The organism is Pseudomonas sp. JV241A (genome assembly GCF_900275665.1).
In the GTDB taxonomy this organism is placed as follows: Bacteria; Pseudomonadota; Gammaproteobacteria; order Pseudomonadales; family Pseudomonadaceae; genus Aquipseudomonas; species Aquipseudomonas wadenswilerensis.
In genome coordinates this window covers 1-113330 of the sequence record NZ_OPYO01000035.1, presented here as the reverse complement: position 1 = coordinate 113330, position 113330 = coordinate 1, and the positions used below count along the sequence as shown (strand labels likewise).

The 113330-nt window shown below is 61.0% G+C and carries 103 protein-coding genes, 2 tRNA genes and 1 pseudogene (1 of these 106 running past the window's edge); 41 read left to right on the top strand and 65 right to left on the bottom strand.

Annotation, left to right across the window (positions count from 1 at the left end; genetic code table 11):
* Window positions 1–285, bottom strand: partial view of an ATP-dependent zinc protease gene (locus tag JV241A_RS24245; RefSeq protein ID WP_038998194.1) — the 5' portion only. It extends 198 nt beyond the left edge of the window; 285 of the gene's 483 nt are visible here — the first part of the coding sequence; its start codon is at window positions 283–285; the stop codon falls past the left edge of the window.
* Window positions 286–428: 143 nt separating this feature from the next.
* On the opposite strand from JV241A_RS24245, the gene JV241A_RS24240 reads away from it, so the two are divergent.
* Window positions 429–830 carry a S4 domain-containing protein gene (locus JV241A_RS24240; RefSeq protein WP_115084842.1) on the top strand — a complete coding sequence of 134 codons (402 nt, stop codon included), beginning with the start codon at window positions 429–431 and terminating at the stop codon, window positions 828–830.
* Here JV241A_RS24240 and JV241A_RS24235 read toward each other — a convergent pair.
* Window positions 827–1630 (bottom strand): phosphatase PAP2 family protein, encoded by an 804-nt coding sequence (locus JV241A_RS24235; RefSeq protein WP_134064862.1) that lies wholly within the window; start codon window positions 1628–1630, stop codon window positions 827–829. The two genes, JV241A_RS24240 and JV241A_RS24235, sit on opposite strands and share 4 nt — an antisense overlap.
* Before the next feature lie 105 nt (window positions 1631–1735).
* Here JV241A_RS24235 and hslO point away from each other — a divergent pair, with 105 nt between their 5' ends.
* From hslO to JV241A_RS24215, 3 genes are all read left to right on the top strand, one after another.
* Complete coding sequence (gene hslO / locus JV241A_RS24230) at window positions 1736–2638, top strand: Hsp33 family molecular chaperone HslO (RefSeq protein WP_115084844.1); 903 nt, start codon at window positions 1736–1738, stop codon at window positions 2636–2638.
* 179 nt (window positions 2639–2817) lie between these two features.
* Entirely contained in the window at window positions 2818–4359 is a 1542-nt protein-coding gene (locus tag JV241A_RS24220; protein WP_115084845.1) for a phosphoenolpyruvate carboxykinase, read from the top strand.
* A 166-nt stretch (window positions 4360–4525) separates the two neighbouring features.
* On the top strand, window positions 4526–4954 hold the full coding sequence (locus tag JV241A_RS24215) for a thioesterase family protein (RefSeq protein WP_115084846.1): 429 nt from the start codon (window positions 4526–4528) through the stop codon (window positions 4952–4954).
* 6 nt (window positions 4955–4960) lie between these two features.
* On the opposite strand, the gene JV241A_RS24210 is transcribed toward JV241A_RS24215, so the two are convergent.
* The 6 genes from JV241A_RS24210 to JV241A_RS24185 form a co-directional block, all read right to left on the bottom strand.
* The gene (locus JV241A_RS24210) at window positions 4961–5617 is read right to left on the bottom strand and encodes a response regulator transcription factor (RefSeq protein WP_026001197.1); all 657 of its coding nucleotides are present in this window, start codon (window positions 5615–5617) and stop codon (window positions 4961–4963) included.
* Window positions 5618–5737: 120 nt separating this feature from the next.
* Window positions 5738–6550 (bottom strand): protein-glutamate O-methyltransferase CheR, encoded by an 813-nt coding sequence (locus tag JV241A_RS24205; RefSeq protein WP_115084847.1) that lies wholly within the window; start codon window positions 6548–6550, stop codon window positions 5738–5740.
* A 287-nt stretch (window positions 6551–6837) separates the two neighbouring features.
* The gene (locus tag JV241A_RS24200) at window positions 6838–7317 is read right to left on the bottom strand and encodes a YMGG-like glycine zipper-containing protein (protein WP_176470452.1); all 480 of its coding nucleotides are present in this window, start codon (window positions 7315–7317) and stop codon (window positions 6838–6840) included.
* Between the two features lie 210 nt (window positions 7318–7527).
* A complete protein-coding gene (locus JV241A_RS24195) occupies window positions 7528–9864 on the bottom strand; it encodes an FdhF/YdeP family oxidoreductase (protein WP_134064860.1) in 2337 nt (778 codons plus the stop codon).
* Window positions 9861–10700, bottom strand: coding sequence for a formate dehydrogenase accessory sulfurtransferase FdhD (gene fdhD, locus JV241A_RS24190; RefSeq protein WP_115084849.1), 840 nt, complete (start codon window positions 10698–10700; stop codon window positions 9861–9863). Before fdhD ends, JV241A_RS24195 begins: the two co-directional genes overlap by 4 nt.
* 95 nt (window positions 10701–10795) lie before the next feature.
* Window positions 10796–11683, bottom strand: coding sequence for a LysR family transcriptional regulator (locus tag JV241A_RS24185; RefSeq protein ID WP_134064858.1), 888 nt, complete (start codon window positions 11681–11683; stop codon window positions 10796–10798).
* A gap of 84 nt (window positions 11684–11767) precedes the next feature.
* Here JV241A_RS24185 and lysM point away from each other — a divergent pair, with 84 nt between their 5' ends.
* A complete protein-coding gene (gene lysM, locus JV241A_RS24180) occupies window positions 11768–12208 on the top strand; it encodes a peptidoglycan-binding protein LysM (RefSeq protein WP_115084851.1) in 441 nt (146 codons plus the stop codon).
* Here the strand turns inward: lysM and yrfG are convergent, their stop codons facing one another.
* Window positions 12209–12871 (bottom strand): GMP/IMP nucleotidase, encoded by a 663-nt coding sequence (gene yrfG / locus JV241A_RS24175; protein ID WP_115084852.1) that lies wholly within the window; start codon window positions 12869–12871, stop codon window positions 12209–12211.
* A 79-nt stretch (window positions 12872–12950) separates the two neighbouring features.
* Between yrfG and nudE the strand changes: the two genes are divergently transcribed.
* Window positions 12951–13517 (top strand): ADP compounds hydrolase NudE, encoded by a 567-nt coding sequence (gene nudE / locus JV241A_RS24170; RefSeq protein ID WP_115084853.1) that lies wholly within the window; start codon window positions 12951–12953, stop codon window positions 13515–13517.
* Entirely contained in the window at window positions 13514–14341 is an 828-nt protein-coding gene (gene cysQ / locus JV241A_RS24165) for a 3'(2'),5'-bisphosphate nucleotidase CysQ (RefSeq protein ID WP_134064856.1), read from the top strand. Before nudE ends, cysQ begins: the two co-directional genes overlap by 4 nt.
* On the opposite strand, the gene JV241A_RS24160 is transcribed toward cysQ, so the two are convergent.
* The 15 genes from JV241A_RS24160 to JV241A_RS24090 form a co-directional block, all read right to left on the bottom strand.
* The gene (locus tag JV241A_RS24160; RefSeq protein WP_115084855.1) at window positions 14330–14785 is read right to left on the bottom strand and encodes a YiiD C-terminal domain-containing protein; all 456 of its coding nucleotides are present in this window, start codon (window positions 14783–14785) and stop codon (window positions 14330–14332) included. The genes cysQ and JV241A_RS24160 overlap by 12 nt on opposite strands.
* A complete protein-coding gene (locus JV241A_RS24155) occupies window positions 14782–16194 on the bottom strand; it encodes a sigma-54 dependent transcriptional regulator (RefSeq protein WP_134064854.1) in 1413 nt (470 codons plus the stop codon). The genes JV241A_RS24160 and JV241A_RS24155 overlap by 4 nt, the downstream gene beginning before the upstream one ends.
* Window positions 16191–18005: an ATP-binding protein gene (locus JV241A_RS24150; protein ID WP_115084857.1), complete on the bottom strand. Its 1815-nt coding sequence runs from the start codon at window positions 18003–18005 to the stop codon at window positions 16191–16193. The genes JV241A_RS24155 and JV241A_RS24150 overlap by 4 nt, the downstream gene beginning before the upstream one ends.
* 35 nt (window positions 18006–18040) lie before the next feature.
* On the bottom strand, window positions 18041–18916 hold the full coding sequence (rfbD, locus tag JV241A_RS24145) for a dTDP-4-dehydrorhamnose reductase (RefSeq protein WP_134064852.1): 876 nt from the start codon (window positions 18914–18916) through the stop codon (window positions 18041–18043).
* Entirely contained in the window at window positions 18913–19458 is a 546-nt protein-coding gene (gene rfbC, locus JV241A_RS24140) for a dTDP-4-dehydrorhamnose 3,5-epimerase (RefSeq protein ID WP_134064850.1), read from the bottom strand. The genes rfbD and rfbC overlap by 4 nt, the downstream gene beginning before the upstream one ends.
* Entirely contained in the window at window positions 19455–20330 is an 876-nt protein-coding gene (gene rfbA, locus JV241A_RS24135) for a glucose-1-phosphate thymidylyltransferase RfbA (protein ID WP_134064848.1), read from the bottom strand. The genes rfbC and rfbA overlap by 4 nt, the downstream gene beginning before the upstream one ends.
* Window positions 20327–21409 carry a dTDP-glucose 4,6-dehydratase gene (gene rfbB, locus JV241A_RS24130; RefSeq protein WP_134064846.1) on the bottom strand — a complete coding sequence of 361 codons (1083 nt, stop codon included), beginning with the start codon at window positions 21407–21409 and terminating at the stop codon, window positions 20327–20329. The genes rfbA and rfbB overlap by 4 nt, the downstream gene beginning before the upstream one ends.
* A 70-nt stretch (window positions 21410–21479) precedes the next feature.
* The gene (rffA, locus tag JV241A_RS24125; protein ID WP_134064844.1) at window positions 21480–22625 is read right to left on the bottom strand and encodes a dTDP-4-amino-4,6-dideoxygalactose transaminase; all 1146 of its coding nucleotides are present in this window, start codon (window positions 22623–22625) and stop codon (window positions 21480–21482) included.
* A 124-nt stretch (window positions 22626–22749) separates the two neighbouring features.
* Complete coding sequence (locus tag JV241A_RS24120; protein WP_134064841.1) at window positions 22750–23181, bottom strand: GtrA family protein; 432 nt, start codon at window positions 23179–23181, stop codon at window positions 22750–22752.
* On the bottom strand, window positions 23174–24097 hold the full coding sequence (locus JV241A_RS24115) for a hypothetical protein (protein ID WP_134064839.1): 924 nt from the start codon (window positions 24095–24097) through the stop codon (window positions 23174–23176). Before JV241A_RS24115 ends, JV241A_RS24120 begins: the two co-directional genes overlap by 8 nt.
* Complete coding sequence (locus tag JV241A_RS24110; RefSeq protein ID WP_134064837.1) at window positions 24094–24759, bottom strand: acetyltransferase; 666 nt, start codon at window positions 24757–24759, stop codon at window positions 24094–24096. The genes JV241A_RS24115 and JV241A_RS24110 overlap by 4 nt, the downstream gene beginning before the upstream one ends.
* A 1-nt stretch (window position 24760) precedes the next feature.
* On the bottom strand, window positions 24761–25390 hold the full coding sequence (locus tag JV241A_RS24105) for a class I SAM-dependent methyltransferase (protein ID WP_134064835.1): 630 nt from the start codon (window positions 25388–25390) through the stop codon (window positions 24761–24763).
* Complete coding sequence (locus JV241A_RS24100) at window positions 25371–26300, bottom strand: glycosyltransferase family 2 protein (RefSeq protein ID WP_134064833.1); 930 nt, start codon at window positions 26298–26300, stop codon at window positions 25371–25373. The genes JV241A_RS24105 and JV241A_RS24100 overlap by 20 nt, the downstream gene beginning before the upstream one ends.
* Window positions 26297–26992 carry a WbqC family protein gene (locus tag JV241A_RS24095; RefSeq protein WP_134064831.1) on the bottom strand — a complete coding sequence of 232 codons (696 nt, stop codon included), beginning with the start codon at window positions 26990–26992 and terminating at the stop codon, window positions 26297–26299. Before JV241A_RS24095 ends, JV241A_RS24100 begins: the two co-directional genes overlap by 4 nt.
* Window positions 26989–28821 carry a hypothetical protein gene (locus tag JV241A_RS24090; protein WP_134064829.1) on the bottom strand — a complete coding sequence of 611 codons (1833 nt, stop codon included), beginning with the start codon at window positions 28819–28821 and terminating at the stop codon, window positions 26989–26991. The genes JV241A_RS24095 and JV241A_RS24090 overlap by 4 nt, the downstream gene beginning before the upstream one ends.
* Window positions 28822–29128: 307 nt before the next feature.
* Here JV241A_RS24090 and JV241A_RS24085 point away from each other — a divergent pair, with 307 nt between their 5' ends.
* From JV241A_RS24085 to JV241A_RS27760, 4 genes are all read left to right on the top strand, one after another.
* The gene (locus JV241A_RS24085; protein WP_134064827.1) at window positions 29129–32038 is read left to right on the top strand and encodes an aminotransferase; all 2910 of its coding nucleotides are present in this window, start codon (window positions 29129–29131) and stop codon (window positions 32036–32038) included.
* Between the two features lie 170 nt (window positions 32039–32208).
* Window positions 32209–33087 (top strand): N-carbamoylputrescine amidase, encoded by an 879-nt coding sequence (gene aguB / locus JV241A_RS24080; RefSeq protein ID WP_115084862.1) that lies wholly within the window; start codon window positions 32209–32211, stop codon window positions 33085–33087.
* Window positions 33088–33107: 20 nt separating this feature from the next.
* Window positions 33108–34214, top strand: coding sequence for an agmatine deiminase (aguA, locus tag JV241A_RS24075; RefSeq protein WP_115084863.1), 1107 nt, complete (start codon window positions 33108–33110; stop codon window positions 34212–34214).
* A 183-nt stretch (window positions 34215–34397) separates the two neighbouring features.
* The gene (locus JV241A_RS27760; RefSeq protein ID WP_115084864.1) at window positions 34398–34598 is read left to right on the top strand and encodes a hypothetical protein; all 201 of its coding nucleotides are present in this window, start codon (window positions 34398–34400) and stop codon (window positions 34596–34598) included.
* Window positions 34599–34668: 70 nt separating this feature from the next.
* On the opposite strand, the gene JV241A_RS24065 is transcribed toward JV241A_RS27760, so the two are convergent.
* Window positions 34669–36771 (bottom strand): TonB-dependent siderophore receptor, encoded by a 2103-nt coding sequence (locus JV241A_RS24065; RefSeq protein WP_115084865.1) that lies wholly within the window; start codon window positions 36769–36771, stop codon window positions 34669–34671.
* 252 nt (window positions 36772–37023) lie between these two features.
* Here JV241A_RS24065 and JV241A_RS24060 point away from each other — a divergent pair, with 252 nt between their 5' ends.
* Together JV241A_RS24060 and JV241A_RS24055 are read left to right on the top strand one after the other, a co-directional pair.
* On the top strand, window positions 37024–37713 hold the full coding sequence (locus JV241A_RS24060; protein ID WP_134064825.1) for a DsbA family protein: 690 nt from the start codon (window positions 37024–37026) through the stop codon (window positions 37711–37713).
* A gap of 228 nt (window positions 37714–37941) precedes the next feature.
* Complete coding sequence (locus JV241A_RS24055; RefSeq protein ID WP_010221262.1) at window positions 37942–39243, top strand: OprD family porin; 1302 nt, start codon at window positions 37942–37944, stop codon at window positions 39241–39243.
* Between the two features lie 30 nt (window positions 39244–39273).
* Here JV241A_RS24055 and JV241A_RS24050 read toward each other — a convergent pair whose 3' ends face one another.
* Window positions 39274–40938 carry an FMN-binding glutamate synthase family protein gene (locus JV241A_RS24050; protein ID WP_134064823.1) on the bottom strand — a complete coding sequence of 555 codons (1665 nt, stop codon included), beginning with the start codon at window positions 40936–40938 and terminating at the stop codon, window positions 39274–39276.
* Between the two features lie 114 nt (window positions 40939–41052).
* Window positions 41053–41955, bottom strand: a complete 903-nt coding sequence (locus tag JV241A_RS24045) for a LysR family transcriptional regulator (RefSeq protein ID WP_134064821.1) — start codon at window positions 41953–41955, stop codon at window positions 41053–41055.
* Window positions 41956–42052: 97 nt separating this feature from the next.
* Between JV241A_RS24045 and JV241A_RS24040 the strand changes: the two genes are divergently transcribed.
* Window positions 42053–43243 carry an MFS transporter gene (locus JV241A_RS24040; RefSeq protein WP_134064819.1) on the top strand — a complete coding sequence of 397 codons (1191 nt, stop codon included), beginning with the start codon at window positions 42053–42055 and terminating at the stop codon, window positions 43241–43243.
* Between the two features lie 19 nt (window positions 43244–43262).
* Window positions 43263–44087, top strand: a complete 825-nt coding sequence (locus tag JV241A_RS24035) for a hypothetical protein (protein WP_115084870.1) — start codon at window positions 43263–43265, stop codon at window positions 44085–44087.
* Between the two features lie 111 nt (window positions 44088–44198).
* Here JV241A_RS24035 and JV241A_RS24030 read toward each other — a convergent pair whose 3' ends face one another.
* The 13 genes from JV241A_RS24030 to tssA all read right to left on the bottom strand — a co-directional run bounded on the left by JV241A_RS24030 (window position 44199) and on the right by tssA (window position 62804).
* On the bottom strand, window positions 44199–45353 hold the full coding sequence (locus tag JV241A_RS24030) for a hypothetical protein (protein WP_115084871.1): 1155 nt from the start codon (window positions 45351–45353) through the stop codon (window positions 44199–44201).
* Window positions 45354–45443: 90 nt separating this feature from the next.
* Entirely contained in the window at window positions 45444–46106 is a 663-nt protein-coding gene (locus JV241A_RS24025; RefSeq protein ID WP_134064817.1) for a hypothetical protein, read from the bottom strand.
* 2 nt (window positions 46107–46108) lie between these two features.
* Window positions 46109–50479 carry an RHS repeat-associated core domain-containing protein gene (locus tag JV241A_RS24020; RefSeq protein WP_240047903.1) on the bottom strand — a complete coding sequence of 1457 codons (4371 nt, stop codon included), beginning with the start codon at window positions 50477–50479 and terminating at the stop codon, window positions 46109–46111.
* A 12-nt stretch (window positions 50480–50491) separates the two neighbouring features.
* Window positions 50492–50926, bottom strand: a complete 435-nt coding sequence (locus JV241A_RS24015; RefSeq protein ID WP_115084873.1) for a DcrB-related protein — start codon at window positions 50924–50926, stop codon at window positions 50492–50494.
* A gap of 15 nt (window positions 50927–50941) precedes the next feature.
* A complete protein-coding gene (locus tag JV241A_RS24010) occupies window positions 50942–52885 on the bottom strand; it encodes a type VI secretion system tip protein VgrG (RefSeq protein WP_115084874.1) in 1944 nt (647 codons plus the stop codon).
* A gap of 23 nt (window positions 52886–52908) precedes the next feature.
* Entirely contained in the window at window positions 52909–55587 is a 2679-nt protein-coding gene (gene tssH, locus JV241A_RS24005) for a type VI secretion system ATPase TssH (RefSeq protein WP_134064815.1), read from the bottom strand.
* The gene (gene tssG, locus JV241A_RS24000) at window positions 55580–56632 is read right to left on the bottom strand and encodes a type VI secretion system baseplate subunit TssG (protein ID WP_134064813.1); all 1053 of its coding nucleotides are present in this window, start codon (window positions 56630–56632) and stop codon (window positions 55580–55582) included. The genes tssH and tssG overlap by 8 nt, the downstream gene beginning before the upstream one ends.
* Window positions 56596–58455: a type VI secretion system baseplate subunit TssF gene (gene tssF / locus JV241A_RS23995; RefSeq protein WP_134064811.1), complete on the bottom strand. Its 1860-nt coding sequence runs from the start codon at window positions 58453–58455 to the stop codon at window positions 56596–56598. The genes tssG and tssF overlap by 37 nt, the downstream gene beginning before the upstream one ends.
* Window positions 58452–58967: a type VI secretion system baseplate subunit TssE gene (gene tssE, locus JV241A_RS23990; RefSeq protein WP_115084878.1), complete on the bottom strand. Its 516-nt coding sequence runs from the start codon at window positions 58965–58967 to the stop codon at window positions 58452–58454. The genes tssF and tssE overlap by 4 nt, the downstream gene beginning before the upstream one ends.
* Before the next feature lie 106 nt (window positions 58968–59073).
* On the bottom strand, window positions 59074–59562 hold the full coding sequence (locus JV241A_RS23985; RefSeq protein ID WP_115084879.1) for a type VI secretion system tube protein Hcp: 489 nt from the start codon (window positions 59560–59562) through the stop codon (window positions 59074–59076).
* 81 nt (window positions 59563–59643) lie between these two features.
* Entirely contained in the window at window positions 59644–61137 is a 1494-nt protein-coding gene (tssC, locus tag JV241A_RS23980) for a type VI secretion system contractile sheath large subunit (protein ID WP_115084880.1), read from the bottom strand.
* A gap of 15 nt (window positions 61138–61152) precedes the next feature.
* Complete coding sequence (gene tssB, locus JV241A_RS23975) at window positions 61153–61668, bottom strand: type VI secretion system contractile sheath small subunit (protein WP_115084881.1); 516 nt, start codon at window positions 61666–61668, stop codon at window positions 61153–61155.
* A gap of 95 nt (window positions 61669–61763) precedes the next feature.
* The gene (gene tssA, locus JV241A_RS23970) at window positions 61764–62804 is read right to left on the bottom strand and encodes a type VI secretion system protein TssA (RefSeq protein WP_134064809.1); all 1041 of its coding nucleotides are present in this window, start codon (window positions 62802–62804) and stop codon (window positions 61764–61766) included.
* 391 nt (window positions 62805–63195) lie between these two features.
* Here tssA and tagH point away from each other — a divergent pair, with 391 nt between their 5' ends.
* From tagH to rfaD, 16 genes are all read left to right on the top strand, one after another.
* Window positions 63196–64557 carry a type VI secretion system-associated FHA domain protein TagH gene (gene tagH / locus JV241A_RS23965; protein WP_134064807.1) on the top strand — a complete coding sequence of 454 codons (1362 nt, stop codon included), beginning with the start codon at window positions 63196–63198 and terminating at the stop codon, window positions 64555–64557.
* 36 nt (window positions 64558–64593) lie between these two features.
* Window positions 64594–65091, top strand: a complete 498-nt coding sequence (gene tssJ, locus JV241A_RS23960; protein ID WP_134064805.1) for a type VI secretion system lipoprotein TssJ — start codon at window positions 64594–64596, stop codon at window positions 65089–65091.
* Window positions 65092–65106: 15 nt separating this feature from the next.
* Window positions 65107–66441, top strand: a complete 1335-nt coding sequence (tssK, locus tag JV241A_RS23955; RefSeq protein WP_134064803.1) for a type VI secretion system baseplate subunit TssK — start codon at window positions 65107–65109, stop codon at window positions 66439–66441.
* Between the two features lie 6 nt (window positions 66442–66447).
* On the top strand, window positions 66448–67758 hold the full coding sequence (locus tag JV241A_RS23950; protein WP_115084886.1) for a DotU family type VI secretion system protein: 1311 nt from the start codon (window positions 66448–66450) through the stop codon (window positions 67756–67758).
* On the top strand, window positions 67755–71258 hold the full coding sequence (gene tssM, locus JV241A_RS23945) for a type VI secretion system membrane subunit TssM (RefSeq protein WP_134064801.1): 3504 nt from the start codon (window positions 67755–67757) through the stop codon (window positions 71256–71258). The genes JV241A_RS23950 and tssM overlap by 4 nt, the downstream gene beginning before the upstream one ends.
* Entirely contained in the window at window positions 71258–71908 is a 651-nt protein-coding gene (gene tagF / locus JV241A_RS23940) for a type VI secretion system-associated protein TagF (protein ID WP_134064797.1), read from the top strand. Before tssM ends, tagF begins: the two co-directional genes overlap by 1 nt.
* A complete protein-coding gene (locus tag JV241A_RS23935; RefSeq protein ID WP_115084889.1) occupies window positions 71909–72628 on the top strand; it encodes a protein phosphatase 2C domain-containing protein in 720 nt (239 codons plus the stop codon). It abuts the gene before it with no gap.
* An 11-nt stretch (window positions 72629–72639) separates the two neighbouring features.
* On the top strand, window positions 72640–75588 hold the full coding sequence (locus JV241A_RS23930) for a serine/threonine-protein kinase (protein WP_134064795.1): 2949 nt from the start codon (window positions 72640–72642) through the stop codon (window positions 75586–75588).
* On the top strand, window positions 75588–76304 hold the full coding sequence (locus JV241A_RS23925; protein WP_115084891.1) for an ABC transporter ATP-binding protein: 717 nt from the start codon (window positions 75588–75590) through the stop codon (window positions 76302–76304). The genes JV241A_RS23930 and JV241A_RS23925 overlap by 1 nt, the downstream gene beginning before the upstream one ends.
* Entirely contained in the window at window positions 76304–77506 is a 1203-nt protein-coding gene (locus JV241A_RS23920; protein WP_115084892.1) for an FtsX-like permease family protein, read from the top strand. Before JV241A_RS23925 ends, JV241A_RS23920 begins: the two co-directional genes overlap by 1 nt.
* The gene (locus tag JV241A_RS23915; RefSeq protein ID WP_134064793.1) at window positions 77499–79238 is read left to right on the top strand and encodes an SUMF1/EgtB/PvdO family nonheme iron enzyme; all 1740 of its coding nucleotides are present in this window, start codon (window positions 77499–77501) and stop codon (window positions 79236–79238) included. Before JV241A_RS23920 ends, JV241A_RS23915 begins: the two co-directional genes overlap by 8 nt.
* A gap of 81 nt (window positions 79239–79319) precedes the next feature.
* On the top strand, window positions 79320–80273 hold the full coding sequence (gene tagQ, locus JV241A_RS23910; RefSeq protein ID WP_115084894.1) for a type VI secretion system-associated lipoprotein TagQ: 954 nt from the start codon (window positions 79320–79322) through the stop codon (window positions 80271–80273).
* 76 nt (window positions 80274–80349) lie between these two features.
* Window positions 80350–81255 carry an NAD synthetase gene (locus tag JV241A_RS23905; protein ID WP_134064791.1) on the top strand — a complete coding sequence of 302 codons (906 nt, stop codon included), beginning with the start codon at window positions 80350–80352 and terminating at the stop codon, window positions 81253–81255.
* Complete coding sequence (locus JV241A_RS23900) at window positions 81252–81707, top strand: hypothetical protein (protein WP_115084896.1); 456 nt, start codon at window positions 81252–81254, stop codon at window positions 81705–81707. Before JV241A_RS23905 ends, JV241A_RS23900 begins: the two co-directional genes overlap by 4 nt.
* A gap of 16 nt (window positions 81708–81723) precedes the next feature.
* Window positions 81724–82089: a hypothetical protein gene (locus JV241A_RS23895; RefSeq protein WP_134064787.1), complete on the top strand. Its 366-nt coding sequence runs from the start codon at window positions 81724–81726 to the stop codon at window positions 82087–82089.
* Between the two features lie 116 nt (window positions 82090–82205).
* On the top strand, window positions 82206–83198 hold the full coding sequence (gene rfaD, locus JV241A_RS23890) for an ADP-glyceromanno-heptose 6-epimerase (protein WP_134064785.1): 993 nt from the start codon (window positions 82206–82208) through the stop codon (window positions 83196–83198).
* Here the strand turns inward: rfaD and JV241A_RS23885 are convergent, their stop codons facing one another.
* Complete coding sequence (locus JV241A_RS23885; RefSeq protein ID WP_134064783.1) at window positions 83199–84578, bottom strand: NAD(P)/FAD-dependent oxidoreductase; 1380 nt, start codon at window positions 84576–84578, stop codon at window positions 83199–83201.
* 463 nt (window positions 84579–85041) lie between these two features.
* Between JV241A_RS23885 and JV241A_RS23880 the strand changes: the two genes are divergently transcribed.
* From JV241A_RS23880 to JV241A_RS23870, 3 genes are all read left to right on the top strand, one after another.
* Window positions 85042–85281, top strand: coding sequence for a type II toxin-antitoxin system RelB/DinJ family antitoxin (locus tag JV241A_RS23880; protein ID WP_038998262.1), 240 nt, complete (start codon window positions 85042–85044; stop codon window positions 85279–85281).
* Window positions 85271–85561 (top strand): type II toxin-antitoxin system RelE/ParE family toxin, encoded by a 291-nt coding sequence (locus tag JV241A_RS23875; RefSeq protein ID WP_134064781.1) that lies wholly within the window; start codon window positions 85271–85273, stop codon window positions 85559–85561. The genes JV241A_RS23880 and JV241A_RS23875 overlap by 11 nt, the downstream gene beginning before the upstream one ends.
* A gap of 435 nt (window positions 85562–85996) precedes the next feature.
* Entirely contained in the window at window positions 85997–86329 is a 333-nt protein-coding gene (locus JV241A_RS23870; RefSeq protein ID WP_134064779.1) for a DUF3077 domain-containing protein, read from the top strand.
* Between the two features lie 76 nt (window positions 86330–86405).
* Here the strand turns inward: JV241A_RS23870 and JV241A_RS23865 are convergent, their stop codons facing one another.
* Entirely contained in the window at window positions 86406–86744 is a 339-nt protein-coding gene (locus tag JV241A_RS23865; protein ID WP_134064777.1) for a hypothetical protein, read from the bottom strand.
* A 455-nt stretch (window positions 86745–87199) separates the two neighbouring features.
* Here JV241A_RS23865 and JV241A_RS23860 point away from each other — a divergent pair, with 455 nt between their 5' ends.
* Together JV241A_RS23860 and JV241A_RS23855 are read left to right on the top strand one after the other, a co-directional pair.
* Complete coding sequence (locus tag JV241A_RS23860; RefSeq protein ID WP_134064775.1) at window positions 87200–88789, top strand: DUF6119 family protein; 1590 nt, start codon at window positions 87200–87202, stop codon at window positions 88787–88789.
* A 155-nt stretch (window positions 88790–88944) separates the two neighbouring features.
* Window positions 88945–90462 (top strand): HEPN domain-containing protein, encoded by a 1518-nt coding sequence (locus JV241A_RS23855; protein WP_134064773.1) that lies wholly within the window; start codon window positions 88945–88947, stop codon window positions 90460–90462.
* Here JV241A_RS23855 and JV241A_RS27755 read toward each other — a convergent pair.
* From JV241A_RS27755 to JV241A_RS23805, 9 genes and pseudogenes are all read right to left on the bottom strand, one after another.
* Window positions 90436–90717 (bottom strand): hypothetical protein, encoded by a 282-nt coding sequence (locus JV241A_RS27755; RefSeq protein WP_134064771.1) that lies wholly within the window; start codon window positions 90715–90717, stop codon window positions 90436–90438. The genes JV241A_RS23855 and JV241A_RS27755 overlap by 27 nt on opposite strands.
* Window positions 90714–91693: pseudogene (locus JV241A_RS23845) on the bottom strand (integrase domain-containing protein). The gene JV241A_RS27755 and the pseudogene JV241A_RS23845 overlap by 4 nt, the downstream one beginning before the upstream one ends.
* A gap of 929 nt (window positions 91694–92622) precedes the next feature.
* Entirely contained in the window at window positions 92623–93942 is a 1320-nt protein-coding gene (locus JV241A_RS23835; protein ID WP_134064769.1) for an integrase arm-type DNA-binding domain-containing protein, read from the bottom strand.
* A gap of 162 nt (window positions 93943–94104) precedes the next feature.
* A tRNA-Thr gene (locus tag JV241A_RS23830) sits at window positions 94105–94180 on the bottom strand.
* A 97-nt stretch (window positions 94181–94277) separates the two neighbouring features.
* Window positions 94278–94544: a hypothetical protein gene (locus JV241A_RS23825; RefSeq protein WP_115084901.1), complete on the bottom strand. Its 267-nt coding sequence runs from the start codon at window positions 94542–94544 to the stop codon at window positions 94278–94280.
* 24 nt (window positions 94545–94568) lie between these two features.
* Window positions 94569–94775 carry a hypothetical protein gene (locus tag JV241A_RS23820; protein WP_134064767.1) on the bottom strand — a complete coding sequence of 69 codons (207 nt, stop codon included), beginning with the start codon at window positions 94773–94775 and terminating at the stop codon, window positions 94569–94571.
* A gap of 24 nt (window positions 94776–94799) precedes the next feature.
* On the bottom strand, window positions 94800–95180 hold the full coding sequence (locus tag JV241A_RS23815) for a hypothetical protein (RefSeq protein WP_115084903.1): 381 nt from the start codon (window positions 95178–95180) through the stop codon (window positions 94800–94802).
* An 18-nt stretch (window positions 95181–95198) separates the two neighbouring features.
* Window positions 95199–95405 carry a helix-turn-helix transcriptional regulator gene (locus JV241A_RS23810; protein ID WP_010221299.1) on the bottom strand — a complete coding sequence of 69 codons (207 nt, stop codon included), beginning with the start codon at window positions 95403–95405 and terminating at the stop codon, window positions 95199–95201.
* A 9-nt stretch (window positions 95406–95414) separates the two neighbouring features.
* The gene (locus JV241A_RS23805) at window positions 95415–95993 is read right to left on the bottom strand and encodes a hypothetical protein (protein ID WP_010221300.1); all 579 of its coding nucleotides are present in this window, start codon (window positions 95991–95993) and stop codon (window positions 95415–95417) included.
* Window positions 95994–96534: 541 nt separating this feature from the next.
* Between JV241A_RS23805 and JV241A_RS23800 the strand changes: the two genes are divergently transcribed.
* Window positions 96535–96894, top strand: coding sequence for a multidrug/spermidine efflux SMR transporter subunit MdtJ (locus JV241A_RS23800; protein WP_038998273.1), 360 nt, complete (start codon window positions 96535–96537; stop codon window positions 96892–96894).
* Complete coding sequence (gene mdtI / locus JV241A_RS23795; RefSeq protein WP_038998274.1) at window positions 96888–97217, top strand: multidrug/spermidine efflux SMR transporter subunit MdtI; 330 nt, start codon at window positions 96888–96890, stop codon at window positions 97215–97217. The genes JV241A_RS23800 and mdtI overlap by 7 nt, the downstream gene beginning before the upstream one ends.
* A 230-nt stretch (window positions 97218–97447) precedes the next feature.
* Here the strand turns inward: mdtI and JV241A_RS23790 are convergent, their stop codons facing one another.
* Genes JV241A_RS23790 through JV241A_RS23770 form a run of 5 tightly spaced genes read right to left on the bottom strand, consistent with a single transcriptional unit; the run spans window position 97448 to window position 101701 of the window.
* Entirely contained in the window at window positions 97448–98668 is a 1221-nt protein-coding gene (locus JV241A_RS23790) for a methyltransferase (protein ID WP_134064765.1), read from the bottom strand.
* Between the two features lie 45 nt (window positions 98669–98713).
* Window positions 98714–99403: an ABC transporter permease gene (locus JV241A_RS23785; RefSeq protein WP_115084905.1), complete on the bottom strand. Its 690-nt coding sequence runs from the start codon at window positions 99401–99403 to the stop codon at window positions 98714–98716.
* Entirely contained in the window at window positions 99400–100095 is a 696-nt protein-coding gene (locus JV241A_RS23780) for an ABC transporter permease (protein WP_038998279.1), read from the bottom strand. The genes JV241A_RS23785 and JV241A_RS23780 overlap by 4 nt, the downstream gene beginning before the upstream one ends.
* 57 nt (window positions 100096–100152) lie before the next feature.
* Window positions 100153–100914, bottom strand: a complete 762-nt coding sequence (locus JV241A_RS23775; protein ID WP_038998280.1) for an ABC transporter substrate-binding protein — start codon at window positions 100912–100914, stop codon at window positions 100153–100155.
* Window positions 100915–100927: 13 nt separating this feature from the next.
* Window positions 100928–101701, bottom strand: coding sequence for an ABC transporter ATP-binding protein (locus JV241A_RS23770; protein ID WP_038998282.1), 774 nt, complete (start codon window positions 101699–101701; stop codon window positions 100928–100930).
* Between the two features lie 609 nt (window positions 101702–102310).
* On the opposite strand from JV241A_RS23770, the gene gabP reads away from it, so the two are divergent.
* On the top strand, window positions 102311–103705 hold the full coding sequence (gene gabP, locus JV241A_RS23765) for a GABA permease (protein WP_134064763.1): 1395 nt from the start codon (window positions 102311–102313) through the stop codon (window positions 103703–103705).
* A 211-nt stretch (window positions 103706–103916) separates the two neighbouring features.
* Here gabP and JV241A_RS23760 read toward each other — a convergent pair whose 3' ends face one another.
* The 3 genes from JV241A_RS23760 to JV241A_RS23750 form a co-directional block, all read right to left on the bottom strand.
* Complete coding sequence (locus JV241A_RS23760) at window positions 103917–104354, bottom strand: hypothetical protein (protein ID WP_038998284.1); 438 nt, start codon at window positions 104352–104354, stop codon at window positions 103917–103919.
* A gap of 91 nt (window positions 104355–104445) precedes the next feature.
* Complete coding sequence (ppk2, locus tag JV241A_RS23755) at window positions 104446–105489, bottom strand: polyphosphate kinase 2 (RefSeq protein ID WP_134064761.1); 1044 nt, start codon at window positions 105487–105489, stop codon at window positions 104446–104448.
* A 98-nt stretch (window positions 105490–105587) separates the two neighbouring features.
* The gene (locus JV241A_RS23750) at window positions 105588–106076 is read right to left on the bottom strand and encodes an HPP family protein (RefSeq protein WP_038998287.1); all 489 of its coding nucleotides are present in this window, start codon (window positions 106074–106076) and stop codon (window positions 105588–105590) included.
* A 108-nt stretch (window positions 106077–106184) separates the two neighbouring features.
* Between JV241A_RS23750 and JV241A_RS23745 the strand changes: the two genes are divergently transcribed.
* Window positions 106185–106721 carry a TetR/AcrR family transcriptional regulator gene (locus JV241A_RS23745; RefSeq protein ID WP_134064759.1) on the top strand — a complete coding sequence of 179 codons (537 nt, stop codon included), beginning with the start codon at window positions 106185–106187 and terminating at the stop codon, window positions 106719–106721.
* On the opposite strand, the gene JV241A_RS23740 is transcribed toward JV241A_RS23745, so the two are convergent.
* The 5 genes from JV241A_RS23740 to JV241A_RS23720 form a co-directional block, all read right to left on the bottom strand.
* Window positions 106718–107122 (bottom strand): hypothetical protein, encoded by a 405-nt coding sequence (locus tag JV241A_RS23740; RefSeq protein ID WP_134064757.1) that lies wholly within the window; start codon window positions 107120–107122, stop codon window positions 106718–106720. The two genes, JV241A_RS23745 and JV241A_RS23740, sit on opposite strands and share 4 nt — an antisense overlap.
* A 118-nt stretch (window positions 107123–107240) precedes the next feature.
* A tRNA-Phe gene (locus tag JV241A_RS23735) sits at window positions 107241–107316 on the bottom strand.
* Window positions 107317–107407: 91 nt separating this feature from the next.
* Window positions 107408–107680 carry an oxidative damage protection protein gene (locus JV241A_RS23730; protein ID WP_115084908.1) on the bottom strand — a complete coding sequence of 91 codons (273 nt, stop codon included), beginning with the start codon at window positions 107678–107680 and terminating at the stop codon, window positions 107408–107410.
* Window positions 107677–108744, bottom strand: a complete 1068-nt coding sequence (mutY, locus tag JV241A_RS23725; RefSeq protein ID WP_115084909.1) for an A/G-specific adenine glycosylase — start codon at window positions 108742–108744, stop codon at window positions 107677–107679. The genes JV241A_RS23730 and mutY overlap by 4 nt, the downstream gene beginning before the upstream one ends.
* Window positions 108741–110987 carry an AsmA family protein gene (locus JV241A_RS23720; protein WP_134064755.1) on the bottom strand — a complete coding sequence of 749 codons (2247 nt, stop codon included), beginning with the start codon at window positions 110985–110987 and terminating at the stop codon, window positions 108741–108743. The genes mutY and JV241A_RS23720 overlap by 4 nt, the downstream gene beginning before the upstream one ends.
* 338 nt (window positions 110988–111325) lie before the next feature.
* Here JV241A_RS23720 and JV241A_RS23715 point away from each other — a divergent pair, with 338 nt between their 5' ends.
* Complete coding sequence (locus tag JV241A_RS23715; RefSeq protein WP_115084911.1) at window positions 111326–112987, top strand: OFA family MFS transporter; 1662 nt, start codon at window positions 111326–111328, stop codon at window positions 112985–112987.
* A 98-nt stretch (window positions 112988–113085) separates the two neighbouring features.
* Here the strand turns inward: JV241A_RS23715 and JV241A_RS23710 are convergent.
* The coding region (locus tag JV241A_RS23710) for a transposase (protein WP_166675746.1) at window positions 113086–113330 on the bottom strand (245 nt) is incomplete at its 5' end.

Below are 113330 nucleotides of genomic sequence, written 5' to 3'. Positions count from 1 at the left end.
GATCACGTAGCGGGTCTGGGCCTGGCCGTTGGAGCTCTTGATGGTCTTCATCGTCACCAGCGGCGCTTCGCAGCGCCGGTGGCGCAGTTGTACCACCGAGCCCAGGTGGGCGTTGAAACGCACCCACTGCTCGCCATCGCGCTCGAAGGGTTCGACTTCGGTGGCGTGCAGGCTCGAGGTGCTGGCGCCGGTGTCGATCTTGGCCCGCAGGCCGGCCAGGCCGAGGTCCGGCAGGGCCACCCACTCGCGCAGGCCGATCACGGTCAAATGGTCAAATGTCTTCAAAATGCTCAACCAGCGTAATAAGTCGTCAGGCACCAAAACGGATGTGAGCGACAGGTCGGTGAACTGTAAGCACGCCGCGTGTTTTTTGCATCCGCCAGATACGGTAGTACAGTTCCCTTTACGAAAATAAGTGGGGAAATGTCATGGCACAAAAGCAGGAAGAGGATGACAAGGTCCGCCTGGACAAATGGCTATGGGCAGCGCGTTTCTACAAGACCCGGGCGCTGGCCAAGGCGGCCATTGAAAGCGGCAAGGTGCATTGCCGGGGCGAACGGTGCAAGCCGGGCAAAGAGCCGCGGATGGGCGATGAGTTCGTGCTGCGCACCGGCTTTGACGAGCGTACGGTAGTGGTCAAGGCGTTGTCGGTGGTGCGTCGTGGCGCGCCGGAAGCTCAGGCGCTGTATGAAGAGACCGAGCAGAGCATTGCTCGCCGCGAACAAGCCGCTGCCCTGCGCAAGGCCGGCGCTCTGGGTGTCAGCACTGATGGCCGGCCCACCAAGAAACAGCGGCGCCAGCTGCATCAGTTGCATGACAGCGCAGGTTAAGCGCGCGGGTTGATCACGTGCAGGCGCCCGAGCAGCGGCAGCCGCACCAGCCACTCGAACAATGGCGCGCTCAGGCGCATCAGGGTGGCGCTGGCTTTGGCGGCAAATGGGGTATAGCAGCTCCAGCCCAGGGCCAGCACTGCCATCAGCACGCCGCCGATGTAGTCGTCCTGGCCCCAGTGCGCGCCGGCTACCAGGCGTGGCAACATGAACAGCAGCGCCAGGGCCCAGACCAGTATTTGCTGCAGCAGCTTGCGGCTGAACAGGCTCATGAACATCGCCCAGATCAGCAGCACCGAGGCATGGTCACCGGGGAAGCTCTGGCTGGAGCGGTCCTTGAGCTCCCATCTGGCTTCCAGATGCGGGTAGAAGTCGCTCAGGTGGATGGCGTCGCTGAACACCATCGACGGGCTGTTGTGCTGCCAGCCCATGGCGTTCATCCATTTCGAGAACAACGCGCGGATCACCAGCAGCAAGACCAGGGTGGCGAAGAAACCAAAGAAGGCCTGGCGCACCTGGCCCGCCTTGAACACCCAGTCGCCGCGGACCAGCAGGCTGAGCAGGATCAGGCCGACGACGATATCGAACGGACGCAGGCTGCCAACGGTCCAGATGTAACGCCAGGTGCTATTGTCGGCAAGTGGCCGATTGAGCAGGTGAAACAGCCATTCGTCGAAAGTCAGGCAGAGGATCTGGCCAAAGGGCCATAACCAGAAACACAGTAGGGCAACGGGCAAAACCGTGCAGAGAATCAAAGGACCCCAAGCCCACCTTGCTTGGAACAGTGAAGAATTGTCCATAAACTACCTCTTTGCTGCGAACCACGAGTGCACCATTCTGGTGCTCTAGGTCGGGCTTTATAGGCCCTTGAAATTATTTTGTCATCATTCAGAAAGCCAGAACCCATGTCCGATTTGCCAGATACCGACTACACACAACGCTTCATCTTCGACGACCGCGATGTGCGCGGTGAAATGGTCGGGCTGGAGCGCAGCTACGCCGAAGTGCTGGCCAAGCATCCTTACCCGCAGCCTGTCGCCCAACTGCTCGGCGAGCTGATGGCGGCTGCCGCGCTGCTGGTGGGTACGCTGAAGTTCGATGGTCTGCTGATCCTTCAGGCACAGTCGAGCGGGCCGGTGCCCCTGCTGGCCATCGAGTGCACCAGCGAGCACGAAATTCGCGGCCTGGCACGCTATGCGGCCGAGCAGATCGAGGATGATGCAACCCTTGCCGACCTGATGCCTGGCGGGCATCTGGTCCTGACCATCATTCCGGTCAACGGTCAGCGCTACCAGGGCACGGTGGAGCTGGACGGCAAAGACCTGTCGGAGTGTTTCACCAACTATTTCGTCATGTCCCAGCAGATCAACACCTGCATCTCGCTGGCCGCCGACGGCATTCGAGCCCGTGGCCTGCTGGTGCAGCAGCTGCCTGCTGACCGCCAGAAGGACATCGAGGAGCGTGAGGAAAGCTGGAACCATGTGAAAGCGCTGGCCAATACGGTGAAAGCCGAGGAACTGCTGGGTCTGGACAACGAAACCGTGCTGCATCGCCTGTATCACGAGGATGCCGTGCGCCTGTTCGATGTCCAGCCGCTGCATTTCCGCTGCAGCTGCTCGCGTGAGCGCTCCGGTAATGCATTGGTCAGCCTTGGCAAACATGACGCGCTGGAGCTGATTAACGAACATGGCGGCAAGATCGAAGTCGATTGCCAGTTCTGCAATCAGCGCTATCAATTCGATGCCGCCGATATCGAGCAATTGTTCGCCGGTGGCGGTGTAGACACGCCGTCAGATACTCGTCACTAAAACGTTTCATCACAGGTAAATCTCCTGTCTAACGCCGGAAACACGCCGTTCTGACAGGAGGGCCCTACTTTTTTTGGGCGTTTCTGGCATAATCCGGCCACTTTTTTCGCTGTAGTAGTTTGGAAAGATCTACTACAAAACGTTTGGAGCACTCGGCCGCAGGCCGGATGGGGAATCTCATGACGCAAGCCAACAACACCGTCTACACCGACCTGAGCGTCGATGAGCTGGTCAAAGAAGCGCTGAACCGCGGTGAAGGCGAGCTGGCCGACACTGGCGCGCTGGTCGTGAAAACCGGTCACCGCACCGGTCGTTCGCCAGTGGATCGTTTCATCGTCGAAGAGCCGTCCACTCAGGACGCCATCGCCTGGGGCCCGATCAACCGCAAGTTCCCGGCCGACAAGTTCGATGCCCTGTGGGACCGCGTCGAGGCGTTCAACAACGCCCAGGAACACTTCGTTTCCTACGTTCACGTAGGTGCAGCCGCCGATCACTACCTGCCGGTCAAGATGACCACCCAGACCGCCTGGCAGAACCTGTTCGGCCGTTGCCTGTTCATCAACCCGCAGCAGTACAACCCTGCTGGCCGTGATGAGTGGCAAGTGCTCAATGTTGCCAACTTCGAGTGCGTGCCTGAGCGTGACGGCACCAACTCCGATGGTTGCGTGATCCTCAACTTCGCCCAGAAGAAAGTGCTGATCGCCGGTATGCGTTACGCCGGTGAAATGAAGAAAGCCATGTTCTCGGTGCAGAACTTCCTGCTGCCGGCTGCCGACGTGCTGCCAATGCACTGCGCCGCCAACATCGGCGAAGAGGGCGACGTGACCCTGTTCTTCGGTCTGTCGGGTACCGGCAAGACCACCCTGTCGGCTGACGAAAGCCGTTACCTGATCGGCGACGACGAGCACGGTTGGGGCGAAGGCGTTGTCTTCAACATCGAAGGCGGCTGCTACGCCAAGTGCATCGACCTGTCCGAGAAGAACGAGCCGGTCATCTGGAAAGCCATCAAGCACGGCGCGGTACTGGAGAACGTCGTCATCGACGACGCCAAGCACGCCGACTACGCCGATGTCAGCCTGACTCAGAACAGCCGCGCCGCCTACCCGCTGGAGCACGTTGCCAAGCGTTCCGAGAAAAACCTCGGTGGCGAGCCTAACGCGGTCATCTTCCTGACCTGCGACCTGACCGGCGTGCTGCCGCCAGTGTCGATCCTCAACGAAGAACAAGCGGCCTATCACTTCCTGTCCGGCTACACCGCACTGGTGGGCTCGACCGAAATGGGTTCGGGCAGCGGCATCAAGTCGACCTTCTCCACCTGCTTCGGCGCACCGTTCTTCCCGCGTCCGGCTGGCGAGTACGCTGAACTGCTGATCAAGCGTATCCGCGGCTTCGGCTCCAAGGTCTACCTGGTCAACACCGGCTGGACCGGCGGTGGCTACGGCGTTGGCAAGCGCTTCAACATTCCGACCACCCGCGCGGTGATCGCAGCGATCCAGAGCGGCGCCCTGATCGGCACCGAAACCGAACACCTGGACATCATCAACGTCGACGTGCCGCTGGCCGTGCCGGGCGTTGAAACCAACCTGCTCAACCCACGCAACACCTGGGCTGACAAGGCTGCTTACGATGAAGCTGCAAAAGCCCTGGCTGGCCTGTTCATCGAAAACTTCAAGAAGTTCGAAGTTTCCGACGCCATCAAGGCTGCTGGCCCACAGCTGTAAGCTGAAGCCCGCGTAAACAAAAAACCGCCCTCATGGGCGGTTTTTTGCTTTCCGGTCCAACGAATCTCTTGTGGGAGGGGGCTTGCCCGAATGATGATCAATGGGTGCTTGATCGCGGGGCAAGCCCGCTCCTACAGTTATGAGCCATCCAATACTCAGGCCCACCATGTCCGAACTCCCTCAGCGCCAAGCCTATCCCCACCTGCACCCGATCCTCAGCCGCTGGCAGGACAGCGACCTCAATGGCCATATAGCCGGTGCCACGGTTTACGCCTACTTCGACACGGCGATCCAGGCGTACCTGCTGCAACAGGCCGGGCTGGACCTGCAGGAAGGCGAGGTCGCCGGCTTCGTGGTCAGCTCGGCGGCGGACTTCTTCGCCTTGCCGGCCTTCCCCGACACCCTTGAGGTCGGCCTGCGGGTGGCGCGCCTGGCAGGCAGTTCGGTGGAGTACCAGTTGGCGTTGTTTCGGGTCGAGGACGGGCAACCCTGCGCGGCCGGCAAAGTGGTACAGGTGTTCGTCGAGCGCAGCTCAGGCCGGCCGGCGCAGTTACCGGCCACGCTGCTGGCGGCGCTGGAGCGCTTGCAAGGCTGAGGCCACTCAATCGTTGAGGCGGATGATCCCTTCGCGTACGGCGAACAGCACCAGGCCCGGTACGTCGTGAATCTGCAGGCGGTGCATGATTTGCGAGCGATGCGCCTCGATGGTCTTCACGCTCAGGCCGAGGCCGTCGGCAATCGAGCGGGTCGATTCACCGCGGGCGATCAGCCGCAGGATTTCCAGCTGGCGTGCGGTGAGCTGCATCGTGGTGCTGCCGCTGGGGCGCTTGCGGCTGTGTTTCACCGCCTGGCCAATGACCATCGGCAGCACCGCTGAGGACAGGTACTGGCCGCCGTTCTTCAGGGCCTGCAAGGCCTGCTCCAGCTCCAGTACGGTGGCGCTCTTGAGCAGGAAACCATGGGCACCCAATTGCAGGCAGCGCATGACGAAGTCCAGCTCCGAGCGCGACGAAAGCATCAGCACGTGGCTGGACGGCACGCGCAGGAACAGCTCGCGCAGAATCTGCTCGCTGTCGAGGGTGTCGGCGGTCATGTCCAGCAGGATGATGTCGGGCTTGAGTTTCTCGGCCAGGGCGACAGCGGTCATGCCATCGCCTGCGTCACCGACTACGGCGTATTGTTTTTTTTGTTCGAGCAGCGCTCGCAGGCCCGCTCGAAAGAGCGGCGAGTCATCGGCAAGTAGTATTCGGCAAAGCATGGGTTCGAGCCTGTTTCGCAAAAGAAGAGGGGCGGCAGGTTTGCTCGGTCCGGATGAGCGCTGCCGCGTGGTGGCGCGATCAGTATCGGGGCCTGCCGCAGGTCCCGGCAGCGCAGGCCATCATAGGCGTTCGAACACCGAGGGCAGGATCGGCCGCAAGGGCAGGTCAAGCCCATGGATGCTCTCGCTATGCCCGATCAGCAGCAGGCCGCCCGGGCGCAGGCAGGCCAGCAGGCGATGAACCACGCGCTGCTTCTCATCCTGACTGAAATAGGCCAGCAGATTGCGCAGAAAAATCACATCGAACAGCCCCAGGTCGCCAGCCAGAGGCTGGATCAGGTTGATCTGGCGAAACGTCAAGCGCTCCCGCAAGGACGCAGCCATGCGCATGCGCCCGGCCATCTCGCCGACGCCACACAGGCAGTAACGTTGCAACCAGCCTTCAGGAAAATAACGGGCCTGGGTAACCTCGTAGATGCCTTCGGCTGCCTGCTGTAGCAGGTTGGGGCTGACGTCGCTGGCCAGAACGCTCCAGTCATCGTTTGCGGCGTGTTCGCTGGCCACCATGGCCAAGCTGTAGGCTTCTTCGCCAGAGGCGCAGGCCGCGCTCCAGAGCCTTAGCGGCCGCGGTATGTCGCGCAGCCACTGGGCGAGGAATTCGAAATGGCGATGTTCGCGGAAGAAGTAGCTGTCGCGGGCGATCAACAGGTCTAGCACCCGCTGCTGTTCCTGCTGCTGATCAGGCTGTTCGATCAACTGCAGGTACTGCTCGAAGGCGCTCAGTTGCAGATGCCGCAGGCGCTTTCCCAGGCGCGCAGCCACGGCGGCCCGGCGGTCGGCGGCGAGGAACACGCCAGTGCGCTGGCTGACCAGGGTGCGAAAGCGCAGGAACTGGGCTTCGCTCAGCAACGGAGGGCGGCTGCTGGCAGGCATCTCACTCCCCTCGTGCAATGGGCAATCGGGCCGTCTTTGCGTGATAGATGCGCATTCCCTGCGTCCATTGGCTGATTGGGAACGGCCGATGATAGCTACTGGCTATATTCGCCAGAATCGGGGTTGCCCCTAGGTCGCGGGTGAGTAGCAAGGAGGAGGGAATGTAGAACCTGCCTGGAGTGGCCGGAGGATTGGCCTGCAGGGCTTGATCGGTAACGCGCGGGGTATTGTAGCGATCCCTGCCCGTGAGGGCAGGGTCTAGGAGTTTGGCTTAAGCCCGAAAGGGCTTAGCGGTGACGCCAGTGCTTTTTGTGCTTGCGGTGGCCGTAGTGGTGGCCACGGTCGTAATAACGACGGTCATCGTAGCCGCGGCGGTAGCGGCGGTCATCGCGGTCGTCTTCATCGGCCTTGTTGCCCATGTAGTTACCCAGTGCGCCACCGGCGCCACCACCTGCGGCCGCACCGATGTAGCTGCCAGTGGTACCGCCCATGCTGCGGCCGACCACGTTACCGCCGGCTGCGCCCAGGGCACCACCGATTGCGGCTTCACCACGCTGGCGCTTGTCGGCACCAACCGCACTGCCGGCCGCGCCGCCCAGGCCGGCACCGATTGCACCGCCAGTGCTGCCGCCGATGGATTGACCGACCACTGAGCCGAGTACCCCACCCAATGCGCCGCCAATACCGGCTTCGGTGGTGCCACCTGCCGAGGCAACGCCGCTGAGCAGGCCGAGAGACAACAACAGAATCGAGGAGTACTTCATCAAGAAAGCCTCATAGGGATGACGAGGCGATCCTGAGGCTGGAGAGGGGGGCTGGCAAACGAAATCCGACGAGTAACACGAGTTGTACACAATTTTCTAAGTTACTGTTTTCACTGTGAAACTTTATCGTTTTTCGCTTGTCTGAGTTTACTTGGAACGAGGCCCCGACAGTGATGTCAGGGCCTTTTTTGTGCCTGTCTGCCGCCGATTCTGTCAGAGGATCCGGGCGTTGTCGCTAGCAGGCTGCAGCTGGATCGCAACGAACTTCGAGGTTGGCGTGTGGCTGCCGTCGCCAACGCTTTCCAGTGGCACCAGCGGGTTCACTTCCGGGTAGTAGGCGGCCGCCTGGCCGGCCGGGATATCAAAGGCCAGCAGGGTGAAGCCCTTGACCCGCCGTTCGCGGCCATCACTCCACAACGAGACGATATCGGCCTTGTCACCGGGGTGGAAACCCAGGCGGAGGATGTCGGCTTCATTGGCGAACAGCACGTTGCGCTGGCCCTTGACCCCACGGTAGCGATCATCCAGGCCGTAGATGGTGGTGTTGTACTGATCGTGGGAGCGCATCGACTGCATGATCAGGTCCGGCACCTGGCCGCTGGCGCGCACGCGCTCGTGCAGCAGGTCGTCCGGCAGGGCATTGGCCTTGAAGTTGGCCCGGCCGCTGGCGGTTTTCCATTGACGTTGGCCGGCGCTATTGCCCAGGTAGAAGCCGCCTGGATGCTCCAGACGCTGGTTGAATTTGTCAAAGCCGGGGATGGTCTGGTCGATCAGGTCGCGGATCCGCGCGTAGTCGGCGATCAGCCAGTTCCAGTCCACCGGCTTGGCGCCGAGGGTGGCATTGGCAATCCCGGCGATTACCGCAGGCTCCGAGCGCATTTGCCGTGACAGCGGTTGCAGCTGGCCATTGGAGGCGTGGACCATGCTGAACGAATCTTCCACCGTCACTGCTTGCGGGCCTTCGCCCTGCAGGTCGATATCGGTGCGCCCCAGGCACGGCAGAATCAGCGCCTGCTTGCCATGCAGCAGGTGGCTGCGGTTGAGCTTGGTACTGATCTGCACGGTCAGCTCGCAGTTGCGCAGGGCCTGGGCGGTGCGTTCGGTGTCCGGCGTGGCCTGGGCGAAATTACCACCCAGGGCGATGAACACCTTGGCCTGGCCGTCGGCCATGGCACGGATCGCCTCGACCGTGTTGTGGCCATTGTGCCGTGGCACCTTGAAGCCGAAGCGGCGCTCCAGGGCGTCGAGCAGGGCCACCGGTGGCCGCTCGTTGATGCCCATGGTGCGGTCGCCCTGCACGTTGCTGTGGCCACGCACCGGGCACAGGCCGGCGCCGGGGACGCCGAGGTTGCCGCGCAGCAGCATCAGGTTGGCGATTTCCTGGATGGTCGCGACCGAATGGCGATGCTGGGTGATACCCATGGCCCAGCACATGATGACCTTTTTCGCCTTGCAGTACATGCGTGCGGCGTGCTCGATCTCGGCCAGGGTCAGGCCTGATTGCGCGGTGACCTGCTCCCATGAGGTGGCATCGACGGCTGCCAGGTAAGCCAGTACGTCCTGGGTATGCTGGTTGAGGAAGTCATGATCGAAGATCGCCGGGGCATTGCTGGCCTGGGCTTCACGCTCCCACTGCAAGAGGAACTTGGCCATGCCGCGCAGTACCGCCATGTCGCCACCCAGGGCCGGGCGAAAGTAGGCGGTGTTGGTCGGGCGGTCGCCGTTGGTGAGCATCTCCAGCGGGTGCTGCGGGTGCTGGAAACGTTCCAGGCCGCGCTCCTTGAGCGGGTTGACGCATACCACCTGGGCGCCGCGCTTGACCGCTTCACGCAGCGGCTCGAGCATGCGCGGATGGTTGGTGCCGGGGTTCTGGCCCCAGACGAAGATCGCGTCGGCATGCTCGAAGTCGTCGAAAGTTACCGTGCCCTTGCCAACCCCGACACTCTGCCCAAGGGCCACGCCACTGGCCTCGTGGCACATGTTCGAGCAGTCCGGAAAGTTGTTGGTGCCATAGGCACGCACGAACAGCTGGTACAGGTACGCCGCTTCATTGCTGGCCCGGCCGGAGGTGTAGAACTCGGCCTGGTCCGGGCTTTCGAGCTGGTGCAGGTGCTCGGCGATGAGGGCGAAGGCACCGTCCCAGTCGATCGGTTTGTAGCGGTCGGTATTGGCGTCGTAGACCATCGGCTCGGTCAGCCGGCCCTGGTATTCGAGCCAGTAGTCGCTCTGGGCCAGCAGCGATGTGACGCTGTGGCGGGCGAAGAACGCGGCATCCACCCGGCGCTTGGTCGCCTCCCAGTTCACCGCCTTGGCGCCGTTCTCGCAGAACTTGACCATGCCGCTTTCCGGCGAGTCGCCCCAGGCGCAGCCCGGACAGTCGAAACCGCCGTTCTGGTTGGTCTTGAGCAGTGCGCGGATGTTCTTCAGGGCGTTGTCGCTGCCGATCCAGGCCTGGGCCACGCTGCGCAGCGCGCCCCAGCCGCCAGCGGCACCGCTGTAGGGTTTGTAGCGAGGCACGGGCTTCTGATCGGCTTGGTGATGCAGGCTCACGTTCTGTTCTCCCGCACGGGGCTGAACACCCGTGGCGCGCTGTGTTTGGGCAGGTGAATAAGATTGAGGTTGTGCCGCCGCGCCCACTGCAGGGCCAGGCCGGTGGGTGAGGACAGGCTGACCAGGGTCTGGATGCCGGCGCGCAAAACCTTCTGGATCAGTTCCAGGCTGCAGCGGCTGGTAACGATAGCCAAGCCACCGTCGAGGCTGATGTGCTGGCGCACCAGGGCACCGATCAACTTGTCGAGGGCGTTGTGCCGGCCGATATCTTCACGGCCCAGCAGGATCTCGCCCTGATTGTTCATGAACAGCGCCGCATGCACCGCGCCGCAATGCTGGCCCAGGGGCTGGAAAGCATCCATGCGCTGGCGCAGGCCTTCAAGCCAGCGCGCTGGCGGCAGCGGCGCGCCGGGCAGCACGGCTAGGTCGGGCAGTGCCTGCTCCACCGCTTCTACACCGCACAGGCCACAGCCGCTGGTACCGGCCAGTTGCCGGCGCTGGGTCTTGAGGTTCCAGAAGGCGCGGTTGGCGATCTCGACGTCGGCATGCACGGCCGAACCCTTGCTGGTGAACTTGACGTCGTAGATCTCGTTGGCCGAGGCAATGATGCCGCTGCCGATGCTGAAGCCGACGATAAAGTCTTCCAGGTCAGTGGGGCTGACCAGCATCACCGCCTGGCTGATGCCGTTATAGGCGATCGCCAGGGCGACTTCTTCGGCCAGTGCGGTGTGCGCCTGGCTGTCGTCGGTAAGGTGGCAGTAGTCGTAGGTGTTGCTGGCCGCGGGCGCAGTCACAAGCGGGGTGGACGCCGCACAGGCCGGGGGTTTAGTGCTCATCAGCAGAGGTACCGGCGGCTGTTCAGCTTTAAGCCTAGGCTTGCGCTCGGGTATCGTCTAATCGCTAATGCTGATGCTTTGATAGACGGCGTCGATCAAGCCTCGCCTTGCAGCGCTTGATATTCCGCCAGGCACACCTCGGCCAGGGCCGAGCGTGGCGCCGTGCGGCGCATGATCAGGCCCAGTGGCGCCAGGGTGCAGGCCTGTTCGATCGGTTGCAGGCGCAGCCGTTCGGTGAGCACTTCCAGGCCTGCCGCCAACGGCATGATGGCGCAGCATAGCCCGCCGCTGACGGCCTGGGCCAACTGATGGACGGCATCGGTCTGCAGCAACAACTGTGGTGTCAGGCCGCGGCTGTGGAAATTGTGGTCGATCGACTGGCGAAAATGCATGCCGGCGGTGAGCAGCCCCAGCGGCAGTTCGGTCAGCTGTTGCCAGCTTAGGGGCTGGGCCTCGAAGCGAAAATGATCTGGATCATATAAAAGCCCCATGCGCGTCTCGCCCAACGGCAGCGACTGGAAGCGTTCATGGTCGAGACGATCGAGGTACGACACGCCCAGGTCCAGCTGGTTGCTGGTCAGCTGTTCGAGGATCTGCTCGGAGCTCAGGGCGCTGAGTTCGAAGCGCAGTTCCGGGTGCTGCTGGTGCATGCGCCGCAGCAGCGGCAGCGGATCGAAGCTCGACAGTGGCACCACGCCCAGGCGCAAGGTGCCGACCAGATGACCACGGCAGGCGGCCGCTTCGGCATTCAGGCCGTCGTAGGCGGCGATCACTGAGCGGGCCCAGGCCAGTACCCGTTCGCCCTGGGCGGTAAAACCCTCGAAGCGCTGGCCACGGTTGACCAAGGCCAGGTCCAGCTCCTGCTCCAGGTTGCGCAGGCGCATCGACAGGGTCGGCTGGGTGACGTGGCAGCGGGCGGCGGCCTGGCCGAAGTGGCGGGTTTCATCCAGGGCGATGAGGAATTTGAGTTGTTTGATGTCCATCGTCGCTCCACGGCGCAAAGCAGGCGAAGCATTCTAACCTGTCCTAGACTCCAGGCTCCGAGATTCATCACCAAGGAGAGCGGTATGAGCATTTTCAGTTTCGTCAAAGAAGCAGGCGAGAAACTTATCGACCTGTTGACCCCGGGTAATGCCAATGCCAGCGAGCAGTTGAAGGAGCATGTGGCGAAGGTCGGCCTGGGTAATCCGAACGTTCAGGCCACAGTCGAAGGCGACAAGGTGATCCTGACTGGCGAAGTCAGCAGCCAGGAAGAGAAAGAGAAGATCCTCCTGGCGGTCGGCAACATTGCCGGTGTTGCGTCGGTGGATGATCAGATCACTGTCACCGGCCCGGTTGTTGCTGCGGCCCGTTTTGTCGTGGTGAAGAAGGGCGACACCCTCAGCGCCATTTCGCTGGCCGTGTACGGCAATGCCAACCAGTACAACAAGATTTTCGAAGCCAACAAGCCGCTGCTCAGCCACCCGGACAAGATCTACCCGGGCCAGACCCTGCGCATCCCCGAGTAATCACAACCCTTCGAGCAACGCCCGGTAGTCCTCTACCGCGGCGAATTCTTCGGTATCCCGTGGCCCTTTGCGGCTGTCCGGCTGGCGCACCGCAAGCAGGTGCGTCACGCCGAAGTCGCGGGCGCTGCGCAGGATCGACAGGGTGTCGTCGATAAACAGGCTGCGTTGCGGGCTGAAGCCGATATCGGCCTGCAGGGCGCTCCAGAACTGCGGGTTCTCCTTGGGGTAGCCGTAGTCGTGGGAGCTGATCAGGCGCTCGAAATACGGCGCCAGCTCCACCCGTTCCAGCTTCAACGACAGCGAGTCGCGATGGGCGTTGGTGATCAGGATCACCCGCTTGCCGGCCTGTTTGATCGCTTGCAGGAAAGTGTCGGCATCCGGGCGCAAGGCAATCAGGTGGGCGGTTTCCAGCTTCAGCTCGCGCACCGAAAGGTTCAGCTCGCGGCTCCAGAAGTCCAGGCAGTACCAGTTCAGCGAACCTGCGTGCTGCTCGAACAGCGGCTGCAACTCGAGCTCGGCCATGGCCCGGCTGATGCCGTGCAGATCGGCGTAGCGCTGTGGCAGTTGCTCGAGCCAGAAATGGTTGTCGAAGTGCAGGTCGAGCAGGGTGCCGTCCATGTCCAGCAGGACGGTATCGATGGTGGACCAGGCTAAAACGGGCATATGAAATTCTCGAGCAGTCAGGAGGCAGCGGCCGGGCAAGCCACGGTATAGTAACCCGTTCACGCCAAGGAGCCGCCCCATGCGCCAGAAACCCACCGTCCTCTCTCGCGAGATCGTCGCCAGCAGCCGCCTGTTCCGCGTCGAAGCCGTGCAATTGCGCTTTGCCAACGGCGCCGAGCGCACCTACGAACGCCTGGTCGGGCGCGGCAACGGTTATGGCGCGGTGATGATCGTGGCGATGCTCGATGCCGAGCATGCGGTGCTGGTTGAAGAATACTGCGGCGGCACCGACGAGTATGAACTGTCGCTGCCCAAGGGCCTTATCGAGCCGGGTGAAGACGTGCTGGCGGCGGCTGACCGGGAACTCAAGGAAGAAGCAGGTTTCGGCGCCCGTCAGCTGGAGCACCTGACCGAGCTGTCGCTGTCGCCAGGCTACATGAGCCAGAAGATCCAGGTGGTACTGGCCAGCGACCTCTACGAGGAGCGCCTGGAAGGCGACGAACCGGAGCCGATGCGCGTGGACAAGATCAACCTGCGCGAGCTTTCGGCCCTGGCCCAGCATCCACAGTTCTCCGAAGGCCGGGCCTTGGCGGCGTTGTACCTGGTGCGAGACCTGCTGAGCCAGCGTGGGGTGTTCCCGCTATGAACAACATTGCCCTGATGCAGCAGGTGGTGGAACTGGCTCGCCAGGCGGGCAAGGCCATCCTGCCGTTCTGGCGCGCCGATGTGGCGGTGACGGCCAAGGCCGATGAGTCGCCGGTCACCGCCGCCGACCTGGCGGCCCATGAGGTGATTGCCGAAGGCTTGCGCGCGCTGGCCCCGGAGATCCCGGTGCTATCGGAAGAAGACTGCGATATCCCCCTGAGCGAACGGCAAGGCTGGCAGCGCTGGTGGTTGGTCGATCCACTGGATGGCACCAAGGAATTTATCGCCGGCACTGAAGAATTTACCGTCAACATCGCCCTGGTCGAGCAGGGTCAGGTGGTGTTTGGCGTGGTGGCGATTCCCACCAATGGCCGCTGCTATTTCGGCGGCAAAGGCCTTGGTGCATGGCTCGCCGAAGCGGGTGGGGTGGCCAAGGCCATCAGCGTGCGCACTGCGCCTCCTGCAGGTGAGCGCTTTACCGTGGTCGCCAGCCGCCGACATTCCAGCCCGCAACAGGAAGCCTTGCTGGCCGGGCTGAGCCAGGCAGTGGGTGAGCTGGAACTGGCCAACATCGGCAGCTCGCTGAAGTTCTGCCTGCTGGCCGAGGGCGCGGCGGATTGTTACCCGCGCCTGGCACCCACTTCGCAGTGGGATACCGCTGCAGCCCAGGGCGTGCTGGAAGGCGCCGGCGGTGAAGTGCTCGGCCTTGATGGCCAGGCCTTCGTCTACCCGCCGCGCGAATCCTTGCTCAACCCGTTCTTCCTGGCCTTGCCGGCTGCCGCGCCATGGCGCGACAAGCTGTTGCAGCAAGCCTTAGCGGTGTAGCACGTACTGGCCGCTGAACTGCACGGCAGCCTCGCTGCTGCCGGCATTACTGACCTGGGTGTGCAGGTTCAGACGCGCTCGGCCACGGCGTTGATAGGTGGCAATGAAACGCTCCCAGACTTTCTCTTCCGGTGCCGCGCAGGTGGCGATGGCCGCGCCGGTGACCGGTAACGGATAGCTGATCTGGCCTTCCTGGATGACGATATGCCCGTCATCAATCCCCGCTTCACGCAACCTCAGGTGCAACCAGCCCCAACCGACCAGCACTGCAGCGCAGTACAGGCTGCCGCCGAACATGGTGCTCTTGTGGTTGACGTTGGCCTCCAGCGGTAATTGCAGGCGCAGGCAATGCTGCTGCCAGTCGAGTACCTGCAGGCCCATCTGCCGGGTCAGCGGGATGTCGCTGTGCAGTAACGATTCGAGGTAGTGGCTATCCGTGCTCATGAACGGTTGTCCTCCAGGTCATCGCTGTTGTGGTTGCTGTCGGCGAAGCTCAGGCCGTGTTTGCGCAGCTTGTCGTGCAGGGTTTTGCGCGGGATGCCGAGGGCTTCGGCCAGGCTGCGCAACGAGCTGTGCGAGCGCGCCAGTTCGGCGGCGATCAGCGAGCGTTCGAACTGCTCGACCTGTTCGCTGAGGTTACCGCTACCGATGCTTGCCACGGCCTCGTCGGTCGTGGGCGGTACATCACCGTCCAGGGCCAGTTCCAGGCCGAGGGCGAAGCGTTCGGCGGCGTTCTGCAGCTCGCGTACGTTGCCCGGCCATTCATGGCGTAGCAGCAGTGCCCGTTGCGCCGGTTGCAGCGGATGCATCGGCAGGCCATGGCGTTCGCTGGCGGCATCGGCGAAGTGCTGGAACAGTACGAGGATGTCTTCGCCGCGCTCGCGCAGCGGCGGGATGCGCAACGGCGCGACGTTCAGGCGGTAATACAGGTCGGCGCGAAAGCGCCCCTGGTCAGCGGCCTGGCGCAGGTCCTCCTTGGTCGCGGCGATGATGCGGATATCCAGCGGGATCAGCTGGTTGCCGCCCAGGCGCTCGACCACCCGCTCCTGCAGCAGGCGCAGCAGCTTGACCTGTACATCCAGGCTCATGCTTTCGATTTCATCGAGGAACAGTGTGCCGCCATTGGCGAATTCGAACTTGCCGATGCGGCGCTTCTGCGCACCGGTGAATGCGCCGGGTTCGTGGCCAAACAGCTCGCTTTCGACCACCGACTCGGCCAGGGCGCCGGCGTTGATCGCCACGAACGGGCCGTCACGACGGCTCGACAGGTCGTGCAGGGCGCGAGCCACCACCTCTTTGCCGGCACCGGTTTCGCCGAGGATCAGCACGTCAGCGCGGGTGCCGGCCAATGCGCCGATCTGCTCGCGCAGTCGCAGCATCGGTGCCGAGTGGCCGACCAGGCGCGTGCTCAGCTCCTGGCGATCGCTCAGGGCCAGGCGCAGGCTGCGGTTGTCCAGCACCAGGCGGCGCAGGGCCAGGGCACGGCGCACACTGTCGAGCAGGGCATCGCTGGCGAAGGGTTTTTCCAGAAAATCATAGGCCCCGGCGCGCATCGCCTGCACCGCCAGGGGCACGTCACCATGGCCGGTGATCAGCAGCACCGGCAGTTCCGGGTCCTGGGCGTGCAACTGCTGCAGCAGCTCAAGACCGTCGATCCCGGGCATGCGGATATCGCTGACCACCACCCCGGGCCAGTCTCGCTCGATGCGCCCGGCCAGGCCCTGGGCATCGCTCAGGGGCAGGATTTTCAGGCCGGCGAGGTCGAGGGTCTGGCTCAGCGCCTGGCGCAGGTGCGGGTCGTCGTCGACCAGGATTACCTGCGTGCGGCTGTCGATGAGCGGCTCGGTCGTCATGCCGATGGGTCCTCTGAAGTGGGTAATGTGGCGCCGGGCTTGGCGATGCGCAGCTGCAGGGTGAGCAGGGCGCCGCCTTCAGGGTGGTTGCCCAGCAGCAGCTCGCCGCCCAGTGCACGCATCAAGGTATCGCAGATCGCCAGGCCCAGGCCAAGGCCCTGGGTGCGCGTCTTGGTGGTGAAGAACGGCTCGCGGGCGCGGGCCAGGGCCTGGCTGGTAAAGCCCGGCCCGTTGTCGCGTATGTACAGGTAGACGTTGCCATCACGCTGTTCGGCACTGAGCCAGAGTTTGCGTGGGTTGGCTTTTTCGGTCAGCGCGTCGAGGGCGTTGGCCAGCAGGTTGCCGAGCACCTGGCGCAGGCGGGTTTCACCGGCCTGGACCCACAAAGTGGCTTCCGGCAGGTCGCGCACCAGCTCCACGGCCATCGCCCGCCGGCGCTTGGCCAGTAGCGCCAGGGCATCGTCCAGTGCCGGCTGCAGGGCAACGCTCTCCGGGGCATGGCGGTCGCGGCGGGCGAAGGCGCGCAGGTGGGCGATGATCGACGCCATGCGCCCGGTCAGCTCGCTGATCAGCTTGAGGTTGCTGCGGGCATCGTCGGTGCGTTGGTGATCGAGCAGGATCTCGGCGTTCTCGGCATAGCTGCGGATCGCCGCCAGCGGCTGGTTGAGCTCGTGGCTGATGCTTGCCGACATGGTGCCTAACACCGACAGCTTGCCAGCCTGCACCAGTTCGTCCTGGGCGCGCACCAGTTCCTGCTGGGCCTGTTCGCGTTCCAGTACTTCGTTCTTCAGGCGGCTGTTGAGGCCTTCAAGGTCGGCGGTGCGCTCGATCACGCGTTTTTCCAGCTCCTGGCGGCCGTGGGCTTCAAAGTCGATGCGGTCCATGTAGTGGCGGCGCCGCTGCATGATCAAGCCGAGCAGCAGCATCACTACCAGCAAGGTAGCGCCACCGATCGCCACCACAGTACGCACCGAGCGGTCGATCAGGGTACGCGGGGCCAGAATGCTGACCTGCCAGCCGGTCTCCTCGATGGTCTGGGTCTGGGTCAGCCAGGCTTTGGGCTCAAGGTTCAACGGCTTGGGCGACTGGGTCGGGTAGGGCTGGATGGCGACGATGGCTTCGCGTTCGGCGTCGCTCAGGGGCCGGGTGGCGCGGAAACGCCAGTCGGGGCGCGAAGTGAGGATCACTACGCCGTTGTGGTCAGTCAGCAACAGTTGCTCGGGGGTCTTGCCCCAGAGGGTTTCGGTATGGTCGAGGTCGACCTTGACCACCAGCGCGCCAATAACCCGGTCGCGGTCACGCACGGCCGCGGCAAAGAAGTAGCCGCGCTTGGCCGAGGTGGTGCCCTGGCCGAAGAAGCGCCCCAGGCGCCCGGCGATGGCTTCACTGAAGTACGGACGGAAGGCGAAGTTGCGGCCGACGAAACTGTCGTGTTTATCCCAGTTGGAGGCGGCCAGGGTGTTGCCGTTGGCGTCCATCAGGTACATGACTTCGGCGCCGGTCTGGGTGGCGATGTCCTTGAGCAAGCGGTTGGCGTTGGTCAGGGTTTCCAGGCGCAGCGGGTCGGCCAGTACCGCGCGCAAGGCTGGCAGGTCGCCGAGGATCTGCGGCAGGGTTTCATAGCGGTGCAGGGTGCCGAGCAGGTTGGCCACATAGAGATCGAGGGTCTGGCGGTTCTGCCCGGCCAGCTCGTCCTGGTAGTAGCGCTCGGCGAGGTGTTGCAGTGGCCACAGCAATGGCGCCAGGCACACTGCAAGTATGGCCAGGCTGCGCCAGCGAGGGCGGCGGGGTACGGGTGGAGTTATGTTCATCGCAACTGCGCCAGAATGATCTGGCGCATTATGCGCTACTTCAGGCAGTCGATCAGCGCCTGCTGCCAATGCGGCTGGCTGACCTGCCACTGGCGTTGCAGGCGACTGCAATCGAGGCGCGAGTTCAACGGGCGGCGGGCCGGGGTCGGGTAGTCGCTGGAGGAGATTGGCAACAGCTCGGCACAAGGCAGGCCCCGGGCCTTGAGTTGCTCACCAATGGCCTGGGCAAAGCCGAACCAGGAGGTTTCACCCTGGGCGGTCAGGTGATAGGTGCCCCAGGCACCGGCCTGGCCAGCCTGCCAGCGTTCGATCAGGGCACGGGTGCTCTGGGCGATGGTACCGGCCCAGGTCGGCGCGCCGATCTGGTCGGCAACGATGCGCAACTCTGGCTTTTCCTGCAGCAGGCGCTGCATGGTCAGCAGAAAGTTGCGCCCGTGGCGCGAATACACCCAGCTGGTACGCAGGATCAGATGCTGGCCACCCACTGCAGTAATCGCCTGCTCGCCGGCCAGCTTGCTGCGCCCGTAGACGCCGAGCGGATTGGGCTCGTCGTCTTCGGTGTAGGGGCTGGACTTGCTGCCGTCGAACACGTAGTCGGTGGAGTAGTGGATCAGCGGGATCCCCAGCTTCGCGGCTTCCTCGGCAAAGACGCCGGGGGCCCGGGCGTTGATCGCGAAGGCCAGCTCCGGCTCGCTTTCGGCCTGATCGACGGCAGTGTGGGCCGCGGCGTTGATGATCAGATCGGGCTTGAGCGACTGTACCCGCTCACGAATGCCTTCCGGGTTGGCGAGGTCGAGCTGGTCACGACCCAGCACATGCAGCTGGGCCAGATCGCCCAGGCGCTGTTGCAGCTCCAGGGAAACCTGGCCGTGCTGGCCGCTGATGAGGATGTTCGGCGCACGTAAGGTCATGGCAACAGGTCTGCATCCTTCAGGCGGCTACCGTTCTGATCCTTGGCCGATAACTGCGGCGCCTCGTTCAGTTGCCAATCAATCGCCAGGTCCGGGTCATCCCAGCGGATGCAACGTTCCGCCGCTGGATTGTAGTAATCGGTGGTCTTGTAGAGGAACTCGGCGGTGTCGCTGAGCACGACAAAACCGTGAGCGAAGCCTTCGGGGACCCAGAGTTGGCGGTGATTGTCGGCGGACAGTCGGGTAGATATCCATTGGCCGAAGGTAGGCGAACTTCGGCGGATATCGACCGCAACATCCAGCACTTCACCGCGGGTCACTCTGACCAACTTCCCCTGGACGTTCTCCAGTTGATAGTGCAGGCCGCGTAACACGCCCTTCTGCGAGCAGGAATGATTGTCTTGTACGAACTGGCTGGTAGTCCCGGTCAGTTCCTGGAAGCTTCGGGCATTGAAGCTCTCGTAGAAAAAACCACGGCTATCGCCAAAAACCTTGGGTTCAATGATCAGTACGCCCGGCAAGCGGGTAGGAATCACGTTCATGGCTGTTCTTCGGCCAAAGAGTAGAGGTACCGACCATAGCCGGTCTTGCCAAGCGCCTGGGCACGCTCGAGCAGGCGGTCGCGATTGATCCATTGCTTCTGATAGGCGATCTCCTCCAGGCAAGCCACTTTCAGGCCCTGCCGGTGCTCGATGGTCTGCACATACTGCGACGCTTCCAGCAGGCTATCGTGGGTGCCGGTATCGAGCCAGGCGAAGCCGCGGCCAAAACGCTCCACGCGCAGGTCGCCACGCTTGAGGTAGGCGTTGGTGACATCAGTGATTTCCAGCTCGCCGCGGGCAGACGGTTTGACACCCTTGGCAATTTCGATCACGTCGTTGTCATAGAAGTACAAGCCGGTGACCGCGTAGTTGGACCTGGGGTTGCTCGGCTTTTCTTCAATCGACAAGGCGCGGCCCTGGTCATCGAAATCGACCACCCCGAAACGTTCCGGATCCTTGACCCAGTAGCCGAAGACTGTGGCCCCCGAGGCGCGGTCGATTGCCCGCAGCAACTGTTCGCTGAAACCCTGGCCGTGAAAGATGTTGTCGCCCAGGATCAGGCACACCGAATCATCGCCGATGAACTCCTCGCCAATCAGGAAGGCTTGTGCCAGGCCATCGGGCGAGGGCTGCTCGGCATAGGAAAGTCGGATGCCGAACTGGCTGCCGTCGCCGAACAGCTGGCGATACTGGGGCAGGTCCTGAGGTGTGGAGATCAACAGGATGTCGCGAATTCCGGCGAGCATCAGCACTGAGATCGGGTAATAGATCATCGGTTTGTCGTAGATGGGCAGCAGCTGTTTGGATACCCCGAGGGTAATGGGGTGCAGGCGAGTGCCGGAGCCGCCTGCCAGGACAATACCTTTGGTCATGCAATAAGATCCTTGAAATCACTGGCGCCCAGGCGTTGGCCTTGATAGCTGCCATCTTGAACGTGCTGGCACCACTCCAGATTCTCCAGGTACCACTGCACCGTCTTGCGCAGCCCGGTCTCGAAGGTCTCTTCGGGAACCCAGCCCAGCTCACGCTCGATCTTGCTGGCGTCGATCGCATAACGCTGATCATGGCCAGGACGATCCTGCACGAACGTGATCAGGTCGGCGTAGCGGGCAACGCCAGCCGGATGTTGTGGCGCCAGTTCTTCGAGCAGCGCGCAGATACCCTGGACCACGTCGATGTTCTTCTGCTCGTTGTGACCGCCGATGTTATAAGTGTCGCCGACCTTGCCTTCAGTCGCGACTTTGACAAGTGCGCGGGCATGGTCCTCGACGAACAGCCAGTCACGTACCTGTAAGCCGTTGCCATACACAGGCAGTGGCTTGCCGGCGAGGGCGTTGAGAATCACCAGCGGTATCAGTTTTTCCGGGAAGTGGAAGGGACCGTAATTGTTGGAGCAGTTGGTGAGCAGTACCGGCAGGCCGTAGGTGCGATGCCAGGCACGGACCAGATGGTCAGAGGCAGCCTTGCTCGCGGAGTAGGGCGAGCTGGGTGCGTACGGGGTGGCTTCGCTGAACAGGTCATCGACGCCGTGCAGGTCGCCATATACCTCATCGGTGGAAATGTGATGGAAGCGAAAGGCCGCCCGTTCAATGGCTGGCAAGCCGGACCAGTAGGCGCGGGTCGCCTCCAGCAAGGCATAAGTGCCGACAATATTGGTGTGAATGAACTGTGCCGGGCCATCGATCGAACGGTCGACATGGGACTCGGCAGCCAGGTGCATGATCACCTGGGGCTCGAAGCGTTGCAGCACAGCGCCGACGGTAGCCTGGTCGGCGATGTCGGCCTGGACGAACTCGTAACGCGTATCCGTGGCAATGCTGACCAGCGATTCCAGATTGCCGGCGTATGTCAACTTGTCCAGGTTGAGCACTTCGTGCTCGGTGGACTCGATCAGATGCCGGATAAGTGCTGATCCGATGAAACCGGCGCCGCCGGTGATGAGAATGCGCATATTGCAAGGCCTCTGGGGCAAGCAGATGTCAGTGTGGAAAAAGCGGCCAGCAAGGCCGCAGTCTATCTCGTCAGCCAATGGCTCGGGTCAGGGCGTCGATAACGTGATCCTGTTGGGAAGCAGTCATGCCGACCCATAATGGCAGTCGAAGCAGCCGCTCCGATTGATGGTCGGTTACTGCCATACTGCCGCTCACTCGGCCGTAACGTTGCCCTGCAGGAGAGGAATGTAAAGGGACATAATGAAACACGGAGCTGATGTTTTCGCCCTTCAATGCTGCCAGGACCGCTTGGCGATCAATACCCGGAGCAAGTAATACGTAATACATGTGCGCATTGTGCTGGCATTCCTCGGGAATGATCGGTCGGCGAATCAGCCCTTTGGCCTCAAGCGGTTGTAACGCCGCATGATAACGACCCCACGTGTCCAGTCGTTGACGGGTAATGGGCTCCGCTTCTTCCAGTTGGGCCCAGAGAAAGGCGGCGATCAATTCACCCGGAAGAAAAGATGAACCCACTTCCTGCCAAGTATATTTATCAACCTCTCCTCGGAAAAAGCGGCTGCGATCAGTGCCTTTTTCCCTGATGATCTCGGCCCGTAGGGCCAGCACCGAATCATTGACCAGCAGCGCGCCACCTTCGCCGGAGATGACGTTTTTCGTCTCGTGGAAACTGAATGCTCCCAAGTCGCCAATACTCCCCAGCGCGCGACCTTTATAAAAGGCCATAACACCTTGTGCAGCATCTTCTACCACCGGCAGACCGTGTTTTCGGGCAATCGCCATGATGCTGTCCATCTCACAGGCGACACCGGCATAGTGTACCGGTACGATTGCTTTGGTTCGTGCTGTGATGGCGGCCTCAACCAGTCGTTCGTCAATATTGAGTGTGTCTTCACGAATGTCGACGAACACTGGCACGCCACCTCGAAGTACGAAGGCATTGGCCGTCGAGACGAAGGTGTAGGAAGGCATGATGATCTCATCACCTGGCTCAATGTTCAGCAGCAGGGCAGCCATTTCCAGAGCAGCAGTGCAAGAGTGGGTGAGTAATGCTTTGTTACAGGTGGTTCTCTCTTCAATCCAGTGATGGCAACGCTTGGTGAAAGGTCCATCACCTGCGAGCGAACCGTTGAAGTGCGCTTCGGCAATGTAATACAGCTCTTTGCCTGTCATGTGCGGCCAGTTGAATGGGATTCTTTCGTTATCATTATTCATGAATAAACACTCGACCGTCCGGGCTGTGGGCCTGCAGGCTGTGGCATTGCAGGTTTAGGGTTAAAAATGTGCGTTTGCTCGGAGAGCGGCAAGCGGGTGAGCTTTTTCTTCATGATGCGGCGGTTCACGAGTTACCCGAGCCGACATTGTTGCTGGCGGTAAATACGAAATATTTAAGCATCACGAAAACAAAAGCTGCAACAACGAACAAGGCGATGGCTTGGGCCAATTGGTGAGGGTAGCCCAACACATCAACCACGCAGACCTGGATAAGCAGGGTGATCAGGTATCCTACCCCGTAAGTGATGAGATAGCGTCCCCCGGTCGACAGCACATTGCCTGTATGGCTGAAGGTGTAAGTTCTGTTTGCAGTGAAGCTGATTGTCACACCGACGGCATAAAGCACCGTCATCGCCAGTTTCGGCGCAACACCTGCAGCAGTGACCAACAGATACACCAAGTAACCAGCGAGATTACTGGCGATACCGACCGCTGCAAAACGCAAAAGCTGTGTCATCGAGTATTGCTTGCGGATACGAGCGGCGAACTTATACATGGGACATTACCGCAAGCCCGAATCCTGTTTTGCCGTAGCCGTTGCCGTTGTACAACATGTAGCGATTGCCGCCGTGGTCGAAAACGAAGGGATATTCGATCATCTCCGAATCCCACCCCTGAGCTGAAACATCGATACCCGTGCTTTCAAGCGCCAATTCCCAATCTCTACCGTTGCTACTGGTCGCAGAGCCAATACGGTACTTTTCTCCCGCACCGCTGCGAAAAGAGAACCACATCCTCAAGCTGCCGTCCCGTTCTCGGGCGACCGTAGGGCGGGAAAAAGCCTGTGCCAGGCCGAGGCTGCAAGGAACGGCCTGGCCTTCGCGTGTCCATACGTGGCCGTCGAGGGAACTGGCCCGATTGATTACATGCAGCATCTCACCATTGCCAGCGTCCCATGATCGGGTGGAGCCATACCACATGACATAACCGGTGGTCGCCTCTGCGACGACCCAAGGATAGGATAGGCTGATTGGATCATGTTGGTCCGAAGCCATGAATGGCTCGTTCGAATCCAGTGTCAGAGTCATGTCATCATGCACTTGTAATCGGCCTATGTCGCCGCGCCAGTGCCCATCGGCTGGCGACTGCCAACCCATGAACAACATGTAGGTTTTCCCTTCCGCCACGTAGCAATTACCGATACTGACGCCATCTGAGTAAAAGCTGCCCTGCGGGCCGTGAGTGAAGAACGGTTGTGGATGTTCTTGCACGATCTGCCGACGCTCGATATCGATGTCGACCGCTCCTACGGATGAGCGATTCTTGTAGTCACGGCCACTGTAAAAAATGCGGTAGACATCACCGTACAAATGCAGCGGCAACGGATTGGCGGAATGCGTCAGGAGTTTTTCGTGACGATTGTGATTGGCAGGGCAATACAGTAGCCCAAGCTTGTGCCAGTGACCTGTCATAAGCTGCGCAACCTTGAGCTGGGAACCCGTGAGCGCTCGGTAGCAGTACCGATGTAGACCCCGTCAGCTTCGGCATCCGCGAGCACCAGAGCGCCGGCTCCAATCACACAGCGATCACCGATCTTGATGTGATCGCGTAATGTCGCATTGACACCGATAAAACACTGTTCGCCGACTTCTACGCCACCAGAAACCACGATATGCGATGCGATGAAACTGTGGTCCTTGATAACCGAGTGATGGCCAATGTGGTTGCCGCTCCACAAGGTTACGTTGTTTCCGATCTCGACAAAGGGTTGAATAGTGTTGTCTTCAAGAATGAAGCAGTTCTCACCAATGTGTCCAGCGTTGAGAACGGTCGCCTTTGAGCTGACATAGCGTGCCAACTGATACCCCAAGGCTTTGGCACCCAGGTATTTGTCTTTTCGGACCGCGTTGAGGCGGGAATAACTCAAGGCAATGAACAGTTGATATTGCTCGGGAGGATAGTGATGGGCCAACTGTTCGAAAGGGACCACCGGCAGATCGCAGAATGTCGCCTCCTTTATGTATTCGGCATCCACTGTGAATGCCGAAACCTGGTACTCAGAGTCGCTGCTGAAGTAAAAATGGGCAAGTTGCGCAATATCCCCAGTGCCGAAAATGACCAGTTTCTTGTTCATTTTATTTCCTGACGAGTAGGGTGAATTCATAAAGCCCATAGTCATGCAGCAGGGCAACCTGACGGGAATACCTGCGTTTGCAGAGATCGAACAACTGGCAGGGGTCGGCGTAATACAGGTAGTCGCGCTTCTTGTCTACGTCTGAATACGACGTGAGGCAATTGAAGGCAAAGCCGCTACGGCTGCTCCGGTTGAGAATGTCGAGGGTACTCTGCAGGTACTCAAACCACTCGGCATCGGTACGCCCGAGCCTGACATTGAAGATGCCGCTGGCCACGCCGAAATCGGCGACGCGGTCTGGTTCGGCTGCGTGCAGAAATCTTGCTTTGGGCTGCTCGCTGTAGCGCTGGCGAGCGCTGGCGATCATATCGTTGGACACATCGATTCCAAGGTAGGAATCGAGATGCTGCGATCCTTTCAGAGCATCAAACAACGCGCCGTACCCACAACCCAGGTCATTGATTGAGTAGTTCCGGTTGTCGACGATGATTCGGCTCAGCTGCTCGAACCGCAGGACCTGGCTTTGCTCGCCATTCCAGTCAACGCCGCGTGGGGTTTCGCCATGCTCGGCCAATTTCTCCGAGTAATAGAGGGCTACTTCATTAAGCAGCTCATTTTGGCCGTTTTGCATAGATTTGCCTCACAATCGTATAGGGACGTTGCTTGGTCTCGGCAAAGATTTTCGAGAGATAGATACCGACAATACCAATGAATGAAATGATCATCCCACCCAGCAACCAGATCGAGGCCATTACGGATGTCCAGCCGCTCAAGGGTTTGGCGAGGAACATCCAGTTAATGACCAGATAGGAAATATAAAGTGTGGACAGTAAGGAAATCGCTAAGCCAATGTAGAAAATGCTGACCAGCGGTGTGTTGCTGAAAGAGGTTACCGAATTGACCAGCAACGACATTTTGCGGCGGAAGGTGTAGGTAGTCTGGCTGGTGCTCAGCTTGTTGAGGATCTGTCCTCGCTGATCAAACCCGGTAATGTGCCAAAGCCCAGCCATGAAAACTTCCCGCTCCTGATGGCGCAACAGCGCGTCCACATAGCGACGGGTCATCAACCTGGCCGTGACAACGTTTCGGGGCAGGGCGAATCCGGTCAGTAGTTTGAACAGGCCGTAAAACCACTGACCGCTTATCCGTTCGAAGCGGCCACCTTTGCGGCTCTCCTGCTGACCATAGATGACATCGCAACCTTCCCTCGTCATCTGTTCTGCAAAATGGCCCAGACATTCGGGCTCTTCCTCAAGATCACTGTCGATCAGGAATACGTGCTCACCCTGTGAGTGGTCGAGGCCTGTCATCATTGCCTTGTGATGGCCAAAATTTCTCGACAGGTCGACTACCACCACATGGTCGTCCTGTTCACTCAAGCGAACGGCCAGTTCCAGGCTGTTGTCCGGCGAGCCATCGTTAACCAAGATGATTTCGTAACTGTCACCTACCAATCCCCGCGCTGCCTGGGTAACACGCTGGTAAAATTCATCAATGTGACTGGCAGACTGGTACAGGGTTGCAACGACAGACAGCTTCATGGGCGTACGTACCTCATGTAGTTTGCAGCTTCGTGGCCGCAATTGAACAGAAGATCCAGCACTGTCACGCCGTGACTGAACTCACCCCAGAGTTGGGGGTATTCCTGGTAGCCCGCATAGTCGAACCACGTCAGCTTAATACCCATGCTGCAGAACACAGTCTTGTCTATGTAATCCTTGGCTGCCGGACCAGAGATGTACTCAGTAGCGCCGGCCTGGGCGCACAGATCGGCAAGCCGCTCTGTCTTGCCATCAAGCAAGGTATAATCCCAAGAGTTGGTGATTCGGGTCTGAATGCCAAGATATTTGCAAACCGCTTCGATCAGGTGGCGATTTAATACTGAAATATGGCTGTACTGCTGTTCAAGGTAAAGTGGCTGCAACCATTCCTGGATTTCCTTGAAATAGGGCGCGCGTTTGTAATTTTGCTCCAAGGCTCGCCAATGGCTGCTGGCCCAATCCGTTCCATCAATTTCCGTCTCACGAATCTTCTGATGGTACTTGCCTTTTACCAGCACAGGTACGGTCAGCCACTGGCTGCCTTGCGGTGTTTTGATCTGATTGCGGTTACGCCAGTCACGCCGTGTATATTGCATATCATCAAAGATAATAAACTCATCGACGGCCGCAATCATGTCGAAGTATCCCTTCCAAGGGATGTAGTTGGATTGGAGGATTGCAACTTTTTTCACGTGCGTTTCCCACTGCGAAGGCTGTGACAGTTGGCGAGTACACCCTGCTGACGAATCGGCTTGTAAAGTGTTTGTTCGCGCCGGGTAGGGTAGCCGGCAGCGCCTGCCGCGGTCACCCACGAGGTGCCTGCTTCGTAATCGTTACCAAGCGTTGCGCCGAAAGAGTTCAGCAGCGTATCCGGTATGCTGCGCGGCCCCTGTTTTTCGGCCAGTACCCATGCAGTAGCAATTTTCTCACAGGAAACTCTAGCCAAGGCGGCAGCCGCCAGTTTTTCGCTGCCAGAATAAGCCCCAATCATCCATGGCTGACCAATGTTTTGCGCCTGCAATGCATACAGCAGCCCAGGTGACAGACCGGTCAAGTCTATGATGGGGGTAGCAGGCTGGAGTCCAGAAGCGTGGGCATTGGATACGGCTGAGCTGACATAGTTTGCATACCCAGGCGCCAGTACCAGTGTCGACCCTGCGCGACCGACTTCGACCTGAGTATGGTTCAGTCGCAACGGTTCGGGCTGCCGGTAAGGATGCTCTTGGGCGAAGTGGACAAAGGTTGCGCCGATAGCTTGAGTTGCCAAGACCAGAGGGATGGCAAAGGTCCAGCTCCGCAGGTGGCGCGCTACCGGGACCAGCAGGACAAATGCCACATAGCCCCAGAAAACTGTCGCCCCTGTACCCGCCTGCCAGTAGTTGTTGTTGGTACCGAAGGCATAGGCTTGAGGCAACAACAGAAATAGAAGGGCAAGAGGCCAGTCGGTGGGAAATTTGCTTGATGGCTGCTTTATACGTGCTAGCCGCGTTAACACGGAAGCGAGAACAAGCGTTAGTAATATGAGTCCGGACTGATAGGTCAGATCAAACGCTTGCCGGGCGTCAAGGGGAGAAACATCCAGGGCAACCAGGAAAAAAACGATCGAAACCGCAAGGGCAATGATTCCTGCCGGACCGCGTCCCGTGCCAGCGAGCACTGCAGTTGTCGTTGCTGCAATAAGCGCCAGAGCAGTCACTTGTTCGGTATCAGTAATGTCCACCCTGTCGACGCGCAGCAGGCCAGAAGCGTTGTGCCCGCTGCCAAGGGTATTGGCAAATTCCAGTCCGATTTGTATCCGGTCAATAAATTTCGTGAGTGAGCCATCAATCAGTAAGGCAATGGATAGCACGCTGAGCAGCGCGGAAGTTGCGATGGTAAATAAGGCAATGACTGTCCATCGGCGGCTGGCCAAGAGATACAGCCCGCAGGCGGCAGCGAGAATGACCGCAGTCGATGGTTTCGCCATGAATGTCATGGCCCCGCCCACGCCGATGAGGCACCAGCCGGCAAGTGTTTGAAACGACAGGTCTTGAGCTTTACCGAGCACTATGCCAATAGAAAATAAAAGCAAGGACTGCAGTGTGAGGCTGTTGTAGTTAGGTGTTGGCAGCCAGTAATAAAATAGCAACAGTGAAGCGCTGGAAAGACCGGTGGCCATCGTCAAGCGAACAAGAAGTTGATACTTTCCTGGGAGGTTCCCAAGGATAAGGTAGGCCAGAATAAAAGACAGGAAAAATCCGGCGAGGATATTGGTTTGTCTTAAGTAAGCAATGTTGCCGTCCAGCAGTAGATAAAGAGGGTGGTAAATAAAGCCAAACTGAGTGATGGACCAGTCATAGGCGAAAGGGTTGGATAGCCAGGCAAGATAAAACCCTTCGTCGCTAAACTCAAATCCGTGGTCCGAGTATTTGAGTGTCAGTGTAACTATCCAGACTGTCAGGATCGCGGATAATGTAATTTGTAATGCAGTGTAGATTGAATTGCCGGCATGGGTTTTATAGTTGTCGTGAGGGAGTGCCATGCGGCGTCCATTATCTTGTCGGAAATCTGACGATTTTATATACAAATTGTATGAATGTCCAGTGGGGTGAGGCTTTACAAAGGCACGGCGTTGTCACGCATTGATAAGTGTATGCATTATTGAATGCTGTTTCATTGTTCATCCACTGAATGATTAAATGTACCAGGCGTGTGTAGGTTTTCTTCGACGTTGTGGATTGTCAGGCAGGTCACCCGGAAGATTTGTCATTGCGTTTTCGGTTTTTTCTGCGAGCTCTTGCACATTGGCGATGGTGGTGGCGAGATAAGCAAAAAAAGAGGCCTGTCTCATGTCGCTTACCACCCTGATCCACCGTTCCAGTCAGCCATGCCCTGACGTTAGCCCGCAGCAAGCAGCGACCCTGTTGCAGGATCACTATGGGCTAAGCGGCTCACTGCAAGCGCTGGGTAGCCAGCAAGACCTGAATTTTCGCCTGGACGCCCCCAGCGGGCGCTATGTGCTGAAGGTCTGCCATGGCGACTATGCCATTGCGGAGCTCCAGGCCCAGCATGCTGCCCTGGGCTATTTGCATGACCAGGGAGTGCCGGTACCTGCGGTGTTGGCAGCACGTACCGGCGAGCAGTTGCTGGCGGTGAACGTGAACGGTCAGGGCTTGCGCGTGCGCTTGCTCGACTATATAGAAGGTCAGTCGCTGACCCGTATCAAGCACATGGAGCCGCGCCTGGTGGCTGAGCTGGGCCGTCTTTGTGCACGAGTCGACCTGGCCCTGGCCGACTTCACCCACCCGGGGCTCGAACGAACCTTGCAATGGGACCCACGGCACGCCCAGGCATTGATCGCTCACCTGTTGCCGGTGTTGGCCAAAAGCCCGCAGCAAGCGCGGGTAAGTGCCGCCGCAGAGCAGGCCAGGGAATGTCTGCAACCGTTGGTCGACAAGTTGCCGATGCAGGCGGTACATCTGGACATCACCGATGATAACGCCGTCTGGGCGCGCGATGAGCAGCGCCAGTGGCAGTTGCAAGGCGTCATCGATTTCGGCGACCTGATGTACACCTGGCGCGTCGCCGACCTGTCGGTGACCTGCGCGGCATTGCTGCATCACGCCGAAGGCGACCCGTTGCGGATACTGCCGGCAATCGAGGCCTACCATGCGCTCAACCCGCTGACCGAAGCCGAACTCAAAGCCTTGTGGCCATTGGTGGTGGCCCGCGCCGCGGTGCTGGTACTGAGCAGTGAGCAGCAGTTGAGCGTCGACCCGGGTAACAGCTATAGCCGCGACAATCTGGCCCATGAGTGGGAGATCTTCGACGTCGCCACCAGCGTGCCTTTCGAACTGATGGAGGCGGCGATCCTGCAGGTGGCCGGGCATGAGATGCCCGCGTTGGTGCTGGAAGGTTGCGTGCCGTTGTTGCCGCCAACGCTCGCACATCAGGTTGTAACGGTGGACCTGGGCGTCCTCAGCGAGCACTACCAGGCAGGGAACTGGGAGCAACCCGGCATTGACCAGCAGTTGCTGGCCGAGCAGGCGACAGCGTCGGGCGCGGCCTGCTCCTTGTACGGGCAATACCGCCTGTCGCAGACGCATATCGACAACCCTGCAGAGCCTGCGACCTTTGCCTTGCAGGTTGAATTGCTGCTACCGCTCGGCACGACGTTGCAGGCGCCCTGGGCCGGTACCTGGCATCAGCATGGCGAAGACAGCGGCTGCCTTGAGGGCAAGGAATGCAGCCTGTGGCTGCACGGGTTGGGCGCCGCGCCAGAGGATGGTCAGAAGGTCACTCCAGGGCAGGCATTGGGTGCCAGTGCCGGACTTTTCAGTGCTCAACTATGCCGGATTGCCGGGCTCTACCCGCCAGCCTTTGTCGAGCCGTCACGGGCACAGGCCTGGCAGGCACTCTGCCCCTCGCCGCAGGCCATCCTCGGCATTGCCTGCGACGCCGAACCGCTGGTCGATGCCCAGGCCTTGCTGGCTCGGCGCGATGCCAGTTTCGCCCGCTCGCAGAAGCACTACTACCAGCAACCGCCGCATATCGAGCGCGGCTGGCGTAACTACCTGTTCGACATGCAGGGGCGGGCTTACCTGGACATGCTCAACAACGTTGCGGTACTCGGTCACGGGCATCCGCGCATGGTTGCCGAGTCGGCGCGGCAATGGTCATTGCTCAATACCAACTCGCGCTTCCACTATGCAGCCATCGCCGAATTCTCCGAGCGCTTGCTGGCCCTGGCTCCGAGCGGCATGGACCGGGTGTTTCTGGTCAACAGCGGCACCGAGGCCAACGACCTGGCGATCCGTCTGGCCTGGGCCTACAGCGGTGGGCGCGACCTGCTGAGTGTGCTCGAGGCCTATCACGGCTGGTCGGTAGCTACCGATGCGATTTCCACCTCCATCGCCGACAACCCCCAGGCCTTGAGCACAAGGCCGGACTGGGTACACCCGGTGATTGCACCGAACACCTATCGCGGCGCCTATCGTGGCGCCGAGAGCACCGCCGATTACCTGCGTGACGTCGATGCCAGGCTCGACGCACTGGCCGCCGAGCAACGGCAACTGGCCGGCTTCATCTGTGAGCCAGTTTACGGCAATGCCGGCGGCATCTCGCTGCCGCCGGGTTACCTGCAGCAAGCCTATGCCAAGGTCCGTGCAGCGGGCGGCGTGTGCATCGCCGATGAAGTGCAGGTTGGTTACGGCCGTCTTGGCACCTGGTTCTGGGGGTTCGAAGAGCAGGGCGTAGTGCCGGACATCATTACCATGGCCAAGGGCATGGGTAACGGCCAGCCATTGGGCGCGGTCATCACCCGCCGGGAGATTGCCGAGGCGTTGGAAGCCGAGGGCTATTTCTTTTCCTCTGCCGGTGGCAGCCCGGTCAGCTGCCGCATCGGCATGGCCGTGCTCGATGTCATGGAAGAAGAAGGGCTGTGGGACAACGCCCGTGAAGTCGGCGGCTACTTCAAGTCGCGGCTGCAGCAGTTAGTCGATAAACATCCGCTGGCAGGTGCCGTACACGGTTCCGGCTTCTACCTGGGGCTGGAACTGGTGCGGGATCGCCAGACCCTGGAACCGGCCAGTGCCGAGACCACGGTCCTGTGCAACCGCCTGCGCGACCTGGGTATCTTCATGCAGCCCACGGGCGATTACCTCAACATCCTCAAGATCAAGCCGCCGATGTGCACCACCCGGGCAAGCGTGGACTTCTTCGTCGACAGCATCGACCGGGTACTGTCAGAAGACCTGTAACGCTTGAGCCAAAGCCGGTTAATTCGATTGTTATCGGATTAACCGGCTTTTTACTGGCTAATATTTTCGCAATGTCACTTTTAAAGCCGATATTTATCGGATATAAATGCCTCCATCATCACCGTGATGGCCTGGCCTTGTCGGCCCAGCCACCTGCCGAGGAGGAATAAATGAGCCGCACTGTCACTGTTGCCGCCACCCAGATGGCCTGCACCTGGGACCGCCAGGGCAACCTGGAAACTGCCGAGCGGCTGGTCCGCGAAGCCGCCGCCAAGGGCGCGCAGATCATCCTGATCCAGGAGCTGTTCGAAACTCCGTACTTCTGTCAGAAGCCCAATCCGGATTACCTGCAGCTGGCCACCCCGGTTGAATCCAACGCCGCCATCGCCCATTTCCAGCAGCTCGCCAAAGAGCTGCAGGTGGTGCTGCCGATCAGCTTCTACGAACTGGCCGGGCGCGCGCGATTCAACAGCATCGCGATCATCGATGCCGACGGCAGCAACCTCGGCGTGTACCGTAAAACCCACATCCCGGACGGTCCCGGCTATCACGAAAAGTACTACTTCAACCCGGGCGACACCGGCTTCAAGGTCTGGCAAACCCGTTACGCGAAAATCGGCGTAGGCATCTGCTGGGACCAGTGGTTCCCCGAGTGCGCGCGCAGCATGGCCCTGCTCGGTGCCGAGGTGCTGTTCTACCCGACGGCCATCGGCAGCGAGCCGCACGATAAAACCATTTCCTCGCGCGACCACTGGCAGCGTGTGCAGCAAGGTCATGCCGGCGCCAACCTGATGCCGCTGATCGCCAGCAACCGCATCGGTCGCGAAGAGCAGGACGGCTACGACATCACCTTCTACGGCTCCTCTTTCATTGCCAACCAGTTCGGCGAGAAGGTCCAGGCGCTGAACGAGACCGAGGAGGGTGTGCTGGTGCATACTTTCGACCTCGACAAACTTGAGCACACCCGCAGTGCCTGGGGCACTTTCCGAGACCGTCGTCCGAATCTGTACGGCCCGGTGAAGACCCTCGACGGCGCGCTGCAATCCTGATAGTTCAGCAAGGATCATCTATGAAAACGCTTACCAGTACCCCGCGCGCCGACGGCTTCCACATGCCTGCCGAATGGGCGCCACAAACCCAGGTCTGGATGGTCTGGCCCGAGCGCCCGGACAACTGGCGCCTGGGTGGCAAGCCGGTGCAGGCTGCCCACGTGACCCTGGCCAAGGCTATCGCCCGTTTCGAGCCGGTGACCGTTGCCGTCTCCGCCGCTCAATACGATAACGCCCGCGCCCGTCTGGACCTGCCGAACATTCGTGTGGTGGAAATCAGCAACGACGACGCCTGGGTTCGTGATACCGGCCCGACCTTCGTCATCAACGACAGCGGTGAAGTGCGTGGTGTCGACTGGGGCTTCAATGCCTGGGGCGGCTTCGAGGGTGGTCTGTACTCGCCATGGAACCGCGACGAGCAAGTGGCCAGCAAGGTGCTGGAGATGGAACGCTGCCAGCGCTACCACACCGAAGGCTTCGTGCTGGAAGGCGGCTCGATCCATGTCGATGGTGAAGGCACCCTGATCACCACCGAGGAATGCCTGCTCAACCACAACCGCAACCCGCACCTGAACCGTGAGCAGATCGAAGCCATTCTGGGCGATCACCTGGCAGTTGACAGCATCATCTGGCTGCCGGATGGCCTGTACAACGACGAGACCGACGGCCACGTCGACAACTTCTGCTGTTACGTTCGCCCGGGTGAAGTGTTACTGGCCTGGACCGATGATCCGCAAGACCCCAATTACGCACGCTGCCATGCCGCACTTGAGGTGCTGGAGAACAGCCGTGACGCCAAAGGCCGCGCCTTTACCGTGCACAAGATGCCGATTCCGGGGCCGTTGTTCGCCACTGAAGAAGAGTGCGCCGGGGTCGATCCGGTGGCCGGCAGCCAGGAGCGCAACCCGTCGGTGCGCCTGGCCGGCTCCTACGTCAACTTCCTGATCGTCAATGGCGGCATCATCGCGCCAAGCTTCGACGACCCGGCAGATGCTGAAGCTAGAGCGATTCTGGCGCGAGTGTTCCCTGAACACGAAGTGGTCATGATCCCCGGGCGTGAGATGCTTCTGGGGGGCGGCAACATTCATTGTCTGACCCAGCAGCAACCGGCACCAGCCAAAGGCTGAAGCGCTGGAGGAAAAGAGCCCGTCGATTGACGGGCTTTTTTTTGCGTGGACGACGATCGGCATAGCCTTCTGGCACACCTCTTGTATTTGTTTTGCATTGTATTTCAAACAGATAGGGCTGCTTAGTTCTGTCACAAAGTTTGAGTAGGTTAGCCGCTCACGGCCCCGGGAGTACGTGTCGAAATGAATGCAGCAAGTGAGCCGGCTTCGCCCCCATCAGCGGTGAATCACGAGTCCCTCCAACGCGTGGCGCAGTGGTTGAAACACAATGGAGCAAACCGGGTCAGGAAGGCCGACCAGCGACGCACGTTGCTGGCGCGTTATCCGGCAGGCCTGCTTAGCGAAGCAGAGCTGGAAGCGCTGCTGGGTGATGGCAGCCGCTAGGAGGTTCGGCAGCAGGAATGAAAAGGGCGACATTGTCTGAACAATGCCGCCCTTTTTAGTCGCTTGGCGTTTAGAAACTATAGGTGCCGGTAACGATCAGGCTGCGGGGATCACCGAACTGGATCTGCGCGGCGCTGGTGGCCGAGCTGTAGTAGGTCTTGTCGGTGATGTTGTTGAGCGCCGCACGCAAGTCCCAGTCCTTGGTGCGGAAGCCGGCCAAGGCATCCCAGCGGCCATAACCTGGTAATACCGCCGTGTTCTGGTTGTCGGCATAACGCTCGCCGACCAGGGTCAGGCCGGTTTCGCCGTACCAGCCCATTTCCGGCTTCCAGGTCACGAACAGGCTGCCATTGCGCTTGGCGACGTTGCTCACGCGGTTGCCTTCCTGGCCGTTGTTGTCCTTGACGATGGTTGCATCCTGGATACCAATGCCGCCGCGTACGTACCAGTTGCCCACAATGTTGCCGGTGGTGGTCAGCTCGACGCCGCGGGAACGCTGCAGGCCCGAGAGCAGGGTGATGCCCGGGTTGTTCGGGTCGCTGGTGCGGCGGTTGTAGAGTTCAAGTTCGTAGACCGCCAGGGTGGTACTCAGGCGCTCATCTAGCCAGTCGCTCTTGACCCCGATTTCCTTCTGCCGGGTCTGTTCCGGACTGGTTTCGTTAGTGTTGCCGGCAGCACCCGGGGTGATGCCGATCAAGCCACCGCCGACTGGCGAGAACGTCTTGCTCCAGGACGCATAGAAGGAGTGCTCCTTCCAGGGCGAATAGACCACGCCCAGGCGCGGGCTGGTGCTGTTGCTGTCCTGCTTTTCGGAGATGCCGCGGATCTTGTTGGTGGTTTCCACTTCGAACTGGTCGAAACGGACCCCGGCCAGCACTTGCCACTGATCATTCAGGCGCAGTTGGTCCTGGAGGTACAGGCCGCGGCTGTCGACCACGGTGTGGTTATTGCTGGAGACCACCATGGTGCCGTTGTGTTGCAGGTTACGGTTGGGATTGTTCAGGTCCAGGCTCGGTACCGGGCGAGAGCCTGTGCCCGAGGTCGCTGCGGTGTAGAGGAGCGGGTCGCGGCGCTGGTTGCCGAACTCAAGGCCGGTGAGCAGGGTGTGCTGCAGGCCGAAAGTGTCGAAGTTGCCTTCCAGTTCAAGGTTGTTGAACAGGTTGCGGGTGTTCAGGTCCTGCTGCCAGCGCTGGCGGGTGACCTGTTGGGTGGTGGTGTTGTAGCTGGTCTGGTAGGTGTTGTCGAAATCGCTGTTGAGCTTGAACAGGCCCAGGGTATGGCGTACCTGCCAGTTGTCACTGAGCTGGTAGTTCAGGCGCGAGCGCAGGGACTGGGCCTTGTCGTCGATGAAGTCGCGCTGGGTATCACCGTAGGTGGTGTCGCGGCCGACATCGGCCGGGCGGCCATTGACGCTGGGGATACCGCGATCCGGGGTACGGTTGTAACGGCTGTATTCGTACTGCACCAGCCAGTTCAACTCCGGGGTCAGCTGCCAGCTCATGGACGGCGCGAACAGCTGGCGGCTGCCATCGATGCCGTCGCGGAAGCTGTTGTTGTCCTGATTGCCCATGTTCAGGCGCAGGCTGATGTTGTCGGTTGGATCGGCGCTGAGATCGGCATACAGGCTGCGCAGGTCTTCGCTGCCACCCTGGGCCTCGATGCTGGAACGCCGGCCGGCTTCCGGCATCTTGCTCACCCGGTTGACGATCCCGCCCTGGCTGCCGCGGCCATAGAGCACCGCGGCCGGCCCCTTGAGCACTTCAACCCGCTCGATGCTGTGCAGGTCGCGCACGTACTGGCTGTCGTCACGGATCCCGTCGAGGTAGAAGTCGTTGCTGGCATCAAAGCCGCGGATACGCACGCTGTCAAAGCGCGTGTCGGCGCCGCTGCTGACGTTGGGGATGCCACTGAGTGCCTTGCCCAGGTCATTGCTGCCGTAGTCCAGGACGTTGCTGGTCTTCACCGAGTCGATGGCCTGGGGCACATAGCGGGCAGGCGTAGTGGTGCGGGTTGCAGTGTTGACCTCAGGTACCCGCGGATCATCGCGTTCGCGATCTGTCTCGGCGGTGACCGAGACCTCGGGCAGTGTGGTGGTGGCAGCAGCGACCAGGCCAGAGCTGAACAACAGCGACAGGCCCAGGGTCAGCGGAGAAAGGCGGCAGGGGGCAAGCATGGCGGATATCCGGACATTCATTGGCAGAGGAAAATTTTGCGCGAATGATAATGCTTGCCATTTACTAACGTTAATTGTTTCTTTGTTTGTCGACGAGCTGTTTGTTTCAAGATATTTCTGTCTATAAGCCTTTAGTCTGGCAGGGTTATTTGTGCTGTTTTTTGCAACAAACCTGTCGTCACGACGACGTTTTTCGCAATCTTCGCGGGCATTAACCTGACGGCATCATTTTTTGCTGTCGCGGAGACCGCTATGCCGGTGCAAACCACCCTTCACTATGTTTTCGACCCCCTGTGCGGCTGGTGCTATGGCGCCGAGCCGCTGATCAGCGCTGCCAGCGGTTTGTTGCCGGTGGTGATACACGGGGGCGGGATGATGGCGGGCGCCAATCGCCAGAAGGTGTCGGCGCAACTGCGCGACTTTGTCATGCCCCATGACCGGCGCATCGCTGAATACACGGGGCAGCCTTTTGGCCGGGACTATTTCGAAGGGTTGTTGCGTGACCACGATGCAGTGTTCGATTCGCAGCCGCCAATCGCGGCGATCCTTGCCGCAGAGCAACTGGCGGGCCGTGGCCTTGAATTGCTGGCGCGCTTGCAGCGTGCGCACTACGTAGAAGGTCGACGTATTGCCGATGATGCGGTGCTCAAGGCAATCGCCACAGAGATGGGGCTACCTGCCCAAGCTTTTGCCAGCGCATTGCTGGAAATGGACACACAAAGCCATATGCGCACCAGCCGCGCATTCATGGCCAGCGTCGGTGGGCAGGGATATCCAACCCTGGTGCTGGAGCGCGAAGGGCGGCTGCAGGTCATCGACATCGGCCCCTTCCTCGGTAAGCCTGACGCCTTTGTGCAATGGCTGGACCGGGAGTTCTACCTGAGCGCTGAGGCAAAGGTCTCTAACCTGCCGTTTTGCACCCCTGATGGCTGCGGTTCGTAACCGGAAACAGTTACTTTTCACGAATTTTTGACATGCTGATCCGCACACGGATAGGATTCGGTCAACGCCTGTAGGCCCATCGGCCAAGAGTCCAGAAAAAAAGGCCCGCTGCGAACACTCGCAGGCGGGCTTTCTATTTTCAGACCCGTGAGCGTCAACCCACGCAGGGGGCGTGGTTTTTGGCGTTTGGTCGCAGAGCGTCTTTGACTAAGTAATAAGGAAAATAAAATGTTGAAAACCAGGATCAGTCTGATCGCGCTGGGGCTTATGGCAGCGACTCAGGCTATGGCCAATGACCAGGCCGAAGCCAAGGGCTTCGTAGAAGACAGCAAAGCCAGCGTTCTGCTGCGCAACGCCTTCATCAACCGTGACAAGAAGCACCACACCAAAGACCAAAGCGAGTGGGGCCAGGCCTTCATCGGCAAGTTCTCCTCCGGCTACACCCAGGGCACCGTTGGTGTCGGTGTCGACGCTTTCGGTCTGTACGCTGTGCGTCTGGACGGTGGTAAAGGCCGCAACGGCGGTGGCGGTATCGACTTCTTCAAGCCGGCGGACGGCGACTCGCCAACCAACCAGCAGAACTCCCCGCACAATCTGGCCCGTGGTGGCGCAGCAGTTAAATTCCGCATCTCCAACACTGTACTGAAGTACGGTGACCAGATGCCGGAACTGCCAGTGCTGCAGTACGACGACGGTCGCCTGCTGCCAGAAAGCTACACCGGTACCCTGATCACCTCCAAGGAGATCAAGGGCCTGGAACTGAACGCCGGTCGTTTCACCCAGGAAGCCCGCAAAAGTGCTGAAGGCCGTGACAGCGGTGGCCTGAAGTCGATCAACGTATTCGGCGGCAGCTACAAGTTCACCGAAAACCTGTCGGCTTCCCTGTACACCTCCGATGTTGAAGATGTACTGAAGAAGCACTACCTGGGCGTGAACTACGTTCACCCTATCGCCGACGACCAGTCGCTGACCCTGGACTTCAACGGCTACAAGTCGGACATCGACAAGAAGTACGTCGCTGCCGCCGACCTGACCGGTGACTCCAACACCATCTGGAGCCTGGCGGCCACCTACGCCTTCGGCCCGCACTCGATCACCATTGCGCACCAGCGCAGCACTGGCGACACCGGTTATCAGTACGGCTTCTACCAGAACGCCGGTGGCGTGGGTGACGGTGGTTCGACCATCTACCTGGCCAACTCCTACTGGTCCGACTTCAACGCTGAAGACGAGCGTTCCTGGCAGCTGGGCTACGGCCTGGACTTCGGCGCCTTCGGCGTACCGGGCCTGACCTACAAAGTGGCCTACGTGCGTGGTGACAACATCAACACCCACGGCTTCGGCGAAGGTAAAGAGCGCGAAATCTTCAACCAGTTCAAGTACGTGGTTCAGGAAGGCCCTGCCAAGGACCTGTCCGTCAAACTGCGTAGCTCGTTCCTGCGTACTTCTGACAGCGTTCGTCAGAACGGCTACAACGACGACGGTAACGAAGTCCGCGTATTCGTCGAGTACCCGATCAGCATTCTCTGATAGCTGTTTGGCGACTCCAGCAACCCCGGCCTAGGCCGGGGTTGTTTCTTTTCGGCGTACAGCAGGCTTGATCGCCAGCCCCTCGCTGCTCTGCGGCTCGAAGCTGTCGCTACGGGCCATGCGCCACATCCGTGCATAGAACTCACTGTCGATCGAGCCGCTGAGCAATTCACCGGGCTTGAGGAATACGTGCAGCTGCGAAAACAGGCGGATCTCGCTGGCGCTGATGCGTCGCACCAGGTGCTTTGGTTTGAGCTCATTGGGGTGCTCAAGGCCAGCAGCGGCAAGCATTTCGGCCAGAGCATGCAGGGTGTTGCGATGGAAGCTGAAAACTCTGTCAGCCTTATCCGGCACAACCAGGGCCCGTTGGCGCAGCGGATCCTGAGTGGCTACACCGGTCGGGCATTTGTTGGTGTGGCAGCTCTGCGACTGGATACAGCCGATGGCGAACATGAAGCCACGGGCCGAGTTGACCCAGTCGGCGCCGATGGCCAACACGCTGGCGATGTCGAAAGCACTGACAATCTTGCCGCCCGCGCCGATACGAATCTTGTCGCGCAAGTTCAGGCCCACCAGGGTGTTGTGCACGAACATCAGGCCTTCGCGCATCGGCACGCCGATGTTGTCGCTGAACTCCCGTGGCGCGGCGCCGGTACCGCCTTCCTTGCCATCAACCACGATGAAGTCCGGGATGATACCGGTGGCCAACATGGCCTTGGCGATGCCCATGAACTCCCATGGGTGGCCAAGGCAGAACTTGAAACCCACGGGCTTGCCACCGGACAGCTCGCGCAACTGGCCAATAAACTGCAACAGTTGCACCGGGCTGCGAAAGGCACTGTGCGCCGCCGGTGAAATACAGTCTTCGCCCATCAGCACACCACGGGTTGCGGCGATTTCGGCGCTGACCTTGTGTCCTGGCAATATTCCGCCATGACCGGGTTTGGCGCCTTGGCTGAGCTTGATCTCGATCATCTTCACCTGCGGGTCGCGGGCCTGTTCGGCGAAACGTTCAGGATCGAAGCGGCCCTCTGGCGTGCGGCAGCCAAAATAGCCGCTGCCGATTTCCCAGATCAGGTCGCCACCATGCTCACGGTGGTAAGGGCTGATGCTGCCTTCACCGGTGTCATGGGCGAAGTGGCCAAGTTTCGCGCCCTTGTTCAGCGCAGCAATGGCATTTGCACTGAGCGCACCGAAGCTCATCGCCGAGATATTGAAGATCGATGCCGAGTAAGGTTGGCGGCACTGCGGGCCGCCGATGCTGATGCGAAACGAGGCTGGGTCGGGTGTTTCTACCGGCAGCATGGAGTGGCTGATGAACTCGAAGCCTGGCCGGTAGACATCGTTGAGGGTGCCAAAGGCCTTCTCGGCGCTTTCATTCTTGGCCCGCGCGTACACCAGCGAGCGTTGGGCCCGGGAAAACGGCAGCTTGTCGTCATCGCCCTCGAGCAGGTACTGACGAATCTCCGGGCGGATGGTTTCGATCAGGTAACGGATGTTGCCGAGGATCGGGTAGTTGCGCCGTACTGCGTGGTGGCTTTGGCGCAGGTCATTGAGGCCGACCAGGCTGAGCAGCGCGCTGATCAGGGTCAAAGGCCATAACCAGGAATGGGCAGAAAGAAACGGCAGGCTGGCAAGGGTGAAAACAAGGCAGCCGAACAGGCAGGTGTAGCGGCTGGGTAGCGAAGCTTTCATGGATCTTCCGCTGATATGAGAGATCCTTCCTAGGATAGGCAAAGCGCCCCGGTAGAAAACCAGTGGTTTCGGTAAAACACTTTTATCCCCGCCGTGCTTGTCAGGCGGCCACGCTCATGCGCCGGATTCGGTTGCCTGGGCGAGTATTTGCAGAAAAGCGTCGGCTGCCCGTGAGCGTCGATGGCGATGGCTGACAGCGAGTAAACCGATGGTGGCCGCAGCTTCGCTCAGGGGGCGGTAGCACACGCCGCGCCGGTTCAAGGCACGGGCGCAGGCGGGGACCAGAGCGATGCCTTGACCGGCTGCCACCAGGGCAATGATCGACGTGATCTGGCGTCCCCTCGGCCCGCGCAGCAAGGGCAGCTCGCAATGGTGGAACAAGCGCTCGATGGCATCGTTGAGGCCGGTGCCCTGCTCGTCGCTGTACAGCACCACAGGATGCGCTTGCAGCTCGACCAGGCTGATGGTTTCGAGGGTCGCTAGCGGGTCGTCCTCGGCCAGCGCCACAAACAGTGGCTCCTGATCCAGCGGCTGGACCTGCAGCTCACTGAACTCCTGCGGTGGCAACAGACGACTAAGACCGATTTCCAGGGTGCCTTCGACGATGTTCCGCCATTGCGCACTGGAGGCTTCTTCGACCAGGGTCAGGCGAACCTGCGGATAGGCGCGGGAAAACTGCTGGATAGCCTGGGTGAAACGGTCGCTCAAGGCTACCGAGCTGGCATAACCGATGCTCAGGTGCCCGGCAGTCCCGGCAGCCAGCTTGGCGGCAAAGCTCTCGCTAAGAGTCAGTTGCTCCAGCACTCCGCGGGCGTAGGGCAGAAACTGCTGGCCTTCGCCGGTGAGGCTGACACTACGGCTGCTGCGCTCGAACAGACGAAACCCCAGCTGGCTTTCCAGCGCCGAGATCTGCCGGGTCAGTGCCGGCTGGGCCAGGTGCAGACGCTGCGCGGCGCGGCCGAAATGCAGGTCGTCGGCGACGGCAATGAAATAGCGCAGCTTTCGCACATCGAGCATGTTGCACCTTGAGGTATCAATCGGTCCGAAATCGGTATTGGCCAGCGCCAATGACCGCACCTTATAAACACTGCTCGTCACTGTAACGAGTTTTCCCATGCAATCGCGCCTGTCCGCCGCCCGCTTCGCCATGTTCCTCTGCGGATGTGCCGCGTTTCTGCCGCTTTACGCTACCCAGGGCATTCTCGCCGAGCTGGCGCAGAGTTTCGCTGTGGGCGCCCAGCACGTCAGCTGGAGCATCACCTCGACCACCCTGGCCGTGGCCCTGGTCGCACCCTTTGTCGGCGTGCTGACCCGGCGCTGGAGCCAGAAGACCGTATTGGTCGCCGCAACGCTGTTGCTCAGCCTGCCGGGCTTGATGCTGGCATCGGCCAGTGACTTGAACAGCCTGCTGTTCTGGCGCTTTGTCCAGGGCATGCTGATCCCGGTGATCTTCGCCACCAGCGTGGCTTACATCGGCGAGCGCTGGCAGGGTGCCAAAGTCACCGAAGTCACCAGCCTGTACGTCGCCGGAACCATTCTCGGCGGTTTTGCCGGGCGCTTTCTGACCGGGGTCATGACTGAATACCTGGGCTGGCGCGAAGCTTTCATCCTGCTGGCGACGTTGAACTTGCTGATCGGCCTGAGCATCCACCGGCTGCTGCCCAGCGGCGCGCGCCTGATCGAGATCACCATCGCCAACAAACGTATCAGCATGCTGCGCAATAGGCGGTTGCTGGCTGCCTATTTGGTTGGTTTTTGTGTGTTGTTTTCGCAAATCGCCACCTTCACCTATGTCGGGCTGCATCTGCTGGCCGCGCCATTCAATCTCAGCTCAGCAGCGCTGGGCTCGGTTTATGCGGTGTTTCTCCTGGCCCTGGTGGTCACGCCGATTGCCGGCAAGCTGGCCGGCGCCCGACCGCCTGCACACCTGGTGCTGGTAGCCGGCGTGCTAGGGCTGTGCGGGTCCTTGCTGACGTTGCTCAGCAGCCTCTGGTGGATCGTGCTGGGACTGGCGTTGAGTTCCACAGGGGTATTCCTCGCCCAGGCGGCCGCCAATGCTTTTGTCACCACCACCGCGAAGCACAACAAGGCCGGCGCCGTAGGCTGCTACCTGACGTTCTACTACCTGGGCGGCAGCGTCGGCGCCTTGTTACCGGCGTTGCTCTGGGAGCGCTGGGGCTGGTCAGGCTGTGTGCCTCTGATCATGGCTGCACAACTGCTGGTGATGCTGATTGCCTGGTTTGGCTGGCAGCGCACCGATGCTGCTGACACAAATACGTTCAAAAAACCGCTGACCCATCCATAACAAGGACGTGAATACTCAAATGAACACCGTGATAGCCCTGCACAGCAAACTGCTTTCAATCGTCGAGCCGGTGCTCAATGACATGCCGGCCAGCACCCTCAAGCACGCGTTGTTCGAAGCGTTCTGGGCGGTTGAGGACGAGCTGATGGAAATCGAGAAGGCTTTTTCACTGCTCACCGAGCGTAGGCATTCACCTGCGGTGCTGCGCAAGTTCTTCGCCAGTTGGTCGAAAACCAACAACTCCGCGGCCAGTGTCTCCGGGCTGGCCAACCGCCTGACCCTGCTGGCCCGTTCCGATGCAGGCTCTATGGCTGCCGACCAACTCTATCGCGCCTGCGGCAGCCTGCAACGGATTACCGACGAAGACCTTGGCGCCCTGGGCAACACTTTGCATGCCGATCTGTTCTACAACATGGCGACGCCGATCTGTGGTGATGACCAATGGATGCTCAAGGCCAACTGCCTGCCTTCTGCCCAGTCCTTCAAGGACTGGACCGACCGCCAGCGCCTGCGTGAGCGTGACTTGCTGCAAGGTCTGCTGACCACTTTGGTGCATGAGGTCTATACCCATGGCGAGGTCGAGTTCATCCACCCGATGTTCAAGGAGTGGTTCGTCCGCGATATGGGCATACCGGCAGAACGGGCTCGAGCGACGGTGGCCTGGGTCACCGTGCACACCGGTGGTACCGAGAGCAATCACTTCGCCCATGCGGTAGCGGCGGTCGAGCAGTTTGTCGAAGCCATGCAGATCAATGTCGATCAGGCGGCGGCGCGGGAGATATTCGAGCGCTACCTGCGAATGAAAGCCGGGGTGATGAAGGAGTGTGCAGAGCTGCTGCATTAACCTCCGGGCGGTTCATTTCCGTGGACATGGCACCATCGTTGGCCGTGTTCGGCAGTGGTCGCCTGATCGGGCGCAGGCGCGCCCGTATACTGGCTGCGGCGAGCTGACGGCTTACTGATCCGGGGCGATGGCAAACATCAGCTGGTCGGCTTCCAGGTAGACGATCGCCTCGCGGCCAATGACGTCCACCGGGCGGGCGGCCACCGCTTCGTGTTCGGGGACGATTTTCTCCAGGCGCTTGCTCACCAGGTCGACCCGCCAGATACAGGCGAACCCACCGTTGTTGTCGAAGTACAGCACTGGCCGGGTCGGGCTCCAGGTCGGGTTGACCAGGCTCCAGCCGCCGGCATCCTTGTCCATCACCCGGTCGTAGGGGTTGCTGTCGCCGGTAAGGTGCGGGTAATAGATCAGCAGGCCGGAGTTGTCGTGGTTCAGGTCGCCACTGATCTGCGCCTTGGCAAAACGCTTGCTGTTGGACTCGGCCGCGTACAGTTGCGTTGAAGGTTGCGGCGTAGCCTTGGAGCCCAGTTTGTAGGCCATGCTTTGCTGCGCTTCGCCGCTCAGCTTCTGCCGGTAGTAGAACACCCCGTCAATGATCCCGGCATAGCGCCGGCCCTGATCGTTGGCGGTGATATTGTTCCAGCCATCAAAGCGCACATTGCGCGCGAACGGGTGCAGGCCAGGGCGAGCATCGGAGTATTCGTAGAGGGTGCCGATCGGGCGGCTGTCATAGATATTGCCGGGGTTGCTGCCTTCGTCATCCTGCTTTTCGGAAACGAACAGCACCACGTTCAGCACGCCATCGAGGGTGGCGACGTCCACCAGGTAGGCAAAACTGTCTTCGCTCATGTCGGCGACGGTGGCCAGGGGAAAGCGCTGCCACGGCTCATCCTCGACCTGGGTATAACGCTGGTCGCGGGGCAGGGGCTGCAGGCTCTTGGGATCAACCTGGGATAGTGCCGGTACTGGCGTCAGCAGCTTGATCTGCTGGTCGTAGGCGACTTCCAGGCAGGCGGCAGTCTCGCAGCGATTGCGCACCTCGCGCAGCCAGAAGTTCTCCAGCTCACGGAAAATCTTGCGGTCCTTGAGCGGCTTGTAGCGCTCGTTGAGCGTGTCGTCCTTGGCCGACAGCGACGGCGTGGTGCAGATGGCGGTTTCCAGCAGGGTACTGGCCTTGCTGCAGTCAAAGCCCGCGGCAACGGTTGCGGGGCTGTGCAGGCAGGCAGCGAACAGGGCGGCAGGAAGCAGGCGCGCGGCGGCTTTCATCGGACATCCATGTGAATTTGAGCAAGGTGCGGATGATACGTCAGCAAGGGCCATTGCGGAATCTGCCGCAGCAATGGCCAGCCTCGGGCTTCACGTGAACTGAATGAAGAAAAATCCTCCCTCGTCACCTTCCTTGCCGCGCCGCGCCTGGCGGTTCACATACAGGTAGCCGATGCCGTCCGCCAGCAGGCCTTCATGGGCAGGGCTGGCCTTGGCAATGTCGCTGTCCAGCAGTTGCATGAGGAACTGATAGCGCTGTGGTTCGTAGATCGGGTCCTGCAGCCACGAAGGGCGTCCCAGCGGCTTGCTGACTTCCAGGCCACTGTCCTCGTCGGCCAGCTCTTCGTCTTCTTCCTGCGCGCTGAGCGGTTCGAACTGAATGAAGCTGCGCTCCAGCAGCAAGGGCGGAACGGCTGGCAGCAGCTCCTGCTCGGCGAGGGTATGCAGAATGACGCGGGCATAACCATTGCCGGTCTTGTCCAGGTCATCCTGCTGGTTGACCGTGTAGTGCCGCTGTACGGCGCGGTTGAAGGCGCCGCCGTGCTGGCGGGCGGTGATGAACACGGTCAAGGCCATGCCGGCCGGTATGAAGTTGATCGGCAGGAACCGCTCGGTGATCGTGCACAGCGGAGTCATCGGTTCCTGGGTGTCGGGCGTCAATGGCCACAGGTCCAGGCGTGGCAGACGGGCGCCGCCACCGACCTGGCCGAGGCCTCGATCGTTGCTGCCAAGAAGGATTTTTTGCGAGTCCATGATTAGTAACACCCCTTACGTTTGGCGAAGGATTCGGCATATCGCCGGGCGATGCGCAGTTGAGTCTGGGTGATTTTGCCTTTGCTGACCAACGAGTTGTGAATGGCTTGGGACATAAGGCGGATTTCCAGCTTGCCTCTTTTGAGCATCTGGTTGGGCTTGAGCCCCAATTGTCGCCGCAGGCGGTTTTCTTCAAGGTGAACGGCGTCGTGGTTCTTCGGCGAGAGCGCCATCGAAGGGTTGCCTTTGACCCGTTTGCCGGTGGCAATGCCCTTGTCTTCGAGGAACTTGTTGCGCATCAGTTCGTGGGCTTCGAGCTTGTCGCCGCGGTGTGCCTTGGCACCGTAGCCTGCGGTTTCACCCTCCTTGAGCAAGCCCCACGGGTCGATCCAGCCTAGTGGGTTTGGCGCGTACTGGTAGAGGTTGATTCCACCGGCCAGACCGATCGGGTCCGGCTGGGTGAAGCGGCCGATATCCGGGTCATAGAAACGGAACAGGTTGTAATGCAGGCCGGTTTCGCGGTCCAGGTACTGGCCCTGGAACCTGAGGTTCTGCTCCTCGATGAAATGCGCCTCACGCACTTCCTGCAGGGTATTGCCCCAGACCTGATAACGCGCCTGCCAGACAGTTTCGCCGCTGTCTTCGCTCAGTTGCCCAGGCATGCCGTTGAGATCGTTGTGGTAGTAGCGAACTTGCTGCTGCGCACCAGTGCCGTCAACCCGGGCCAGCGCTTCGTAGCTGTCCTCGACATACAGGTACAGGCTGGTCTGGCTGTGGCGGTGTTCCTGTAGCAGGCGCAGTCCGTCCCAGGCGAAGCAGGTCTGGTCGAGCAGGTTGCCCTGGTCATCGTACTCGCTCTTCTCGACACGCCGCCCCAGCGGGTCGTAGCGCATGTTCAGTACCCGCTCGCGACCGCCGTGCTGGCTGCGCACTTGCACCAGGCGGTGTTCGGCATCGTAGCTGAAGTGCTGGATGCCGCGCCGGCTGCTGCGTTTTTCAATCAGGCGGCCGAAGCCGTCGTAGTGGTAGCGTTTGTCCTGGTAGGTGAGCACGCGGTTGTGGCGCACCAGGCCCATGCCCGTCAGCGATCCGTCGAGCAGGTTGGCGGCGGCGTCGTAGGCGAAGGCTTCGCTCTGGCCCTGGCCGGCGTCCTGGCTGGCCATGATCCGCCCGCTGGCATCGTAATGCAGCAGTTGCTGGTGCTGGCTGCCGGGCTGCTGGTTGAAACGGCTGATTAGGTTGTCAGCCGGATCGAAGTCGAAGCGTTGCTGCACGGTGGCCGGCAGTTGCGGCGGCTGGAGGTTGGGGCGGCGCAGCCGTGAACGCAAACGACCGCTGCGGTCGTACTCGCTGCGGGTGTTGATACGTCCCTGGGTGCGCAGCACTTCGCGGTGCAGGCGGTCGCGCTCGAAATCGCTGATCACCTTGCCATCGAGGTTGAGCTGGTGCAGATGACCGCTGCCGTAGTACAGGCGGTTGAGCCAGCGGCCATCGGGCAGCTGGGTCTGGATCAGGTTGCCGAGTTCGTCGTAGTGATGCTGCAGCACTCCGCTGGCACTGTGTTCCTCCAGCAGTTGGCCAAGGGCGTCGTAAGCGAAGGCCAGTTGTTCGCTGTTGCCTGCCTTGTCGGTAAAACTGATTGCCGTCAGTTGATCGAGAGGATCGTAGCTGTACAGGGTTTCGCCGTCGTCGGTCTGCTTGCTGATCAAGCGTCCGACGGCATCCCGGCGTAACTGATGGATGATCGGTGCACTGCCGCCATGGGGAGCGGGGAGGTACTCCAGGCAACCGAGGTTATCCAGCGGGTCGTAGTGGTAGCGGCTGGCGCTGCCGTCCAGATCCTGCTGTTCAGTCAGGCGATCAAGCAGGTCCCAGCTGAACCTGTAGCTCTCGCCATTTTCGTTGCTCAGCGCTTGCAGGCGACCATAGGCATCGTAACTGAACTGTACCAGTCGACCATGCGGGTCGATACGCTGATGCACCTGGCCGCGACGGTTGTAGCGGTAGTGGGTGGAGTGCCCGGCGGGGTCGGTATAGCTGTTGAGCTGGCCGTTGCGATCAAGCTGATAGTGCTCACTGCGCCCATCGGGCAATTGCGAGCCGAGCAATCGGCCCTGGGCATCGTACTGGTACTCGGTACGTTCGCCGAGGGCATCGGTGACAGCCTGCAGATGCCCGCGCCGGTCATAGCTGAAGCGGGTCGGATACCCTGAGCAATCGACCTGCTCAATCAGCAGGCCCAATTCGTTCCAGCGCAGGTGCTTGTGCTTGCCCGCCGCATCGATGATCTCCACCACCTGGCCGCGTTCGTCATGGCGGTAGCGGGTGGTGTGGCCCAGCGGGTCGGTTTCGCTGCTGCAGTTGCCGCGTTGATCGTAGCGGTAGCTCCAGCGCTTGCCGGCCTTGTCGGTCTGTACCCGGGGCAGCGACCAGTGTTCCAGCCACAGGGTTGACTCGCTGCGGCCCAATGGGTCGATGCTTTCGCAGAGGTTGCCGGATTCATCGTACAGATACTGCCATTGCCCGCCCTGCGGGTCGGTGGCGGCCAGCAGCTGGCGTTCGTCGTTCCACTCGAAATGCCAGGTGTGGCCGAGGGCGTCGGTGTACTGGGTGATCTGGTACTGCGGGTTCCAGTGGCGGCTGCTGACCCGCTGCAGGCCGTCGGTGACCCGGGTGATGCCGGCTTCGAGGTCGTAGTCGAAGCGGTATTCGTCGCCGTCGTCGGTCCAGTGCCGGGCCACGCGCCAGTCGTCTGCAGCACGAGTCCATTCGTAGAAGCAGCGCAGGCCGCTGGGCAACTGGTGCTCGATCATGCGCCGGCCCTGGTCGTAGGCGAAGCGCCGTTGCAGCTGGCCAGCGGCATCGCGGACTTCGGCCAGGTCGCCGTTGCTGTCGTAGGCATAGCTGACCAGCAGTTCGCTCGACTCGTCGCGGTACAGGCGCTCGATATGGCTGACCCGTGCCGGCCACTGGGCGCTGTAAACCAGCTGCACCTGGACCTCATCGAAAGTGTCACGCAAGCGTAGTAATCGTCCGCTGGTGTCGTAGTCCAGGTAGATGCGGTTGTCGTTGCGGTCACCCAGTTGCGCCAGGCGCAGGCGTTGCGGATTGTTCGGGGTCGGCTGGAACAAGCGATAGAGACCGTCGACGCTTTCGATCAGCAGCTCGCCATTGTGCGCGCGACGCACGCTGAGGCCTTCGCCGGCGCTGAACACGGCATCACCACGAGGGATATGGCCCATGTCGACGACCCGTGCCTGTTCGTCGGTGAACAGCAGGCGCTCGCCGCCTTCAGGATGCGCTTCGATGGCGACGAAGACTTCGTAGTCGACACTCCAGCCAGCGCCAAACAGGCCGTCGCGGCGTTCATCCCGGCTGTTGTAGTAGCGCTGCCAGTCCAGCGGGATCAGTCCGGGCAGGCTGAAATCGAGTTCGGCTTCGCCGCTCAACAGCTTGGCGCCTGTGGGGCTGTGGACCGGGTTGGGTGAGCCGGCGATGGCGTTGGTGATTGCGCCGGTCACCTGGCTGGTGACGGCGCTGCTGATGCCGCCAATCGCCATGCAGCCGAACTTGCTGTAGAACTTGCCGCCGCGCCCGCGCAGCATCATCAAGGCGGTAATCGCCAGGCCGATGCCCGGGGTCTTGCCGCTGCGAATCTCGCGGACCACGATCGAGCCGCCGCCGATGCGCACGTTATCGGAGACCAGCCCGGCGTCGACGATCACCGCCTCGCAGGTGCTGCGATCGCCGCTGCGACAGGCCGGGTGGCCGTTGATGGTGACCTTGCTCGAGCCTTCGGCCAGGTACTGCGGCGGCATCGGCGGGTGCTTGCTGCAGAGGATCTTGTCGTCGTCGGCAGGCTCGGTGTTCGGCGCCGGGCTGGCGACCGTAGGCCGCCACATCTGCGAAAAAAAGCCCTTGGCCATGTCGAGGAAGCTTTCTTCCTCCTCCTCGGCCGGCGGCTGAGCCGCGTCGCTGCCGGCGAGCGCCGCGGCGGCAACGATGACGCCTGCAGCGCGTGCGGCCGGTTTGCCATTGGTGTGGGTATTCTTCGAGCCGGTGAGGATGTTGGCCTGCACCGAGGGCGGGAACAGGAAGTTGCCGATGCCCTCGCATAAACTGCTTAAGCCCTTGTCGGCCCCGGTCTTGCTCATGGCCACGCCGACCACAATGCCCACCACTGCACCCAGCACGAAGCAGCCCAGGCCGCCGGTAGCCACGGTAAGGCCCAGCGCCGCGGTCACCGCCGCGGTGGCCAGCATGCCGATGGCGACGTTGGCGGCGACTTCCAGCACGCCGCTGACGATGTCGGCCATCATCGAGGTGTGCATCAGCGCGTCGCCCTGACGAGCGGCCCAAAGAGCGTCAGACATGCAGGGTGCTCATCAGGTCAGGGCGTCGAAGTTCAATGATTGCTTGATCGCCGCCCAGTGCGCCGCCTCGGCATCGCCCAGCGGTTGGGCCTTGACGTAGCTCAGGGCGAACATCTTGCGAGTGCCCGGTAGCACCAGGGCGAGCTGGTACTGATAGACCTTTTCGTTGCCCTTGCTGAACTGGCTGCGCAGCTCGATGCCGTCCACCGACTGCTCGGCGCCCAGGCGCACGGCCTGGCCAGGTTGAAAACGCAGGTCCTTGACCTGTTGTTGCAGACGTTCAAGCTGACCGTCGAAGTTGCTTTGCAGGGTTTCGCCGTCGGCCAGCAGGCTGCGGCTGACGATCAAAGATGTGCCGAGCTTGGCAAAGCGCAGGATATTGATGGTGGTGTCCTGCACCTCGACATCGGGCAGGGCAAACTGGAATTCGTTGAGACGATAAGTCATGACGCAGGAATCTCTTTATTGGCTGGCTTTGGGCTTGGGGAAGATCGCTTCCACGGCGCCATCGATGGTGCCTTTGACGCCTTGCCCGTCCGGAGTGGCGCCGGGGGCGCCGCCGATGTTCAGGTCCAGGGTGCCGCCGGTGTTGAACTGGGCATTGCCTTCGGCGTTGAGGTTGAACTGCACGCCGGTGAGGTTGATCTGGCCGCTGGCGTTGAGCTCGAGCACACTCTTGCCACACACCAGGCGCAGGTTCTCGCCGACCTCGATCAGGTAGCTGCGGCTGATGCTGTCGGTCTTGGTCGAGCCCACCAGCAGGATGTCGTCGCGCTTGACCGCGCGAATACGGTCTTCGCCGATGGTCGCCACTTCGCTGAAGTCCACCACCTTGTTGCGGTTGTGGCCCACCCAGTGGCTCTCGTCGTTCTCGACCTCGATGTCCTGGTTGCGCTCGGCATGGATGTACAGCTGCTCGGCGCCCTTCTTGTCCTCCATGCGGATTTCGTTGAAGTTCGCTGGCGTGCCACCTTTGCTCGAACGGCTTTTCATCCCGCTCTGAGTGGCATTGGCCGGCAGGTCGTAGGGCACGGTCTGCTCGGCGTTGTACACCCGGCCAGTGATGATCGGCCGGTCCGGATCACCTTCAAGAAAGCTGACGATCACTTCCTGGCCGATCCGCGGGATCTGCATCGAGCCCCAGTTCTTGCCGGCCCAGGCCTGGGACACGCGGATCCAGCACGAGCTGTTCTCGTTGGACTGGTCATGGCGGTCCCAGTAGAAGTGCACCTTGACCCGGCCATACTGGTCGGTCCAGATCTCTTCACCGGCCGGACCGACCACGATGGCGGTCTGCGGTCCCTTGACCTGCGGGCGCAGGGTGCTGGCCAGGGGGCGGAAGCTCTGCTGCGCATCGATGCAGCTGAGGTTGCTTTCGAACTGCGCGTTGCCGCCACCGGCACCGGTTTCCAGACGCTCCTGGACGACGTAGTAGCGGGCGCCGACGATCAGGTACTCGCGGTTCTGGTCCTGGCGGCTGAACCCGCTCATGCTGAACAGGTTGCCCGCTGCCAGGCCCCGGGCGTTGCCGCGCAGCTCGATGCGCTCGTGCAGGCTTTGCAAGGCCTCGATGCGGGTACGGGCGTAATGCTCGCCGTCCTCGCTCTGCACGTAGGTGCCGGGGTAGTCGTATAGCGGGTAATCGCCAGCGGTGTGCGGACGCGGCATTTCCGAGCGCACGTCGATGCGTGCGCTGGGGCGCTGGAAGTCATAGTCGTTGAGCTCCAGCGAGCCGGATTGCACCTCCTGGGCCAGATGCCAGTCGTTGAGGTGGTCGCGCTCGCGATGCTGGCCATCAGGTGGAAAGTACGGCACCGATTCGTAGCCCGGCACTACCTGATGGGCGCCATAGGCATCGGCCAGCACCAGCACGTGACGGTCCTTTTCGTGGCGGAAGTAGTAGTAGATACCTTCCTGTTCCATCAACCGGCTGACAAAGTCGAAGCTGGTCTCACGGTACTGCACGCAGTATTCCCACTCACGGTAGGGGCGGCTGAGACTGTCTTCGAAGTCGGAAAAACCCAGGTCGCGAAACACCTGCTTGATGATCTGCGGGATGGTCTGGTTCTGGAAGATGCGGCAATCGGAGGTCTTGCTCAGCAGCCACAGCCACGGCCGCAGGGTCACCCGGTAACTGGCGAACTGGCCGCGGTCGATGCTCTGGCTGCAGCGCGACACGATGCCGTGAAAATACCGCGAGCGGCCCAGGTCCAGTTGCAGGCTCAAGCTCATGGGCTTGCCCAGCAACTGGTTGAGGTCGATGGACGAGTTGTCCGAGGTCAGCTGCAACTCGTAGTCGAACAGCCGCCCCAGCTCTTCGCCGCCACCCATTTCCGCCAGGATCAGGGCATCCGGGCCCAGCGGGCTGTTGATCTGCGCCAGTCGGGTGAATTGCTTGAATAGCATCGTTTATCTCGTCAAACGCGCCATCACGGCGCGTCGCTGAAGTGGTAGTGCAGCTCGTTGGCGTGGCAGCTGATGCGCACCCCGGCCAGGGCCTTGCCTTCGAGCATGCGCGTCAGGAACTCGCGGCTCATGTCCGGCAACAGGCTGTTGGTCAGGATCGCGTCGATCATCCGTCCGCCGCTTTCAGTCTCGCTGCAGCGCGAGACGATCAGGTCGACCACCTCGTCGTCGTAGTCGAAGGCGACCTTGTGGGTGCCTTGTACGCGCTTGCGGATGCGTTCGAGCTGCAGGCGGGTGATGGCCTTGAGCATCTCGTCGCTGAGCGGGTAATAGGGGATGGTCACCAGACGCCCGAGCAGTGCTGGCGGGAAGATCTCCAGCAGCGGTTGGCGCAGTGCGGTGGCGATCGCTTCCGGTTCGGGGATGTTCTGCGGGTCCTTGCACACCTGGGAAATCAGCTCGGTACCGGCGTTGGTGGTGAGCAGGATCAGGGTGTTCTTGAAGTCGATCACCCGGCCTTCGCCGTCTTCCATCACGCCTTTGTCGAACACCTGGAAGAAGATCTCGTGCACGTCCGGGTGGGCCTTCTCCACCTCATCCAGCAATACCACGCTGTAGGGCTTGCGCCGCACCGCCTCGGTCAGCACACCACCTTCGCCGTAGCCGACATAGCCGGGCGGGGCGCCCTTGAGGGTCGAGACGGTATGGGCTTCCTGGAACTCGCTCATGTTGATGGTGATGACGTTCTGCTCACCGCCATACATGGCTTCGGCGAGGGCCAGGGCGGTTTCGGTCTTGCCCACCCCGGAGGTACCGGCGAGCATGAACACGCCAATCGGCTTGTTGGGGTTGTCGAGGCCGGCGCGGGAAGTCTGGATGCGCTTGGCGATCATCTGCAGGGCATGGTCCTGGCCGATGATGCGCTTGGCCAGGTGCTGATCGAGCTTGAGCACGGTTTCCAGCTCGTTGCGGGCCATGCGCCCGACCGGGATGCCGGTCCAGTCGGCAACCACCGAGGCCACGGCCTGATAGTCGACGGTCGGCAGAATCAGCGGGGTTTCACCTTGCAGGTCGCTCAGGCGTTGTTGCAGGTCGATGAGTTTTTCGCGCAGCTCATGGCTCTGTTCGCTGCCCGTGTCGCGGTCGACCACGCCGACGTTTTCGCGCAGTTGCGCACGGGTGGCCAGCAGTTCGTCGACCAGGGTTTTCTCTTCGGCCCAGCGGCTTTCCAGTTCGGCCAGGCGCTCGCGCTCAGCAGCCAGCAAGGTTTCAGACTGTTGCTGGCGGTTGCCGATGGCGATACCGATCGCCTGTTCGCGGGCGATGATCTGCAGCTCGGTTTCCAGTGCCTCGATGCGCCGGCGGCTGTCATCCACTTCAGCCGGCACCGCGTGCAGGCTGATGGCGACGCGGGCGCAGGCGGTGTCGAGCAGGCTGACGGACTTGTCTGGCAACTGGCGCGCCGGGATGTAGCGGTGGGAGAGCTTGACCGAAGCTTCGAGGGCTTCATCGAGGATCTGCACCTGGTGGTGCTGCTCCATGGTCGAGGCCACGCCGCGCATCATCAGCAGCGCCTTGTCTTCGCTCGGCTCGGCGACCTGCACCACCTGGAAGCGGCGGGTCAGGGCCGGGTCTTTCTCGATGTGCTTCTTGTACTCGGCCCAGGTGGTGGCGGCCACGGTGCGCAGGCTGCCGCGGGCCAGGGCTGGCTTGAGCAGGTTGGCGGCATCACCGGTACCGGCCGCGCCACCGGCACCGACCAGGGTGTGGGCTTCGTCGATGAACAGAATGATCGGTTTCGGCGAGGCCTGAACATCCTCGATGACCTGGCGCAGGCGCTGTTCGAACTCGCCCTTCATGCTTGCCCCGGCCTGCAGCAGGCCGACATCCAGGCTGCGCAGTTCGACGTCCTTGAGCGAAGGCGGGACATCGCCGGCGACGATACGCAGGGCAAAGCCTTCGACCACTGCGGTCTTGCCCACACCGGCTTCACCGGTGAGGATCGGGTTGTTCTGCCGGCGACGCATGAGGATATCCACCAGTTGGCGGATCTCTTCATCACGGCCGACGATCGGGTCGAGCTTGCCGCTGCGCGCCTGCTCGGTGAGGTCAACGGTAAAGCGCTTGAGCGCTTCCTGTTTGCCCAGGGCGCTGGGGGCCATGGCACCGCTGGCTTCGCCCGGCACGGCGCCGGCATTGAAACCGTCGCTGGCGCTCAGGGCGTTTTCCGGCGAATCACCGACATACTCGTCAAAACGTTCGCTGAGGGCTTCGACCTTGATCTTGGCAAACTCCGACGACAGGCCGAGCAAGGCATTGCGCAGGCTCGGGGTCTTGAGGATACCGAGCACCAGGTAGCCGGTGCGCACCTGGCTTTCGCCGAACATCAGGCTGCCATACACCCAGCCACGCTCGACGGCTTCTTCGACGTGGGAAGACAGATCGGTGATCGAGGTCGAGCCGCGGGGCAAGCGGTCCAGGGCATCGGTCAGCTCACGGGCCAGGCGCGCGGGCTCAAGGTTGAACTGGCGGATGATGCGGTGCAGGTCCGAGTCCTGCAGTTGCAGCAGTTGATGAAACCAGTGGGCCAGTTCCACATAAGGGTTGCCCCGCAATTTGCAGAACACCGTGGCGGCCTCGATGGCCTTGTAAGCGACGCTGTTGAGTTTGCCGAACAGCGCGGCGCGGCTGATTTCACCCATGTTCCGGACTCCTTGTGGATTGCGATGCGGTCGCCTGCTCGGCGTAGTACCGAGCCAGTGTCAGATCCCTGGCATCGTGTTGCGGGCGGCCCAGCCAGGTATCGAAACCCAGGCGTCGACCGGTGTTGAGTTGCAGGGCGGGTATCTGCTCCTGCTGCAGGATCAGGTTCAGGTCCCAGTCCAGCTCGTGCCCCTGATGCTCGGCGACCCAGGCCACCAGCTCGCCAAAGGCACTGCCATCGGGCAACAGTGACAGGTACTGGTCCAGGCTCAGCGGCCCCAGGCAGATGCGAAACTTGTGCTGGCGGTCCCAGACGTGGCTGCCCAGGCACACATCCATGCCCAACTGGTTGGCGCTCGCACCCAGGCGGCTGCGCTCCGGCAGTTGTAGCCACTGACCGACATATTCCTCGATGCTCACCGGCACGCCGAAGTACGCCCCGAGAATGCCACGCAGGCCATCCGGGTAGCGGGTCTGGGCGGCGAGATGGCCGCTGTAGTGCAGCTTGGCGGTGTCCGGCAACGGGCCCTGGTCGCGCAGCGCCGGTGTGCCGCGGCCGCTCAGGGCGGCCAGGCGCGCGGCCCAGTAGTCGTCATCGGGGCGGTCATGGCTGACCGTCGGCCGTGCCTCGGCCCAGGCCCGGTAGAACAGGCTCAGCAGGCGGTGATGAAACACATCGAGAAAGCGCTTGCTGGTGCTGTCGGCGTTATTGCGCTGGCGCTCGCGCATGTACTCGGTCAGGTGCAGGGGCAGGGGGCCGTTGGGGCCGCCGAGGCCAAAGAAGAACTGCTCCAGGCGCGCCGGGCCCTGCTCTGTGGCAGGCGTCAGCGATGCCAGGGTTGCCGGCGCAAAAGCGCAATCGAGCTGCTGGCCAAGGCGAACCGGCTCATCGGCCAGGCGCAGGGAATGGCCGAAGCGTGGCAACTGCGGCGACTCGCACTCAAGCCGGCGCAGGGCCTGGAAGAAATCGTAGTTCCAGGGTTCGGCCTGCATCTCGCTGAGGATGTTCACAGGGTCGGACGGCGTCCGGGCTTGGCTTTCCATCGCATGATCTCGCCGCGTTCGGTGGTACGGAGCACCGTCTCGGTAAAGCTGTTGATCGACACGTAACGTGCCAGGAAACGCTCGAACACTGCACCGAGGAGGAACACCCCGGTGCCGCGGAAGGCGTTCTCATCGAACTCCAGGGTGATCTCCAGGCCACGGCCAAAAACGATCGGCCCGGGCATTGGCAGCCGTCGCGTGCAAGCCTTGCTGCTGACCTCACGCAGGCCGTCGATCTGCAGTTGCAGGGCGGCGTCATGGCTGTCGCCGTACAGGCGCAGCAGCTCGCGCAGAGCGGCGGCGCCCTGGCCCTGTTCGGTCAGCGACAGGTAGTTCAGCGACAGCTGGCTGATCAGGCGCCAGGCCTTGTTGTCATGGGCGTGGCTGGCACGCGGCCGGCTTGGCCCGGCCAGGCAGCGAATGGCGGCCACTGGCGCGCTGTCGGCCAGAGTGAAATCGCTGCGGCCATCGCCAACGTTCATGAACAGCGGCAGATCGCGGTTGGTACACAGGGCGCTAACGCCCAGTTGGCGCAGGTCATGGCGGTAGGGCGCTTGCTGACCATCGACCAGGCTGATGAAGGTCTCGCTGCCCATGTAGGTCGAGCGGGTGCCGTTGCGCCGCTGTTCGCTGGAAAGCATGCGTGGCTCGCGGCGCACGATGTAGTACGCCTGGTCACGGCCATAGCGCGCTGGATCGCGCACGGCATAGAACGGCAGGAAACTCTGGTCGGGGCCGGTGCCGTGACCGGTCACACTGCTCAGCGAGTGGATCTCGAAATCTGTCGGCCGGGTGCGGTCAGCGATCACGTGGTGCTCGTTGACCCGGTCGCTCAGGTGGATCCGGTCGACACGGCGCGGGAACAGATTGATCGCCGGAGTACAGAAGGGCACGAACTGCTCGACGCCGACGCTGCCTTCCAGCGTCTGGTCGTAGCGCTCGAACAGCACGATCAGCTCCAGCTCCTGCCCGTCGCAACGTTTTACCGCGCGACTCAGCTCGGCGAACTCGACGAACAGGAAACGCTGCGGCAAAGCGAAGTATTCCTGCAGCAGGCGGTAACCCTGGAACGCCTGCGGGACCACCGGCAAGGCTGCCTCGCGGTCATCGAAGCCGCACGGGCGCAGGGCCGAGGCAGGAATGCGCTCGACCCAGTCGCTGCCGGGCTGGCGCGCGAACACCGCACAGGCGTTGCCCAGCAACTGCTCATAAAGGCGAAACGGCAGTTCATCGGCGCCGTTGAGGTACAGCGGCAGGCTGCTGAGGTCGAGCGCGTTGAACGGCAGCTCGGCGCCGGTACGCAAGGTAATGCGCAACCCGGCGCGGGCTTTCGGCTCACTGGCGGCAAGGCGCCCGAGGTTGGCTGCGGGATTGCCGAAGTATTCGGCCTGGGCCACCTGCAGCGGCCACAGCGTGACCGGGTGGGCACTGCGAAATTCACAGGGCGTCTGCGAATTGCGGCCAAGGGTGGCGCGCAACACGCTGCCACGGGGCAGGGTGAAACCAGCACTGAGCGAACCTTCGTCAGGATCGGCCTGCATCTGCACCACGGCCATCGACGGCGTCGGTGCCAGGTAGTGCGGGTAGGCGATCTCCAGCAGGTTGTGGGTGAAGGTCGGGTACTCGGCATCGAGCTTGAGTTGTACCCGTGCGGTCAGGTAGGCAAAACCTTCGAGCAGACGCTCGACATAGGGGTCGGCGCAGTCAATGCCGGACAGGGTCAGACGCCCGGCGATCTTCGGGTATTCCCTGGCGAATTCTGCCGCGCTTTCACGGATGTGTTGCAGTTCCTGGTTGTACAGCTCGAGCAGGCGCGGGTTCATGGACGTCTCCGGCGCTCGGCGGGGGCAACCCGGACATGCCCGGATTCCAGGTCAAGGTCTGTGCGCAGCAGCAACGGCAGTGCCGCGGGCTGGGCCCACAGGTCGCCTTCGATCTCGAAACTCAGGGCGTTGTTGTTCATTTCCCCCGGTGCGACCTGGGCGCGAACCCGCAGGCTGCTGCGCAGGATGCGCGGTTCGAAGGTGGCGATGGCCTGGTAAATGATGCTCTCCAGAGCGCTGATATCAATGTTCGAGGCGCTGTTACCGGCCAGTGCCGGCAGGCCGTAGTTGACCACCGAGGTGCCGGCCGCAGTGTTGAGCGTGGCGCCAGCATCAAGCAGTGAGGTGGTATTGAGTAGCCAGGTGAGATCGCGCAGTACTGACGCCTTGAGCTGGTTCAGCGACAGCACGCGTTTGTCGTTGGCTTCTTGCAGGTTGCCGGGCTCGTCGTCGGTCAGACGATCGAGCAGCGAAGGCTGCAGGCGGTCACGTGCAGCGATTTCGGCTACCAAGGGGCGGCTCCGGTGGTGGGATTCAAGATTGCGTTGGCCTTATCGCGGGGCAAGCCCGCTCCTACCAGGTGGGAGCGGGCTTGCCCCGCGAAGAGGGCGAAACGCATCAGATCTTGACGTTCTGGCGCACGTTCCAGCCGTACTTGACCGGGCCGCCGTCTTTGGTGCCGTCAGCTTTCTGCGGCTGGTAATCGACCGTGACCTTGCCGAAGTTCAGGGTGACGTTTTCGGTCAGGCGGTCATCGCCGCCCGAGCCGCCGGTGCTCAGCGAGCTGATCAGCACTTCTTCGAGGTTGATGACCAGGTATTCAACCTGGCTTTCGCCACCGGCCTTGCGCACGGTCAGCTTGACCTTGTCGATGTGCTTGCCGCTGGAGCAATGCATCATCAGGTTAGGGCTGGACTTGTCGACGTACTTGGTCAGCGACAGGTCCTGGATGTTGACCTTGCCGGCGCCACCGCCACCGCCCATGTGCATGTTGCCGGACTGGGCCATGCCCCAGCTCCAGTTCAGCACATCGATCTCGTCCTTGTGGGCCTTGTCCATGGACTCGCCCTTGATGTCGCCGATCTTGATGAAAATATCAACTGCCATGTTGTCTCCAGAGTGTGGCTTCTACCACATTGTTTTTCAGTGCACGCCCCGCATTTGCGGGGCGCTTCAGCGAGCCAGGGCTCAGGCGCCCTTGGCCGATGGCAACTTCGATACCAGACGTAGCGACACGGTCAGCCCTTCGAGCTGGTAGTGCGGGCGCAGGTAGAAACGCGAGTTGTAGTAACCCGGGTTGCCTTCGACTTCTTCGACCACCACTTCGGCCGCCGCCAGTGGATGTTGGGCCTTGGTGGTTTCGGTGGAGTGGGCCGGGTCGCCATCGACGTAGTTGAGAATCCAGTCCTGCAGCCAGCGCTGCATCTCGTCCTTCTCTTTGAACGAGCCGATCTTGTCGCGCACGATGCACTTCAGGTAATGGGCGAAGCGACAGGTGGCGAACAGGTACGGCAGGCGCGCAGCCAGGTTGGCGTTGGCGGTAGCGTCCGGGTCGTCATACTCGGCAGGCTTTTGCAGCGACTGGGCGCCGATGAAAGCAGCGAAGTCGGTGTTCTTCTTGTGCAGCAGCGGCATGAAACCGTTCTTCGCCAGTTCCGCTTCACGGCGATCGGAGATGGCGATCTCGGTCGGGCACTTCATGTCCACGCCACCGTCATCGGTGGGGAAGGTGTGCGCGGGCAGGTTCTGCACTTCACCGCCGGACTCGACACCGCGAATCCGCGAGCACCAGCCGTAGTACTTGAACGAGCGGTTGATGTTCACCGCCATGGCGTAGGCGGCGTTGGCCCAGGTGTACTTGGTGCTGTCGGCACCGTCGGTGTCTTCTTCGAAGGCGAAGGCTTCCACCGGGTCGGTCTTGGCGCCATACGGCAGGCGCGCGAGGAAACGCGGCATGGTCAGGCCGATGTAGCGCGAGTCTTCCGATTCACGCAGCGAACGCCAGCCGGCGTACTCCGGGGTGGTGAAGATCTTGGTCAGGTCGCGCGGGTTCGACAGTTCCTGCCACGAGCCCATGCCCATCACGGTCGGCGAGGCCGCAGCAATGAACGGCGAGTGCATGGCGGCACAAACCTTGGACAGCTCGCCGAGCAGCTCGACGTCCGGTGGCGACTGGTCGAAGTAGTAATCGCCGACCAGGCAGCCATACGGCTCGCCGCCGAACTGGCCGTATTCCTCTTCGTACATCTTCTTGAACAGCGGGCTCTGGTCCCAGGCCGTGCCCTTGAATTTCTTCAGGGTCTTGTGCAGGTCGGGCTTGGAGATGTTGAGCACGCGGATTTTCAGCTGCTCGTCGCTCTCGGTGTTGTTGACCAGGTAGTGCAAGCCACGCCAGGCGCTTTCCAGCTTCTGGAACTCGGGGTGGTGGATGACCTGGTTGACCTGGGCAGTGAGCTTGGCGTCGATGGCGGCAATGATCGATTCGATCGACTTGATCGCGTCATTGGACACCAGGTCGGTTTGCGCCAGGGCCTGTTCGGCCAGGGTGCGTACCGCAGTTTCGACGGCTTCGCGAGCGCGCTCGGTCTTGGGTTTGAATTCTTGCAGCAACAGCGAGGCGAACTCGCTGGCTTGCTCGGTGGCCGCTGGCTGGGCCTGGGTATCACGCATCGGATCGGTCATGAGGCTATGTCCTGATTAAGCGTTCGGCTCGGGGTCCTGGGGCTTTGGCGCACTGGCCAAGGCCTGGAGCAGGGCCGGATCCTTGATGGCTTTCATGATGATTTCTTCGGCGCCGGTCTTGCCGTCCATGTAGGTCAGCAGGTTGGCCAGCTGGGTCCGCGCTTCGAGCAGCTGGTTCAGCGAATCGACCTTGCGCGCCACGGCGGCAGGGCTGAAGTCGTCCATGCTTTCGAAGGTGATATCCAGGCTCAGGTTGCCTTCGCCGGTCAGTTCGTTGGGTACATGGAAGGCTACCCGTGGTTGCATGGCCTTGAGGCGCGAGTCGAAGTTGTCGACGTCGACTTCCAGGAACTTGCGTTCGGCCACCGGCGCCAGCGGCTCGGCAGGCTTGCCCGCGAGGTCGGCCATGACGCCCATGACGAAAGGCAACTGGACCTTCTTTTCGGCGCCGTAGAGCTCGACGTCATACTCGATCTGCACCCGCGGCGCGCGATTGCGCGCAATGAATTTCTGAGAACTGGGGTTCGCCACGTTGTTCCTCCTGGTCGCAGGTGCGACGGTATTGGCGTCATCGATCGTTGCCGGTAACGGTGTTGCATATGTGCGTAGGGTCTGGCCCGCAGGCCTCAGTCGGTCTCAGGCCCGCGCAGGGTTTCGAATTGCGACAGCCCATCGGGGATCAGGTCGCGGACGATCGCGGCAAAATCGGCATTCACCAGATTTTTCGCGCGGTTCAACAGCACCGGCAGCGGGCTCGAGGGCTCGTGGCGGGCGTAGTACTTTAGAATTCGGTCGAGGCTGCGCAGCACCTCGTCGCGGCTGGCGATATCGGCCGAGGCACGGGCAACGGGGGCTGCAGGAGCCGCGCTGGCAAGAGACGCCGGGCTGTCGGCTGCGGTGCTGACTTCGCTGACTTCGCTGGTGTCGTTGGCGGCTTGCTCGCTTGCTGGCGCATGTTCGGCGAGGATTTGCGCGGCCTGGCGCAGCGGCTGTTTCAGGGCGCTGAGATCAACCCCGCTGGCCGACCCGACCTGCTCGTTGACGTACTGCTCGATTGCCTCGGTGGCTTCGCGGGCCTGCTGCAACGCCTCGCGGGTGGCCTGCAGTTGCTCGGCATCACTGTCGCGCAGGGCACCGCCGAGCTCGTCGGCATTGAGTGTCTCGCTGGCAAAGTGCTGCAGGCCGCTGGCGTGCAGGGCCGCGCGCAGGCTGACCGGGCCGAAAGCACGGGAGCGGGTCAGAAGGCTTTCGCGCAGCAGGGCGATGTTGGTCTCGCAGACCAGACCGGCGAGGGCGTTGATGCGCACCGTCGGGTCATTGTCGTCATCGGCGTCGAGTTGCGGGTGCACGTGCGGCCAATACTGGCGCAACAGGTCGTTGATCAGTTGCAGGGTGCTGGCAAGACCGGCAATGCCATGCAAGGCCAGGGCACTTTGCAACAGGAAATGAGTGACGCGAAGGTCTTTGCTGCGTTGCAGCAGGGCGGTGCAGGACTGTTCGATCTGCCGCCATTGGGGCGGTTCGGCAGGCTGGATGGCATCGCCCATGACACGTTCGGGCTTGCCTTGGGCATCACGCTCCAATTGCAGGAAGTCCGGGTCGTATTCAAGGTCGTCGCCGCAAGGAAAGTTCTCCGAAACGGCAGCGAGCAAATGCGCTGAGTTCACCAGATATCGATCTCCGTATCGTCCCGTGGTGGGGGTAGCTAATGTGCGCTAATTGGATTTGTGACGTAGCGCACATATTTTGCTGAGTTGTCCTTAGTTGATATCAAAGTGATATCACGCTTGTTCAGCAAGTCGCGCATTTTTGGTTTATTTCCAATTGGCTGTCAAGGTAAGCTATCGGCCCACCGTAACCTGAGTTTTGGGCCAAACAGGTTTTCTGACCTATTGGTCAGGGTGACGGTGGATGTCGTTTGAAACTGACAGAGTTCGGCTAAAGTTACCGAACATCGGACATTCAGTTGATTTTTCAGGGATTGGAAGCGAATCGCGTTATCTGCGCAAGGCCTGAAGCGGGTCCGCAGGCGATTCAGGATGTTGCTAAGGAGGCGTGATGTCGCTGAGTCTGACTATTACCAGTTATCACAAGATTACCCCTGGCCAATGTCCTGAAAAGTTCATCGAATCAGGTGCCATCAGCATTGGACGTGGCCCCGGTAATGATTGGGTATTGCCCGATCCGGAACGTCTGGTCTCTTCGCAACATTGTGTCATTCAATATAAAGACGGTCGCTACTACCTCACTGATAACAGTACGAATGGTGTCGAATTAATTCACGCCGGTATTCGTTTGCGTCGCGGTAACAGTGAGCCGCTGATGGATGGCGAAGTGATCCGCATTGGCGAGTACGAGATTCAGGCGCGCATCGATTCAAGCTTCAAAATGGAAGATGGCAATCCGTTAAGTCGCGATGCCTCCAACAGCTTCGAGGCGCTGATGGCCAATCAGGCTGGCGCCACCCCTACTCCTTCAGTCCCCGCCGCGCCTAAGTTCATCCAGGGGGCCTCGAGCAACGATACCCTTCCTGACCTGTTCGATTTTCTTGCACCGGCAAGCATTGCACCGGTGACCCAGCCCGATCATGTGCCTGCCCAACAGCATGACTTTCGCCCACCAACGCCAGTGCCGCCTGTTGTGCCAGCGCCGGCGAGCCCCGGGGTCATCCCCGAAGACTGGGACCCGTTCGCCGAACCTTCAGCTCCCACGCCCGCTCCTGTAGCCGCGCCGGCCGCGACCGCAATGCCCGCTCCGGGGCCCGTTGCCGAAGCCGTTGCGCAGCCCGCCCCGGCGCCCGTTGTCGAAGCCCTTGCGCAGCCTGCCGACTCAAGTGCGTTGGTCCAGGCATTCCTGCGCGGTGCAGGTCTTGAGCAGTTGCGAATCGACAGCGCCCAGGTAGAGGCGCAGATGGAAGCCCTCGGCCGTAGCTACCGGCTGATGGTCGAGGGTCTGATCGATGTACTGCGTGCGCGCAGCAGCCTCAAGGGTGAGTTCCGCATGCAGCAGACCATGATCCGCCCGGCGGAAAACAACCCGCTCAAGTTCGCTCCGAATGCCGATGAAGCGCTGCTGTTGCTGCTGCGGCACGGCAATCACGCGTTCATGGCGCCGGATCAGGCAGTACGCGACAGCTTCGACGACCTGCGCGCGCATCAGTTGGCTGTGATGGCGGGTGTTGAAGCGGCCATCAAGCACCTGCTCGCACGCTTCGAGCCGGCACAGCTGGAGTCGCGGTTAGGCGAGCCGGCCGGCCTGTCGAAACTGTTCGGCAGCTCGCGCCAGGCGCAGTACTGGCAGCAGTTCACCGAGCTGTACAGCAAGATCTCCGGGGAAGCCGAAGACGACTTCCAGGACCTGTTCGGGCGCGAGTTCAGCCGCGCCTATGAGGAGCACAGCGCGCGTCTGCAACGCTCCTGAAACAAACGGAAAGTGCCACGTCATTGAGGACGCAGGATGATTCGAACAATGCTGATGGCGGCGGTGACCACACTGTTGCTCAGTGGTTGTAGCAAGGATGAAGTCGCAGCACCGGTCCAGCCCGAGGTGGCAGGGCCTACCAGCGTGACCTTGTATTTCAGTGCCGCCGCCGGGCTCAACCCGGGCGCCAACGGCCAGGCCGCGCCTGTGCGCGTGCGCATTTTCGAACTGAAGAACAGCGCCAACTTCAACCGCGCCGATTATTTCGCCCTGGCCGAACGTGCTCCGGCGACCCTGGGCGCCGACCTGATCGATCAGGACGAAGTGCTGGTGCAGCCTGGTGAGCAACTGCGTGTCGAGCGCCCGCTGAGCTCGACCACCCGCCAGATCGGCCTGGTGGTCGGCTACCGCGAGGTCGATCAGGCGCAGTGGCGCAGCCTGCTGCCCGTGCCGCCGCTGGATTACCAGATCAGCCTCGATGTCCGCGCTGTGCGCAGCGCTGCCCATACCTCCCCAACCAGTACCGCCCAATAGGCGATCGGAGAAGCCATGTCCTGGAACAATCGTGTGGTCTGGTCGGAAGGCATGTTCCTCGGAACCCAGCACTTTCAACAGCATGACCGTTATCTCGAAAATCTGATCGATGCCCGCAGCCGGCCACTGTCGGCGGGCGCCTGGGGTTTTTCCGAGCTGCTGATCGACCAGGGCCTGCTGGCCCAGGGAAAACTGGCCATCGTTTCGGCTCGGGGCCTGCTGCCTGACGGCACACCTTTCAACATCCCCCAGGATGACTTGGCGCCAAGCCCGCTGAACATCGATGACAACCTGCGTGATGGCCTCGTGTACCTGGCCTTGCCGCTCAAGCGCGCCGGTGCCCGCGATACGGTCGACGAGGGCGAGACGCTGGGCGGTGCGCGCTATGTCAGCCGGGTGGCCGAAGTGCGCGACGACAACGCGCCGTTCGAGAATCGCTCGCCGGTCGCTCTCGGTTCCCGTGCCCTGCGCCTGATTACTGCCGAAGAGGGCCTGAGCGACTATGCCGCGCTGGGCCTGGTACGTATCAAGGAAAAGCGCGCCGACCGCGCCCTGGTCCTGGATGACAGCTATATCGCGCCAGTGCTGGATGTATCGGCGAGCAAGAGCCTGTCGGCATTTCGCAGCGAACTGCTGGGCCTGCTGCATCAACGCGGCGAAGCGCTGGCCGGGCGGGTGGTAGCCTCGGGTGCCGGCGGCGCTTCGGAAATCGCCGACTTCATGCTCCTGCAACTGGTCAACCGCGCCCAACCGCTGGTCGAACACCTGAGCCAGTTGAGCCCGTTGCACCCGGAGCGGCTTTACAGCGAGCTGGTCAGCCTGGCCGGTGAGTTCGCCACCTTCTGTGCCAGCAACCGTCGCCCGGGCGAGTTCCCGGTGTACCAGCATGATGACCTGGCAGCGAGCTTCGCCCCGGTCATGCAGGCGCTGCGCGAAGCCCTGTCGATGTTGATCGACAGCAAGGCCACGCCCATCCCGATCGTCGAGAAGGCCTACGGCATTCACGTGGCCATGCTGGCTGACCGCAGCCTGCTCGATAACGCCAGCTTCATCCTCGTGGTGCGCGCCGACGTGCCGAGCGAGACCCTGCGCGGGCGCTTTGCCCAGCAAAGCAAGATCGGTGCGGTCGAACACATTCGCGACCTGGTCAACCTGCAACTGCCGGGCATCGGCCTGCTGCCGTTGCCGGTGGCGCCACGGCAGATCCCGTTCCATGCCGGCTCCACCTACTACGAACTCGATCGCGGCAGCGAGCATTGGCAGCAACTGCAGAACGCCGGGGGCTTTGCTTTCTACGTCGCCGGCGAGTTCCCGGGGCTGAACCTGGCCTTCTGGGCCATCCGAGGATAAGCCGCGATGCAGCCTAACGACCCGTCGGCACCGCCGGCCAACGACCGTACCCAGTTCATGCCGCGCCCCGGTGGCCGTGGCCCACAGGCGGATATGCCTGAGCCGGCTGCGCCGCCGTCGATGCCGGCACAGCCGTTGCCCGGTGGCCAGGCACTTGGCCTGAACCCGCTGGAAAGCGCCGCCGGCCCGTTGTTGGCATTGCTGACCCGCTTGCGTAGCACCATCGCCCATCCGGCCCCGGCCAGCCTGCGTGCGCAGTTGCTGGCCTATCTGCGTCAGTTCGAAGAGCGCGCCGAAGCCGCCGGGGTGGCGCGTAACGAAGTGCTGCTGGCGCGTTACGCCCTGTGCACCGCTCTCGATGAAGCCGTACTCAGTACGCCTTGGGGCAGCAGCAGCGACTGGGGCAAGCAGAGCCTGCTGATTACCGTGCACAACGAAGCCTGGGGTGGCGAGAAGGTATTCCAGCTGCTTGAACACTGCCTGCAGAGCCCGCGCGAACGTCTGTACCTGCTGGAGTTGCTGTACCTGTGCATGTGCCTGGGCTTTGAAGGCCGCTATCGGGTCATGAACGGTGGCCGTGCTCAGCTCGAAGCCTTGCGCGAACGTACTGCCGCCGCCATTCGCAGTGCCCGGGGCGAGTTCGAGCGCGAACTGTCGCCGCACTGGCGCGGGGTCAGCGTCACCCGTGATCGACTGTCGCAGTTCATGCCGCCCTGGGTGGGCCTGGCCATTGCCCTGGCGCTGTTACTGGCATTGCTGTTTGCCCTGCGCTTCATGCTCGCCGCCGACGCCGAGCCGGTATTCAAGAACATTCATGCCCTGGGCGAGATCCCGGTGCAAGCCATCGATCGCCCGGTGACCCAGCCAAAACCAGTGGAACGGCCACGGCTGGCGGGCTTCCTGGCCAGCGATATCAAGGCCGGGCGGGTCAGTGTCGAAGACGCCGTCGACCGCTCGGTGGTGACCATCCGCGGCGACGAACTGTTCGCCTCGGCCAGCACCAGCATCAATGACAGCTTGCAGCCATTGATGCTGCGCATCGCCGATGCCATTGGCCAGGTCAAGGGCCAGGTGCGGATCACCGGCCACAGTGACAACCGGCCGATTGCGACCTTGCGCTTCCCGTCCAACTGGGCGCTGTCCCAGGCCCGCGCCGAGCAGGTCCAGCAGATTCTGGCAGCCAAGACCGGCCAGCCTGCGCGCTTCACCGCACAGGGCCTGAGCGATACCGAACCACTGGCACCGAACAACACGGCCGAAGGCCGGGCAAAGAACCGCCGGGTTGAAATCACTGTATTGGCGGAGGGGGTCGAGTGAAGGCGTTTTTCGGTTTTGTCATTCGCTGGGTCATCCCGGTGCTGGGTCTGATCGCCCTGAGCCTGATCATCTGGTTCGTCGGGCCGTTGTGGGATGTGCTGATTCCGGCGGGTCGCCGCTGGGCCCTGATTGCCCTGCTGTTTGCGTTGTGGCTCGGCTATCGCCTGTGGCGCATTGTCCAGGCCCGCCGCCAGGCGGAAGAGGTCATGCGCAGCCTGGCCGCGGAAACCGCCCCGGACCCTGCCAGCGTTGCTACCGCCGAGGAGCTGGCGACCTTGCGCCAGCGCATGGACGAAGCCCTGGCGCTGCTGAAAAAGGCCCGCCTCGGTGGTGACGAGCGGCGCAATCTGTACGAGCTGCCGTGGTACGTGATCATCGGTCCGCCGGGCTCGGGCAAGACCACGGCGCTGGTCAATTCCGGCCTGCATTTCCCTCTGGCGGCGCAGTTTGGCGCCGGGGCAATTCGCGGTGTTGGCGGCACCCGCAACTGCGACTGGTGGTTTACCGACCAGGCTGTGCTGCTCGACACCGCAGGCCGCTACACCACTCAGGACAGCCACGCCCAGGTCGACAAGGCTGCCTGGCTGGGCTTTCTCGACCTGCTGAAGAAGCAGCGCTCGCGTCGGCCGATCGATGGCGCCTTCATTGCCATCAGCCTGTCCGACCTGCTGCTGGGCAGCGACGCGGAACGTGCCGCCCACGCGGCGGCCATCCGCTCGCGCATCCAGGAGCTGTATAGCCAGCTGGGCGTGCGCTTTCCAATCTACCTGATGCTGACCAAGCTCGACCTGGTGCCGGGCTTCATGGAGTTCTTCGACACCCTGAGCAAGGAAGAGCGCGCCCAGGTGTGGGGCATGACCTTTGCCCTGGACGACGACAAGTCGGCTGAAGGGCCGCTGGCGCAGTTCCAGAGTGAGTTCGCCGGCCTTGAGCAACGCCTCAACGAGCGGCTGGTCGAGCGCCTGCAGCAAGAGCGCGATCCGGCGCGGCGCGATCTGGTCTATGGCTTTGTTCAGCAGTTCGCTGCCTTGCGCTCGAACCTGCAGAGTTTCCTCGACGGCGTGTTCAAGCCCAATGCCTATGAAGAGCGCGCGTTGTTGCGTGGCGTGTACTTCACCAGCGGCACCCAGGAAGGCAGCCCGATCGACCGGCTGATCGGCGCCATGGCCCAGAGCATGGGCCTGGACCGTCAGCACCTGGCGCGCCAGACCGGCACCGGCCGCAGTTACTTCATCGAAAAACTGTTCAGCGCCGTGGCCTTTGCCGAGCGCGGGCTGGTCGGGGTCAACCCGAAGGTCGAGCGCCGGCGCAAATGGCTGGCCCGTGCTGCACTCGCGGCCAGCGTTGCCCTGGTAGTGCTGGTCGGCAGCGTGTGGGCGCTGAGCTATCGCGCCAACCAGGCTTACATCGCCCAGGTCGAGCGTAAGCTCGCGCCGCTGGGGCCAGTCCTGCAAACCCTGAGCCCGGCCCAGCGCGATGTACTGGCGGTACTGCCGCTGCTCAATGCCGTGCGCCATCTGGCCGATGATCCACCCAGCTGGGCAGAAGGCCTGGGGCTGTACCAGGGCGACATGCTCGAAGCCGAGTCGGCCAGCGTCTACCGCAAGCTGCTGATTGCCGTGTTTGCCCCACGCCTGGTTACCCGTATCGAAGAGCAGCTGCACAGTGGCGGTGGTTCCGACTTCCTCTACGAAGGCCTCAAGGCGTATCTGATGCTGGCGGACGGCGAGCACTATGACCCTGATTTCATCAAGGCCTGGGTAACCCTCGACTGGGAGCAGAGCCTGCCCCGTGACCTCTCTCCTGAGCAGCGTGCGGCGCTGGGTGAGCACCTGCAGGCGCTGTTTGAAAAGCGTCCGCCGAATGCGCGCCTGGATGCCAACCTGATCGAAGACCTGCGTCGCCAGCTGCAGCAGTTGCCGGTGGCCCAGCGCGTCTATGACCGGGTCAAGCGGCAGAAACTGCCAGACGGCGTCAGCGATTTTCGCCTGAGCGAAGCCGCCGGCCGCGATGCTGCGCTGGTGTTCAGCCGCAAGAGCGGCAAGCCGTTGGGCGAGCCATTGAGCGGGCTGTTCACCGTCGAGGGTTATCGCAAGGCGTTCCTCGCCACCAGCCTGCAACACAGCAACACCCTGGCCGAAGAACGCTGGGTGCTGGGCCGCGAGCAGGCCGATGAAGGTGATGTAAGCAGCCTGGCTGCCGACGTGCGCCGCCTGTATTTTGCCGACTACATCCGCCACTGGGACGCACTGCTGGCCGATATCGACTTCGTGCCGATCACCAGCGTGGCCCAGGCCGCCGATGTATTGCGGGTGATTTCCGGGCCGACTTCGCCGCTGAAAAAACTGCTGGCCGCCGTGGCCAAGGAAACCAACCTGCAACAGCAGGACCCGCTCGCCGCCGCCCAGGCTAAAGCCAGCGAGGCCGGTGTCGATCAGCTCAAGCAACGCCTGGGTAACCTGCTGGGCCAGGATGCACCGGCAGATATCCGTCAGGCGCAACACAACGAGGATCCGGTCACCGCGCACTTTGCCGAACTGGCCAGCCTGGTCAGCAAGGGCGAGGGCGAGCCTGCGGCCATCGATGGCCTGCTCACCGACATGAACGCCTTGTACGTGCAGGTCAGTGCCATGGTCGGTGCCAGTGGTGACGCCTTGCTCGGTGAGGCCAAGAACCAGGCCACTGCCGCCGCCAATCGTGTCAGCCTCACCGCACAACGCCAGCCGCCGATGGTCCAGGGCCTGGTCAAGTCGGTCGTCAGCTCGACCACCAACACCATGATGGGCGGCGTGCGCAATCAACTGAACGCCGCCTGGGTCAGTGAAGTGGTCAACGTTTATCGCCAGTCCCTGAGCGGCCGTTACCCGTTGGCACCGGGCAGCTCGCGGGATGCCACGCTGGACGACTTTGGCCAGTTTTTCGGCGTTGGCGGGGTGATGGACAGCTATTTCCGCAAGTACCTGCAGCCGTACGTCGATACCTCGGCCAACCCGTGGCGCTGGCAGCCGGGTGCGGCGCAGAAACTCGGCATCGGCCCTGGTGTGCTGCACACCTTCCAGCGCTCGGCGGCGATTCGCGATGCGTTCTTCCGCTCCGGCGGCATGCAGCCGACCGTGCGCTTCGAGCTCAAGCCGGTGGCCATGGACGCCTCGATCACCCAGTTTTTGCTCGACCTCGACGGCCAGCAGATCAGCTATGACCACGGCCCGAGCCGACCGGTAGCAATGCAGTGGCCGAACCCCAACAGTATCGGCGTGGTCCGCCTGTCGATCATGCCGCCGTCGGCCAACGGCCGTTCCGGCCTGACCCTGGAAGGGCCGTGGGCCTGGTTCCGCTTGCTCGATCAATCCGATCTGGTGGCCGGCAACGGCCCGGATCGCTTCAGCCTGCGCCTGCGCGTCGACGGTGCCAGCGTGTCTTACGAACTGCGCGCCAACAGCGCTTTCAACCCGTTCAAGAGCCGCGTGCTCAGCGGCTTCAGCCTGCCGGAGCGGTTGTGATGGGTGGCGTTGGCTTCTACGGCAAGCTGGCCAGCCGTGGCGACTTTGTCAGCCGCGGCTTGCCGCAGAGCTTCATCCAGCCCTGGGACCAGTGGCTGGCGGCGGGGCTTATGGCCAGCCAGCAGCAGTTGGCCGAGCACTGGTTGCCGGCCTATCTGGTCAGCCCCTTGTGGCGCTTTGCCTTGGCCCCGGGGGTCTGCGGGCCAGAGGCTGTAGTGGGCGTGCTGATGCCCAGCATCGACCGGGTAGGGCGCTATTTCCCTCTTACCCTGGCTCAGGTTCTGGCGTCGGATGAGTCGCTGGCGGCGGTGGTCAGTGGCCCGGATGACTGGTTCGAGCACGGCGAAGCGCAGCTGTTGGCCACCCTGGAACCCCAGGCTGGTTTCGAGGCGTTCGATGCGGCGGTCCAGGGCTTTTCCGCACCCCGCATCAGTGCCGTTTCGAGCCCGGCGGTTGCTGGCTTGCAGCGCTTTGCGGCAGTGACCCCCGAGGCCCGCCAGGCCGCTTTGGCCGAAAGTGCCTGCGCCGGCATGAGCCTGTGGTGGGGGCGGGGTTCGGAGCATATCGAGGCGGGATTGTTGCGTTGTGCCGGTCTACCGCGCAGCGAGGATTTCGCCAGTTTTCTTTTGGGTAGTGAGGCGGCGCGCTAGATGACGGCTTTGCATTACACCGCAGCCAGCTACAGCCATGTCGGCATGGTGCGCAGCATCAACGAAGACGCCTGCCTGGACCTTGGCAGTGAAGGCCTGTGGGCGGTTGCCGATGGCATGGGCGGGCATGCGGCGGGCGATTACGTTAGTTGCCTGATCGTCGATACCTTGCGCCAGTTGCCGGCAACGCATTCCCTGGATGAATACGCCCAGGTGCTGCGCGAGCGGCTGTCGGCGGTCAACGCAGCGGTGCGCGAAGAAAGCGTCCGGCGTGGCGTGACGATGATGGGTAGCACCCTGGTGCTTTTGGCTGTGCGTGGTGACCAGGGTATCTGCCTGTGGGCCGGTGACAGCCGCCTGTACCGCTTGCGCGACGGGCGCCTGGAGGGCATCTCCCGCGATCACAGTTACGTGCAGGAACTGCAGGACAGCGGCCTGCTCAGCGAGGCCGAAGCGCGGGTGCACCCGCGGGCCAATATCGTCACCCGGGCGATTGGTGTCGAGCCCGAGCTTGAGCTTGAGGCCGTGTCACTGCAGATCTTCCCCGGCGATACCTACCTGTTGTGCAGCGACGGCCTCAACAAGACTGCCGAAGACCATGAAATCCGCGAAGTGCTGGGCCACAGCGACCCCTACCAGGTGGTCCGCAGCCTGGTGCACCTGGGCCTGACCCGGGGCGCCCCCGACAACATTACCGCCGTCGTCATCAAGGCCGGTTGAAGACCAAGCACATGGACAAAGTGATTCCCGGATACGACATCGACGGAGAGATTGGCGAAGGCGCCATGGCTACCGTCTACCTGGCCACCCAACGCTCGCTGGAGCGTAAGGTGGCCCTGAAGGTCATGGCTGCGGCCCTGGCTGCCGACCCGACCTTCTGCGAGCGCTTCTTGCGCGAAGGCCGCACCCTGGCGCGGCTGTCGCACCCGCACACGGTGACCATCCACGACATCGGCAATGTCGGCGAGCTGTACTACATGGCCATGGAGTACCTGCCCAATGGCACGCTCAAGGAGCGCATTGCCGCCGGGGTGACACCGGAGCAGGGCCTGCTGTATATCCGCCAGATCGCTTCAGCCCTGGGCTACGCCCATGCCCAGGGCCTGGTGCACCGTGATGTGAAACCGGCCAACATTCTCTTTCGCGCCGATGGCACTGCGGTGCTGTCGGACTTCGGCATCGCCAAGTCGCTGGATGACCGGACCCAGTTCACCCAGGCCGGTTTCGCTGTTGGCACCCCGAGCTACATGAGCCCGGAGCAGGCGCGTGGCCAGGACATCGACGGCCGCGCCGATCTCTATGCCCTGGGTGTGGTGTTTTACGAGATGCTGGTTGGCAAGCTGCCATACAGCGGCAACGACGCACTGTCGACGGCACTGGCGCATTTGACCGAGCCGTTGCCGGAGTTGCCGATCGAGCACGGCCGCTATCAGGAAATTCTTCGTGGCCTGCTGGCCAAGGACCCGGCCGAGCGCTTTGCCGATGCCGAGACCTTGCTGGCGGCGCTCGATCGGCTGCCAGCACAAGATACTCAAAGCACGTTGATCCAGCCGCTGCCAATTGCCAGCCCGGTGACGCCTGTGGCGGTGGAGCCGCCACAGGCGCCTCCAACGCCGAAACCAGAACCCATCGCCAAGGCATCGCCACCGGCAGCCCCGCGCAAGCGCCCGGCAGTGGCCTTGCTTGCCATTGCGATCGCTGCGGCGCTGGGCCTGGGCGGGGTTGGTTATTGGGTTATGAGTGGCGATGAACAGGTCGCTGATTCCCAGCCGGTGCAAACCAGCGAACCGGCACCACAGACGCCTCCGAGCGCAAGCAATGACGACAATCGCCCGCTGTTGATGGCCGGCAAGAAAACCCTGTTCCAGCGCGTGCTGAGCAAGCCCGGCGCCCAGGTCGTCAGCCAGCCGGGCGCCACGCCCAGCGATACCTTGCCGGCGTTTACCGTGCTCTACGTCTACCAGCGTCAGGACCTCAACGGCAGCCCCTGGCTTCAGGTCGGCACCGCCAGTGATGGCCGCCGCGACGGCTGGTTGCCGGCCTCCCAGGTTAGCGACTGGAAGCAGAGCCTGGTACTCAAGTTCACCGAACGCTCGGGGCGCGCACCGGTGATGTTCCTGCGCCAGTCCGATGAGCTGGAACGCTTGCTCGGCGATACCTCGGCGGCCCGCGCCGAACTGCTCAAGGCGCAAAACACTCCGGACGCAGTACCGCAAGTGATGGCCCTGGAACCCAGCGCCAGCGCCGTGCCTCAGGACCAGTTCTACCTGATGCCGATCTTCGAGGCGCGCGAGAGCTTCGACGAAAACGGCCAGCCGCTGCAGCTGCTCAATGTCGCCTCCATCGACCCTGGCAGCAGCGCGCGCAGCAGCCAACCCAAGGCCGCCGGTATGGCGTCCTCCAGCGACGCGTTCCGTACCGCCGTGGTGCTGGTGGTGGATACGTCGGTATCGATGCAGCCCTATATCGATCAGGTGCGCCAGGTGGTGCACGAGCTGCATGGGCAGATCTCGCGCCGTGGTGAGCTGGATAACGTCAGCTTCGGCCTGGTCGGCTTTCGCAACAACACCACGCGCACGCCGGCCCTGGAATACCTGACCAAGACCTTGGTAACCCTGGACCAGGGCCGCGATCCCGAGCGCTTCCTGAAGCTGGCCGAACAGGTCAAGGCCACCAATGTCTCCAGCCACTCGTTCAACGAAGACGCCTTTGCCGGGATCATGCAGGCGGTCGACGGCATGGACTGGTCCGGTTATGGCGGGCGCCTGATTCTGCTGGTCAGCGACGCCGGCTCCCTGCGCAAGAACGACCGCTACAGCAGCACCCAGATGAACGAAGCCGAAGTGCGCCAGGCGGCCCTGAGCAAGCAGATCAAGATCTACGCCCTGCACCTGCGCACCGAAGCGGGCAAGAAGAACCACGCCTACGCCGAGCAGCAGTACCGGGTGTTGACTGCCGATGCCAACCCGCAGATCGGCGACCTGTATGTGTCGGTGCCCGGTGGCGATGTGAACAAGTTTGGCGAGCGGGTGCGCGAGATCGGCTCGAGCTTCGCCGACCTGGTCCACCAGGTACGCAGCAACCCGGCACAACCGGCACCGCTGCTGGCTGCTTCGCCAAGCGTTGCGGATAAATCAGCCGCCATTGGCTATGCCATGCACATGGACTTTCTCGGCCGCAAGAGCGCCAGCCAGGCCCCGCAACTGGTCAGCGCCTGGACCTCCGACCGCGACCTGACCAACCCGGCGCTGCCGACCCTGCAAGTCTGCGTGATGCTCACCAAGCTGCAACTCAACGACCTGCAGCAATCGCTGAAGCTGATCGTCGATGCCGCGCGCAAGACCCGCACTTCGCCCAAGGATTTCTTCCAGGAGATCGCCAGCGCCAGTGCCTACATGAGCCGCGACCCGGCGGCCCTGCGCAAGGGCGCCAACCTCGCCGAAGGCGGTGTGCTGGGCGAATACCTGGAGGGCCTGCCGTACCGCAGCAAATCCCTGAGCATGACCCAGGACCTGTGGTTGTCGCTCAGCGTTGGCGAACAGGAAGACTTTATCGACGAGCTGGATTCGAAGATCCGCCTGTACGAAACCTTTCACAACGACATGGCCAACTGGGTGCGCTTCGGCAATGCCGAGCCCGGTGATGCTTTGTACCGTGTGCCGTTGTCGACGCTGCCGTGATGATCAGCCTGCAAGCGCTGCGCAAAACCCGCGGCCTCGGCAGCCAGCGCTACAGCCTGGAGATCGAGCGCCTGGAACTGCGCGCCGGTCAGCAGCTGGCCCTGGTCGGCCCTAGCGGCTGCGGCAAGAGCACCTTGCTCGACCTGCTGGCCTTGGTGCTGCAGCCGGATCAGGCCGAGCGCTTCGTGTTCAGCACCGACTCGCACACTTACGACATTCAGCAACTGTGGCGCGAGCAGCGCCAGGACCGGCTGGCGCACCTGCGCCGCCGGCATCTGGGCTATGTGCTGCAGGCGGGGGGCTTGCTGGGCTTTCTCGACGTACGCAGCAATATCGCCCTGCCGCGCCAGGTGCTTGGCCTGGGCGATGACGGCAGCGTACAGCGCCTGGCCGAGCAACTGGAGATTGACGACCAGCTCGACAAGCAGCCGAACGCGCTGTCGGTCGGCCAGCGCCAGCGGGTCAGTTGTGCCCGTGCCCTGGCGCATAACCCCGACCTGTTGTTGGCCGATGAGCCGACCGCGGCCCTTGATCCACTCAATGCCGAGCGGGTGATGCAGCTGTTGCTGCGTCAGGCGCAAGCGCGGCAGGTGGCCTGCCTGATCGCTACCCACGACGAGGCGCTGGCCCGCGATGCCGGCTTGCAGGTGTTGCGCATGATCTGCCGCCGCGATGCCGACGGCGGTGTCACCGCCACGCTGGAGGGCCAGCCCTGATGCGCCCGATGCTGATCGCTGCCCTGGCCTGGCGGGACTACCGCAACGACGCGCGCCTGTCCGCTTGCAGCGTGCTGGCGCTGGTGGCGGTGATCGCGCCGTTGCTGGTGTTGTTCGGTTTGAAGTTCGGCCTGGTCAGCAGCCTGACCGAGCGCTTGGAGCGCGACCCGGCGGTGCGTGAAATCATCCCGTTGGGCGGTGGTCGTTTCAGCGCTGATTTCGTTGCCGAACTGGCTGAGCGTCACGATGTGGCATTCGCCTTGCCGCGGACCCGACAAATTGCCGCAACCGCTGATCTGGTGCTGTCTGCGCGCAAGGTGGTGGTCAATGTCGAGATGATCCCGACGGCGCTCCGCGACCCGCTTCTGCAGGGGCTGCAAATCCCCAACGGCATCGACCAGATCGTCCTCAGCCGCACGGCGGCGGAGAAGCTTGGCGCTCAGGCAGGCGACTCGCTTGAGGCGTCGTTCAGCCGCCAGCTGGCCGGGCAGATTCAGGCTCAACGCACCACCTTGAAGGTCTTGGCCGTATTGCCGCTGGAAGCCTTCGAGCGTGACGCCTTGTTCGCGCCTCTGGCGCTGCTGGAAGCTGCCGAAGACTACCGCGATGGCCGCGCCGTACCCGCCTTTGCCTGGGAAGGGGAGGCCAAGGCCGGCGAGGCGCAACGGGTCTATCCGGCCTTTCGCCTGTATGCGCGCAACCTCACCGATGTCGAGCCGTTGCGCCGCTTCTTTGCCGACCGCCAGTTGCTGGTCTCGACCCAGGCCCCGGCCATTGCCCAGGTGCAGTCGTTGAGCCGCAACCTGACCTTGGTGTTCTGGATCATCGCCGCGCTGGCAGTGGCTGGCGCGTTCGCGGCTATCTGCGCTGGCGCCCTGGCTGCGGTCGAGCGCAAGCGCCGCGAGCTATCGGTGATGCGCTTGCTCGGTTTCAGCACGACAGCCTTGCTGGCTTTTGTGGTGCTCCAGGCGCTGTACAGCGGTGTGTTCGCCGCGGTGCTGGGCGCCACGCTGTATGCCCTGGCCGAAAGCGGCCTCAACCAGTTGTTCATGCAGATGCCCGGCGAGTACGCCAGCCATCTGCTCCCGTCGCATTACCTCGTTGCCTTGCTCGCTGTGCTGTTGGCCAGCGCGGCCGCTGCCGCCCTGGGGGGCTGGCGCGTGGCACGAATAGACGCTTGTGAAGGAATTCGAGATGTTTGACCGCCGCTTCCCCGCCCTGGCGCTGATCGTCGCCGCCCTGAGCCTGGTGTCCTGTGCCCAGGCCGAGGACGACCCCAAGCCTGCCAGCAACAAGCTGGACAACCCCAAGCCGCTGGCCGACGACATCAGCCTGCCGCTGCCGTGCGACGGCGAGATGGTCTTCCGCCACGTCTACGTGCTGGCCCAGGGCAGCCTCGATGACCGTGAAGTGAACCTCGGCTATCCGTTCAGCGAAGGCGAGGCGGGCTACAAACAGTCGTTTATTTCCGGTTATCGCCGCGACTTCATCAACGGCCAGTTCAGCCTGCAGGACCTGTCCACTGACTGGAAAAAACGCATCAGCCCAAGCCTGCCGAAAACCGAGGCCGGCAGCCCGCTGAGACCGATGATGTACTTCATCGGCAAGTACGAAGTCACTGCCCGCCAGTACGCACAGGTGATGGCGCAGGCCCAGTCGCTGGCCAGCGGCGAACCGGCGCCGGCCTGCGAGGCACCGACTGGCATGGCCGGGCGCCTGCCCAAGGTCAAACTGTCGCGTTTTGAGGCTGAGCGTTTTTCCGCGGTCTACAGCGCCTGGCTGATGAAGAACCACCGCGATCTGCTGCCGGTCAGTGGCCGTGGCAAGAAGGCTGAGGATGGCGGTATCGGCTTTGTGCGCCTGCCGACCGAAGTGGAATGGGAGTTTGCTGCCCGTGGCGGCTCTGCCGTCAGTCGCCAGGAGCTGGAAGGCCGGCTGTTCCCGCGACGCCTTGAGGGCAGTGAAAGCGACGGGCCGCTAGCTGATTGGGCAGTGTTCAACCAGGTTGCCGGCGGCACCGGCCAGGCCGCGCGCCTGACCCCGATCGGCACCAAACTGCCCAACCCGTTGGGGCTGTTCGACGTTGTCGGCAACGCTGCCGAAATGGTCCAGGAGTCGTTCCAGCTGGTGCATGCCGGGCGCCGCCAGGGTGCTTATGGCGGCTTCGTGGTCAAGGGCGGCAATTACCTGGAAGGCGAGGGCACGCTGTTCACCGGCATGCGTCGCGAGTACCCGCTGTTCGGCGCCGATGGCACTGAGCAAAGCAATGAAACTACAGGTTTCCGTGTAGCCATCGGCGCCCTGTCGGCCCCGCGTTCGCGCTATGAGGAACTGTTCGAGCAATGGCAGAAAGAGGGCCGCATGGCCTCGCTGACCGACGCCATCGACGACGCCCAGGACCCGACCAAGCGCCTGGACAGCATCATCGCCGCCAGCGTCGACCCGCGCCTGCAAGCGGAGCTTGGCCTGGTCAACGAAGAGCTCAAGCGCAACGTTTCGTTGATCGCCCAACAGCGCGAAGAAGCTGCCGGCAACCTGATCCAGTCGGCGGCGCTGGTGGCCGAGACCATCAACAACTACAACATCCGCCTGACCAACCTGCAGAAGACCCAGCAGCAGGCCAAGGCCTCGGGTGACGAGACCAGCGCCAAGCTGTTCGCCGCCGCCATCAACAACGGCCGCAGCGCGCTCGACGGCGCCGTGGCGATCTACATCGACAACCTTGCCACTGGCACGCGCTATACCGATGCGGTGATTCAGGCGCAGTTCCAGCGGGTCAAGGAAGAGCTCAATCGCAAGCCGGTGCTGGGCAAGAGCCTGCTCAGCCGCGCGACCTTGTTCGTCCGTCATGTCGGGGACTATCGCCAGCAACGGCGTGCGGACCCAGCGACGATCTTGAAAGAACTGCTCGCATCAGCTGCTCCGCAATCTTGAGCGGCTGTCGAGCGAGCATCGTAGTGACCGGGGCGACATGAGGTTGTCCCGGGCGTGTTTAATCAGAGAGAGAACCTGACCATGCTTTCAACTCGCAAGCCCTTCTTCACTGCTTCCAACGGCCGGGCCGCGCTGCTGCTGGCGGCCGGTTTCAGCACCGTCCTGCTGACTGGCTGCGCCAGCTCGCCGGCGTCCAAGGTCGGTGCGACGACCAAGGTCGAGTACTACCCGAGCTGCTACGAGCCGGTCCAGCACCTGCGCGCCACCGATTCGGACATGACCAAGTCGGTCGCAACCGGCGCCCTGATCGGTGCCGTCGGCGGCGCGCTGACCGGCGCCCTGACCGGCAACTCCGACACCCGTGGCCGTAACGCTGCCATCGGTGCTGCCGGTGGTGCCCTGGTCGGCGGTGCGGCCGGTTACTACACCGAGCGCCAGAAGCAGATCAGCGACGACAACCAGCGCATCGGCTCTTACGCCACCGACATCAACAAGAGCGCGGCCGACATGGACCGCAGCACCGCTTACGCCAAAGCCTCCCAGGCGTGCTACCAGCGTGAGTTCGCCAACCTGATGGATGGCCGCAAGAGCAACAAGATCAGCGATGGCGAAGGCCGCAAGCGCCTCGCGGAAATCATCGCCGGCCTGCAGGAGTCGAACAACCTGATCACTGCGGTCAACGGCCGTCTGGGTGAGAACCTCAACAACTACACCCAGGCATACGAGCAAGACCTCAAGCAGGTCGGCGTACCGCGTAACGACGTGGTGATCGTCGCCGAGGCCCAGGCGCCGGTGCTGGCCACCGGCAACGCCAAGAAGACCAACACCGGCAAGACCAAGACTCCGCCACCGGCGAAGAAAAAGCTGCCAGAGGTACCGAAAGAAGCCGTCGCCACCGAGAAGACCCTGCAGGACGCCAACGCCAAGAAGGCTGAAAGCCAGAAGGTTGCCAGCGCCGGCCAGAGCCAGGTCAACAGCATGTGCAAAAACCCTGACATGGGTGACTGGGCACCGGTGCCTTGCCCTAACGTGTAAGGCCTGAACAGCAGCGTCGCCTGGCCTTGTGCTACAAGGCCGGGCGACCTGTGCGCCGTTTCAAGGAAGACCGTACATGAGTGAGTTACTCAACCGACTGGATAGCAATCCATCGCAGTTTTTCGCCAGGCAGCGCATCGAAAGCCGCATCAACCTGCCGAAACTCTTTGCCGCCATCGACGCCGATCCAGGCATCGTCGGTGCCGGCGTGGTGTATATCGATGCGGACTACAACGTGGTGACGCTGCGTGAGTTTCAACCCATTTGCAGTGTGTTGCCCAAGCGGGTGATTTTGCGTGAGGCGAAGAAGTATCTGGCGCCTGCGCAGTTCATCGAAGAGCTCAAGACCAGTCCGCGTGAGTCGCGAGTGGTTAAAGAAGCACTGAACGCAACGCTTTCCTGTACCGGGGCAGTTCTGGGATGGATCGTAGTGTTTAGCGGCACGGTTGCGGTGCCGTTCACTGCCGGCACCAGCCTGGTGCTCACTACAATGGGCGCCGCAGCTGCAGCGGCCAGTACCACCCAGTGCATTTTCGGCGGGTACAGAACTTTCAACGAAGTGGTGAACCCTGCGGATAACGACGAGCTGGACTCTTACGAGTGGTACCAGAACATGTCGTCAGCGCTGGATGCTGTGTCGTTGATGGGGGTAGGGGCCTCTGGGCTTACGACTTTCAAGTATCTTCAAGTGCGCAAAGCGGCTACCGGAAGCAGTTGGTCTGAGCTTTCCAGAAACCTGAGCCGTCAGCAGCGTAAAGCACTTACCGATGAACTGCTTTCGCTCAAGCACCCGTCGCTAACAGCCAAGCAACTACGGCTCAAACAGAGCACCGGTCAGTTAACCAAGCGCTACACGCCAACCGAGTTCAAGCATGCAACCCAAACCCTGATCAAAGACTCCTTGGGTGCTGGTGCTGGGTTTGTGGGCAGCAGCAGAGTGCAAACGATCGCCGTAGGTTTGTATGAGGAGTTTGAGCAATGACGCAGCCGCTGAGTTTGAAAGTGTTTCTGGCACAGTACTTTCCAGCGTTCATCGTCGCCTTCTTTATGATGTGCTTCTCGGCTTCCTGCACCGTGGCGCTTGCCTCCAATACCTATTTCAAAGGTATTGAAGATCGAGTGTTCAAAACCTCCATGGTTCTGCTGGCGCTTTCTGTGGTGGGGTTTCTGAGCCATTTTCTGATGGTAAGGGGTCGCGCTTGGGCGGTTTGGGTCATTGTCGGCTTGTTCGTGGCTTGCCTGTTAACAGTGTTGCCCAGCTACGGATATCGGCCTCATATGTTTGTCTACAGCACCGGTCTGCTATTCCCTCTCATCGGGTTGTTGATTCTGAACAGCAAACGGCATAGGGAAATGCGTGCCTATCTGGTAGCGATGCGAAAGGAGCGTGTTAAGCAACGGGGCGAAGCTCGTGCAATCAAGGCACGTCGTTGAAGGGGGGAAGTCCCAAATGGTTCATCTCCATGACGTACCAGGGTTTCTTCGCCGTTACTTTCCGACCTTTATCTGCGCTTTTTTGTTGGCCTGCTTCTCCTGCGCGTTGACAGCGGTAGTAGTGGTCGATGGGCATTTTGCCAGTGTGACAGAGCAGGCCAACTACACCGTAGTACTCGTGATGATCGCTTCATTGGTGCTTTGTATAGGCAATATGCTTGTTGTCCGCGGGCGTCCTTGGGGTGTCTGGGTGGTTGTTGCGTTGTTGGTTGCTAATCTGCTGGCGTTGTTCGTTAGCTATGGGCCGCGCTCCAGCAATCTGCTGTTCCTGGTTATTACGGTTCTGTCGCAGTCGTCTGGTGACGATCCGCAAATCGCGTAACAAGTTGTTCAAGGCCATGCGTGCCGGCAATCGGCAAAACCATTGACTCTGGTTAATATTTGCACAATCGCCACTCCCTAAACTGAGGCCTCTGCACCCTCAAAGGGGGACATGGCATGACCATTATCGTCACCGGCGCCGCCGGTTTTATCGGTAGCAATCTGGTTCAGGCCCTCAACCAGCGCGGCGAAACCGAGATCATCGCGGTCGATGACTTGAGCGATGGCGACAAGTTTCGCAACCTGGCTGACTGCGAAATCGCCGACTACCTGGACAAGGACGATTTTCTCGAGTGTTTCGCTCGCGGCCAGTTCGGCAAGGTACGCGCCGTGCTGCACCAGGGCGCTTGCTCCAGCACCGTCGAAGGCGACGGGCGCTTGATGATGGACAACAACTACCGCTTCAGCCGCGACCTGCTCGACGCCGCCCAGGCCCTGCAGGTGCCGCTGCTGTATGCCTCGTCGGCAGCGGTGTATGGCGCCGGACGCGACTTTCGCGAACAGCGTGAATGCGAGCGGCCATTGAATGTCTACGGCTACTCGAAATTCCTTTTCGACCAGCGCGTGCGCCGGCAACTGCCACAGGCGCGCAGCCAGATCGTCGGCCTGCGCTACTTCAACGTCTACGGCTCCCACGAACAGCACAAGGGCGCCATGGCCTCGGTCGCCTTGCACTGCTTCAACCAGTACCAGACCGACGGCAAGGTCAGCCTGTTCGGCAGCTATGGCGACTACCCGAGCGGCGGCCACCTGCGCGATTTCGTGGCGGTCGAGGATGTGGTCAAGGTCAACCTGTTCTTCCTCGACCGGCCACAGTTGAGTGGCCTGTTCAACGTCGGCAGCGGTCGTGCCCAGCCTTTCAACGATGTGGCACTGGCAGTGATCAACCACCTGCGCGAGCAGCAGGACCAGCCGCCGCTGTCGCTGGAGATGGCCCTGCTGGAAGGCATTCTTGAATACAGCGAATTCCCCGAGCATCTGCGCGGCAAGTACCAGTGCTACACCTGCGCCGACCTTGAGTGCTTGCGCAGCGTTGGCTATCAGCAGCCGACGCTGACGGTGGAGCAGGGTGTGGCACGTTACTGCGACTGGTTGCAGCGCGCGCCGTAGTCAGTGCTGGCGCAAGGTCTTCAAATCGCCCTTGCCCGAGGTCTCGCGCAGGTACTCTTGCAGTGAGTCATCCAGCGCGTTGAGCCAGCGGGTATGGTGCGGCACGGCAGCGGTACCGGTGATCACCGAGCGGTAGGACTTGTCGCGGTAACCCATGATGTCCTGCTTCTTGTCCGACTTCCATTTGAGGAAAATCCGGTTCACCGCGTCGATATCGAAACTCGGGTAATCGGTCTGCTCGATCAGGTGCTTGATATAGCGGCCCTGGAACTCGTACATCGACGCGGTCGACTCCAACGCCAGTTCATCGGCGCGCCACTGTGCGCCGTCGGCAGCCATCGCCGCCCGCTGCGGCAGCTTGATGCGCCCGAGCATGTAGTCGCGGGCGAACCAGGCCTGGGCGTCGAATAGGTTGAAGCTGTACCAGAGGTCTTGCATGCCGAGGTAGATCAACTGCGGGTTCTGCTCCCAGACAACTCCTTGGTACAGTCCTGCCGGCCACAGGCGGTTGCTGGTCTTGAGCGTCAGCTCATCGGGCAGGAACGGGAAGTGATGCTGGTAGCCGGTGCAGAGGATGATCGCATCCACGCGCTTGCTCGAACCGTCGGCAAAGAACGCCATCTCGCCCTCGACCCGCAGCAACTGCGGGCGCTCTTCCCAGCCTTTGGGCCATTTGTAGCCCATGGGCTGGGTGCGGTAGGCACTGGTAATCGAGCGCGCACCGTACTTGAAGCACTGCGAGCCGATGTCCTCGGCCGAATAGCTGCTGCCGACAATCAGCACATCCTTGCCCTTGAACTCCACTGCCTCACGGAAATCGTGAGCATGAAGGATTCGCCCGGAGAAGCGCTCGAAGCCGTCGAACGCCGGCACATGCGGGGTAGAGAAATGCCCGCTGGCCACCACGACGAAATCGAACACCTGCTCGATGCCCTGGCCGATGCTGTAGTCATAGGCACTGACGGTGAAGGTGCGGCTAGCCTGGTCAAATCGCACCGCCTTGACGGCGGTATTGAAGCGAATGTGATCGCGCACTCCGGCCTTTTTCACCCGGCCCTGGATGTAGTCCCAGAGCACCTCGCGCGGCGGATAAGACGAAATCGGCCGACCGAAATGCTCATCGAAACTGTAGTCGGCGAACTCCAGGCATTCCTTCGGCCCGTTCGACCACAGGTAGCGATACATACTGCCGTGCACCGGCTCGCCGTGCTCATCCAGGCCGGTGCGCCAGGTGTAGTTCCACATCCCGCCCCAGTCGGCCTGTTTCTCGAAACACACCACCTCGGGCATCTCGGCACCCTGGGCATGAGCGGATTGGAAGGCACGTAGCTGCGCCAGGCCGGACGGGCCCGCGCCGATAATGGCAACACGAATAGTCATAATATTTCCTGACAGAAAACACTGAAAAAAATGCAAAGCATCTCCAGCCCTGAGCGGCAGAACCGAGGGCGAGGGGAAGCGGAAACTTCAGATGTCAGCTGGCAGGCGGAGGGACAGGGCGCTTGCGCTTGTGCGCGAGCAAGACGTCACGAGGTGGGATCGACAAGGTGTGGAACAGCGTCGACAGGGGGGAGCTGGTCAGCGCAGGGCTAGCGACAGCGTTGGGCCCGTAAGGCTTGCCGAACAGCGCGGCAAACGGGCCTGAAGGGCGAAAGATACGTGTGGTCTCGTACATGGCGGGCTGATTCTGCCTCTTGTGGTTATGGATGCCTTTTTAGCTATAACGGATGGGGAAGGGGATTACAACCACCTGCAGGTGGTCGCCAAGCTGCTGGAGGTGCTTGCTCGTTGAGCTACTTTCGGTCACTGTACAGACTAATGTCATTACAGTGAGGCCAAAGCCATGGCGTCTATCAACGTTCGTATCGACGACGATCTTAAAGCCCGGGCCTATCGTGAGCTCGAAAAGCTCGGCGTTACGCCTTCCGAACTGATGCGCCAGGCTTTGCAGTACGTTGCAGAGCGGGGCCAGCTGCCGTTCAAGCCGGTGCTGTTGACGGAGGATGACGAGGCTTTGCTCGCAACAGTACGCGAGCGGTTGGCTGCACCACAGCGAGTGAAGGTCTCCCTGGATGACCTATAGCCTTGAGTTCGATGCAAGGGCACTAAAGGAGTGGCACAAGCTCGGCGACACCGTACGTGTCCAGTTCAAGAAGAAGCTGGCGGCTGTCTTGCTGGAGCCACGAATCGAGGCCAATCGCCTTCGCAGTCTGCAGGATTGCTACAAAATAAAGCTACGCAGCAGCGGCTATCGCTTGGTTTACCAAGTGATAGATCAGGAGGTTGTGGTGTTCGTGGTGGCAGTGGACAAGCGGGAGCGTGAGCAGGTGTACCGCAAGGCGTCTGAGCGATTGGCAGACTGAGCGAAACCAGCTCATTTGGAGACAAAAAAGGCCGTCTCTGCTTCCTCAGAGGGGGACATGGCATCGACACTATCGTCACCGGCACAACTGCCGGCACAAGCTTGCTGTCAGTGCAAAAGATCGCGAGTTACCGCCACCTGATTATGTACTCGTGTGTTTCCCGCCTTGCCATTTCGGCACGGTGAACGTTAGGCTTCCCCGGTCGCTGCAAAATCAGCGATCGGGTTTGGTCGCCCGTACAGCAAATTGCAAAAGCTCCCATCCACGAATGCTGACGGATTTTCGTCTGCACATTCGTGCTATGGCGGCTGTGCGCGGGAGGCATTCGTGCCTGCCGGGTTTGCCTTTTGTCCCGGTCGACCAACCTGCGTACAGCTGTCACCCAATTTGTTTGGTCGCAGACGGTGACAGCTCCATTGCAAAAGGAGCGTCATAATGACAAAAAAGATAGTTCCGGATCCTCCTGAATCCCTCCTTGGCAAGACTGCCGCAACCCCCTTCGGCTCCTGTGGTGCCGGACATCCACCGTTATTCGCTGTGCGTGATGGAATCGAGGCTGAAGACGCTTTGGTTCACGTTTCTCTCTTGCTGCAAGGCATCTATGACACCGCTCAGCAGGCATGCGAGCACATCGATGGCCTGCCCAAGAAGGGGCTGCTCTGGTCAACCCTGCATTCGGCTGAAATGGCCAAGGGGTTGGTGGATGCCGTGCTGGATGGGCTCGAGAGTGAAGCGCTGAGGCGCAAAGGATTGGTACAGCCTGTCTGATCTAGTCGACGATGCGAGAGGTTTGTCTTCTCGCTTCAGGGCTGCTTGGCAGCCCATCGTCTACGAGCGTTGCTGATCATTTTTCTGGGAAATTCGGGCCATGCTTTGCCCGAGACCTCAGGTACCAAAGCAGAGTCAGCACGCTCGGCCAAAACACAGTATTCAGCACATCATGAAGGCTCGCCTGCCAACGCCAGTAGCCCAGGCTATACAGGTCATCCCACCCGTCGACTATCTCGCCCACGCAGGCCAGGGTTAACACGCAAGACCAGGCCAGATAAGGCCTTAGTCGCTTGCTGATTGCTGAAAGTGCGACGAACACCACCATACCGAAGTAGCTATGCAAGGCGTCTTTCGAAAGACCGGTAACCGAGACGATGGCCAGCTTGATGGCTTGTGCGGTCGAGGTTTCCATACCAATGATTCTCCTCCCTCTGGTGGCTGAGAGGATAGTTTGGATCATCCCGCGATATACATGTGGGAGCGGGACTTGCCCGCGATCGAGCGCGCAGCGCTCGTAATTCAAGTGCCGCAAACAAAAAAGCCCACCTTGCGGTGAGCCTCTTTTTTTACTGCGTATGGTGCGGCACCAGGAGTCGGATTAGCCGTTAACATTATGATTTTCAACGAAATTTAAAGTTATCCTCCTGATTAGTATCGCTAAAACTATCCTAAAGCCACCCCGTTGATTTCATATTTTATTCATTAGCACTCTCCAAGTGGCTTAGTAAACCCGACTGGAGTTGTATGGCTTTGAGAAAATCCATGAAAGTGAGCCAGTAATTTTCTAGCATGCGCACATGTTGCGTTGGGGATTCAGAAATGGCACCTTTGGTGCTCGCTAGGGAAGATACTCCAAAGGAGGCGGGCATGGCCAATACTTATAATATATACAAGGTAAAACCCCATAAGCTGGAGCAACTCAAAGAAAAGCTCCGGGCGGTGGGGTTGGCTGAGCAGAAGACTCATGTTGCAAATGCTTACTCAAAGACATTTTACTATTCTGAAGTTAATCCGGGGAATGACGTTTGGTGGTGGGATACGTATCGGACCTTCTTTAAAGATGATTTGCCAGCACCTAAAAATATTTTCAATTTCGGGATGTTGCTTTGCCAACATACAGCCCAACCTGAAACAATTTATGCGGTAAGCTTGGGTAAGTCGCACTTTTATCTATCTAAATTTATCCAGCTTGATTTTGGTATTGACTTGGCCATTCGTATGGCAGACGAAAACTCAATATTGCTGAAGAAAAGTCGCTACTTTACGGGTACAAAAAGACAGGATGTTTCTTCGTACCAGCAATTTCAGATTGATAGTTACGAGCCTGGGGAGTCGGTCGATCACCTCAAGCTAAAAGCAGCAGACAAGGATATTTGGGGCAAACGTAATATTATCTTTGCAGACTCTATCCAAATGGACATGGATAAGGCGCCGCTTGAATTATCAGAAATTTTTGAACAGATTGAGAAAAGTTACCAGGATGATAAAATCATACACTTGCCAAAATTGGAGGCTGTGACAGAGGAGTTGAGCGGCGAGCTGGATTCTGTAGCGTTTGAGAGTTTGAAGCGTGGTGAGGGGGGAGTCGCCATTCAGGAGTTCCAAGTTCACGGGGTTGCAATATGCTTTAGTTTCCATGACTACGACTATCGAATTTCAGCAAAAACTGAGGGTGATATATTCCGCAAGAGCTTAGGGAATACGCTAGACATTGCTAGTGTCTCAGGCTTTATTCAAGGCCATGCAGAGATTACAAACATTAATGAGATCTCTGTCCAGTTTAAGAGCGAGGATTCTGGGGCTTTTACTAAGCCGCTTAAAGAACTACTTGATTTTCCGATATCCTTCGATGGAGCAGATTACTTCCTGAAGGGCGGGGAGTGGTTTGTATTTAATCAGACTTTCATGGATTATCTGAAGCGCTCCTTAGAAAGTATCGATATAGTTGTTGAAGAAGATTTAATAGAAGCAGACTTTCAGCGCTGGAAAGCCGAGAAAGAACGAAAAATCGCTGCCAACGAGCCAGTCGATGATAAGCTAACCTATCGGGAAGCATATTTTAACCAGAAAGTATGTGCTGAGCGTGGGTTCGTATTGCTTGATAGGCAGTTGACTCTGATACAGTCGCTAAAGAAAAAGAAAAACCAGTACCGGGTTGAGGTCGCTGATATATATAAGTCAGGTGAGATCATTTCTGTAAAGATTTCTGAGACCAACTCTGAATTGATCTACAATATCGAGCAGTCCAAAGATTCCATAGAGCTGATCAAAAGGAAGACGATAAAATTTGACAAGTCAATAAAAACGGCTTCGTTGTGGTTTGTATTTGAGGGAGATATAGAAAAGATCACTGACTACAATTCCATTCAGTTTCTTCTAGCTGTGGAGTCATGGCACAAGCTTGTCAAGGGGTTCGGGCTTAAGCCAAAGATATACATATCGAAGCATGTTATCTAAGTTTCAAGGTGTGGCTGGCTGTTTTTATAAGTGATGCACATTTTAGATTTTGGACATGCCCACAATTGCTTCATTGCCTATCTTGTACTTACAAAGTGCCTTTTTGGTAATCATGGCTACCTGGTTCCTTTATAGCTGACTGCTGGTGACTCCTTATGCATACGCACGAACAGTACAATGGAATTTTTCTTTCAACTGATAGCCAGTTTGCCGGGCTTCTAAAGGTTGCGGGGGCGAACAGTAACCTGAAACTTGTCGGGCAGAAATTCTGGGAGTGTCCCGAGGCCGAATATACAGATATTCATGGGGTGATGAACGATGGTAAAAAGGTCTCGCTTCTGGATTGTGTACTGAATGGTAAGAAGAAATTTAGGTTCGATGACAACTCGCAGTGTGAAAGCATTTTCTTTCCACACTATATCGCTGTCGGTGAAGAGTTCATTCGCTCTGGTGAGCCCGTCATTCAGGCAGTTCGCTACCATTTCGAGAACGTCGATCGTCTTTTAAGCGGTCACAAAACTTTCAAGGCGTTACACCCAGACGTAGAAGACGTTCGCCAGCTCCTTGCGAGCGATCACAAGCGTCAGGAGCAAATAGGAGAAACTTATGGGTGGGCAAAACTCGAATTTGACCCTCAGATTGGTGATTATCCGCATCTTCTGTATTTCAGCGGCGCATGGGAAATATTAGCTGGTCAATCGGATGTTGGCAAAATATCATTGACGAATAGGACTTCTCATAACATGGGAAGTGCTGCCGGAATCGGAATAAGCAATGAAGTCACTGTTAATATCGAATTTAAAGAAGCTAAGACGCTCGGCATAGCGATTGATACACTTATAAGCTTGCACAGTTTGTTTGAGCTTATCCTTGGACACCGTCAGCGTTATCGCTGGATTGAGCTCGAACTCACCCATCGCTCAACGGACCCGGCGCCTGATATTCCTAGTTGTGCACGCTTATATTGGAGCCTGTGCAACGAACGAGTTGAAGGTGATTCAAAGATCAGTCTCGGCGACGCCCTTTTGTCTCCAGAACGACATCCCGAAGAATTTTCCAAAGTAATGACAGGTTGGATCAATAGTACTGGGAGCATGAGCCACCCCAGGACACGATTCGCGACTGCTTTCTTTGACAGCTATAGTATCAATCGTATAGTTGGTGCTGCCAATATGTTTGACTTGTTGCCTGAGAGCCATGCGCCTAAAGTAAAGGAAGCAGATGCTTTGCTCAAAGATGCAGTGAAAAAATGCCGTGATATATTCAAAGAGTTGCCGGATAGCTTCGCTAGGCAGTCTGTTCTATCGAGCTTAGGGAGAGTTGGAAAGGCAAGTTTGCGCGATAAAATATATCACCGAGCTGAAAAAGTAATTGCGGCGGTTGGAGAAAGATTTCCAGATTTGTACTTGCCATGTAATCATGCGGTTTTGTCACGTAATCACTATGTGCATGGCAGCAAGGGTTCATTTGACTATGAAAGTAACTTCACGGAGTTTGCCTTCCTTACTGATACTCTGGAGTTCGTTTTCGCTGCATCTGATCTACTGGATCTTGGATGGGATTTGAAGGCCTGGATCGAGAAAGAAACATCAATGACACATCCATTTGGATTGTATGCAAATAATTATTTAGAAAATGTTAATCGCTTAAAGAATTTGCTTGAATTTCCATGATTTCTCTAAGCGGCGAATGAGTACTCGTACCGTCAAAAAATAATAATATTTTGTCGCCTTACTGTGTTGAGTGAGGCGATGAACTAAAAACCATTCGACATGTTTTCTTTGCCAAGCCCAAGGGGTTTCTAGCTGCCAGCGTTCTGCTATTTCCTTTTGGATGATCCTTGCCTGACGTAGATGCCGTTTCCGTGTTACATGCGAGCCAGTCAGCACACCAGCTAGGAAAAGTTCCATGTCGAATGGCTTCCTCATGTCCGTCCTCCAATGTAGGCAGCGACTACATTGGAGGACCGTGTCCCAGCTCATAGCTGATTTGCCTCCGGGCTTCACGATCAAGGCTCCTATCTACCAGGCAACTTTGGCCGCCGTTGATAGGTGCGCGGTATTGGGTGATTTGCTCATAGCGCTCACATGCATACGCCGCCCGTAGCTCATGAAAGCCTTTGAGGTTGTGGGCATGGAGGATATCCCGCGCAGGTCGGACGACTTCCTGCAGAACGTTCAGGTAGCTTTCGTTTGGCGCAATAAGGTGGCGGCTACGCGCAGGCGACACCTTTCGCGCAAACCCAAGTGCACTTCGAACATGGTCGTCCACGGCAATCCAACGTGGCGCCGAGGTACCGGCGCGGCCGCCTTTGGTGCCGTCTTGAATGTTAATCCTGCCTAGGTTGTTAGCCTCGCGGCTTAGTCGTGGCAGATCCGCCAAGATGGCCTCGCGCAAGCGCATGCCGGTGGCTCGCGCCAACAGAACAATCGCGGCGGCCCGTAGCTGATGATGACTGCAAAGCGCATCGACGATCTGCTTAACCTGTTGGCGGTCTTGGCCCTGCGGCACAGAGTCGCGAATCCCGCTACGCTGCATACCCAATGTCTTGCTGGGGCTGGGCAATTTCACGCACTGATCACCGCGCAGCGCCGCCATGGTCCTATTAACGCTGGATAGGCGGTTTTGTGCGGTGCTTACGGCGAGATCGCCGCACCCAACCAGGTCACGCAGATACGCCGCATAGCCGGCCAACACTTTCCGATCAATCTGCCGCGCATCATTGATATCGGGCCCTTGTTCGGAGCGGCACCATTTCACGAATGCCTGCCACCGATCACAGTGCGCCTTGACCGTGCCGTAGTGGCCTCCGCCGAACATGTCCTTCAGCGCTTGCGGCCCCGCGTAGCTCAACTGCCTGCCGTAGCCGAAGTTACGCCCATCGCGTCTACCCACCAATGCCATGTCGGTCACCTCATCTTCCGCTCTCCAATCCTTGCCCCACGTCATCCCGCCAAGAATGCTGAGTGTTATCAGGGATCAAGGCCCCTGCAGCCTGTGGGGGTGTCCACTAACGCGGGAATGGTGGCTCCTTACAACCGGGAGCAAGGGCATCTCATGATCTGACCTCCTGAGCACCGTTACCGGTGGGCGGGTGGAGGCTGCATTGGTTGACGAGACCAGTGCAGCGAGATCCTGAGCCACGTGCAAGCAGCAATGCGATGACCGAGGCATGCCTGACTGTCAGTCAGGTGCAGTCCATTCCTTGGTCTGCGGCACCATCATCTACAGCGCTGTTGCTGGTGACATCCGCGTTTGTCACGCCGATTGTCACGAGGGGGATTGCCGCAAAGCCATGTGCGATCAGGGCTGCAGCAGTGGTAGAAGTGCCCGTCTCTTTCCAGAAGAAAGAGACGGGCACAGGTTGGCGCAGGATTCGGCCAAGCGGATAGTTTGCTGCAGGACAGCGAGGTACGGAGTATCTGGCGCACGAGCGCCATATGTGTAAGAGCATCCATCACATGGGTAGTGACCGTACGAGCTGCCGGATGCGAATCGTACTTGGGGAGAACCACCGCGGGAGCGGCGTGACCTTTAAGGTTGGGGTCACCTGGGGTGCTGTCATCGACAGCTCTTGCGACTCCCGGTCTACGCCTGTGGACAATATTCGTCAAGCAAAGCGATTTCAGGGATTTAGCGCCTGTGGATAAAACTATCCCCCGGTGGACATCAGTGGTTTTCCACAGACGTACGCTGTGCCAGCAGTTTCTTCTTAGGTATGGTCCTTTCAAACGGGGCGGCTTTGCAGCCCCGTTTGGAAGGACCCGCGCGGAGGAGCTTCATGCGGTGCTGTGGGTAACTTCACAGCGAGTCTGAGGTGGTGGTGCGGCGGGCTACTCGGTCCTCTTGGCACTGCGAAGGCGCGTGACGTTCTCGCCCGTCTGCTTGGCAAACTCATGCGGTGCTACATGGTCCTCGCGGTTCGCCTCTAGAAACCGACTCCACCAGGTCATGATCATCCGGCGTTCTTCGAGGAACTCGGCCTTGTGGGTATAAGCGGCCCGCACGTTGTTGCGTTCCTTGTGGCTCATCTGCCGCTCGATAGCCGTCTCCGACCACAGCCCGGACTCGACCAGCGCACTGCACGCCATGGCCCGGAACCCATGGCCGCAGATATCCACCTTAGTGTCGTAGCCCATCGTCCTGAGCGCGGCATTCACCGTGTTCTCGGACATCGGTTTCCACGGTTTGGCATCCCCCGCGAACACCAGGCCGAACTTGCCGGTGATCGTGTGGATTTGCTCAAGCAAGGTAACTGCTTGCGGCGATAAGGGTACAACGTGAATGTCACCGGCCATCTTTGTGCCCCTTGTGGAAAAGGGCACGCCGTCCAGCGCCGGTCGGGTGTCGGGGATCTCCCAGATGCCGCGATTGAGGTCGAACTCGTTCCAACGGGCGAAGCGCAGTTCACTGGAGCGTACGAATACATGCAACGACAGCATCACCGTGAGGCGCGTGAGCGGGCGACCTCTGTAGTCCTCGATGCATGCCAGTAGCTCTGGGAGTCGCGATAGGGGTAGTGCGGGTCGGTGAGTTACCCGTGGTGTCTTGATCGAGCCATCGAGGTCGTGAGCCGGGTTCGCCGTGATCAGCCGAAGCCGTTTGGCTTCGCGCATGATGCTTTGCAGGTAGTTCTTGATCCTGAGCGCCACGTCGATGGTGCCGCGCTTCGTCACGGCTTCCAGTGGCTGCATGAGGTCGTGGGTGTCCAGCTCAACGATTGCTCTGGCACCGAGCAAAGGGAATACGTGTGTCTTCAGCCGGCTGAGTACAGTCTTGGCGTGGCCGGGCGCCCACTTAGGCACCATGCTCGCATGCCAGTCGAGCGCAACGCTTTCGAAGGTTCGCCCGTTGATCACGGCCTGGACTTTGGCTTGTTGCTTGTACAGGATGGGGTCTATGCCGTTGGCGAGCTGCTGCTTGATCTCGAAGCGCTTGCGGCGTGCGTCGCCCAGCCCGACCACCGGGTAGCTGCCGAGGGCGGTCAGGCCTTCGCGGCCATCGGGTTTCACGTACCTGAGCCGCCAGCCTTTGCGGCCGTTGGGTTGCACAAGGAGGTAGAGACCGTTGCCGTCGAAGAGCTTGTACTCGCGCTCTCTGGGCTTCGCCGTGCGACAAGTGGTGTCTGTAAGCGGGGCAGTGGTGCGGGCCATAAGGGTAGTCTCCGATATCGAAACGGATCTCTATCCTTAAAACTACCCTTATTAGCGCTGGCTACCCTCGGAATCCGACGGAACGCCAAAACGAAAAAACCCGCCAGAAGGCGGGTTTTTCGGGGGTTCCAGAGATTTTGAAGCTTTCTATGGAACCTAATATGGTGCCGGCACCAGGAATCGAACCCGGGACCTACTGATTACAAGTCAGTTGCTCTACCATCTGAGCTATACCGGCACAGGGGCGTCATTATAGCGATCAGTTTGCGTCTGTAAACTACTTCTGCAACATTCCTCGCGATGCCCGGTTTCAGCGGCTATCGCGAGGTGTTTTGTTACCAGCCGCGGTGCATTGTGGTGGCGCTGGGTTCGGCTTTGGTGGGGTCGAATATCAGCGGTTTGTAGCGGCAATCGTGCTTTTTACAGTGCTCTCGGCAGCCGTGCTTTTTCTTGCAGCTGTAGGCCGGGCCCGTGTAGCCCTTGTCGCCGTATATCTGCATCTGCGGGATTTCCCAGCCAGACATCGGGGCGTAGTCGCCGGTGGTGCAGCCGCTCAAGTAAAACGCGCACGCCAGCAGGAGGAAGGATCTGATAATAGCCACAGGCAATTCCGTTTGGTCGAAGTGTCAGTGTTTGTGTGTGTCGAGGTAGCGCTGGATGGCGTGGTGGTCTCTGCTGAAGTCCGGCCCGGGGAAGCTCTGGGTGCCGTACATCTGCATGGGCGGCACTTGCCAGTCGGACCGGGGTGGCGGGACTTGCCAGTCGGACATGAAGGCGCAGCCGCTGAGGTAAAACGCGGACGCAAGCAGGGCGATGGATCTGATGATATCCACAGTCAATTCCGTTTATTCGAGGCGTCAGTCTTTGTTGAGGATGCGGTGGATGGTGCCGCCGCAGGACTGGTAGCAGCTGTCGTAGTCGCTGCCGCACGAGTAGCTAGAGCCGCTGTTGAACGGGTAGCTGGGGTAGTAGCAGCTTTTGCGCGCTTCCTTTTTGCTCTTGCCGGCCTGGCAAAGCTGGTAGCTTCTGTAGTTGGCCTGGTACAGGGCCTGATCGCTGTTCTCCTGCAGGCGCGCCATCTGTTTGCAGTGGTTGCGTTCCATCGAGCAGGAGTTGATGCAGTTCATGCCCGCCATGCTTGGCGGTGGGGAGTATCTATAGGTGTAGCTGGGGCCGCAGCCGCCGAGCAGGCCGACGGCCAGCACTAGCGCAGCGCGCCATTTGAGTGAATTGCTCACGAGTTGCCAGTTCCTTGTTCATTCCTCGCTGAACTCCAGCAGGTCACCTGGCTGGCAGTTCAACGCGCGACAGAGCTTCTCGAGGGTTTCCATCTTGAAACCCTTGATCTTGCCGTTTTTCAGCAACGACAGGTTCGCCTCCGTAATACCGATAATCTCGGCCAGATCCTTGGAGCGGATCTTGTTCTTGGCCATGACTACATCGAGTCGAATAATTATCGGCATAGGGGCAAGCTAGACATAACAGTTGTGTTCATCGCTGATGGTTTTGGCGTCACGCATGAGGAGTGAGAAGGCGCACAGGAAGATGCCTTTCATGATCTCGTAAACCGCCTGGGATGATACACCGATCGATACGCTGAAGCTTCTCTCGCCTTTGGGCAGGTCGATGGAGAACGCCAGGCCCTGCAAGGTGCCGATCATCGGCCAGACCATCGGCAAGCCGATGCACAGCAAGCCCACCCACCAGAGCATCTTGATGTTTTGCGTCGTCCAGGTTTCGCCCCGCGACAGGCGCAGGAAGAACAAGCCGGTCAGGTACAAGGCAAAAGCCGAGAGGCTGGCGGGGATCAGTTCCAGGCCGATCACCAGGCCCAGGGCCAGGTGCGAAGGCTGGTAGTCCGGGGCCAGCAGCAGCGGCATGTTTTCACCAAAGCTTTGCAGGTAGGCGCCTTGCACCTGGGCTTTTTCGAACACCCACAATAGTACGTTGCCGCCGAACTCGACGATCCCTGTACCCCAGGCGAGTACCGCGGCGAATGCACCGATCACTCGCAGACGCGATCTCGCGTAAGCCACTGTCTTACTGTTCATGGTTTCCCTCCGTGCTAGTTGAGCGGGGTGCATTATTTGTGAAAAATTATCGTATTACAATAATTAATTGTGATTTTGGTAGGGGTGCGGCGTTTTGACACGAGGGCAGGAGAGGGGTGTCAGAGGCTGCGCGGTGGCTGGATCGCTGGCAAGGCCAGCTCCCACACAGGCCGATGCACCACTATTGTGGGAGCTGGCCTTGCCGGCGATGGGGTGCGCAGCAGCCCCAAAATGGCCGGGTAATATAATTTACGAACCTTTCTGTAACCTTTAAGGGCTTTCACCTAAATACGGACTGAAAGACGCGAAAATTAATTAGTCATTTTCTATCGATTTGACTTTAACGATGCCTTGAGCTAATTTGTTGTTCATTATGTTGAACACTAAAGCGTTTCCGCTCCTCACCTCCCGCCTGGTTTCCCGTGAACGTCACTGGACCGGCGACCTCTAGCGCCTCCCCCGACAAACAGCCTCGTTTCTCTTTTTGTCTGCAGCCGTCAGCGCGATTTCGCTCGGCTTGTGTCGCCCGTGGGAGGGCATCATGCGTTCCTGGATCTATCTGTTTATCGCCATCACCGCTGAGGTGATCGGTACCGCGTCGATGAAATTCGCCGCCAGTCATTTCCCGATTCTTGGTCACGGGTTGATGTACCTGATGATCGGCCTGTCGTACTTCTTCCTGGCACTGGCGGTAAAACGCGTGCCGGTGGGCGTGGCCTACGCCCTGTGGGAAGGCATCGGTATCGTCCTGATTACCCTGATCAGCGTCACCTGGCTGGGCGAGAGCCTGGGCCTGCTCAAGGCCGCCGGCCTGGGTGTGATGATCGCCGGTATCCTGCTGATCAAGTCGGGTACCCGCGCCGCACCTGCCCCGCGCAACATGGAGGCCCTGCCATGCTGAGCATGAACTGGATTCCCTTCGCCTGGCTGGGCCTGGCGATCGTGCTGGAAGTGATCGCCAACCTGCTGCTCAAGTATTCCGACGGTTTCAAAAAGCGCGGCCTGGGCATTGCCTCGATTCTCTGTGTGCTGGCCGCCTTTACCGCACTGGCTCAGGCTGTGCGAGATATCGAACTGTCGCTGGCTTATGCCATCTGGGGTGGCTTCGGCATCCTCGCCACCGTGGCCATGGGCTGGGCGTTGTTTGGTCAACGCCTGGTGGGCCGTGGCTGGTTGGGGCTGGCGCTGTTGCTGGTGGGCATGAGCCTGTTGAAACTGGCCTGATTCAGCCTGCTTAGCGCTATTCGCGCGAAGGCTTATGCACAAGCCGCATGCCAAGCAGGTGCGCATTGCATCGGACCAACGCCCGCCGTTGGTCTTTGCGCAAATGGCTGTTTTTGCTGGCGATTAATCGGTGAACAAAAAATGACCAGCCTGTGAAAGCGCTTGGATCCACGAATTTGCAGGGGTTCGACGCAAGGTTGCGCACAGACTTATCCACAGGCTGAGCACCTTTACTGACGTTCGGCCAACAGCATCAGGTTGCGTGGCGTGAGAGGCTGTTCACAAAACACCCCGAGCTGTACCTGATAGGACTGTTCCTGCAGGAACAGTGCGCGATCCAGCACCAGCCACAATTCCAGCGGGCGGCGGAACAGATTGCGCAGCAATTCCAGGTTGCGCACCTGGGCCAGGCGCTGCCAGCCGGCGGCTTCCAGCGCGGGCCAATCGGGCTCGGCACCTGCCTGCAACTCTTTGAGTTCAGCAAGGCCCCGGCAGTAGTCGGCGAACGGCTTGTGCAGCCAACTGACCGGTAGCGAAGGCGTTGGCAGGTACTCATCCACCCCACGCACCTGACGTTGCCACAGATCGAAACCCAGGCGCCTGGCCATGGATTGGTCACGCTGGCGGCGCACGCGCGCACCAGCGGTAACCGTTTCGCTGAGCGGCAAGCCAAGATCTTCGATCGACAACTGCAAGCCAGAAGCCTTGGCGGCTGTGGATAACGGCTGGTACTGCGGCGCCTGGATGCGGTTGTAGCAGCACGGTGCGATGGCCAGTTGGCGGCAGCCCTGCTGGCTGGCCAGTTGCATCAGGCGTACATGCAGGTCGCCACAGGCGTGCAGGGCGACTGCCGTGTGCTCGGCATTCAGTTGCAAGGCGGCGTCATTGGCCAGTACATCCTGCAGGCGGTGTTCGGCGGGCAGCTGATGATGCTGGCTGAGGGCGATACCGGCTTCGACCAGCGCCGGGTCGAATTCCAGGCAGGTCAGTTGCTGGCTGTGCGGCTGCAACAAGCGTCGGCCCAGATGGCCCTTACCTGCGCACCAGTCCAGCCAGTGTCGCGGGTTGTGGATAAAGCCCAGATGGCTGGCGAAGGCTTCGATCTGCTGCCATTTGCGCCCCGGCACATCGACATTCAGACGAGGGCCTGCCGCGGGCAGAGCAACGGTGGATAACTCACCGATGGCAGACAGCTCTGCCGCCCGGCGCGCCAGTTGTGGAAAAGGTGCGGGGGCGTCTAGCTGCTCGGGGTGATTGTGCGCCGCCTCAGCCTCGCTCAACGAACGCTCGCGCAACCAGTGGGCAAGGGCCGGGTGCTCGGCTTCCCACGGCAGTTCCAGCTGGGTGAAAGGCCGTGGCCGCCAGAGTGCCTGGTGCTCGCGTAGAAAACCATCCAGCGCCTGGAAGCGGCTGAGCAGTTGGTCACCGGAAAGAGGAAAGGCAGTGGTCATGAGCGGATACGAAAACGGGGCTGAGATCAGCCCCGTTATACAGGTTTATCGACCCTGGCAGGCGTCGACGCGCAGCCAGCGCTCCAGCTGCTTGAAGGCTTGCACCAGCAGGAAGGAAATCAGCAGGTAGAACAGGCCCGCAGCGAAGAAGATCTCTACCGGCAGGTAGGTGCGGGCGATGATGGTCCGCGCCATGCCGGTCAGCTCCAGCAGGGTGACGGTACTGGCCAGGGCGCTGGCCTTGAGCATCAGGATCACTTCGTTGCTGTAGGCCGGCAGGCCGATGCGCGCTGCGCGTGGCAGCATGATGTAGATCATCGCCTTGGCCCGGGACATGCCCAGGGCCCGCGCCGCTTCAATTTCGCCACGGGGGATGGCCTGCAGCGCGCCACGCAGGATTTCTGCGATGTAGGCGGCAGTGTGCAAGGTCATGGTCAGCACCGTGCACCAGAACGGATCGCGCAGATACGGCCACAAGGCGCTGTTACGCACGGCATCGAACTGGGCCAGCCCGTAGTACACCAGGAACAGCTGAACCAGCAGCGGTGTGCCACGGAAGAAGAAAATGTAACCGTACGGCAGGGCGCGCACGTACCAGTGCCGCGAGGAGCGGGCGATGCCCAGTGGAATGGCGAGGATCAGGCCGGCAATGACCGCGATGGCTACCAGCTCCAGCGTCAGCGTGGCACCTTGGGCCAAGCGTGGCAGCCACTTGATGATGACTTCCCAGTTCATTGATTGGCCCTCACGAAGCCGCGAGCGGCGCGTTTTTCCATGAAGTGCATGCCGGTCATGGCAAGGACGGTCAGGCCCAGGTAGATGATGGCGGCGACCATGTAGAAGGTGAAGGGCTGCTTGCTCACGGTCACGGCGATTTGCGAGTGACGCATGATTTCTTCCAGGCCGATCACCGAGACCAGCGCGGTATCTTTCATCAGGATCATGAACAGGTTGCCCAGCCCCGGCAGCGCGATCCGCCACATTTGCGGCAGGATCAGCTTGGAGAAGATCCGCCCTTTGGACAGGCCGAGGGCCAGGCCGGCTTCACGGTGACCCTTGGGAATGGCCAGGATCGCACCACGGAACACTTCCGTGGCATAGGCGCCGAAGCACAGGCCCAGGGCAATGACACCTGCAGCGAAGGCATTGAGCTCCAGGCCAGGAATATTCAGAAGTTCGCCAAGCCGGTTCATCAGGCTGACGGTGCCGAAGTAAATCAACAACACCCAGAGCAGTTCGGGCACGCCGCGAACCAGCGTGGAGTAGAAGCCACCCAGCCATTGCAGGGGTTTGTACGGCGAGGTCTTGGCCAGGGCACCAAGCAGTCCCAGTACCAGCCCCAGAAACAGGGCCGACAACGCGAGTTTGACGGTCATCAGCGTCCCGGCCAACAAGGCCGGACCGAATCCGTAGAGATCAATATTCATGGGCAGGTTTGTTCAAGGGACCGGCATCGCCTCCAGGGCAATGCCGGTCGGGGCGAATCAATAGATGCTGAACGGGAAGTATTTGTTGTTGATCTTCTCGTAGGTGCCGTCGGCAACAATTTCCTTCAGAGCGGCGTTCAGCTTGTTGCGCAGTTCATTGTCACCTTTGCGCACGGCGATACCGACCTTGTCGCTTTCGTTCACCGGCTCGCCTTTGAACTCGTAGTTTTTACCGGCGTCGGACTTGAGCCAGTCGTAGTTGGCGTATTTGTCAGCCAGCAGGGCATCGACGCGGCCAGAAGTCAGGTCCAGGTAGGCGTTTTCCTGGGTGTCGTACAGGCTGACTTTGAACTTGCCGTCCATGCCGCCGTGATCGTCCAGCCAGATGGCGGCCTGGGTTGCGCGCTGGGTGCCCAGTGTCTTGCCTGCGAGCGAAGCATCATCGGTCTTGAAGTCGACGTTCTTCGGGGCAATGAACTGCTGCTTGTTCGAGTAGTACGGGTCGGTGAAGTCCACGGCCTGCTTGCGCTCGTCGGTAATCGACAGGGACGAGACGATGAAGTCGGACTTCTTCGCGTTCAGGGCTGGAATGATACCGTCCCAGTCGGAGACCACGACTTCACACTCGACCTTCATCTTGGCGCACAGGGCGTCGCCGATGTCTTTGTCGAAGCCGACCACCTGGCCGCTGGCATCCTTGTTGTTGAACGGCGGGTAGGCCGCCTCGATGCCCATTTTCAGTTTCTCGGCAGCCATGGCATTGGCCGAGAACACCAGCGTGGCGGCAGCGGCCAGGAGGAATTTCTTATAGGTCTGCATGCGTGTTGCTCCGTTAGCGGTTGCTGGACATGAATTGTTTACAACGCGCCGAGGTCGGGTTTTCGAAAACCTGCTGCGGCGTTCCTTGCTCTTCGACCAGCCCCTGGTGCAGGAAGACGACTTCGCTGGACACCTGGCGGGCAAAGCCCATTTCGTGGGTAACCAGTAGCATGGTACGGCCTTCTTCGGCGAGGGCACGGATAACGTTGAGCACTTCCTGGACCATTTCCGGGTCCAGGGCCGAAGTCGGCTCATCGAACAGAATGACTTTGGGCTTCATTGCCAGGGTGCGGGCGATGGCCGCACGCTGTTGCTGACCACCGGACAGTTCGGCCGGGTAGCTGTGACGCTTGTTGTGGATACCGACCTTGTTCAGCAGCGCTTCGGCATGCTCGATGGCCTCGGCCTTGCTCTGGCCCAGCACCCGGCGCGGCGCCTCGATGATGTTGTCGAGGATGCTCATGTGCGGCCACAGGTTGAAATTCTGGAAGACGAAGCCGATCTCGCTGCGCAGGCGATTGATCTGCTTGTTGTCGGCGGCGACCAGTTCGCCGTTTTTTGCCGCCTTGAGCCTGAGCTCTTCGCCAGCCACCAGAATCTGGCCCTGGTGCGGGTTTTCCAGCAGGTTGATGCAGCGCAGCAGAGTGGACTTGCCGGAGCCGGAGGATCCCAGGATCGAGATCACGTCGCCATCACGCGCGGTCAGCGAAATTCCCTTGAGGATTTCCTGGTCGCCGTAGCGTTTGTGCAGGTTGCGGATTTCCAGCGCGGGCGTGGCCTCAGCCATGTGCGGTCCTCATGTGTTCTGGTGCGCTCCTGCTGTTAGCGGCCTTCCTGGCGAGGCGCCAAGCTAGCATAGCGGTCCGAAGACAGCCAATAACGTCGGGAGAGGCAATCGGTTGGTGGGAGGGCGGGTGTCGCATCGCTGCAGTGGACTGTCGCGCAGATGTCCGCCTACCCTCGTTTCCAGGGCCGGAGCCTTGATGAAAAAAGGCGCGATGGTGCCAGTTTTGGCCGTTTCTGGGAAGTCGTTTCTGACCTTGTGCACAGGTTCGGGCCTTTATTTACGGCTTTGGTTGTACCTCGGGGTTGTACCTTTGTGTTCGTAGGAAGTGCATGAGGTGTTACCGGTGACGGATTGTGGTGCACCTAGGGTATTTGTAAGTGGGTATTTCAGTAATTGGCCAATTCCGCCGGTTTTCCAGGGGCTTTCGGTCAAGTCTTGGCCGAAAGACCTGTAAGCCTTGTTAAACGGGGCTGTGAGAATTTTCGAACGAACGGTCATCAGCCTGGCGCGGTAATTGCGTTATCGATCGGCAACAGGATGTAGCACTCTTTTTGAAGAGTGCGACTCGAGTAGCAGGATCAGAACGCCATTTCTCGCAAAGGTAGTTTTATGAGCGGTACGCACAATTCCAACGACCTCGCTCAGGGGCTCAAACAGCGGCATGTGACCATGCTGTCGATTGCCGGTGTCATCGGCGCCGGCCTGTTCGTCGGCTCCGGCCAGGCCATCGCCGAAGCCGGCCCTGCGGTGTTGCTGGCCTATGCCGCGGCCGGAACCCTGGTGGTGCTGGTGATGCGCATGCTGGCCGAGATGGCCGTCGCCTCGCCGGATACCGGTTCGTTTTCGACGTACGCCGACAAAGCCATCGGCCACTGGGCCGGCTTTACCATCGGCTGGCTGTACTGGTGGTTCTGGGTGCTGGTGATTCCGCTTGAGGCCAACGCCGCGGCGACCATCCTGCATGCCTGGTTTCCCGATATCGGCATCTGGGTGTTTACCCTGGTGATCACCTTGCTGCTGACTGCGACCAACCTGTTCAGTGTGAAGAACTACGGTGAATTCGAGTTCTGGTTCGCGTTGCTCAAGGTGGTGGCGATCATCGGCTTCATCATCCTTGGTGTTGCCGCGATCTTCGGCCTGCTGCCCAACAGCCAGGTCAGCGGCGTCAGCCACCTGTTCGACACCCAGGGCTTCATGCCCAACGGCATGGGCGCGGTGCTGGCGGCAATGCTCACCACCATGTTCTCGTTCATGGGTACCGAGATCGTCACCATCGCTGCCGCCGAGTCGAAAGACCCGGGCAAGCAGATCACCAAGGCCACCAACTCGGTGATCTGGCGGATCTTCCTGTTCTACCTCGTGTCGATCTTCGTGGTCGTGGCCCTGGTGCCGTGGACCAACAGTGACCTGGCCGAAGTCGGCTCGTACCAGACCGTGCTCAACCTGATGGGCATCCCCAACGCCAAGTTGATCGTCGACATCGTCGTGCTGATCGCCGTGACCAGTTGCCTGAACTCGGCGCTGTACACCTCCTCGCGGATGCTCTTCTCCCTGAGCAAGCGTGGCGATGCGCCGGCCATGGCCCAGCGCACCACCTCCAGCGGGACCCCGTATGTGGCGGTGGTGCTGTCGACTGCGGCGGCGTTCCTCACCGTGATCGCCAACTACCTGGCGCCTGCCCAGGTGTTCGAGTTCCTGCTGGCCAGCTCCGGCGCCATCGCCTTGCTGGTGTACCTGGTGATTGCCGTGTCGCAACTGCGCATGCGCCGTCAGCGTATGCAGCGCGGTGAGAAGATCGCCTTCAAGATGTGGCTGTTCCCGGGGCTGACCTGGGCGACGATCGCTTTCATTGTCGGCATTCTGACGGTGATGCTGATCCGTCCGGATCATCGTATCGAGATCGTCGCGACCGGCTTGTTGTCGATTGCCGTGGTCGCCGCCGGGCTGCTGGTGGCGCGCAAGCGCAAGACCGAGGCGGCCGGGCGGGCGGTGCTGAACAACTGATGTGATGCGGGTGCAATGACAAAGGCCGCGATCTGTGAGGATCGCGGCCTTTTTTGTTCAAGCAGGAAGTGGTGTGGTGTTCTGGTTGGCCCCATCGCTGGCAAGCCAGCTCCCACAGGGACTGTGGTGGGAGCCGGTCTTGCCGGCGATGGGCTGCAGCGCAGCCCCATCCGGCTATCGCCATTGAGGGGATCAGGAGCCAGGCAAGCTGTCAGCCGAACTTCTTCTGCTGTTTGGACACCGCTTCGGAAGCTGCAATGTAGGCTTCCTGGAACTCGTCGCTCTCGAGCCAGGCCATGGAAGTGGCCTCGTCGGCGCCGTCCAGCCATTTGCGGTAGGCACTGAAGACCATGACGATGTAGTCGGTGGCATGTTCTTCCTTGTGGCCCTTGAGCACCAGGGTCAGCAGCGGGTCGACCAGGAACACCGAGATCAGCGCGACCAGGCCGGTGTCCTGGGCTTGCTTCATTTTTTCGAACAGGGCGGTATAGCTGCCCGATTCCATCGCCTTGTTGAATACCTGCTCGACGCTGGCGCTGGAGCTTTCGCCCGAGCTCTTGACCGCCTGGCCGCTACGCACCATGCGGTTCTCGCGAGCCTTGCTGGCGGCGCGCTTGGCGCGTTTCTGTTGTTTGCTGCTGGAGGCCATCGGTGAACCCTTGTGCTGAGCCGGATAAATTCTGCGTATTGAATCGCAGTTGGCCGGGAAACCCAAGTGCCGCCGACGGCCTGGAGCACGCTCAGGCCGGTTGGGTCAGCTCGCCGCGGTCTTCCTCTTCCAGCACACGCGCGGCGCGGTCTACCAGTAGCGGGTCAGGCTGGTGGGCGACGCTCAGGTCCTTGCCGGGGTAGTCCAGCGAGTGCAGGAAGTGGCGGATGCAGTTGATCCGCGCGCGCTTCTTGTCGTCGGACTTGATTACCGTCCACGGGGCATCGGCGGTGTCGGTGTGGAAGAACATCGCCTCCTTGGCGGCGGTGTATTCGTCCCACTTGTCCAGCGACTTGATGTCGATCGGCGACAGCTTCCAGTGCTTGAGCGGGTCGTCGCGACGGGAGATGAAACGGCGCAACTGCTCTTCGCGGTTCACCGAGAACCAGTACTTGAACAACAGGATGCCGCTGTTGCACAACATGCGCTCGAGCTCCGGCGCCTGGCGCATGAACTCCAGGTATTGCAGCGGCGAGCAGAAGTCCATGACCCGCTCGACCCCGGCGCGGTTGTACCAGGAGCGGTCGAAGAAGACCATTTCACCGGCCGTGGGCAGGTGCTGGACATAGCGCTGGAAGTACCACTGGCCTTTCTCCTGCTCGGAAGGCTTCTCCAGGGCGACGATTCGCGCGCCGCGCGGGTTCAGGTGCTCCATGAAGCGCTTGATGGTGCCGCCCTTGCCGGCGGCGTCACGGCCCTCGAACAGCACGACGATGCGCTGGCCGGTTTCCTTGACCCAGCTTTGCACCTTGAGCAACTCGATCTGCAGTTCATGCTTGGCCTTTTCGTACTCGGCGCGGCGCATGCGGTTGCGGTACGGATAGCTGGCCGGCAGCTTGGCCGAGGCGCTGTCTTCGTTGGAGCCACGTGGCGCCGAGGCGACTTTCAAAGCGGCTGGTTGTTGGCTGATGGCGCTGATTTCGGCTTCGGCAGCGGCGCTTGCTGCAGGCTTGCGTGGGGTACGTGGACGGCGTGGGCGGGTGCTGGCAACTTTGCGTGCCGGGCTTGGGCTGGTGCTCGCAGATGTTTCAGTGGTAGGTGAGGGCAGGGGCAGGGCAGTGGATTCTTCGCTCATGGGGAGGCCTGTTGGTTCCTTCTAATATCCTCAGAGCATTTTATCGGGGCAGGCCAGGGGCATATTGACGGTGGTCAACAGCCCTTGGCATAGCGCCATCAGTACCAGTATTTCGGATAGCTGTTGGCCTGGCGCGCATTGTTCAGGCACCAGGCCACGGCGACGATCACCAGCGAGCCTGCAAGCACCGGGGTCACCACGAAGCTCAGTGGTGCATGGCTGGCGATCACTACCAGCGGGTTGGCCCCGGCTGGCGCGTGCAGGGTGCGGGTCTGCTGCATGGCGGCCAGCGCCAGGCCGACGGCCAGGGCTGCGCTCCACCAGCTGTCGCCGAGGGTATGCAGCACTGCCAGGCCCACCAGGGTGGCAATCACGTGCCCGCCGATGATGTTGCGCGGCTGCGCCAGCGGCGAGTCGGGCATGCCGAAGGCCAGCACGCAGCTGGCGCCAAACGGCGCCATCAACCACAAGGCACCGGACACCTGGCTGAGCCAGCCGGTGGCGCCGATCGCCAGGGCCGCGCCAATCAGTGACAACAGGCTGAAGTGCAGGGAGGGGGCGGCGGGCGCCTTGGATTTGAACGGCATGGGCACAGTCTCCAGGTGGGCAATTTGCGCCGAGGATACCGATCGGTTTACCTGCAAGTCAACCGATCGGTATACACTGCTCGTAATTGTCCTGATCGAAGGTGTGGCATGAGTACGTCCGAGAAAATCGCCGAGTCGGCGCTGCAACTGTTCTACCGCCAGGGTTACCACGGCACCGGGGTCGAGCAGTTGAGCCAGGAGGCCGGGGTAACCAAGAAGACCCTGTACCGGCATTTCCCCAGCAAGGAGCTGTTGATCGAGGCAGCACTGGAGCGGCGCGATCACGATTTCATGGCGCGCCTGGAAAGCGCTCTGGCGGCCGTTGAGGCAAAAGCGCGGCCGTTGGCCTATATCGACTTTATTGAGGCCTGGGCGCGCTCTGAAGACTTCCACGGTTGTGCCTTCATCAACGCGTCAGCCGAATACACCGGGTCGGCCGAACCGCCCCATGTGCTGGCCAGGTTGCACAAGCACAAGGTCATGGCCGCACTTGAACAGGCCTGCCGGGAGGCTGGGTGCAAGCAGCCGGCTGCGGCGGGGCAGCTGTTTCTGATCGGCGAGGGGTTGATCGTGGCGTCGCAGGTCGGCGGGATGCAGGTGCCGCTGTTCGAGGCGGCGCGGTCGATGGTGGCTGCGCTGGCCTAGCGCAGCATCCCGCAGATCTGATTGCCTTCGTAACCATGGATGATCGGCGCGAGGATCATCATCGGGCCGCAGGCGTACATGGGCGAGCTGATGGTCTGCCTGGCGTTGAACAGCACGACCTGGTCGCCATCGATGTCCGGGCCGTAGGCCACTTCGCTGTAGGTCCTGCACACCGGCAGTAGCAAAGGCACCGGCACGACCACTGCCCAGAGGGTGACGCCGCACCATTCGCGGGTGACGTCGGATTTCTCCGATTTGCTAACCTTGGGGGTGATGTTCTTCAGGCGCAGGATGCGATGGGCCGAGGTGGGATAGGTCTGTTTTTCCGGCAGCACGACGGTGGCGCCGACACAGCCGGTCAGGCTCAGAAGTATGGCGACGACAACGGCAATCGATTTCATCCCTGGCTCCGATGTGCTCGCGGCATTTCCGTGCGCGAGAAAGCCTGCGTTCGCTGATAAATCGCAGGCATGAAAAAAGCCCCAAGGAATCACTTCGCTTGGGGCTTTTCGGTATTAGTGGTGCCCAGAGACGGAATCGAACCGCCGACACGGGGATTTTCAATCCCCTGCTCTACCGACTGAGCTATCTGGGCAACGGGGCGCATTAAAAGGGTTTTTCGGATTTACGTCAACGACTTTTTGAAAATTTTTTAAATTAATTCCGTCGCTTACGATTTTCCGGGGTTATTCGCTAGGTGGAACGTAGCCTTCGGCCTTCTCGTAATCCTGACCGGAGAAGAACTTGTCCATCTCGCCCTGGAGGAATTTGCGGTCCTCGGCGTTCATCATGTTCAGGCGCTTCTCGTTGATCAGCATGGTCTGTTCTTTCTGCCAGTCGGCCCAAGCTTGCTGCGAGATGTTCTCGAAGATGTCCTGGCCCTTGGCGCCCGGGTAGGGGGCACGATCCAGGCCAGGCATTTCTTTATGGTACTTGCGGCACATTACGGTGCGGGTCATCGCGACTCTCCTGTAAGCAATACGTCGGCCGCGCGTTTAAGCAGTTTTTTCACCGGGGCGGCAAGGCCCAGGCGCGGCGGGGTGGCGAGGTTATACCAGAGCCAGTCGGCCTCGGCCACGTGGTCGGTGGCGGTATCGACGCGCACCAGCCAGGGTTCGATGGTCAGCTGGAAATGGCTGAAGGTGTGGGTCAGGCCGTCCAGCGCCTGGCTGCCGGCCAGGCTCAGGCCGTGCTGGTCGGCCAGGTCGTCGATCTGTTCGAGGTTGTCCAGCTCCGGCAGGCTCCACAGCCCGCCCCAGAGGCCGCTGGAAGGCCGCCGGTAAAGCAGGATGGCGCCTTCGTGGTTGGCCAGCAGCGGCATCAGCGTGCGCTTTTGCGGCAGCTCCTTGCGCGGCTTGGGCACCGGGTAGCGGATTTCCTGGCCGAGCAGGTGCGCCTCGCAACCGACCTTGAGCGGGCACAGCAGGCAACTGGGCTTGCTGCGGGTGCACAGGGTGGCGCCCAGGTCCATCATCGCCTGGGTGTAGTGATTTACCCGGCTGTGCGGGGTATAGCGCTCGGCGTTGGCCCACAGCATCTTGGCCACTTTCGGCTCGCCGGGGTAACCCTCTTGCGCGGTATAGCGGGCCAGCACGCGCTTGACGTTGCCGTCGAGGATCGGTGCGCGCAGGCCCATGCTGATGCTGGCAATGGCGCCGGCGGTGGACAGGCCGATGCCCGGCAGGTCGGTGAGCTTCTCGACATCGCGGGGGAACTCGCCACCGTATTGCTCGACGACGATCTTCGCGGTCTTTTGCAGGTTGCGCGCCCGGGTGTAGTAACCCAGGCCCGTCCACAGGTGCAGCACTTCGTCCTCGGGGGCTTCGGCCAGGGCCTGGACCGTCGGCAGCGCTTGCATGAAACGGTCGAAGTAGTTGAGCACGGTGCTCACCTGGGTCTGCTGCAGCATGATCTCCGAAACCCACACCCGATACGGGGTGATGCCCTGTTGCCAGGGCAGGTCGTGGCGACCGTTACGGTCGTACCACTCCAGCACGGCGCTGGAAAACTGCTCGGGGCTCATCGCTTGAACAACCCCTTGAGTGCGTCCTTGAGCTCCGGGCTGACCTTGTCACCGAGTTTCTCGTCGATCTTCTCGCTGAGTTTTTCGCTGACCTTGTCGCCGGCAAGCTTGGCCGCGACCTTGCCCAGGCCGTCTTTATCCAGGCGGCAGGCCTTGGCACCCAGCTCCAGCGGGCCGCGGCAGCGCAGCGGCAGTTCGAGGCCGACATAGCGCTCGCCCACCTGGCAGGCCGGGTCGGGCATATCGCGCTTGTCGCCTTCGACGATCACGCCAATGCGGTAGTCCATGCCCAGCACGCGCAGGTCGAGATCGCCCTGGCCATTGACGGTCAGGCCGGGAATCCGCGCCTTGAGGTCAGGGTTGCTGGCTACGCCGTTACGCATTACCAGGCTGCCCTTGAGCTCCTGGAACGGGGTGTCCTTGCCGCGTGGTTCGCCGCTCAGCGTCTTGCGGTTGAGGGTGGCGATGGCCTGGCACAGCTGCTGCTCGAGGTTGGCGTTGACCAGGATGCCGTCGTTGATGACGAAGCTGGCGTTGCCGTTGAGGGTGTCGACCAGGGCCTTCTGGCTGTTGCCGGTGGCGGTCAGGTCGCTGTTCAGGGTCAGCAGGCCCTTGACCGGTGCAGTGCCGGTTTCGCTCTTGATGAAGTGCTCGACCGGTACCCGGTTGATGCGGGTGTTGAGGCCGATCTGCGGCACTGCCGGACGCACGTCGAGGGTGCCCTTGCTTTCGAAGTCGCCGTTGTACAGGCCACCGCGCAGGGTTTCCAGAGTGATCAGGCCACCCTGGCCCTGGGCCTTGAGGTGGGCGTTTGCGATCGGCAGCTTGTCCAGGGTCAGCTGAGCAAAAGTCAGATCGGCTTGCAGGTCGACTTTGCGCAGGCGATCAACCGGCAGCAGTTTGTCGTTGCTCCAGGCCACCTGGGTTGGCGCGTCGGGCAGCGGCGTGGTGCCGGCACCGGCCAGGGCGCCAGCTTCTTTGCTCTGCACTTCGGCCTGGCGCGCGGCCTTGGCGCCTTTGGCCGCATCGCTTTTGGCCAGCAGGTAGCGGTCGGCGTCGAACTTGTCGGCCTTGAGCTGCACGCGCAGGGCTTGCTTGGCGAAGTCTTCGACGGCCAGGCGACCGCTGAAGGTGCTGTCGTCGAGTTTAATCGCCAGGTCTTCCAGGGCCAGGCTGTTCGGTGTGCCTTGCAAACGGGTGACCAGCTCGACCTTGCTCAGGGTGCTGGGGTCGGCCGAAACCGGCAGCGGGTGGCCGATGCTGTCGAGGAAGTTGCGCAGGTCGAACTGGGCAATCGACAGGCCGCCGCTCAGCTGTGGCGTTTTGTCGAGGTCGCGCAGGTTCAGCTCGCCAAGGGCGCGCAACTGGTTGGCCGAGAGCTTGAGGCCGTTCCATTCGGCGACGTTGGCTGCCAGATCAACCAGCAACTGGCCCTGGGCGGCGAAGGTCATGGTCTTGCCTTGCAGCGGTTCGCCCGAGGCTTCGCCGCTGAGCTTCATGTCTTCGAACTGGTAGCGCTTGAGCCGCCGATCGAAGCGCAGTTCGCCGTTAAGCTCGGTGCGCGCCTTGATCACCGGCTGGCCGGAGCTGAGGAAGGCGGTCATCTTCAGCGGGATGTTCACCCCTTCATGCACCGCGCCGGTGCTCAGCTGGATGCTTTCGGCGCCGAAGCTCTGGCCGCTGCGGGCATCGTTGTACTGCACGCGGGCGTTATTGACGGTCAGGCTGTCGATGTCGAGCTTGATCGGGCGCTCGCTGGCGCTGTCGGTGCTGGCTTGTGCGGCGGCGTCGGCAGGCGTGGTGCCGGCGCCTTCGGCCGGGGCCGGGGTAGCGGCAGGCAGGGGCTTGCCGATGTCTTCCCAGTTGCCGTGGCCTTTTTCGTCGCGGCTCAGGGTCAGGTTCAGGCCCTCGACGCGCACGTCGCTCATCTGCACTTCACGGCGCAGCAAGGGCAGCACGCGTACCGACAGGCCGAGCATCTGCAGGTCGGCAAACGGCACTTTCGGGTTGTTCAGGGTGGCGATGCTGGCTTCATGCAGCTCAAGGCCCAGCCACGGGAACAGGCTCCAGCCGATGTCGCCATTGAGCGTCAGCTCGACGTGGGCCTTGTCGCGTGCCAGCTGGCGAATCTCGTCTTTGTAGTCGTTGGGATCGAAGAGGTGGGTCAGGGCGAAGCCCAGAGCCACAATGATCAGCAACAACCCGAGAAGCACCAGCCCCAGGATTTTGCCGAACGCTTTCATGGGCGAGTCCTTGTAGTCCGATTTCTAAATTCAGCCGCAGAGTATAGCGCTGCGGTTATCACCGCTGGGTGATATGGGGCGAAGGTTTAGTCCTGCAAAGGTGTCGGATTCGACAGCAGAGGGCCTGACAGTTCCTTGCCGGGGAGATCAGTTGTTGAACAAACGACGGTATCAGTTTGCGCTCAGTGGCCACGGCAAATGCTACTCTCTCGCCGCTCTCAGGCCCTGCTGCGGCTATTTGTCGCGCAAAAGGGCCGTTCGCCAATAAAAACGACCAGTTGCCAGAGGGCCAAGGTCGAGGGTGGTGAGCGCTTCATACCTACGAGGGGAACACAACAATGAGCAGCAGCATCACGGCCGGCGCCATAGCGAGCGCGCCCGGTTTCCTGTCCAAGGAGCGGATCATCGCCCGTCCGGGCTTCAACCGGTGGCTGGTGCCGCCAGCGGCCCTGGCCATTCACCTGTGCATCGGCATGGCCTACGGTTTTTCGGTGTTCTGGTTGCCGCTGTCGCAGGCCATCGGTATCAGTGCGCCGGTTGTCTGCTCGGAAGAAACCAACTTCCTGATGCGCATGTTTACCACCGGGTGTGACTGGCCGATCTCGATGCTCAGCTGGATCTACACGTTGTTCTTCGTCTTCCTCGGCTGTTCGGCGGCCATCTGGGGCGGCTGGCTGGAACACGCCGGGCCGCGCAAGGCCGGGGTGGTATCGACCCTGTGCTGGTGCGGCGGCCTGTTGATTTCCGCTCTCGGCGTCTATACCCACCAGCTGTGGCTGATGTGGCTGGGCTCCGGGGTGATTGGCGGTATCGGCCTGGGGCTTGGTTACATTTCGCCGGTCTCGACCCTGATCAAGTGGTTCCCGGACAAACGCGGCATGGCTACCGGCATGGCGATCATGGGCTTTGGCGGCGGCGCCATGGTCGGTGCGCCGCTGGCGGCAGCCTTGATGAACCACTTTGCCACTCCCGGCGACGTCGGCGTCTGGCAGAGCTTCGTGGTGATGGCGCTGATCTACTTCGTGTTCATGCTCGGCGGCGCCCTGGCCTATCGCGTGCCGCCCACCGGCTGGAAACCTGGAGGCTGGTCCGCACCGCTGAAAAAAGCCAACAACGCGATGATCACTCATCGTCATGTGCACGTCAGTGTGGCATGGAAAACTCCGCAGTTTGTGCTGATCTGGCTGGTTTTGTGCCTGAACGTGTCGGCGGGTATCGGCATTCTCGGCATGGCCTCGCCGCTGTTGCAGGAAGTCTTTGCCGGCAAGTTGCTGGGCAATGACCTGGGCTTCAGTCAGCTCAACACTGCGCAACTGGGCCAGATCGCGGCGATTGCAGCAGGTTTTACCGGCTTGCTCAGCCTGTTCAACATTGGCGGGCGCTTCTTCTGGGCGTCGTTCTCCGACTATATCGGGCGCAAGAACACCTATTTCGCCTTCTTCGCCCTGGGCGTGGCCCTGTATGCGCTGGTGCCGAACATGGGCCATCTGGGCAACATCGCCCTGTTCGTGGCGGCGTTCTGCATCATCCTGTCGATGTATGGCGGTGGCTTTGCGACGGTGCCGGCGTACCTGGCCGACCTGTTCGGCACGCAGATGGTCGGCGCCATTCACGGTCGCCTGCTGACCGCCTGGGCCGCAGCCGGGGTGCTGGGGCCGGTGCTGATCACCTACCTGCGCGAGTACCAGCTGGAACTGGGCGTGCCGCGGGCGGCGGCCTATGACATCACCCTGTACATCCTCGCCGGGTTGCTGGTGCTGGGCTTTGTCTGCAATGCGCTGGTACGGCCGGTGGCCGACAAGTACTTCATGACCGATGCCGAGCTTGCTGCCGAGCGGGCCCTGAGCCATGACCAGGGCAGCGCCAGCGAGCGCGCGCTGGAGTGGCAGGCTGATCCGGCCAGCAGGCCGCTGGTGCTGGCGGCCTGGCTGGTGGTTGTGGTGCCGCTGGCCTGGGGGATCTGGGTGACGCTGCAGAAGACGGCGGTGTTGTTCAATTAGGCCTGCTGCGCAGGCCATCGCCGGCAAGGCCGGCTCCCACAAGATCTTCATGCACTGACCCTTGTGGGAGCAACTGTCTGTGGGAGCAACTGTCTTGATCAGGCTGTTTGCTCTCGCCAAGGGGTATTGTCCCGCAGCATTGCATTCAGCCTGACAATCAGCACCCGCATGCAAGCTACGAGTGCCACCTTGGCGCACTTGCCACGTGCCCGAAGTGCTTCGTAGCGTGCTTTAAATTCTGTGTTGTGACGGATGATGATCCAGCTCGACATGTACAGCACTCGCCTTACATGGGCCCGACCACCCCATATCTGGCGGTGCCCTCGATGGCTACCACTATCGT

Coding starts and splice junctions, on each gene's coding strand:
- JV241A_RS24155 (WP_134064854.1), bottom strand. CDS start 16,194: ATGACGACCGAGCCGCTCATCGACAGCCGCACGCAGGTAATCCTGGTC.
- JV241A_RS23835 (WP_134064769.1), bottom strand. CDS start 93,942: ATGGCCCGCACCACTGCCCCGCTTACAGACACCACTTGTCGCACGGCG.
- JV241A_RS23775 (WP_038998280.1), bottom strand. CDS start 100,914: ATGCAGACCTATAAGAAATTCCTCCTGGCCGCTGCCGCCACGCTGGTG.
- tssG (WP_134064813.1), bottom strand. CDS start 56,632: ATGGAAAGCCAAGCCCGGACGCCGTCCGACCCTGTGAACATCCTCAGC.
- ppk2 (WP_134064761.1), bottom strand. CDS start 105,489: ATGAGCGAAGAATCCACTGCCCTGCCCCTGCCCTCACCTACCACTGAA.
- JV241A_RS23780 (WP_038998279.1), bottom strand. CDS start 100,095: ATGAATATTGATCTCTACGGATTCGGTCCGGCCTTGTTGGCCGGGACG.
- JV241A_RS23985 (WP_115084879.1), bottom strand. CDS start 59,562: ATGGCAGTTGATATTTTCATCAAGATCGGCGACATCAAGGGCGAGTCC.
- JV241A_RS23810 (WP_010221299.1), bottom strand. CDS start 95,405: ATGCCGATAATTATTCGACTCGATGTAGTCATGGCCAAGAACAAGATC.
- tssK (WP_134064803.1), top strand. CDS start 65,107: ATGTCCTGGAACAATCGTGTGGTCTGGTCGGAAGGCATGTTCCTCGGA.
- gabP (WP_134064763.1), top strand. CDS start 102,311: ATGAGCGGTACGCACAATTCCAACGACCTCGCTCAGGGGCTCAAACAG.
- JV241A_RS24105 (WP_134064835.1), bottom strand. CDS start 25,390: ATGCAAAACGGCCAAAATGAGCTGCTTAATGAAGTAGCCCTCTATTAC.
- mutY (WP_115084909.1), bottom strand. CDS start 108,744: ATGAGCCCCGAGCAGTTTTCCAGCGCCGTGCTGGAGTGGTACGACCGT.
- JV241A_RS23930 (WP_134064795.1), top strand. CDS start 72,640: ATGGACAAAGTGATTCCCGGATACGACATCGACGGAGAGATTGGCGAA.
- tssF (WP_134064811.1), bottom strand. CDS start 58,455: ATGAACCCGCGCCTGCTCGAGCTGTACAACCAGGAACTGCAACACATC.
- cysQ (WP_134064856.1), top strand. CDS start 13,514: ATGAACAACATTGCCCTGATGCAGCAGGTGGTGGAACTGGCTCGCCAG.
- JV241A_RS24235 (WP_134064862.1), bottom strand. CDS start 1,630: ATGGACAATTCTTCACTGTTCCAAGCAAGGTGGGCTTGGGGTCCTTTG.
- JV241A_RS24090 (WP_134064829.1), bottom strand. CDS start 28,821: ATGGCACTCCCTCACGACAACTATAAAACCCATGCCGGCAATTCAATC.
- rfbC (WP_134064850.1), bottom strand. CDS start 19,458: ATGAACGTGATTCCTACCCGCTTGCCGGGCGTACTGATCATTGAACCC.
- tssH (WP_134064815.1), bottom strand. CDS start 55,587: ATGGGTGAAATCAGCCGCGCCGCGCTGTTCGGCAAACTCAACAGCGTC.
- yrfG (WP_115084852.1), bottom strand. CDS start 12,871: ATGCCCGTTTTAGCCTGGTCCACCATCGATACCGTCCTGCTGGACATG.
- JV241A_RS23805 (WP_010221300.1), bottom strand. CDS start 95,993: ATGAACAGTAAGACAGTGGCTTACGCGAGATCGCGTCTGCGAGTGATC.
- aguB (WP_115084862.1), top strand. CDS start 32,209: ATGAGCCGCACTGTCACTGTTGCCGCCACCCAGATGGCCTGCACCTGG.
- JV241A_RS24185 (WP_134064858.1), bottom strand. CDS start 11,683: ATGGACATCAAACAACTCAAATTCCTCATCGCCCTGGATGAAACCCGC.
- JV241A_RS24210 (WP_026001197.1), bottom strand. CDS start 5,617: ATGCTTTGCCGAATACTACTTGCCGATGACTCGCCGCTCTTTCGAGCG.
- JV241A_RS24010 (WP_115084874.1), bottom strand. CDS start 52,885: ATGCTATTCAAGCAATTCACCCGACTGGCGCAGATCAACAGCCCGCTG.
- hslO (WP_115084844.1), top strand. CDS start 1,736: ATGTCCGATTTGCCAGATACCGACTACACACAACGCTTCATCTTCGAC.
- rfaD (WP_134064785.1), top strand. CDS start 82,206: ATGACCATTATCGTCACCGGCGCCGCCGGTTTTATCGGTAGCAATCTG.
- JV241A_RS23905 (WP_134064791.1), top strand. CDS start 80,350: ATGAGTGAGTTACTCAACCGACTGGATAGCAATCCATCGCAGTTTTTC.
- JV241A_RS23770 (WP_038998282.1), bottom strand. CDS start 101,701: ATGGCTGAGGCCACGCCCGCGCTGGAAATCCGCAACCTGCACAAACGC.
- JV241A_RS24220 (WP_115084845.1), top strand. CDS start 2,818: ATGACGCAAGCCAACAACACCGTCTACACCGACCTGAGCGTCGATGAG.
- JV241A_RS23730 (WP_115084908.1), bottom strand. CDS start 107,680: ATGACCCGCACCGTAATGTGCCGCAAGTACCATAAAGAAATGCCTGGC.
- JV241A_RS24040 (WP_134064819.1), top strand. CDS start 42,053: ATGCAATCGCGCCTGTCCGCCGCCCGCTTCGCCATGTTCCTCTGCGGA.
- JV241A_RS24055 (WP_010221262.1), top strand. CDS start 37,942: ATGTTGAAAACCAGGATCAGTCTGATCGCGCTGGGGCTTATGGCAGCG.
- JV241A_RS23750 (WP_038998287.1), bottom strand. CDS start 106,076: ATGCCGTTCAAATCCAAGGCGCCCGCCGCCCCCTCCCTGCACTTCAGC.
- JV241A_RS24205 (WP_115084847.1), bottom strand. CDS start 6,550: ATGCCTGCCAGCAGCCGCCCTCCGTTGCTGAGCGAAGCCCAGTTCCTG.
- JV241A_RS24115 (WP_134064839.1), bottom strand. CDS start 24,097: ATGACAGGTCACTGGCACAAGCTTGGGCTACTGTATTGCCCTGCCAAT.
- JV241A_RS23865 (WP_134064777.1), bottom strand. CDS start 86,744: ATGGAAACCTCGACCGCACAAGCCATCAAGCTGGCCATCGTCTCGGTT.
- JV241A_RS24020 (WP_240047903.1), bottom strand. CDS start 50,479: ATGTCTGACGCTCTTTGGGCCGCTCGTCAGGGCGACGCGCTGATGCAC.
- tssC (WP_115084880.1), bottom strand. CDS start 61,137: ATGACCGATCCGATGCGTGATACCCAGGCCCAGCCAGCGGCCACCGAG.
- JV241A_RS23760 (WP_038998284.1), bottom strand. CDS start 104,354: ATGGCCTCCAGCAGCAAACAACAGAAACGCGCCAAGCGCGCCGCCAGC.
- JV241A_RS23880 (WP_038998262.1), top strand. CDS start 85,042: ATGGCGTCTATCAACGTTCGTATCGACGACGATCTTAAAGCCCGGGCC.
- JV241A_RS23915 (WP_134064793.1), top strand. CDS start 77,499: ATGTTTGACCGCCGCTTCCCCGCCCTGGCGCTGATCGTCGCCGCCCTG.
- fdhD (WP_115084849.1), bottom strand. CDS start 10,700: ATGAGCACTAAACCCCCGGCCTGTGCGGCGTCCACCCCGCTTGTGACT.
- tagH (WP_134064807.1), top strand. CDS start 63,196: ATGTCGCTGAGTCTGACTATTACCAGTTATCACAAGATTACCCCTGGC.
- JV241A_RS23745 (WP_134064759.1), top strand. CDS start 106,185: ATGAGTACGTCCGAGAAAATCGCCGAGTCGGCGCTGCAACTGTTCTAC.
- tssJ (WP_134064805.1), top strand. CDS start 64,594: ATGATTCGAACAATGCTGATGGCGGCGGTGACCACACTGTTGCTCAGT.
- JV241A_RS23875 (WP_134064781.1), top strand. CDS start 85,271: ATGACCTATAGCCTTGAGTTCGATGCAAGGGCACTAAAGGAGTGGCAC.
- JV241A_RS23885 (WP_134064783.1), bottom strand. CDS start 84,578: ATGACTATTCGTGTTGCCATTATCGGCGCGGGCCCGTCCGGCCTGGCG.
- JV241A_RS23790 (WP_134064765.1), bottom strand. CDS start 98,668: ATGACCACTGCCTTTCCTCTTTCCGGTGACCAACTGCTCAGCCGCTTC.
- rffA (WP_134064844.1), bottom strand. CDS start 22,625: ATGAATAATGATAACGAAAGAATCCCATTCAACTGGCCGCACATGACA.
- JV241A_RS24085 (WP_134064827.1), top strand. CDS start 29,129: ATGTCGCTTACCACCCTGATCCACCGTTCCAGTCAGCCATGCCCTGAC.
- JV241A_RS24025 (WP_134064817.1), bottom strand. CDS start 46,106: ATGGACTCGCAAAAAATCCTTCTTGGCAGCAACGATCGAGGCCTCGGC.
- JV241A_RS24060 (WP_134064825.1), top strand. CDS start 37,024: ATGCCGGTGCAAACCACCCTTCACTATGTTTTCGACCCCCTGTGCGGC.
- JV241A_RS23860 (WP_134064775.1), top strand. CDS start 87,200: ATGGCCAATACTTATAATATATACAAGGTAAAACCCCATAAGCTGGAG.
- JV241A_RS24160 (WP_115084855.1), bottom strand. CDS start 14,785: ATGAGCACGGATAGCCACTACCTCGAATCGTTACTGCACAGCGACATC.
- rfbB (WP_134064846.1), bottom strand. CDS start 21,409: ATGCGCATTCTCATCACCGGCGGCGCCGGTTTCATCGGATCAGCACTT.
- mdtI (WP_038998274.1), top strand. CDS start 96,888: ATGCTGAGCATGAACTGGATTCCCTTCGCCTGGCTGGGCCTGGCGATC.
- JV241A_RS24065 (WP_115084865.1), bottom strand. CDS start 36,771: ATGCTTGCCCCCTGCCGCCTTTCTCCGCTGACCCTGGGCCTGTCGCTG.
- tagF (WP_134064797.1), top strand. CDS start 71,258: ATGGGTGGCGTTGGCTTCTACGGCAAGCTGGCCAGCCGTGGCGACTTT.
- JV241A_RS24110 (WP_134064837.1), bottom strand. CDS start 24,759: ATGAACAAGAAACTGGTCATTTTCGGCACTGGGGATATTGCGCAACTT.
- JV241A_RS24215 (WP_115084846.1), top strand. CDS start 4,526: ATGTCCGAACTCCCTCAGCGCCAAGCCTATCCCCACCTGCACCCGATC.
- rfbD (WP_134064852.1), bottom strand. CDS start 18,916: ATGACCTTACGTGCGCCGAACATCCTCATCAGCGGCCAGCACGGCCAG.
- JV241A_RS24050 (WP_134064823.1), bottom strand. CDS start 40,938: ATGAAAGCTTCGCTACCCAGCCGCTACACCTGCCTGTTCGGCTGCCTT.
- JV241A_RS27760 (WP_115084864.1), top strand. CDS start 34,398: ATGAATGCAGCAAGTGAGCCGGCTTCGCCCCCATCAGCGGTGAATCAC.
- JV241A_RS23925 (WP_115084891.1), top strand. CDS start 75,588: ATGATCAGCCTGCAAGCGCTGCGCAAAACCCGCGGCCTCGGCAGCCAG.
- JV241A_RS24240 (WP_115084842.1), top strand. CDS start 429: ATGGCACAAAAGCAGGAAGAGGATGACAAGGTCCGCCTGGACAAATGG.
- lysM (WP_115084851.1), top strand. CDS start 11,768: ATGAGCATTTTCAGTTTCGTCAAAGAAGCAGGCGAGAAACTTATCGAC.
- JV241A_RS23950 (WP_115084886.1), top strand. CDS start 66,448: ATGCAGCCTAACGACCCGTCGGCACCGCCGGCCAACGACCGTACCCAG.
- JV241A_RS23740 (WP_134064757.1), bottom strand. CDS start 107,122: ATGAAATCGATTGCCGTTGTCGTCGCCATACTTCTGAGCCTGACCGGC.
- JV241A_RS23720 (WP_134064755.1), bottom strand. CDS start 110,987: ATGAAAGCGTTCGGCAAAATCCTGGGGCTGGTGCTTCTCGGGTTGTTG.
- JV241A_RS24150 (WP_115084857.1), bottom strand. CDS start 18,005: ATGAACATAACTCCACCCGTACCCCGCCGCCCTCGCTGGCGCAGCCTG.
- tagQ (WP_115084894.1), top strand. CDS start 79,320: ATGCTTTCAACTCGCAAGCCCTTCTTCACTGCTTCCAACGGCCGGGCC.
- rfbA (WP_134064848.1), bottom strand. CDS start 20,330: ATGACCAAAGGTATTGTCCTGGCAGGCGGCTCCGGCACTCGCCTGCAC.
- JV241A_RS23785 (WP_115084905.1), bottom strand. CDS start 99,403: ATGAACTGGGAAGTCATCATCAAGTGGCTGCCACGCTTGGCCCAAGGT.
- JV241A_RS24030 (WP_115084871.1), bottom strand. CDS start 45,353: ATGAAAGCCGCCGCGCGCCTGCTTCCTGCCGCCCTGTTCGCTGCCTGC.
- JV241A_RS24035 (WP_115084870.1), top strand. CDS start 43,263: ATGAACACCGTGATAGCCCTGCACAGCAAACTGCTTTCAATCGTCGAG.
- JV241A_RS23855 (WP_134064773.1), top strand. CDS start 88,945: ATGCATACGCACGAACAGTACAATGGAATTTTTCTTTCAACTGATAGC.
- JV241A_RS23935 (WP_115084889.1), top strand. CDS start 71,909: ATGACGGCTTTGCATTACACCGCAGCCAGCTACAGCCATGTCGGCATG.
- JV241A_RS24045 (WP_134064821.1), bottom strand. CDS start 41,955: ATGCTCGATGTGCGAAAGCTGCGCTATTTCATTGCCGTCGCCGACGAC.
- JV241A_RS23715 (WP_115084911.1), top strand. CDS start 111,326: ATGAGCAGCAGCATCACGGCCGGCGCCATAGCGAGCGCGCCCGGTTTC.
- JV241A_RS24120 (WP_134064841.1), bottom strand. CDS start 23,181: ATGTATAAGTTCGCCGCTCGTATCCGCAAGCAATACTCGATGACACAG.
- JV241A_RS23900 (WP_115084896.1), top strand. CDS start 81,252: ATGACGCAGCCGCTGAGTTTGAAAGTGTTTCTGGCACAGTACTTTCCA.
- JV241A_RS23800 (WP_038998273.1), top strand. CDS start 96,535: ATGCGTTCCTGGATCTATCTGTTTATCGCCATCACCGCTGAGGTGATC.
- JV241A_RS24015 (WP_115084873.1), bottom strand. CDS start 50,926: ATGACTTATCGTCTCAACGAATTCCAGTTTGCCCTGCCCGATGTCGAG.
- nudE (WP_115084853.1), top strand. CDS start 12,951: ATGCGCCAGAAACCCACCGTCCTCTCTCGCGAGATCGTCGCCAGCAGC.
- JV241A_RS23870 (WP_134064779.1), top strand. CDS start 85,997: ATGACAAAAAAGATAGTTCCGGATCCTCCTGAATCCCTCCTTGGCAAG.
- JV241A_RS23895 (WP_134064787.1), top strand. CDS start 81,724: ATGGTTCATCTCCATGACGTACCAGGGTTTCTTCGCCGTTACTTTCCG.
- JV241A_RS23920 (WP_115084892.1), top strand. CDS start 76,304: ATGCGCCCGATGCTGATCGCTGCCCTGGCCTGGCGGGACTACCGCAAC.
- JV241A_RS24100 (WP_134064833.1), bottom strand. CDS start 26,300: ATGAAGCTGTCTGTCGTTGCAACCCTGTACCAGTCTGCCAGTCACATT.
- JV241A_RS27755 (WP_134064771.1), bottom strand. CDS start 90,717: ATGAGGAAGCCATTCGACATGGAACTTTTCCTAGCTGGTGTGCTGACT.
- aguA (WP_115084863.1), top strand. CDS start 33,108: ATGAAAACGCTTACCAGTACCCCGCGCGCCGACGGCTTCCACATGCCT.